We start from the raw sequence: 115,343 nt of genomic DNA, 5'->3' as shown, positions 1-115,343 counted from the left end.
GGATGTGGACGTGACCCCATACATTTCTTGGACGCAAGGTGTACTGTCCTTCGAGAACGAAGAAATGTCGGAAATCATCAAAAGACTTCAAAGACAGTTCAATATAAAGATTGTCAACAAACACGAAAGGCTCGGAGAACGTAGGTTCACCGGGATGTTCGATGAGGAGGACCTGGACCGTATCCTGAGGACCATACAGGCCCATACCCATTTTAGCTATTCCAAAGAAGGAAACACGATAACAATAACAGAACCCAAAAAACAGTAGTGCCTATGATGTGAAACACTTTAAAAAAACCAAAAAAGAATACTAACTGACTAGACTAATTTAATCATGAAAAAAAACCAAACCATATGTGCCTGGGCCAAAAAGCTCAGTAAGAATGTATTGTGTTGTTTGTCCTTGCTGCTTTTTTTCAGTTTTGGCAATGCTACCAATTGTGCACAAGACGATGTCATCACCATGAGCTTTGAAAACCGGCAAGTTGGCGACATCTTTGAAACCATTACAAAATCCACAGGATACAAATTTTTTTATGAAGCCTCGGAGGTCGACCTTAACCGAAAGGTGACCATTTTCCATAAGAATTTATGCATTGAGGATTTTATGAAACAACTTCTCAAGGGCTCAGGATTGAGTTATGAAGTGGTTGCTAGGCAAATTGTCATCAAAAAAATTGGCGAGCCCACCCTTCCTTCATTGATTCCCCAAAAAAAGATAGAGGTACAAGACCCCCAATCCATGCTTTCAGGGACAGTTGTGGACGAAAATGGGGTGCCTTTGCCTGGAGCAAGCATCATTGCCAAAGGGACGACGGTGGGAACAACTACAGATTTTGATGGAAAATTTGAACTGTCATTGCCCTCTGGGACAACCGTTATACAGGTAACCTATATTGGCTACAAGCCGAAGGAGGTCAGTGTTGTTGGCCTAACCTCCATCACTGTTGGAATGGAACCCGATGCAGCCGCTTTGGAAGAAGTGGTGGTTGTTGGGTATGGTACCCTGGCCAAAACAAAAGTAACAGGGTCCGTAGTTTCCATTCAACCAGAAGCGATTGTAAGTATCCCAACAATTACGCCGGAAGGCGCGTTGATCGGTCAAGTCGCTGGGGTACAGGTACAGGAAGTCTCCGGTGAGCCCGGAGCTGCCCCCAATATTAGGATCAGGGGTTCAGGTTCCATTTCCGCTGGCAACGACCCATTGTTCGTTGTGGATGGAATACCAATTTCCAGAAACCTTACATCATCCAGTCAATTGGGCTCATTGTCCAACCAGTCACAGGCGTTCCAACCACCGACCATCAATCCACTGGGAACCCTTAACCCCAATGATATTGAATCCATGCAGGTGCTTAAAGATGCCAGTGCGGCTGCTATCTATGGGTCCAGAGGGGGCAACGGGGTATTGCTCATCACGACCAAAAAAGGGTCCAGTACCGAAGAAGGTGTATTCTCTTTCGATTCTTATGTGAGTATCCAATCGGTTGCCAATAAGATAGATTTGATGAATTCCGCAGAACTTATAGATTATACAAGGGATGCCAGGAACAATAACTATTTGGTGGATTTTCCAGGAGCTTCGGCCGATGATCCCATTGGACCAGGTGAACGAGGAAATACCAACTATGAAATGCCCGCTTCTTATGTGAATTGGGATGGTACCGATACAGATTGGCAAGATTTGATTTTCAAGACAGGAGTGGTACAGAGCTATAATTTCTCATATGCTTCCCCGATAAGGAACAAAACAAGTTTCTATACCTCCGCAGGATATTTTTCCCAAAACGGAATCATAGAAAAATCAAAATTTGAAAGGTATTCTGTGCTGATGAACCTGAATTCCCAATTGACCGAGAAATTGAATCTAGATCTTCGATTGGCCCCTACAGTAACCGAAAACCAAAGGGTTCCGGCCAATTCACCATACTTTGCGACCCCTCCAGGAATTGTATACTCGGCCATAGTGCATTCCCCCGTGGTAAAACCATACAATGCGGACGGTACCATCAATCAATTGGACAACCAATCCCATTTGGCAGGTGGAACCACTACTGCAAGTAACCCCTTGGCGATCATTGAGGGAGTGGAGGATCAGATATTCCAATTTCAGAACAGAGGAACCCTAGGGCTGACCTATGATATCTTGCCCGACCTAAGTTTTAAAACCTTGGGAGGTGTGTACATCAATTTGTTCAACCAGGATTTTTATAGGGCCAATACATTATTGCTACGGAATTCCACTGTAGGAAATCCATATGGTCAGGCCTCTACATCGACAGAGACCAATTGGTTGTGGGAGAACACATTGAGCTGGAAAAAGGAAATAGGGGACCACTATGTGGATGCCGTTTTGGGATATACGGCCCAAAAAGACAATGTAAGATTGGAAAGGGTTGTTGCCAACAACTATCCTGATGATTTGGTGACCACCATCAGTGGTGGACAGGTATATGCCGGAACATCGGTGAAGGAACAATGGTCCTTGCTCTCTTCGCTGTTCAGGGTCAACTATAGTTTTAAGGACAAGTACCTCTTTACAGGAACCATCCGTTCCGATAAATCTTCCCGTTTTGGCAAGAACAACCAAACTGGATACTTCCCTTCGTTCTCCGTAGGGTGGAGGTTGAACGAGGAGTCTTTCTTGGCATCTTCTGAAACCATATCAGAGCTGAAGCTCAGAATGAGTTGGGGGCAGACAGGGAACTTTGAAATACCAAATTATGGTGCCGTGGGGCTATTGTCTCCCCAGAACTATAACTTGGCAGGCAACGAGGTGAACGGAATTGTCCAATCCACTATCCCAAACCCAAATTTGACATGGGAGAAATCCGAACAAGTGGATGTGGGGATGGAATTGGGACTTTTCAACAACAGGATATTCTTATTGGCAGATTACTATGATACCACTACAAGGGATCTATTGTTGAACGTGGCCATTTCCTCCGTATCTGGCTTTGAGACTACATTGAGAAATCTTGGAAAGGTCCAGAACAAAGGTTTTGAGATTGCCCTGAGTACCAAAAACTTTGTAGGTGATTTTAGCTGGGATACCGATATCAACTTCTCTACCAACAAAAATGAGGTGTTGGCGTTGAATGAAGGCAATGAACCCATTTATTCCACGGGTAGTGCAGGTATTCGCCACGTAACAAGGGTAGGTGACCCTATTGGTAGCTACTATGGTTATGTTGTGGAGGGTATTTACCAGACCCAAGAGGAAATTGACAATGCACCTTTCGATACACAGGCCCCGAATCCAGGTCCTGGGGATTTTAAATTCAAAGATATCGACGGTGATGGACAGATCACCCCTGATGATAGAACGGTTACCGGCAGCTATTTCCCGGATTTCACTTGGGGTATCAACAACAAGTTTAGCTTTAAAGGAGTTGATTTCAGTTTCTTGATCCAAGGAGTCGAAGGCAATGAGATACTCAACCTTACCGGAAGACACCTGTTGAACGGAGAGGCCAACTTTAACTCCTATGCGGTGTTCAATGATCGTTGGCGATCGGCCTCCGACCCAGGAAATGGGTGGGTTCCAAGAGCGGACAGGGGAAGTGGTAACCACGGAAACAATCAAAGACCATCATCTTTCCAAGTTGAGGATGGATCCTATGTCCGTTTACGAAATGTAACGCTCGGATATACCTTGCCAACCGACAACCTGTTCGGTAGCAAGATCCAAAAACTACGTTTCTATATCACCGGTACCAACTTGTTTACCATTACGGACTATTTGGGCTATAACCCTGAGGTTAGTAGCATTACAACCAATAGTTTGACTCCGGGAGAAGATTATGGCGCTTTTCCATTGACCAAGTCCTTTACAATGGGAGTAAACCTAAAGTTCTAACCTAAAAACGGAAAAAATGAAACGAATTCTATATATAATGCTATGCACGGTAGTGTTTGCCGGGTGTAGCGAAGATTTTACCGATCTCGCACCGATCTCCAACCGAAATGAGGCCGATTTCTATAAATCTGCAGCCGATTTTGAGGTGGCCATCAATGCCAGTTATAGGGGATTGCAGAGTACAGGCATCTACGGACGTGGCTATTGGACCATGTTCGAGATGCGGAGTGATAACACCGATCAAGGCCCCGATGCAACAGGTTTGGCAAGACAGTACACCGAAATCAATGCATTCACAGAGGATGCTCTGAATGAACAGGTGTCAACGGCTTGGAGCGAATCCTATAAGGTAATTGCAAATTGCAATGTGATCTTGGAACGTATCCCAACAGTGGAAATGGATGCGGCTATAGGAAACAGGATAGCAGGAGAAGCTCTTTTTATCCGTTCCCTGATGTATTACCATTTGGCCATTGCCTTTGGAAATGTGCCATTGCAGTTGGAGCCCTATGTGGCCGGTGATGAACTGGTCCAGGTTCCGGAAACTATGGTTTTGGAACAATTGGTCACCGATTTGGAAACGGCGGAAGGCTATCTTCCCATTTCATATCCTTCCAGTAGTGTTGGAAAAGCCACAAAAGGAGCAGCGGCCACATTATTGGCCAAGGTGCAACTTACGTTGGGCAACAATTCAGAAGCAGAGACGGTTTTGCGTAGGATCATATCTAGTTATGGATATGATTTGGTTCCTGAATATGCAGACCTGTGGGGTGTTGACAATGAGAACAATGAAGAGTCCATCTTTGAGGTGCAGTTCATGAGTGGGGGAATAGGCCAAGGAAGTCTGTTCACGAACGACTTTTCCCCAAGTTCCGCTTTGCAGGCAGGGGCAGGTTATGGAAGGAACAGGCCAACCGTTTCCATGCAAGAAGCCTATGAAGTTGGCGATGCCAGATATGATGCTTCCATGGGAGATTCATTTATCAACCTGGATGCCGAGGTGGTAGAGGCGCTATACATTAAAAAGTACCAAGCGGATATTGCCATAGAGAATGATTCGGATATCAACTTTGTGGTCTTCAGGTATGCCGATGTGCTGCTGATGTTGGCCGAGGCCCTTGGTGAAACTGATGAAAGTTATGATTTGATCAATGAAGTAAGGGATAGGGCCGATTTGGGGGAAATAGATGCGGCCACCCCGGGCACATTTGAGGAGAAACTGCTTCAAGAACGAAGGGTGGAGCTTGCTTTTGAAAATCACAGATGGGCCGACTTGAGACGATTTAATGCCATCGCTAGGGTTATTGTAGCGGAACCGATCATTACAGGAACCCGTGAATATTTCTTTATTCCCCAGCGTGAGATGGACATCAATCCAAGTTTTGATCAGAATTAGGGTTTTAAAATATTGAAAATTAGCGTTTTCTATATGTTGAGTTAGTTTGATTGATCGCCCCAAACCATGGATTGCCTACTTATGGTTCTATGGATGACTGACTCTATTGAAAATGCAGATTTTTCTATAAAAAAAGTTGCCTGGATAGGTGACCTGGAATTTGATTGCAATAAAATAATAAACCAAATACACACAAAAGACAATGAGAAAATTTACGATGGCATTATGCCTGTGCCTTGCGTTCGTGGTAATGCAAGCACAAGAAAAAAAACTATTGAATATCATAGCCATCGGGGCGCACCCCGATGATTGTGACTCCAAGTTTGGAGGTACGGCAGCCCTTTTTGCCAAGATGGGGCACAATGTAAAGTTCCTTGCTTTGACCAATGGAGATGCAGGTCACCAGAGCATGGGGGGCGGACCATTGGCCAAGAAGCGTAGACAAGAGGCCAAGGACGCGGCAAAAGCCTTGGGCATAGCCGAATATGAAGTGTTGGACAACCATGATGGGGAATTGTTTCCTACTTTGAATGTTAGATTGGAAGTGATCCGTCGTATACGTGGTTGGGATGCTGATATTGTTTTGGGCCTAAGGCCAAATGATTATCACCCAGACCACAGAAATGCAGGGTCCGTAGTGCAGGATGCAGCTTATATGAACATAGTTCCCAATGTGGCGCCCGACACTCCGCCTTTGAAGAAAAACCCAGTTTTCCTTTACATGAGCGATCATTTTCAGAAGCCTTATCCATTCCAAAAGGATATTGCAGTGATCGTTGATGAGGTCATCGATACCAAAGTGGCCGGATTGGCGGCTCACGATTCTCAAATGTTCGAGTGGTTGCCCTGGACCAACGGTACAGATTTGTCTACCATCCCTACGGGAAAAGAAGAACGCCTGGCATGGTTGAAGAACAGATGGATGAACAGAAAACCGGATGCAAGCACCTTGGAAGCGGCCAAGAAATGGTATCCGGGCAGGGACATGTCCAAAGTACAACAAGTTGAGTTCTTCGAGATATGTGAGTACGGCAAGCAACCTACCGAAGAAGAAATCAAGCAATTGTTCCCCATGTTGGGAAGCAAATAGATCCAAAACCAAAAAACCAGACCCGGGAAGAGATTCCAAATAAATAACCAACTGACCACCAATGGAGAATAGCAAGCCCACGACCAAGAGATACTATCCTATTATTGGGTTGGTAATGCTGGTGTTCTTTGTAATATCATTCATCACCAACATACTCAATTCCATAATAGTAGACGTAAAGGACAGTTTTGACCTAAGCCTCACTTTAACAGGCTTATTGCCCTTCACTTTCTTTATTGCATACGGGATCATGTCCATTCCGGCAGGATTCCTCTCCGAAAAGTATAGTGAAAGGACCTTACTCTCCGTATCGTTCTTGGTCATGGCGCTTGCTTCCCTGGGTTTTGCCCTTATCCCCCAATATGGCATGTTCAGTATAACATTGTTCACTTTGGGATGTTGTATGGCCGTTTTGCAAGTAATCATCAACCCCATGTTAAGGGTTGCAGGAGGTGAGGAACACTTTGCGTTCAATTCGGTACTGGCGCAGTTGGTGTTCGGGGCAGCTTCATTTTTGAGCCCTTACTTGTATAAATATTTGGTGGATAGGGAAGGAACACAAGGGGATGCCATAGCAGAAACATTGCGTTCGTGGGTACCTGAAAACTTACCATGGGTATCATTGTATATCGTTTTTGCGGCCATATCGGTATTGCTGTTCATCTATGTTTTCATGACAAGATATCCCAAGTTTGAAAAAACTGAGGATGAAAAGGCTGGAGATGGCAGTTCCTATTGGGATCTGTTGAAAAACAAATGGACCATATTATATTTCTTGGGCATCTTTTGTTATGTGGGCACCGAGCAAGGAGTGGGTAATTGGATTTCCCAGTTTCTATCCCAATATCATGGATTGGACCCACAGACCGTGGGAGCGGATACCGTGTCCTATTTTTGGGCCATGTTGACGGTAGGGTGTCTATTGGGGTTGGTGCTCTTGAAATTTATGGACAGCCGTAAACTGTTGATTTTTGCAACCGCCATAACCATGGTGTTTTTGGTGTTGGCCTTGACAGGTTCTTCCCAAATGGCCCTGGTCGGGTTTCCCATGGTCGGGTTTTGTATCTCGGTCATGTATTCCATCATTTTTTCATTGGCCCTCAATTCGGTCAAGGAATACCACGGTTCACTTTCGGGGATTCTTTGCACCGGGATTGCTGGGGGAGCGGTCATCCCATTCATTGTAGGAGGGCTAGGGGAGATGACGTCCTTGAAGTCTGGAATGTTCTTCTTGCTGATTCCACTTGCATTCATATTTACCATAGGCTTTTGGGCAAAACCATTGGTCAACAACAAGACCATTAGCCTTAAAAAGGAAAGTTAGTCCCATGCAAAAGGAATTGATAGGGGTTGATATTGGAGGTACCAACATGAAGGCAGGGAGAGTGGTCAACGGTAAAGTGATGAAAAGCCATTTGGTGGAAGTAGATCGGAACGATTCAGTGGAAGCAACGCTTTACAAACTGTTTGAAACCATCAATGAAACCATGACCGATACGGTGGAAGCCATAGGAATTGGAGTCCCGGCAGTGGTGGACCCAGGGTCAGGTATAGTATACGATGTGCAGAACATTCCTGCGTGGACCAAGGTGGCCTTGAAGGATTTGGTATATCAAAAATATAAGGTCCCCGTATTCATAAACAACGATGCCAATTGTTTTGCACTGGGAGAAAAATACTTTGGAAAAGCACAACAACATACCAACTGTGTAGCACTTTCCCTAGGTACAGGACTAGGCATGGGTATTTTAATAGACAACAAGCTGTACAATGGTGTTTTGTGCGGAGCAGGGGAAATAGGCATGCTTCCCTATAAAAATGGCATTATGGAGCATTTTACGGGTAGTTTTTTCTTTGAAGACACATACGGGAAATCTGCCAAAGCACTTTTCAACAGTGCATTGGAAGGAGATTCCTTGTCCCTGCAGGCATTCAAGGAATATGGAAAGCATTTGGGAGAGGCCATAAAGGCCATTCTCTATCTGTTTGCGCCCGAGATGATCATTCTTGGAGGGTCCATCAGCAATGCGTATCCCTTTTTCAAGGATGCCGTAATGGATGCTCTGGAATCATTTGCCTATCAAAAACAACTGGAACATTTTAAAATTGAAACATCAGATTTGGTGGATTCACCCATTTTGGGTGCAGCTGCACTATGTCTGTAAACCGAATAACCTAATATATAATGAGAATAATCATAACAGTACTGCTCGCATGTTTCTTGCTAAAGTCCTGTGCGAAACCAGAACCAGGCAAACAGTTAAGTATTACCATAGAGAACAATAAAAAAGGTGCGCCCATAACCTTGGGGATCCCTTTCCCAAAAGGGGAACTCTACTCTGCGGACAACCTACGTTTATTGACTGCCGAAGGTATGGAGATTCCGTGCCAGACCACAGAGGTTACCAATTGGGGACCCATAGACGAAAGCATCAAATGGGTATGGGTATTCTTTTTTTCCGAAGAAGGATCCGATTATGTGCTGGAATATGGGGATGGTGTTGTGCCCATGCTTCCAAAGGAAAAAATCATATCCACCAATAACATGAGGCCGCAAGGGGGAATAGATGTGAACACGGGACCGCTGTCTTTTTCCATCCACAAGAGAGGAAACGGTTTTTTGGATGAGGTATATCTGGATTCTGATCAAGATGGGAAGTTTACCGAAAACGAATTGATAGGATCTTCCAAAGGGGAAAACCGGGGGTCTTTCTTTGATATTTTGGACGATGCGGGCATAGATGCATCCAAAGCTGTCATCAATGAGGTCTTTAGAGAAAAAGGCTCTGGACCTATGCATTCCATTTTTAGGGTGGAAGGGACGTATACCTACAATAGGGCAGACAACAACATCTCCCCCTTCTCCATTTGGTTGCACACCTATGCTGGCAAAAGCTACATTAAAGTGCTTCATACCATGACCTATACCGGTATTCCGGACAAACATAAACTTCAGGAAGGTCAGCATGCGAACATAGCAACGCAGAACAAAAAAATCTTGTCCGAACAAACAGCTGATGATCCGGGATGGACACAGCCCAATGACCAGATTGCAGGGGTAGGTCTGCAACTCAAATACCATTTGGATGCCAATGTGAGTGTTTCCATGCCTATGTACGATGGGGATTGGAAGGATGGGAACGCCAAGACCGTTATAGAAAAAGTTGCGATGAATGGTAGTGATGCCGTCCAATTGCTACAGAAGGGTCCCGAAGCTCAAGAAAGTCCAAGCATGAGAAGCCTTTATTTAAGTGGTTTCAAAAAAGAAGATGGTCAAAAAGGGAACGAGCCCCAACCAAATTTTGAGGCAACCGTGACCAAAACAGGAGCCAACGTGGCCCAAACCCAAAAAGCAAAGGGATGGATAAATGTTTCCGATGGGAAAAGAGGAATCGGTGTCGGGATAAAGAACTTTTTGAAGGAATATCCCAAAGGGATAGAGTTGGACGCTTCGACGTCCACATTGACGGGAAGCATATGGCCCAAGGAAAATGGCCCGAAAAGCTTTGCCCGGGCTAACACGGAGAGTGATGGTGAAATGCTCGGCAATTTTGCCCAGGGCATTACCAAAACCACGGAATTCATCTACTATTTCCATGAGAACGATTCCCCTGAAGAAGTAGGGGAGAAAATGGACTATGTATTGGATTCACCCGTGGCACATGCTTCCCCAGAATGGTACACCGGTTCCAAGGTGTATGGAAATATGGCACCTTTCTCTGAAAAGCACCCAGAATTTGAAAATGCATTGCAATACAAATACCAATGGTGGGCCTATAACCAAGAGAACGAACCATGGTATGGCATATTCAATTATGGGGACGGCAAGACCTATTTTTTCAATGGTAGATGGGTCATGTGGACCAATAATGAGCCAACGACCGATTTTATGCTCTGGACCAATTTTATGCGGACGGGAGACCCCAAGTTCTTCAATTTGGCACAGGCCATGAGTAGACATACCATGGATGTGGACAATATCCATTGGCCGCGTAAGCGCACCTATTATGGTGAAATAAATGATGCCATCGATTTTTGGAACTATGAAGATGAGCCAGAGTCCACACCATATTTAGGTATCGGAAGAAGACATGCCAATGAGCACTGGAATGCACTTTTAAGTGCACACGTTTGGATCCAGGGATGGATAGCGGACTACTATCTTGCTGCAGACCATAGGGCCCTTGAAGTGGCCAAAATGACCGGAGATACCTATATCAATCGTATTTGGGGAGACCACGACCTAAGAGGAAGAAGACTTTACCTTTCAGTGCTTAACCTTGTTGAACTTTATGATGCAACCAAGCTCAACAAGTATAAGGATGAGTTGGATGAAAGGGTAAATACCATGCTGGAACTGCAAGAAAGGCAAGGGGGCAACCTGCTATTGGACAGGTATGGATATAGCCAGACCTATGTGGCCCAAGGGCTGTATAAGTACCAGCAGATCACTGGCGATGAAAAAGTGAAGAAAGCCCTGATCAATCATGCAAGATGGGTAAGGGATGTACCTCCACTGAACCACGAAATGGAATCCTATCTGGCAACCATATACCCCTTGTTGATCGGTTACGAGTACAGTGGTGAAAAAGTATACCTCAATGAGGCACTGGCTAGGGCAGAAGTCCTTAAAATAGGGGAATTGCCCCAAAAACCGGAAGATTACAAAAATGCGGTTGCATATAGTGACGATTTGGTGAAGATTTCAAACCTCCCAGAAAGTAAGGGTCGCTTTACCAACTGGCAGACCAATCAGGGACTACGGGTATTTGGTTGGACACATGCCTATAACATTCCTTATTTGTTGTATTGGTTGGACGAGGAGCCTATCGATTAAAAACAAAAAATCTAAAAAGGGAACCCCGATCATAGGTTGGAAGGCTCCCTTTTTTATGTTGCACATTTAACTAAACAACTCGTACTATAATGCACTACAAACGTTTGGGCTTTGTCCTTGGTCCATTACTTTTTGTCCTGATCCATTTGTTTTTTGAGAGCGATGGCCTTTCCGAACAAGGAAAGGATCTGCTTGCCGCAACGGTTTGGATAGGTGTTTGGTGGGTCTTGGAAGTATTGCCCATTGCCGCTACGGCACTGTTGCCCATTATTCTGTTTCCTTTGTTGGATACGATAAGCCTAGGGGAAACCACCGCCAGTTATGGACATAAGTATGTTTTTCTCTATATGGGAGGGTTCATGTTGGCGGTTGCAATTGAAAGATGGAACCTTCATAGGCGGATTGCCTTGAATATCATAAAGCTCATAGGGACCAACATGTATACCATTGTCCTTGGGTTCATGGTCGCAACGGCTTTTCTTTCCATGTGGATCTCCAATACGGCTACCACTGTGATGGTCATGCCCATGGCAGTATCCATTATCAGTCAATTAAAGGACAACCCCACCACCCAACAGGACGAGAACCAGATATTTGGTAAGATGCTGATGCTGGCCATTGCCTATGCTGCTTCCATTGGTGGTATAGCTACATTGATAGGTACGCCCCCGAATCTTGTTTTTGCCGGATTTGTCCAAAAAACATATGGCGTGGATGTAAGTTTTTGGCAATGGATGAAATTTGGGTTTCCCGTTGCTACAATATTACTTGTCTTGGCCTGGCTTTACCTTACCAGGGTAGCCTATCCCTTGAGGCAGGGAAGGTTTCCAGGAGGTAAAGAGGAAATTAACAGACTTCTACAGGAACTTGGGCCAATGGGTAGGCAAGAAAGGATGGTTCTTGGGGTATTTGTCCTCACTGCATTTTGTTGGATCTCCCGTTCCTTTTTACTTCAGTATTTCATTCCGGCCATGGACGATACCATCATAGCCATAGCTTCGGCAGTGGTGCTTTTTGCATTGCCTGCAGGAAAAGAAAAAGGCTCCATACTGCGTTGGGAAGAAGCTGTGCAGATTCCATGGGGCATTATTCTACTTTTTGGGGGAGGGATGGCCATTGCAAAGGGTTTCGAAGATACAGGTCTAGCAAGTTATATTGGTGCACAAATGGCCTTTTTTGATGGATTACCACTGTTAGGTTTGTTATTGTTGGTCATCACTTGTATCAATTTCTTGACAGAGGTCACATCAAATCTCGCCACAACGGCCATGATGCTTCCGGTTTTGGCACCTTTGGCCCTTACCTTGGGGATAGACCCCTTCGTATTGATGGTGGCTTGTACCTCTGCCGCATCCTGTGCATTCATGTTGCCCGTGGCCACTCCTCCGAATGCAGTGGTTTTTGGGTCAGGATACCTAAGGATTCCGGATATGGTAAGATGTGGCTTTTTCATGAATGTTTTATCAATAATCGTCATGGCCCTTTTTATTTATTTTCTTCTGCCAGTTTTGTGGGACTGATAAGCCCCTTGTTGAAAGGCGATGAATTCTGATTGGATGTCGAACATGGCGATACGTTCAGGCCATTTTTCAATTCCGGAGTAAATGGCTTGGCCTTCGGCAAACGGTTTGAAAAATGTATGCACAGAATCCACAATATTAGTAAATTGCGTTATGTGCGTACGTACATAACGCAATTCCTATGGTTTTGAGTGATAAAATTTACTTGGATTTTAATGCAACCACACCAGTTGAGCCTGATGTGGTCAAGGCCATGATCCCTTTTTTTACGGAGAGTTTTGGAAATGCAAGCAGTGACCATTCGTTTGGATGGGCTGCAGACGATGCGGTTGAAAATGCACGCGGGCAAGTTGCACGGTTGGTCAATTGTAGGCCCATTGAGCTTACATTTACCTCGGGAGCGACGGAGGCGATAAACCTAGCTTTGTTTGGTTTTTGTATGTCGAACAAAAGCAAGGGAAACCATATCGTTACCTGCGGTACGGAACACAAGGCCACATTGGAAACCATGGAAGCCTTGGAGCGACAGGGTTTTGTGGTCACGTATCTAGGAGTGGACAAACAGGGAAACATTGATTTGGAGGAATTGGAAAAAGTGATATTGCCATCAACTCTGTTGGTGTGCATTATGATGGCAAACAACGAAACCGGATTGGTCCATCCTATCAAGAACATATCAAAACTGGTGCATGCAAAGCATGTGGCACTGATGTCAGATATCACACAGGCCGTCGGTAAAATCCCCGTGGACCTCAAAGAGCTGGGAATCGACATGGCCATTTTTTCATCACACAAAATTTATGGACCCAAAGGTGTAGGCGTCCTATACATGAACAAGGACAACCATACAACGATTGCCAAGCATCTTTTTGGAGGGAACCATGAGAAAGGGGTGAGACCTGGGACCCTAAACGTTCCTGGGATAGTAGGATTTGGTGCTGCATGTAAAATAGCAAGTGCCCACCTTGAAGAATACCATCAAAACCAGTTGGATTTGAGAAACCGATTGGAAGAGGGATTGTTGGACTTGGAAGGGGTCACCATAAATTGTCACGGTCAAGAAAGGCTGCCCAATACCACAAATGTGTCGTTTGCAGGCGTTGATGGGACAAAATTGCTCCGTCATTTGAATACCTTGGCCTTATCACGCGGTTCCGCTTGCACCTCCAACCAAGTGAACCCATCACATGTATTGAAAGCCATGGGGATGGAAGATGTCGATGCTTTGGCAAGTTTACGCATCAGCACCGGACGAAGCACCACCCTGGATGACATTCAAAAGGCAGTTTTTAAGATCAAGACCGTCGTTGGCCAACTAAAAACAGTGGTGTTATGAGGGAGCTGGATGTCATACTAATACGCTATTCGGAGTTGAGGTCACAAGATGTCCGATGTGTTTTGGCCACAGTGGTGCACGTCGAAGGGTCATCCTATCGAAGGGCCGGAGCACGGATGTTGGTGGACGAGTATGGAAATATCACAGGGGCCATCAGTGGAGGGTGCTTGGAAGGGGATGCACTCAGAAAGGCACTTTATGCCTTAGATCGGGAAGAAAACAAACTGGTCACGTATGATACCAGCGATGAAGATGATGCAGTAATCGGGGCACAGTTGGGCTGCAACGGAATCATCCAGGTACTTTTTGAGCCGATGGATTATGCTGATGAAAATAATCCCTGCGAACTTTTGCAGAAAGTGGTTGGAAGAGCGGACCCATTGGCCATCTCCGTTGTTTTTGACTTGGATAAACAACAGGAACAATTGGGGACAGTATTGGTAACAGATGCAGGGAATGGATCTCTCAGTGAGAAAATCAATGATGACCTGCACAGGGCATTGCTGTCAAAAAGTGAAGAGGCCATCAAACAAAATACATCTTGCTTTGTGGAAATAGCACTAGGGAGTAAACCGTATTATGCGTTTATCCAGATTCATCGACCTCCTGTGAACCTCGTTTTGGTGGGAGCAGGCAATGATGCCCAAATTCTTGCACAGCAGGCCGAACTTTTGGGGTGGAAAGTAACGGTGACCGATGGTCGCCCAACCCATGCCAATAAAGAACGTTTTGTAGGCTCGTGCCAAGTCATTGTCACCAAGCCGGAAGAAACGTTGAAGAACATCAACATAGATCAGCAAAGCTGTTTTGTGCTCATGAGCCACAACTATAACTATGACCTTAGTGTACTGAAGCTATTGCTGGAGAAACCCAAAATACCTTACATTGGGATTCTGGGGCCATCAAAAAAATATGATCGCATGCTCAACGAGTTGGCGGAAGATGGCATTCAAGTCTCGAAAGAGGACTTGGCCAAGATCCATGCACCCGTTGGGTTGGAGATCGGCGCGGAAACCCCAGCGGAAATCGGATTGTCCATTTTGGCCGAAATCCAAAGTGTGTTGACCCATACAGGGGGCCGACCTTTAAAACAAAAAGCGGAGCCCATTCATGATATTGCTGAAAATCAATTCCAAAAAATATCCATTTGAGTCCAGTAGAAAACATAGCGGTCGTGATTTTGGCGGCAGGAGGATCCACTCGCTTGGGGCGACCTAAACAGCTAGTGGAATTTAAAGGGAAAACACTTTTGGGACACACCATGGACAACACCAATTTGTTGGGGTTCCGAACCAATATATTGGTGCTGGGCGCAAATTTGAAGGATATTCAAGAAAAAATTGATACTGAAGGATATAACGTGGTGATCAATGAAGGGTGGGAACAAGGAATGGCATCCAGTATAAAAATAGGTCTGGAATCCGCCTTGGCAATAGAAAATGAATTAGATCATGTGTTGTTTTTAGTGTCCGATCAGCCCTTTTTGGAATTGGAAAATTTACATCAACTGATACACACACAATTGACACAAAACCCCCAAGCCACCTATTCCCGGTATGGCAACAATAGTGGGGTGCCGGCCATTTTTGGCAAAACAGCGTTCTCGCTCTTGTTGAATTTGAAAGGAGACGAAGGTGCCAAGAAACTGATGCATTTGGAAGGATTTGATTTTTGTACGGAGAACTTCAAAAGAGGAGGATTTGATGTGGATACGGAAGAAGACATACGGCAACTAAAACAAATGGAAGTATGACAGTGACCATAAAATATTTTGGTTTGGTGGCCGAGGCAGCAAATAAGTTTGAAGAGGTCATGGAGCTGAATGGAGAGCTCACTGCACGGGAGCTAAAGGAACACTGTCTGAACGGACTGTCCATTACGGATAAGGATTCCGTCCAAATTGCCGTGAACCAAAATTTAGATGATCAAATAACCCTAAAAGATGGTGATGAAGTGGCCTTGTTGCCACCATTCGCAGGAGGATGAGCAGGTACGACAGACAAATAAAACTCACGGAAGTTGGCCAGAAAGGCCAGGAAGAATTTCGGAATGCCAAAGTACTGATCGTTGGTGTTGGAGGATTGGGCTGCCCTGCCGCGATGTATTTGGTTGGTGCGGGTGTGGGCAAGATTGGCCTGATGGACCATGACAGGGTCGATGTCTCCAACCTGCACAGGCAAGTACTATTCAAAGAATCGGACGTGGGGAGACCCAAGGCACTTGTGGCCAAGGAACGATTGGAAAAACAGAACAGTGAGGTACAGTTTGAGGTATATGAAAAACCGTTGACTGTTGAAAATGCGGAGAATACCGTCAAGCAATACGATATTGTCCTGGACGGGACCGATAATTTTGAAACCAAGTACCTCATTAACGATGCTTGCCTATTGGCTGACAAACCTTGGGTTTTTGCCTCCATTTATAAAAATGAAGGGCAATTGTCGGTCTTTAATTACAAAGATGGACCCACCTACCGCTGCGTGTTTCCCAAAAGTACCCGACAGAACATCAGTTGTGAGACTACAGGGGTTTTGGGCGTGTTGCCGGGCATCTTGGGGACCCTTCAAGCTGCGGAAGTTATCAAGATTATCTTGGGTGCAGGCGAGTTGCTTTCAGGTAAGCTAAAACTCATCAACATGATGCTGTCCAGCGAACAGACCATCAAACTGAACAAGCGTCCCGAAGAAATTGAAAAAATACGCAAAGGGGGGATTGCCCCTGTTGATATCGATTGCGACTTGAAGGACAAGGAGCAATGGTATCTCGATGTGCGCGAGGCATTTGAACAGCCCAAACCAAAAGGAAAAAAAGTGTTGAGCATTCCCTTGGGCGATCTCACATCACGATACCGGGAAATCCCTGACAATCAGGAAGTTTTTGTGTTCTGCCAGTCTGGAAAGCGAAGCAAGAACGCAATCGAAATCCTTAAAAATGAATTTGGTTTCCATAATTTGAAAAATGTGGAAGGCGGTATAGAAACTATCATCGATGGATAAGAAAAAACCGAAAAAAGTATTTGTGCAAGGGGCGATCCCTCCCGAAAAAATAGCCCAATCGGTGGCCAATCACCAAAGTAAGACGGACATTGGTGCACATAGTATTTTTTTGGGACAGATCAGGGCAGATGAAGTAGATGGAAAAAAGGTGACCGCTATCGACTACACAGCTTATGAAGAGATGGCGGAGACGGTATTCCATGAAATACGCGAAGCAGCTTTTGCCAAGTTCGACATTACCTGTGCCCATATTTACCATAGTCTGGGCAAGGTAAACGTAGGCGAGCTCTGTCTCTTCGTGTTCACTTCATCGGCACATCGAAAAATCGCGATAGCCGCCACCAACTTTTTTGTGGAAGAGATCAAGGCAAAAGTGCCCGTGTTCGGCAAAGAAATTTTTGAGGACGAAACCCATCAATGGAAAGTGAACAAGTAATGGTAGACATCACACATAAGGTAACGACCCTTCGGGAAGCAACTGCGGAAGCCATCGTAAAAACGAGCACTCAAGCTACTATCGATGCCATTCAAAACAACAAGGTTCCCAAAGGGAATGTATTTGAAATGGCGAAGGCAGCGGGATTGTTGGGCGTGAAAAAAACACCTGACCTGTTGCCCGATTGCCATCCGTTGCCCATTGAATATACAGGAATCGATTATGAAATCAATGGTCTGGACATCATCATTTCGATGACCGTGAAGACCATTTACAAAACAGGGGTAGAGGTAGAGGCGATGCACGGTGCCAGCGTTGTGGCGCTCACCATGTACGATATGCTAAAGCCGATTGATAAAAACGTGGAAATCGGCACCATTCGTCTCAAATCCAAAAAAGGAGGAAAATCCTCTTATAAAATCAATTCGGAAGGACTGACCGCTGATGTTGTTGTTTGTTCCGATACCATTTCCAAAGGAAAAGGAGAAGAGAGGGCAGGGGAGGCCATCATCAAGAAATTGAAGGATTTGGGAGTGGAATCACAAAAAAGCATCATTCCTGATGAAGCTGAGGAAATCATCAAAAAGGTAGAAAACACTTCCGCAGACCTGTTGATTTTTACGGGAGGTACTGGTGTTGGGCCACGGGATGTCACCCCACAGACCTTGGAGCCCTTGCTGGACATCAAACTAAAAGGAGTAGAAGAACAAATGAGAAGCTACGGGCAAGATCGGATGCCGTATGCGATGTTCTCGCGATCCATTGCGGGAATAAGAAATGGCAAATTGATTTTGGCATTGCCAGGTTCCACCAAGGGAGCGGCGGAGTCCATGGATGCGATTTTCCCACACGTGCTGCACGCATTTAAAGTGATAGAAGGAAAAAGACATGATTGACAAAAAACCACAAATACTGGACAATTTTGGTAGGCCGCACACCTATCTCCGCATTTCATTGACGGATCGGTGCAACCTTCGGTGTTTTTACTGCATGCCCGAAGAAGGCATCGAGTTGATGGAAAAACCGAGCATCATGACCCTGGAGGAAATCATCGAGATGACCAGAACATTTCGAAATCTGGGCGTGGATACGGTCCGATTGACGGGTGGAGAACCTTTGGTTCGGAAAAATTTCGGCTTTTTGGTCGAGGAGCTGGCCAAACTGGGCGTGACCCTTAAATTGACCACCAACGGTATTGTGCTTGACAAGTACCTGGAACTTTTCCAAAAGATAGGATTGCGCAAGATCAATTTTAGTCTGGACACTTTAGATAAGGCCAAATCTATCTTCATCACCAAGCGGGACTATTACGAGCGGATTATGGAGAACCTCGAAATGGCGCTTGAAATGGATATGCAAATCAAACTCAATGTGGTCTTGATCAAAGGGGTGAACGACAACGAGATCAATGATTTTATCGCTTTGACAAAGCATCGAAACTTGGCTGTAAAGTTTATCGAGTTTATGCCCTTCAAAGGGAACAAGTGGGATTGGAGCAAGGGGGTTGGTAAAGAGGAAATCCTACAGACCATTGGCAATGCATTTGGTGAAATAGAGGAACTTCAAAACCCAAAGCACAGCACTTCCACAAACTATAAAGTGAAGGGGCACAAGGGCAGTTTTGGGATTATAAGCACGATTACCAATCCATTTTGTGATGAGTGCAACCGCATTCGCCTCACGGCAGATGGGAAAATGAAAAATTGCCTGTTCGCCACATCAGAGACCGATCTGTTGACCCCATTGCGCAAGGGAGAAAAAATGGAAAACATCATTTTGGACGCCATAAAATCCAAAAAGCATTCCCGGGACGGTATGGAAGTAAAAATGGACGCAACGCACTATGAGCAAAACCGTTCAATGATTTCAATAGGGGGCTAATGGTACCGATTTCAGAAGCACTCCGCATCATTGATGACCAAAAAATCAATGTAAAAAGCCAAACCCTGCCCTTGGGGGAATCTCTTGGATATGCCCTGTCAAAAGATATGTTGTCCCCTTTTCATGTACCCGAGTTTGACAATTCCGCTATGGACGGTTATGCCCTGTGTGGACTTTACCAAGAATATAAACTGGTAGGTGAGGTAGCAGCAGGGGAATCCAAAGAAATACGGTTGAATGATGGGGAGGCCGTTCGTATTTTTACGGGTGCCAAAGTGCCCCAAAATACTTCCGCAGTGATGATGCAGGAGAAAACTTCGGTGGAATCTGGTACACTTTTCTTGGACGGAATGCCCAGAATAGGACAAAATATCCGAAAAAGAGGCGGACAGCTCTCCGAAGGGCAATTGGTATTCGGGAAAGGACATGTTTTGGCCCCACCCTCTCTATCCTTGATGGGAAGCCTCGGATTGGAGCATTTGGAAGTATTTTCAAAGCCTCGGGTGAACATCATCACCACCGGCAATGAACTGGTGCCCCCTGGACAACCCAAGACAGAAGGGCAGATCTACGAATCCAACAGCTTTGCCATTGCAGGAGTGTTGCAACAATTTGGGTTCAGGCATCAGCATAAAATGAAGATCAAGGACGATCTTGAGGCAACCAAAAAGGGCATTAATAATGCCTTGGAATCCTGCGATGTCCTGATAGTTTCTGGTGGGATATCGGTAGGTGACTACGATTTTGTCCGGCCGGCCTTGGAGGCGAACGGAGTGGACGAATTGTTTTATCGGGTACTCCAAAAGCCTGGAAAACCATTGTATTTTGGACGAAGGGCAAACCAATTTGTTTTTGCACTGCCAGGCAATCCGGCTTCGTCCCTCACCTGTTTTTATATGTACGTGCTACCTCTACTACAAAAGTTTTCAGGGTATGGAAAGGTAGGTTTGCCCACGTACCAATTTCCCATAAGCCATGCCTATACGAACAATTTTGGACGTCCCTCCTTCCTCAAGGCCCATGTATTCAATGGAAAGGTGGAGATATTGGACGGACAGGGATCTTCCATGATCCAATCCATGGCCATTGGGAATGCCCTGGCTTTTGTGGATGATGGGATAAAATTAAAAGAAGGGGATATGGTGGAATGTAAATTGATTTCTTGATAGATGAATGTGGAATATTTACCTTTAGTTTTCTTTTTGATTGCCTTGTTCTATAGCTCGGTAGGTTTTGGGGGCGGCTCCAGTTACTTGGCCATTTTGAGCCTTTTCCTGACCGATTTTTACGAGATACGTTCCACGGCCCTTATCTTGAATATCTGTGTGGTGACCATAGGAACCTTGGTGTTCATTCGAAATAGGGTCTTTGATATGAGGTTGTTCTGGCCTTTTTTGGTGATGAGCATTCCCTTCGCCTATCTGGGGGCCCAAGTGCGATTGTCCCAAAAGGCATTTTTTTTGGTCTTGGGTAGTGCCCTGATATTGGCCGGTATTTTCATGCTGCTCCGATTCTTGAAGAAGACCTTGGAATCCAAGGAATTTTCCAATTCGAAGAAGCTTGTTCTGGGAGGAAGCATTGGCCTTCTTTCCGGTGTATCGGGTATTGGTGGAGGAATTTTCCTTTCCCCGGTACTTAACCTATTGAAATGGGCCAATCCAAGAATTGTGGCCTCCTTGGCTTCCGTTTTCATTTTGGTGAACTCCATTTCAGGACTTATAGGTCTTAATATGGCAGGCACTTTTAAACTGAACAATGAATTGATGCTGCAGCTTGTCGTGGCAGTTGTGGGAGGAGGGGGGCTGGGCTCTTACCTGTCCAACAAGAAGTTCAATTTGAAATTTTTGGGCGTGCTTACCAGTATTTTGGTTCTTTACGTGGGCCTACGCCTCATACTGCTGCATGGGTTTGGCGTGAAAATCTAAAATTGGCTCATTGGCCAAAAAATCAATCCGATCATATCAATTTGAGAAGTTCGGCTTGGTGTTCCTCAATGGTGGCCTCCACATGATGAATGAGCGTTTCGAAAGCAGTAAGGACCTTTTTGCCGTTTACGGTCAGTTCAGCACCTCCACCAGTGGTTCCGCCTTTGTGCAGCGTAACATAGGGTTGTTGTCCACGTTCGTTGAGATCATCGATCATGGCCCACGCTTTTTTGTAGGACATGCCCATTTCCTTGGCGGCTTTTGCAATAGACCCGTTTTTTTCGATCAGGGCCAAAAGTTGTACCCTCCCTGGTCCAAAGAATTTTTTTCCATCAATATCTATCCAACACCTGTTACGTAGCTGTTTCGTTTTTTTCATTGCTTAACCTTTTGATTTATTGGTAAATGGAGGTTTGGTGTCTCTGAATACTGATTTGCATCTAAGATATGGATTAATCTCCTTGTTCCATGGTGGCGCTCCTTTGATGTTACTGATGCTATTTAATTTATTAAACCAGTTTAAGCATAAAGGGATATTATACCCGTATTTTTGAAGTAAAGATTTTTTGATGGAAAATAAGCAGAAAGTAGTTGTTGTGGGAGGAGGGTTCGCCGGACTTGAACTGATCAAGGGACTGGGGGACTCCAGAAAATATGAGGTCACGTTGGTGGATGTGAACAACTATAATTTTTTTCCGCCATTGATCTATCAGGTGTCCACTGGTTTTATGGAACCGTCCGCCATCAGCTATCCGTTCAGGCGGATACTCAGAAAAAGCCCCAGCGTCCGGTTCAGGTTAGGAAGTTTGGAGAAAGTGGTGCCTTCGGAAAACAAGATTGTCTTGAACAACGGGGAACTTCCGTATGATATCTTGGTGATGGCCACTGGGGCGGAAAGCAATTTCTTTGGCAATAAAAATGTCGAGAAGTACAGCCTACCCATGAAGACCATCAGTGATGCCCTTTCGTTGCGCAACACCATTCTAACAAGATTGGACCGAGCCACCCGTTTGACCAATGGGGAAGACCGCAGGCGCTTGCTGACCTTTGTCATTGCCGGTGCAGGCCCTACGGGTGTAGAACTGTCCGGGATTCTGGCAGAGATGAGCACTTCCATTTTGAAGAAAGACTACCCGGAATTGAGCCAAGAAGACCTTGGTGGGATTTATTTGATCGATGGCCAAGATGCCGTACTGGCGGCCATGTCGCCAAAGTCGCAGCAATATACCTTCAAAAAGCTCAGACAATACGGGGTGAAGATCAAGCTCAGCACCTTTGTTAAGGACTTTGATAATGAAAAAGTCTATTTATCGGATGGCACGGAAATCCAGACCAAAAACCTGATTTGGGCCGCAGGGGTTTCCGCCAAGACCTTTGATGGGTTTCACAAGGATAGTTTCGGAAAGGGCAGTCGGTTGAAGACCAACGCCTATAACTTGGTGGAAGGTTACGATAATATCTATGCCCTAGGGGACTGTGCATTGGTTTCTGGTGATGCGGGCTTCCCACAAGGACATCCCCAATTGGCACAGCCAGCTTTGCAGCAGGCCAAGAATTTGGCCAAGAACTTGGAAGGGAAAGGAGGAAAGTGGACTCCATTCACGTATATGGACAAAGGGTCTTTGGCCATTATCGGAAGAAATAAGGCCGTACTGGACTTTCCGGGCCAAAAGAGTTCCATCAAGGGGTTTTTGGCATGGCTCATCTGGATTTTTGTGCATATTATGGGATTGGTCAACTTCAAGAACAGGATACGGGCATTTTTCAACTGGATAGGCTACTACATCTATCGAGATCAGTATTTTAGAATGATCATCAAACCCAAGGAACGGGAAAATAGCAATACTTAAGTATTGGCCATCGGAGAAACAAAATTGTTAATATATCTTATTTGTTTTGTTTTAGGGATTCTAAATAATAATTTGTAGGTAAAACGTTACATATATAAAATCCCCAGATGCTCAAAAGAACCATACTAATCATAGCTGCTTTCATCAATGTGGTGTCCATTTTGGCCATATTGGGTTGGATGCTGCGAATAGAGTCGTTGACCCAAGTGGTGGCAGGCCTGCCGACCATGAAGTTCAACACGGCTTTTTGTTTTATCCTTTTGGGAGCCACCATAATACTCATAGTAAAGCACTATAACCTCGCGGTGGCCCATGTGGTCAATGGTATTTTGTTGGTGATTGGTTTGGTCACATTTAGCCAGGATATTTTGGGGGTCAATTTTGGGTTGGACCAATTTTTTGTCCAGGATCATTTGAGTATTCTTTCCGGAAGTCTCAACCCCGGTAGGATGTCATTGGCCACTTCGCTATCGTTCTCATTGTTGAGCATCGCCTTGATACTGATTATGTTGGGCAAGCCCAAATTGTTGAGATTGGCGGCATACATGTCCCAATCGGTTGCCTTTTTTGCGTTTTTGGCCATGACCGCTTTTTTCTTTCAGATCCCTACCGAAGAGAAATTCACGTTCATATCCTCCATGGCCATCCATACGGCCATTGGGTTTCTATTGGCCAGTACCGCCATTTCACTGATGATCCCAAAGTACGGGATCATGGAACTTTTTATAGGCAGGAATATTGGGAACCACTTGATGAGGAGACTGTTTTTTCAGTTGTCGATCATCTCATTTCTAATGGCCTTTGTTGTGTTCCAAATTTCCAAAGGAGGCTATTTTAGCTCAGGGTTTTCCATGGCCATATTGGCGGTCGGCTTCATTTCGGCCATCCTGTTGATCCTGGCGATAGTTGTTCCCTCCATCAACACCTTGGAGCAGGACAGAAGAATGGCGGAACGGGAACTCCTTGCCACAAGTACCTATTTGAATGCCACCCCAGACCCCATTGTCATCATCGATGCATCCGGGAAAATATTGTTGTCCAACATATTGATGAGCAAGGTTTTTGGTTACCAGACGCAATACTTAAGGGGCAAAAATATCAATGACCTCATTTCTGGGGATTTTGTTGAAATACACGAAAAGCATATCATCGAGTTCAAAGAAGCACATCCCTATGATGAATGGGACTTGGAAATGGACTTGGAGTTGGACCTGGAAAAGGAGAGACCGGATGCCAATATCACTTCGATTATAGAAACAGATTTCCTTAGGGCCAATGGTAAAAAGGTGCCAGTGGAAATGACACTCAATTCCATCGCGACCCAAAAAGGACATAACACCATTGTGGCCTTTAGGGACATTTCCCGAAGGATAGATGCCGAGAAAAACTTTAAAACGGCCAATGAAAAGGTATTGGCTGCCTTGGACGCTTCCATTATCGGGATATGGGACTATGATGTGAAGGATGGTTCCATAGTCTGGGACGATACCATGTACAGCATCTATGGACTGAACAAGGAACAGGAAAGCATCAAGTTTTCCCTATGGACCAAATATGTCCACCAGGACGATATAGGCTGGGTGGTAGAACTGTTGCAGGCTTCCGTAGCCCATAAAATCCCCTTTGAAGGTGATTTTAGGATTGTATGGCCAAATGGTTCCATCCGATATATTCGCGGTAAAGGTTCCGTGCATTTGAATGACGAAGGGGAAGTGGTGCGCATGTTGGGTACCAATTGGGACATCACCGAACAGAAAAATTACCAATTGGCCCTTGAGGCAAGCACTGAACAGAACAAGTTGTTCATTGACGAGGCACCCACGGCCATTGCCATGTTCGATACCAATATGGTGTACATGGCAGCATCCAAAAAATGGCTCGAAGACTACCATATCACGGATAGCGTTATCGGTAAATCTCATTATGAGGTCTTTCCTGAAATTGGCGACGATTGGAAAAAAATCCACCAAGAATGCCTCAATGGTGGGGTCAATATCTGTGATGAAGCCGTATTTGACAGAGCGGACGGGTCTAGGCAATGGATAACCTGGGAGGTGAAACCCTGGTACAAACATGCAGACCAAGTGGGCGGCCTGCTCATGTTCACGGCCAACATTACCCAGTTCAAAGAAAATATCATGGAGCGCCTTCGCTTACAGGATATGCTGGATCGCTCCAACGAAATTGCAAAGATCGGAAGTTGGGAATACGATATCAAACGCGATGTCATGGCCTGTAGCACAATCACAAAAGCCATTTATGAGGTCCCCGAAGATCGCGAACCCAGTATGGAAGGCATGCTGTCCTTCTATCAAAAAGAAGACTCCGACAGGCTATGGAAGGCCATCAACGATTCCTTGAAGAAATCGCAGCCTTTTGATATGGAATTGAAGTTGACCACGGCACTATCCAACGAAAAATGGGTGAGGATCATTGGTCGTACCAAAGGGGCCAAGACCGATGGCAAAGTCTATGGGATATTCCAGGACATTACCAGAATGAAGAAGATCGAGTCCTCCTTGATCAAAGAGAAACAGAAGGCTGAGGCAGCAAGTAGGTCAAAATCGGAATTTTTGGCCAACATGAGCCACGAAATACGAACGCCTTTGAACGGGGTCATCGGATTTACGGACCTATTGATGAGGACGGAACTCTCCGATAGCCAACGGGAATACATGCACACCGTCTATAATTCGGCAAACCATCTCCTGGACATCATAAACGATGTTCTTGATTTCTCCAAGATCGAAGCAGGAAAACTGGAACTGAGCATTGAAAAGGTAGATCTGCTCGAAATCTGTGACCAAACCATGGATATCGTAAAGCACCAAGCGCATGCCAAGGGGCTGGAAATCCTATTGGATGTATCCCCGGAGATAGATCGCTATGTGTATACCGATCCGGTCCGATTGAGGCAGATCCTCACCAATTTGTTGGGGAATGCCGTTAAGTTCACCAAGGAGGGGGAAGTGGAACTCAAGGTCCGATATGCACCTGAACAATTTCAAGAAGGAAAAAAGAAGAAATTTCTCTTCTCCATTAGGGATACGGGTATTGGTATTGCCGAACACAATCTGGACAAAATATTCAAGGCCTTTGATCAGGAAGATGCCTCCACGACCCGAAAATTTGGGGGTACAGGACTGGGGTTGACCATCAGCAACCGTTTGCTCAATTTTATGGGAAGCGGATTGGAAGTGGAAAGTAAGCTCCAGCAGGGGAGTACCTTTTCCTTTGCTGTGGAACTGGAGACAGAAGAGGACCCCATTCTGACGGAGGAACCGACCCGATTGATGGTAAAAAGCGTACTGGTGGTCGATGATAATGAGAACAACAGGGTCATTCTAAGGGATATGTTGAAACTATCCCAGATAGAGTCAACATTGGCCGTACATGGTATTGAAGCATTGGAAATATTGGAGAAGGGTGCCAAGTTTGATTTGATGGTCCTGGATTTTAATATGCCCTACCTCAATGGGGTGGAAGTGATACAGCACGTTCGGGAAAAGTTTGGGATGACCATGGACGAGCTTCCCATTATGCTATTGCACAGTTCCATTGAAGATGAATCCATAAAAATGGCCTGTGAAAAATATGGGGTGCGGTTCAACCTATCCAAACCCATCATGTTGAGAGATCTACAGTCCACCTTGCTGAAGGTGGGAAGCCCAATTGGAAATGGGACCAAAGTGAGCGGAACGGTAGAGGAACCCGAAGACAAAAAACTGGAACAGACCGAACCTACAATACTCGTTGCAGAGGATAATCCGGTCAACCGTTTTCTGGCTCGGACATTGCTTCAAAAAATAGTTCCCAAGTCCAAGATCGTGGAAGCGCATGATGGTGCCGAAGCCGTGGAACAGTTCCGGCAGAACAGTTTCGATGTCATATTCATGGACATTCAAATGCCCATTATGAGCGGATTCGATGCCACCAGCAAGATCAGGGAACTGGAGAAGGAAAACGCCCATGTGCCCATTGTCGCACTCACGGCCAGGGGCATAAAAGGGGAAAGGGAAAAATGCCTGGAACAGGGAATGGACGACTATGTGACTAAGCCCGTGGTGTATGAAACGCTGAAAGGCGTATTGGAAAAACTACTGCTGTAGAAAAATAGTACAAATTGTAGGACTTTCATACAATTAATTGCTCCAAATGCTGTTTAAAGTAGGTAAACCGACTTTAACGATGGACGCTCAAAATAAGGTTTTGTTCGTTGGCCTGGATAAGGCACTTTTGGAGACATTTGCCAACCATGAAATCACCCATGATTGTCATGTGGAGTATTGTTCTGATAGCTTTTCCGCTCTTCAGCGGTTAAAGGCTTCCTCTTACAATCTGGTAGTGATGGAGGAGAACATAGCTCCTTTGGATCCCTTCAAGCTGATGGATTATGTATTCCATGAACTGCAAAAGGTATATCCCATGGTCATTGTGGGAAATGGGAGCCATGAAGAGGGCACTTACGAAAACTATACCAGGGTGAACCACCCTATCGATGGGGCAAAATTGGACCAACTTTCATTGTCCTTGCACCATGCCAACGATACTGTAGAGGAGAAGTTGTTCTCTCTGGATTATTTGAACGAGCTGTCCAACAATGACCAGGATTTTTTGGAAGAAACCATCCAATTGTTTCGGGATACCCTGGCCGTTAAGATGAATGAGTTGGATAAGGCCATTTTGATGTCGGATTTTGAGGAGGTGCGGCAGATTGCACACAATGTAAAGCCATCGTTTGCCATGCTTGGGAATGAGAAGGGAAAATCCGTTTGCCAAACCATTTGCTATGAAGCCAAGGATGCCGACATCCCTGAATTGTCGCAAGTGGTAAAAAATGAGTATAAATTGATAATCAAAGAGATAGAGAAACAGTTCCCCAAATTGAAACACTATGAAAAAGAAGATTTTGATCATTGAGGACAACCCAATGGTAGTAAAATCACTGGAATTTAAACTGACAAAAGATGGCTATGATGTGGTTGTGGCCGAAGATGGCAGAAAAGCCCTGGATATCCTAAAGGAGGACAAGTCCATCCGATTGGTGATCACGGATTTGATGTTGCCCTTCATAACCGGCACCGAGTTGATAGAACACATCCGGAACCATATCCCCGATATGCCCATAATTGTATTGTCCACCTCCAACCAGGAAGAGGTCATCACGGATGCCTTCATGATGGGTGTCAACGATTTTATCACAAAACCGTTCAGTCCCAATGAATTGTCTTTGCGCGTAAAACGAACCATAGAAAGTTATTGATTGTCTTTTATTGATAACATAGTACAGGATTGGCCTTGGCCCTTGAAGGTAAATGCATTCTTTGCCATCCTGTTTTTTTTTCTGGTGGCCATCACCATACTATCGTTGGTCTTTCTTCGGGTATATAAGAACAGAAGGGAACGGAACAAGCGACACTATTGGGACCAAATAGATACATTTCTGAACAATGGTCTATTTGACGATACTTTTGATCTGGCCAAGGAGACGCAGCGTTTCAAGGCTTCCCATCTGGTCACTCCATTGCAAAAAAAAGTGGCCATCCGGGAAATTTTGGTCTATAACGAGAACCTCAAAGGCGAATCCTCCGAAATCCTTAAAAACCTGTTCCACGATCTGGGTCTTGATGAATTCACGATCAGTTCACTGACCGATGGAAAGTGGTATGACAAGGCAAAGGCCATTTATGTGTTGTCCGAACTACAGGTCAAAAAAGCCAAGACGGTGGCCCTTTACCTGAACGATAAGCATGAAACGGTTCGTGCCCAGGCCATTTATTATTATATAAAAACAGCCGATAAAAATCCGCTGGGATTCTTTGGCAAACTAAAGAAAGAACTCACCCTTTGGGAATTGATCCAGTTGGAAGATTGTTTGAAGTTTGTGTACCAAGGACCGGTCCCCGATTTTTCCAAATGGCTGGACCATCAGTTGAACACCGTATTGGTCTTTTCCATTCGTATGATCCAACAGTTTGATCAATATGAGCATATGGAACGGTTGGTCCCTTTTCTGGACCATCAGGATGAGCGGGTCAGGGCCGAGGCCATCAAGTCACTCCGAAAACTCCATTTTGAGGGATTGTTGGATGTGGTGGTCCCAAGGTTTTTGACCGAAAGTCGCTTGGTAAAAAAGGAAATCATCAAAACAGTGGAAACCCATGGCGACCTGGAATTGCTACGTGGACTCAGGCCAGCTTTGTCCATAAAGGAAGAATGGCAAACCAACCTCATGTACCTAAGGGCCGAAAAAAGGATGCAACCCACTCTAGAATCCTGATCCCATGGAAACCGTGTCCCTGAACCATATCACAGAAATTATAAGCTGGCTGTTCCTGGCCTATGGGGCCATTGTGTGCGCCGGATATATTTTTTCGGCGGTGGTCTCGTTCTTGGAAATCAGGGAATATAAACGTAGCAACGGTTTAAGGGATGAGATTTCCCTTTTGCAGTCCACCAGCCTGCCCTCCATATCCATATTGGCGCCCGCTTATAACGAAGAGGCCAACATTGTGGAAAACGTCAGGTCGCTGCTCACCGTGAACTATCCGTCTTGCGAGATCGTGGTCATCAATGATGGCAGTAAGGACGGTACCATCACGAAACTGATAGAAAGCTTTCATTTGGTGGAGGACGATTCCGTTTATGCGGACATCTTGCCCTCCAAACCCATCAGAAAAGTATATCGTTCCACCTACAAGTCTTTCAAGAACCTACGAGTGGTGGACAAGGAGAACGGTGGCAAGGCAGACGCCCTCAATGTGGGGATCAATGTTTCCAAGCATGATATCGTGTGCTGCATCGATGTGGATTGTGTGCTGGAAAGCGATGCCCTGCTGAAATTGATCAAACCTTTTTTGAACAATGAGAAAAAGGTCATTGCCTCAGGGGGCATCATTAGGATTGCCAATTCGTGTACCATTGAGGACGGAAAGATCATCGAGGTAAAGTTGCCCGAGAAATTTATTGTCCGGGCACAGATCATCGAATATTTCAGGGCCTTTCTGATGGGAAGGATGGCCTGGTCACGGGTTGATGGTCTGCTGTTGATATCCGGTGCCTTTGGGATGTTCGATAAGGAAACCGTGATAGAGGCAGGAGGGTACAACACCAAAACGGTGGGGGAGGATATGGAACTCTTGGTGCGTATGAGGCGACTCATGCGAAGAAAAAAAGTGGACTACGCGGTTGGCTTTATCCCGGACCCGCTCTGCTGGACGGAGGTTCCTCCCAATTGGACCATTTTGCACAGGCAACGCAACAGATGGACACGTGGTACCGCCGAAACCCTTTGGATGCATAGGGGAATGATCGCCAACCCGAAATATGGAGTGTTGGGTATGTTGAGCACTCCATATTGGTTGTTTTTTGAGTGGTTGGCCCCTATCATTGAGTTCCTTGGTATACTTTTCTTCATACTGTTGATGGTCCTGGGGCAGGTCAACTGGATCTTTGTACTCGGGTTTTCCCTGGTGGCCTACACTTTTGCCGTACTCTATTCGGTAACGGCACTTTTCTTCGAGGAATATTCCTTCCAACAATATAAAAAGACAAAATACACCTACAAGCTGGTCCTGACCGCATTGCTGGAGCCCATTTTTTACCATCCTTTTATTCTTTGGTCCGCCCTGAAGGGAAATATTGACCTGATGCGGGGAAAAAATAATTGGGGGACCATGAGCAGGACAGGATTGGGCAAGGTCGGTGATAAAGTAGTGGTCAAACAATAGCGGTATGATGAATGGAACAAGTTTATTTTTTGTGAAGATGGGTCATCTCATGAAAAAACAGTTGTGGTTGTATGGGTTACTGTTCATGCATTTATGCGCATGGTCCCAAGAAAATCAGCCAGCGGAAGAACTGTATTCAAGGGCCAGGGCAGAGGCGTTTGATCACAAGGCCTATAAAAAGGCCATTGAACTGATGGTATTGGCGAACCAAAAAGCACCGGAGAATGTGGATTACCAGATTTTTTTGGGCAGGCTCTACACATGGGACCAGCAAACCGAAAAAGCAAGGACCATCCTGAAGACCACTTTTGGGGACAACCCCACCTATGACGATGCCGCGTTGGCCTACGGGAGTTTGGTATTTTGGGACAAAAAGCCTTCGAAGGCCCTTGAAATAGTGGACAAGGGACTTGAAACGAATGTGGATTCCGAGAGTTTATGGGTCCTTAAGGCCAAGATATTGATGGAGTTGAAGGAGAACCAAAGAGCCAGTGCAACCTTGACCGATGCCTTAAAGCACCATCCAAAATCCACGGTGGTGCGGTCCTTGCTCCAAAATATGGGGACGGGAACCTATCGCAATGAAGTGGGTGTGGACTACAGTTTTGTCCATTTCAAGGAACAGTTCAATGAACCATGGCATATTGCAAGTCTAAACTACCAACACCAGACGAATATTGGTCCGCTGATCGGAAGGCTCAGCTATGGCAATCGCTTCGGGATGGGGAGCAGCCAATTTGAATTGGATTTCTACCCCCGATTGTCCAATACCTTTTACGCCTACATGAATGCCGGAATTTCAAACGATAAGGGCGTGTTTCCAGAATACAGGGCTGGTTTTTCGCTTTATGCCAACCTCCCTGCCGCATTTGAGTTGGATGCAGGCTTGAGGTACCTTCAATTCACCGATGATAGCTGGATCTATACCTTTGGATTGGGGAAATACTACAAAAATTATTGGTTCAATGCCAGGGCCTATATCACCCCATCGGATAATGGAGTGGCCGATTCGTATGCCTTGGAAGCACGTTACTATTTTGGTGGCCCCGATGATCATGTGCTCCTCAGGGCAGGTACCGGGTTTTCTCCGGACAATTCCGCGAACAATGTACTCTACGAGAGCACTTCAAGGCTCAGGTCCAATAACATTACCGCAGGTTTTCGGAAACTTCTCGGAAAATCGAATGTGGTGTATTCCGAACTGACCTATGGTCGCATCGAGTTCACTTCAGATTCCAAGGATGATCAATACACCATCAAGGTAGGGTACATCAAAAGGTTTTAGAAAAATTGGAATATTTGACAAAAACATGAACCAATTTTTGGCATCATATTCACCTTAGGTAGCTAATCCAGAGCAAAACCTACAAAAACGGTCCAAACCTCCCTTAAAAGGGTATTCACTTTCTTTTTGATACTTATGGTGTGAAAGTGAGACAGATTCCTATTAAAAAAAGTTAAATGATTGCTGTGGTCAATAAGTGTTTGGTAACTTACTGAAAACAGCAGTCTATGAAATTTTCAGTGAAGCATATCGTATTGATAGGCCTTTGTCTTGCGTTGGTGACCATGATATATTCTTGTGGGTCGGACAATGGAGCCCCGGTCCCAGAGGCAGAGGACCCCAATCCCAACGAACCTGAAGACCCTAACGATGACGACCCAGGAGAACCGGAAGATCAGCTGGACCCGGTGGAAACCAATGATCCCAATACAGATTACTCCCCCGCATTTGAAGGACAGACCAGGATCAATGGCGTTACTACGGAGACCACATATACGGTCACTGTTTTTGCCTCGGGACTGTCCAACCCCTGGGGGATGGCCCACTTGCCGGATGGCCGTATTCTGGTGACAGAAAAGGCAGGTACCATGCGGATGGTGTCGACTTCGGGAACTGTGGGTGCACCCATTACTGGAATCCTAGCGGTCAACAGTTCGGGACAAGGTGGTCTTTTGGACGTTGCAGTGGACCCAAATTTTCAGGAAAACAGAATGGTTTACTGGTCTTTTTCACAAAATGGGGCAGGAGGCACGGCAACTGCAGTAGCCAAAGGAAGGTTATCGGATAGTGAGGACACCATTGAGGATGCCGAAGTGATCTATACCGCCATCCCCGAGTTTGAAAGTACGGCCCATTATGGATCTCGGTTGGCTTGGGATGGAGATGGAAACTTGTTCGTCAGTACGGGTGATAGGTCAAGTACGGTCACCCGGGGGGAAGCACAGGAACTGGATGCCGCTTTGGGAAAGGTACTCCGAATAACCACAAATGGTACACCCGTAAGTGGAAATCCCTTCATTGACGAAGACGGTGTCCTGCCCGAAATCTACTCCTACGGACATCGAAATGTCCAGGGATTGGCAGTGCATCCGGTCACTGGGGAGCTTTGGGAATCCGAGTTGGGACCCAGAGGAGGCGACGAGGTCAACCTGATTGAGGCAGGGGCCGACTACGGCTGGCCCACCATTTCCTATGGGTTGGAATACAGTGGTTCGGCCATCGGTTCGGGCATCACACAACAAAATGGTATGGAACAGCCCATCTACTACTGGGATCCTGTGGTGTCGCCAAGCGGTATGGATTTTTACTCGGGAAACTCGATTCCTGAATGGACCAACAATTTATTTTTGGGCGCTTTGAGCGGGCAACACATTGTGCGTTTGGTGATCGAAGACGATAGGGTGGTAGGCGAGGAACGCTTGATGGAAGGTGAGGGCCATCGTTTCCGGGATATATTGGACGGGGCCGATGGGGCACTTTATGCCCTGACCGATGGCGGTGGTGCGGTGATCTATCGTATCGGCCTTTAAGATTTTTACGGGGAAATAGTTGGTTGGATTCCCAATGGACAAAAAAATAAAAGGGCCGCATCAGTGTTGATGCGGCCCTTTTTTGGTTGGATATTTCAGTGGGTTATCTGTATAGGGTAAAATGACCTATGAATTCCCTGGTGTCCATATCTCCATTGAGTTTGATGATGTACCAATAATCTCCCATCGGAAGGTTGGCATCGTTATAATATCCGTCCCATCCTTCGGTATCATGGACCATTCTGTACAGTTTTCGTCCATATCTGTCAAAAATGGAAATGGTGATGTTCGGGAAGATTTCAATGTTCTTTGGTTTCCATCGATCGTTCATCCCGTCACCATCAGGGGTGAAGAAGTTCGGGATTTCAATGTCGATGAACTCCACGTAGATCTCTTGGGTCACACTACATCCGTTTTCATCGGTCACGGTCACGCTGTAAGTATCGGTCCGTGTGATCAAGAACGTATGATCACTGGACGTAATGGCATCGTTCGCATTGATTTGGAAGGTATAGTTTGGATTGCCTCCCAGCGCCTCGGCCGAGATCTCATTGATGTTTTCATTGCTCAGTTCCAAGGTAAGCGGTTCGTAATTTTCAACAGTAAAGTCGAACGTACGGATACATCCATTGGAGTGTGCAACGGTCAAGGTGTGATCTCCAGGGGCCAAATTGTTGAAGTCTGGATCCAAGACCAAATCGTTCGGGTCACTGGAATCCAAGCCATACATCAATTCTTGGACTACGGATGCATCCTCCATCTGGATGGCCAGATAGTTGGTGGGCAAATTGCCGTCACATTCATAGACGACATCCACGGTACCCGCCAAGTTGACCCCCGATTCGATGGTGAACACTTCGTAGATGGTACAGCCGTTGGCATCCCTGATAAAGGCCACGTGTGTGCCGCTTGGTAGATTGCCATAGCTCATGACGCCTTCGGTAAAATCTGCATCTGCATTGGAATTCAAGCTGGTGCTATACGGGGCGGTGCCTCCCTGGACATCCAGATATACTACTCCGTCCTCGCTACCAAAACAGACTTCATCTTCGGTGGTCACGGTTGCTGTCAAGGCCTGTGGTTCGGCCAAGGTAAATTCAAGTACCTCAAAGCAACCATTGGCATCCTGTACGATCACCGTGTAATCCCCTGCGGCCAAGTCCGTGAAACTTCCGTTGTCATCAAACTGGTTCAGGTTGGGTGAAATGGCGTATTGGTAGTCGGCTGTCCCTCCTGTTACAGTGAGGGTTATGGTTCCGTCATCAGCCCCCATACAGCTTACATTTGTGGCGTCCGAAGTGATCATAAGAGGGTCTGGCTCTACGACATCAATGGCGGTGGACACCCATTCACAATCCACACTGGTCACTCCAACATAGTAGGTGCCTTGTGGTAGTCCTCCGAAGAAGCCATTGGTATTTGTTGGAGCTGCAGAAGAGCTTAGCGCCGCATCGTAGTAAAGCCCATATACATAGCTGCCCAAGCCACCTGTGGCCCTGGCGGAAATGTATGCCGTACTGTCCCCGTTGCAATTAATGAACCTTCCACTTTGGTCTATTTCCACGCTCAAAGGAGCAACTTCATGGACGGTGATGGCATTGGAAAGGACAGGTTCACATCCATTGGCATCCATAATATAATACTGATAACCTGTGGTGCTGGGCGACACGTCGAAAATATGGGTGTCATCACCGTCCAGGTTGGTATAGGGCCCTGCCTCGGAAGTGCTCCATTGGTATATATTTCCAGGTAACGGCGTTCCTCCTGTCACGGTAAGGGTCAATTGGGCAGGCGTGTCACAGGTCAGTGCACGTGAAAGCACCAAGGTTCCCCTCACTGGCTCAGGGTCTTCTATCACCACGTCACCAGTGGTGAAGGTACAGCCTCCCCCATCCAAAATGGTGATGGAGTAGGTCCCTGCGCCCAAGTTGTTGAAGGTATTCGAAGTCTGTGTGACCGAAGTTGAGGTGATGGTTCCGTTTTCAATACGGTTCAAGCTGTACAGCACCGTAGCCACACCTCCAGAGGTCAATGTCGCGCTGATACTACCGTCCGTATCCCCGATACAATCCAAGGTCTGCGTGGCCGGAGTTATATCCGCCATCAATGGATCTACGGTCTGAATGGTTCCGCTCAATGTGGTGTTGTCACAACCCACGGCATCGGTCACCTCAATGGCATAGGTGCCATCTTCCAAATTGGTAAACACATAACTATACACTCCGGTCTGGGACAATCCCAAAGAAGGGATGGAAATGGTATAAGGTGCCACTCCACCTGTAGGGGCCACAGAAAGTCTTCCCTGATCATTGGAACAGGAGGCATTTCCTATCTCAGTGATATAGGCATCCAAAGTGGCTTCCGCTCCTCCAACGGTGACCATGGTCTCATTGGTACATTCCGGAAAATCCAATTGGGTCACCACGATGCGATAGCTGCCTTTTGGTAGGTCGATGTTACCGCTTGTGGTACCCGTGCCACTTCCGCCAGGACCGAACACTACATCATCACTAGTATTGGAAAGGGTTCCATTGGTGTTGTATACTGTAAAGGTAAACCCACCGGAATAGCCGCCGGTCAGTTCAAAATGATATTGGGCGGAGTCCCCGGCACAGATTACGGGATAATCTTCGATCATATCTATACCAAATTGTGGAATTTCCTCCACTAAATGCGTCCTGACAATGGAACAGCCTGTCACCACATTGGTAATTCTGAACGAGTGCAGGCCAACTTGTAATCCACTGAACGTTCCAGTAGTATTGGTGGTTCCTGTGGACACTTCCTCAAAACTGTAGTCGTGTGGTCCTGCTGATGAATCGGTCAATGACCCTATCGCTGTGATGGTGACTGTTTCACCACCATTGGCACAAGAGATATCATCATCCACTAAAATAGTTGTGTTTAGAAGTTCATCAAAAGGATTTATCATGACCGTGGTGGTGCCGATACATCCCGAATTATCATAAACGTTGATGGTATAGGTTCCTCCCGAACGGTTGGACACGATCAATCGGTTGTTGTTCCCATCCTGTGCAACATTATTCGAAGGATCTACAAATTCATATCGAACGTAAGAGCCTGTTCCTCCAGAAATGGAAGAAGAGTTTACGGTGATGGAGGCATTGTCCGGATTGTTTCCAGCGGCACAGCCAAACTGAACCACATCCGCAGCAGGAATGGTCACGGCAATGGCTGTGGGCTCCCCAATAGGGATTATACCAGAGTCAAAGTGACAACTGTTGGTTCCGGTCGCCCTGACGATATAATCTCCAGGTGCCAATCCTTCAAACCTGCGCAAAGTTGCATTGTAGGTGTAATCGGCAGGATTTATAGGGTTCAAGGTCGCATCCAATAGTTCGTAGGACAAAGGCGTAATGCCATTGTCGGTCTGTATCATGGAGATGCTTCCGTCTGTGCCACCATTACAGCTCACATCTGTTGGGGTGGCTGTAAAGTTTGGTTCAATCGGATTAGGAACCGATATATTGAAAACTCGGGAACATACAGGCGAGGCTGTATTGTTATCGTAAATGGTGATGGTATAATTTTCTGCGGTTGTCGCCATGAATATAAATGGCACACTAGGCAGATTGGTTCTAGTTACCACTATTCCAAGTCCATTTTCTATTTCATAATCATAGTCTCCGGAACCATCCAGATCACTGATTGTAATTTCAGCGTCTGGGCTTCCAGAACAGTCGAGCAGTTTTGTCAGTTGCACTTTGGCCTTTAAGGATGGATGAACCGTTACAGATTGTGTGGAAGAACAGCCATTATTATCTATTATGGCAACTGTATATGTGCCTGGGGCAATTCCGTTGAACACACCTCCATTATTTACATAGGTGGTTCCACCATCTATGGAGTACATAATGTTGGGTGATGCGCTATTCACAGTAACCGTGGCCGGCATCGAGCAATTGTCCACGGATATACTGTCTATAACCGGATTTGGTGCTAGATCCAAGTACACGGTGCCCAAATCTACAGGGCAGTCACCAAATTGGTCATTGATTTCCACACTGTATGATCCGGCAGGCGAATTTGCAGGAATTTCAATAGGATTGTCCGATGTAGCAGTTATGGTTGTAAATGGCAGTGGTCCTGTGACTGTATAGGTGTAGATTCCACCACCGCCAGTTGGGTTTTGTACTTCAATCAGTCCCGGATTATTGCAGCTGATATCCTGTAGAACATTTAAGGTGCCATTGAGTGGTTCAAGTTCTGCCAAAATTGCATTTTCACTTCCGACAAGACAATTGTTTGGAGCTGCACCTTGGATTTCTACATAATATGTGCCAGGTGCAAGACCGGACAATGGAGCTGTAGGTACTGTGAAGGAATCTCCTGAAGTGAATCCACTGATTGTTCCTGAACTAACAGGCACAGTGGTATTGGAAATTTCGAAAAGTTCCCAATCAAATGTCCCACCCAATTGTCCAGGTGTATCTTCTGTGATGGTATACGTGATTTGTCCGTTGTCAAGACCACCACAAGAAGGTGTTACTTCGCTCGTGATAGACACTGGGGGAGGGGCAATATTATTTACATTAACGGTACTTTGCCTTGTACAACCATCTGTGCCGGAGTCATCCTTTACATAGAAGACATAGGTTCGTCCGGGTACCAGTCCCGTCCATGTATATTTTCCATGTCCTGCTGGAACCGAAAAACCTTCATTATCAATATTCTCACCTGGAATCCATGTGGCTGTTGTGGGGTCAAAATTTGCCGGGTCATCAGAATAGGCATATTCATAGGGGGCAAGACCCTCCTCACCTTGTACAGTTACCTGCAGTTCATTACAATCTACTATTATGGCAGAAATGGTAATGTCCAGATCGTCCAAAGGATAAGGCATAATGAACGAGGGCAAATCTTTTTCACAAATCACATTGTTTGACCCATCAACGGTACGAATGGATGGGTTTACCGTTGTTCCGGATGCAAAGGCTGCTCCCATAAAAGTGTCGCTCGTCTGCCACGTCAAACCTCCATCTCCACTAAATTCAAGAGTTCCATCAAGTGTCAAAGGATAATTATCAAACTCAAAGCCATAGAGGTTCGGGTCTGGATCACAATTAGAGGGCAAAATAGGTAAGGTGTCCGCAGTCAATTCATCAGGATTGTTTAGCGTCTGCGTATCGGTAATGGTACAACCCGTGGCATCAGTTATATTGATGGTGTAATTTCCAGGTGAAAGATTGTAATAGGTTCTGCTCGTCACCAACACATTGGTATCGGTACGATTTGAAGCTCCTCCATTATCCAGATCGATAATTTGAATGGTATAAGGGCTTATTCCAGAAGTGATGTTGATGAGCATACTGCCATTTCCATCATGACATTGGGGGTCGGATGGAGAAGCTGTCATGGTCAATGGTGTTGCTGGACTTATCGTTACCGTCTCCACATATTCACAATATGGACTATTGTTCGAATTGTCCCTTACATATACATCATAATCTCCTTCATCACCTGCAGCTACAGGAAAGGTATCTGTAGTTGAGAACAAAGCACTAGGATCATCTCCTGTCGGTACAAAAGCGTACTCCAAATTCGGTGATCCTCCTGTAGCGGTCACTTGTATGGATCCATCGGCACAACTGCTCACATCGGTTGCCGTAACATTTACCACCAATTGTGGTGTAATGGTCACTGGGGTGGCCACATCGGCGCATCCCAAAGCATCCCTTACATTTACCGTATAGGTGCCATTGGAAAGTCCAGCAAAGGTATAGGTATCGGAAGTGGCCGGACTTGGTGCCTGCCATGGACCGCCATCAATCTGGAAGAGGTATCCCCCGTTTCCTGAGGTCACCGTAAGTTGGATGGTCGCATTGTTTCCGCCATCGTAGCAAGTGGTGAAATCCACGTCATAGGCCAGTATGTCCGGTGCATCCAAGGTTATGGTTCCACTTCGTGCTTCACATCCGTTGATGTCCCGAGCGACGATCACATAATTTCCTGCCGCCAATCCACTGAAGGTATTGCCCGTAGCATTGGGGAAGGGGACCAGATTGTTGTTGGCATCGTCCTCCAAAGCATATTCATAAGTGGGTGTTCCCCCTGTGAAGGTAGCTTGAATGGAGCCCAAAGGGTCGTTACAGCTCGGATTTTGAAGAATGGTGGTGCTGTCTATGGAAAGAGCCGCTGGCTCATCGATATCTTGGTTCAGGGTGATGGAACAAGCAGTATCATCCGCTTTGCGAACGATCACACTTTGTGTGCCGGAAGCCAATGTTGTTGCCGTGGTCACCGGTGATGTTGTGGATGTGATCCAGTTGCTTCCCCCATCTATCGAGTATTCGAAGCCCATAGTGGCATCAAAGTTCTCCACTTCAAAAGTGATGGAACCATCGTTTGCTCCGTTACAGCTAATATTGGTATGTCCCAGAACATTGGCGCCAAAGGCATTGCCGGATTCGATCACCACGGGGATGTCCATGGTCCGTGGACACGTTTGCGGGATCTGTTCCACCAGAATATCGTCTATGGCCACATCGTTTCCACTGTTGCCACTTTTCTTGGAGATGAGCACAAAATCCAATTCTTCGTGGATTCCAGGGTTGATGAAGAATTCATATTCATCGTGCCAAGTCCCATCTTTGGGTATATCGCCTGTCTGTACTTCACCAATAACGGCGCCGGTGCCCGGTACCCGCATTTGAACAAAAATATCTGGGTCTAGTTGTCCCCCACTACCGAGCAAGTTGATGGCCGCAAAGGAAATCCGCATATCTTGATTGGGTATGATATCCCTAATGGCCTTCCTGTAAATGGTCTGGGTAGGTGTGGGTGTGCCCACGTTGATCACCAAATATCTACCATTGGGGTCAGGGACAGCATCTAAAATTGTGGTATGGTCTGTTGGTCTTATCCATCCACCAAAGGGGGACACGATATAACTGGTAATGGAATATTCAAAATCATTGATCTGGGTATTGCTGCCCACTTGATCCTCATAGGTATATCCAAAGACATACGGACTGTTCACAGTGGGGCCGCTCCCAAAATCCTCGTGCAAAAGAACGCTTGGAAGAGGTGGGTCATTCTCCGTATATTCCACGGTTATGGTATAGGTGCCGGGAGCAATACCTGAAAAAGTGCCGTCCGTGGAACTGGTACTGGGTGCCGTATTGATGGTATAGTGGTAATCGTATATGGTTTGATCTGCTGAAACGACCACATCTCCATTCCCGTCACAATCATAGGCTAGGTCCACATCAAAGTTTGGAACGGGTAGTGGTGGATCTATCGTGATCGGCAATGTGACCTGACATCCACGGGAATCCCTGGCAATAAGGATGTGGTTGCCAGGAGGCAATAGACTGGTCCTCACGGATGGGTCCATGGGATTGTCCGCGATGAAAGTGCTTCCTCCATCAAAACTGAACTCATAGGGTGCTGTTCCACCTTCCACGTTGGTAAACCGGGCTTCGGAATTTCCATTCACGTCACAGGTCCCGGTACTTGAGATGCCCGCATTGGCCTTGAAGGTCTCTGGGTCATTCAAGGTAAAGGTCGTTTGATCCTCACAGCCGTCTTGACTACGGACCTGTATGGTATAGGTTCCCGGCGACAGGTTCACAAAAGTGGGGTCCGTCTGTTGGGTGGCCCAATTGTCGATACTGAAGGCATAGGGTGTCTGTGCTCCCGATACGTTCATGGTGACCTGTCCTGTATTGGACCCTTCACACGTAATTTCAGAATCTATGGTCGGGGCCGCTAAGGCAAGACCTCCCAAATCATTTATCGTGATTTCATTGGAAAGTGAAGAACAGTTGTTGCTGTCCACGATCACAAATTGATACGTGCCGTTTTCTCCTGATGGGAAATTGAACACTCCAGGAGCAATGGTGTCCCGTTGGAACTCATTGATCGGAATATCCGTGATACTGCTGTATGGTGTAAACCCATCCTTTTTCCAAATGGCATAAGAATAGCTCGGCAACCCTTGCGAGGGGGTCAATGTAATGATCCCATCGGTACAGGTAATCTGTTTGGTGGTCGTTGCACTTACCACGGGATCGGGAATATCAATGATGGAGAAGGTCTCCGTTACTTGGCATCCATCATCTGTGGTGACCACAACTACATAATCCCCTTCGGTAAGGCCAGTAAAGGTATGGTCGCTACTGCTTTGTGCCAATGCCTCTCCGGCAGGGCTGCCCGGGGCCCCGGCACCGTTATCAAAATAGAGTCGGTAATGGTAATTGGCGCGGGCCTGGCCGGCCTGTATCCGCACACTTCCCTGACCGTTGCACGTCACAGGGACCGTGGAAAGGGTCAAGGTTAGGTTCCGTTCCCTTATCCCAATATCTTCGGTACTGAAAACACAGCTTCCATTCAAAGGATCTCCGGTCACGGGATCTAGTTGGGTGAAATCTACACGGTAGGTCCCGGAAGTACCAATGGTAAAGTTGGGGCCGTTGTTTGCAGCATAGGGAACCACAACAGAACCAGAGTTGGCGTCCACCAACTGGAAACCATACCCGGAACCAACGTTCTGTATGCGGATAAATCCATCGGTGGAACAGAAAATATCCTGACTGTCATAGTCAAAGTCCAGATTGTTCTGAAACACATCAAAATAAAAAATACTGTTACAACCACCGGAGTAGGAGAGGACCAATCGGTAACGTCCCTCCGCATTTGCGGTGAAGGCATTTCCAGTGGCCACTTGGCTCCATGTACAGCCCATTTGGTTGTTGGGACAGTCCGGTCCGGTCTCGGAACAACTACCCTCATTGAGCCTTTCCCAGGATATGCTCTGGGCGTCGGTAATGTTCAATAGGATGTTTTGGGTGTCATTGGCACCGCAAAGGAATATTTTGGGCAATGGCGACCCATCATTGGCACAGGTGACAATTTCACCTTGGATATCGTTGTTGGGGTCCACATCACCGTTCAGGGTATTGAAGTAATTGATGATGGGGTTGGTCTGGGTATTCCCAAATCGGGTCACTTCGGTCACCTCAATGTTGGTGCCGCAAGAAGCGGACTCTTTTACCACAAGATAAAACCCAGTTTCCTGTACGGTGATGGTAGTAGGATCGTTGTCAGGATCACTGTCGCTATAAACTGTATCGGAGGCATCCAATTGGCCATTTTCGTTGAGGTCCCTGTACCAAGTGTAAGTATCATATCCTTCACCAGCAGTTATCTCCGCACTGGCACCACAGATCTGTACCTCACTTTCAAAACTACAATTGGTAAGGTCGTCCAGAAGGAAGTTGGTGGCCCCAACGGTGACAAAGCCGCAACTGTTCACGTTGGAAACACTGGGGTCGTCCGAAATGGTCTGTCCGCTTGTCACACCATCGTAGGTAGAAAAAGCGGTATTGTGTATGGTCGAGCTACATGCGGCCACAAAATCGTGGCAATCATCGGAAACATCTACTCGAATCCGTATTTCATAGGTATTACTTCCTTGAGTGACCAAAGCATCGGGTATATGAAAGGTCACTTCTCTCGAATTGGTTGGGTTTACGGTCATGGTGGTGCCCGGTGCATCGGTCAGGTCGACGTTCTCCAAGGAAACATTATCTGGGAGAACGTCGAGAATCGTAAAGTTTTCGGCATCGTCATTTCCTCGGTTCCAAAACCGCAGTACGTACTCCAAAGATTGTCCCAAATTCACACCTGCCCCGGTGATATCATTGCCCGCCAAATCTTCCACCTTTTTCTCCACGAGAATCTCGGGGTTGATGATCTCCACGGCAACAGTGGTCAAAAATAAAATAACACCTTCACTGGAGGTGCTTATCAAAATTTCGCCACTATCATGGTCGTTGGGCAGTACGGAGTTCCCTATATTGGGAAGTTTCAAAATGTCTGCGTCCCATCCCAAGGTGTTATGGCTGGCTGGGGTTCTTGTATCGACCCAACTCCCTTGGTTACTGATGGTACTGTTAAAAACATTATTGCTTGGGTTGATGGCGTCGCTCAAATAGGTCCAACTGGCCAAATTCGAGGCACGGAACCTCATACTGGGACCGGTAATCCTATCCCCATCTATGGTACTTGCCCCAATCACCGCATTTACGGGTAGGGGAGCTGGCAATGTCCTAAATCCACTAAAAGGGAAGTTGACATTTGGGTATGTGCTTCCTATGGCCGCATAGCCATCAAAGGTGGAAATATATTTGCTTGTTGAGTTTTGGTTCTCGTAAATAACGACCATGGTCCAGCCCGCACTCACGTTTTGTTGGTTAGTGGAGGCCACCACGTTTGCCACGGTATATTCCCCGTTGGGATCGGCCAATCCGGAAAGCAGATGGGTCACGTTGGCATAGTTGAGGTAGGATGTCATGTTCTGTCCACTGAGGTAATCCACGTCCACCACGCCCGGGTCGGTAAACCCATCCCCGTCACGGTCACCATCCTTATCATAGATCTGTTCGTATTCAAACTGAGGGTCACTGCTTGGCCCAATATCGATATACGAAGCGCTACCGGGAATCTTGAACTTTACGGATTTGTATGGGGCGTTCCTATTGGTGTCCCTGTAGATTCCACCCCAATAAAGCCCGGCATAGACAACAGCCGAACACGAAGGTGCATTCAGCTCAGCACTACTGGAACTGAACGTGCCGGGATCACCATCAATATCAATATAGTTGATGGTGACATTTTGGTTACTGGCGGAGCCATTGTACGCAACATTGGGGTTAGCGCCGGTACTTACAATGTTGTTGGCCACATAGACCAAATCCCCCTTCACTCTCATGTTCCCTCCGGGTAGCCTGGGCTCAAAAGGTACAGAAAGCTGTGCATGGGCTGTGGTCACAAAAGCGGTGAACAACAAAAAGGCAAGAAGTATTTGGGAGGTCTTGGTTTGAGGTTTAAAAGACATTCTTAAATAGGGTTTGGTGTGGTGTAACAATGCGCTTTCAAAGCTATCGTAGGGGATTGGACCTCGAAATGTTATGTTGTGGACATGGCGGAATTTGTTGTAAACCTTGGCTTTTTTAAGGGTTCACTGGTTTAAAACCCTGGTTTTATGAGGTGTTTTGTAGGGGAAATCGCAGTAGTTGGATGATTTTCAGCAGCTTGAACAAATGGACTTTATCCCAAAAAGGCAATGATTTCTTCTTCCAAATTGATGGTCTTTCAATTCGGTTTCATGAAGAATTTTTAGTCGAAAAATGAACCAAACAAAACCGATTTGATCCTGTCAGAAAAGAAACTTTATTCCCCTGCGTTGATTTCGGTCATGATTTCCCCGAACAATTGGACGGATTTGATCCTGTCCGCACCATTGTACATGGTGGTCACACTTATGAGTTCGTCCACTTGGGTCTCCTCCAAAAAGTCCTGGATCTGTTTTTTGACGGTTTCTTTGCTCCCGATGAACGAATACCTTGCCATTTGATGGATTCTCGGGTGCTGCATGATCTCCTTCAGGTCGGAGGTCATTTCTGTGGGCTCCTCTATATAAGGTGTACTGGTACCCGATAGAATATTGATCACCAACCTTAAATTGGAGGTGTACAATCTTTCGGCCTCTTGGTCCGTATCGGCCACAAATACATTGATTCCTGCCATGACGTAGGGGTGCTGTAAGGTAGCGGAGGGTTCAAATTTGTTTCGGTAGATCTGGATTGCATCGTAAAAGTGCAGGGTGGAAAAATGGCTTGCAAAGGCATAGGGCAACCCTTTCTGGGCCGCTAAATGCGCGCTACTGGTGCTGGAGCCTAAAATGAAGATAGGCACATCCATGCCTTCGGCCAGCGTGACCCTTACCTTGGCAGCCCTGTTTTCCTTGGAAAAATACGTCTGGATTTGATCTACATCTTCGGGGAAGGAATGTGTTGCCTCTATAAACCCTGGCTTTATGGCACGTGTGGTTTCAGGGTCGGTACCAGGGGCCCTTCCCAACCCTAGATCGATGCGATTGGGGAAAAGGTGAGCCAAGGTCCCGAACTGTTCCGCTACGATAAAGGGGGAGTGGTTGGGCAGCATCACCCCGCCAGATCCTACCCTTAGCGTGGAAGTGGCCTGTGCCACATGGGCCATCAGTAGGGGTGGGACACTACTGGCTATGGCGGGCATGTTGTGATGTTCTGCAAACCACATCCGTTTAAAGCCGGCTTTTTCGGCCTTTTGTGCCAAAACCACGGTGTTGGCAAATATATCTCCCACACTACTTCCCTTACTCACGGTGGCCAGTTCCAAAATGGAATAGGCTATGTTCTTTACATTCATATATTTATATATGTCTATATGTTGTCTAAATCAAAAATCATAGTTTTTCCAAAGCCTTCAAATAGCTTTCCCATACATCCTTGTTCAGAGAATAGTAATAAAAGCGTCCCTCCTTTTGGGGTTCTATCAAATCCGCTTCCACCAATTTTTTGATATGATGGCTGATGGAGGGTTGGGAAAGGTTCAGAAAGGAAACAATGGTGCTGCACTCCAATTTGTCCTGACTGGATTGGATGGCCTTTAAAATCTTGAGACGGTTGACATCGCTCAGGGCCTTGGATATTTTTTCAACGCTTTTTAGGTTCAAAAGGAGAGCATATATTGATACATGCAAATATATCAATTAATCACCATTCCAGATGTTAAATCAATGCCAAACAAACAACAAAAGAGGCTGCCCTTTTGGGCAACCTCTTTATAAACTAAACTCAAAAACAACTAATGCCTGACTGCAGTGTACGTCCCTGTGCTGTTTGACGAATCAGTCCACATTAATTTTCTTATTACCGATCAATGACACCAAAAAGCCGACAAGAAAAATGGCTACGGTGCCAAAGACAATGGTCAAATAGGTATGGAAGCTATTCCCAAGTGATTCTGGTCCCAGAAAAATATTGGAAAGGCTCAACCAGAGGATGACGATCAGCCCGGCTATGACACCGAGAATCGCCCCAATGGAATTTTTATGTCTCGAAAAGATGGCCAACAGAAAAAGTCCCAGCATACCCCCACTGAATATGGAAGCCAGTTTCCACCATGCATCAAGGGCACTCTTCACATTGATCATGGCGATGGCGATGGCAATTCCCACAATACTGATCACAGTGGAAGAAATATAAAGCACACGCATGCGCTGTTTGTCGGTTACCGGTTTCTTTACGAACTTATTGTAGTAATCCGTAAGAAAGACCGTGGCGGAACTGTTGAAACTGGTGGAGATGGTACTCATCCCGGCCGCAAAAATGGAGGCGACGAGCAAGCCGCTTACACCGGCGGGAAGCACATTCACTATAAAATAAGGAAATACCCGATCGCTCATGTTTTCTCCCTGTAGCTCAACGGGCAACGTGGCGGCCGATTGGTAATAGGCGTAAAGCGCCGTTCCTATAAAAAGGAACAGTGCGGATATGGGCACATACAACAATCCTCCCATCAGGGCCGAACGTTGGGCTTCCTTGTCCGACTTGGACGCCATATACCGCTGCACATAGTTCTGGTCTATACCATAATTCTGTAGGTTGATAAAAATTCCGTAGACCAAGACCACCCAAAATGTTGGCTGGGAAAGGTCAAGGCTAAAACTGCCCAATCCAAATTTTTCATTGTCCAGGGCCACTTGAAAGACCTGTGAAGGTCCTTCGGGCATCGAGAAAAGGATGTAACCCACACATACCACTGCACCCGCGATCAAGATAATTCCCTGTATGGCATCCGTCCACAACACGGCAGAAATGCCCCCGAGCATGGAGTACAAGGTCACCACCAGCCCCGTGAGTATGATGATGGTGGTAATGTCCCATCCTGCAATGGCATTCAAGGTCAGAGCCAGTAGGTACAGTATGGTCCCTATCCGCATCAACTGGGTCAGCAAATAGCAGAACGAAACATATACCCTGGCCCAAGGACCATACCGTTGCTCCATGAAGGTATAGGCCGATGGGCTGTTCACCTTCCGGTAGAGGGGGACAAAGAACCGTGCCGCGATATAGGAGGCTATGGGCAGGGACAGACTGAACACAAAGGCGTTCCAATTGGACTGGTATGCATTGCCTGGCAGGGCCAGATAGCTGATACTGCTCACAAAGGTCGCAAATATGGACATCGTGATCACCCATCCTGGGATGTCGTTGTTCCCTACGGTGTAGGAAGAGGAGGTCTTGGTCTTTTTAAAGAAAGAACCTCCAAAAACCGCGATCCCCACGATATAAACAAAGAAAACGATGATATCTAATGTGTTCATTGAATTTTGGTTGGTTTGGTCAATCCATTTCCGTTGATGTTAGGATAGGATCTTGTTCAATTTTTTATTGATGAGTTCCAAATTGTTTTTGATCTGTTCCATTTCCTTTTCCAAGAAAGGTTTTAGGGGAGGTGCCAGATAGTTCCCACAAATGCCCAACAATGAAGCAGCTCCTTTCAATCCCTTCAAATAGCTTGAATCGAACCTACCCACGGTATAGAGCAATGAAGAGATTTCGAGAATCTGTCGTTGCAATACCTTGATAGTGTCAAAGTCGTGTGCAAGTGCTGCTTCGTACATGTGCACATAAAGTTTTGGAAAGAGGTTTGCACCCCCGTTCACCCCTCCATTGCCACCCATCAGGACCGTTTCGGCCATGATTTCCTCAGGACCCACAAATAGGGCAAAATCATCTTTCTTGATGGTGTATCTCAATTTCTGGAAATATACGGTGTTCGCTGAACTGTCCTTCAGCCCAATGATGTTTTCATGCTTGGACAAACGCTCCGCTGTATCGATGGACATGGATATCTTGGTCATGGATGGCATGTTATACAGAAAGATGGGAAGTTTGGAACGGTCGGCCAGGTCCCAGTAGAATTCATAGAGTTCCTCTTGGCCCAACTGGAAATAGAAGGGGGGTGCGGCCACCACGGCATCTGCCCCAAAATCATGGGCGAGCGATACCAGGTTCAAACTCTCCTCGATGGAAGTGTCCGTTATGCCCACCAGAATGGGGACCCTTCCATTCACATGACTGGTGGTCTCCTCGATGAGTTCCCTGCGGGTCTGGTAACTGAGACTGGTGGATTCCCCGGTCGTACCCAAGATAAAAATACCATGTACACCACCATCTATCATGTGGTCCACTAATCGTCTTGTTCCTTCATGGTCCAAAGTCCAATCGGACAAAAGCGGGGTCAGCATGGGGGGAATAATTCCGTGGATGGTCTTTGGGTTCTTTTGGTTCATTGGTTTGCTCATTTCTAACAGCGTTGAAAAATTACAGCTTTTGTGGATCGATCACCACGTGTTTTACGGTTTCTCTCAAATAGGTATAGGTAATATGGACCATGCCATCCGATGCTTGGATGACGGCAGGGTAGGAGTAACCCGCAGGATTTCCTGATTCCGCTTCCAAGGTCATTACAGGCTCCCATTGTTTTCCATCTTTTGAAATGGCCACGTTCAGCATATTCCTGTTGTTGGGTTCCTTTCCTTTTTTGGTGGTATGGTTGTACACCAACAATTGCGTCCCATCGGAAAGGGTGACCGCATCGGTGCCCGAATTGGGGTTGGGCAGTTCGGTGGCCGTCACTTTGCTCCATGTTTTCCCTTGGTCGGATGACCAGCTTTCCGCAACTACATCTTCCCGGGTCCTACAGAGCACCTGCATTTTTCCGTCGGCATAGGTCAGGATGCTGGGCTGTATGGCGTCAAATTCGATTCCATCATTGATAGGGCCAATCACTTCCCAAGTTTTTCCAAAATCCTTGGTCAGTTCAAAATGGACCTTCCAGAAAAGTTCATCATCATCGTTTTCAACCTCTGAACTGGAGGGACAGATTATGGTACCGTCCTCCAACTGTATGGGTTTGTTTTTCACAGGGCCCAATAAATGGCCCACTTTTTCATCGGTTCCCAATTTGGTGGGCTCAGACCAGGTCTTGCCATCATCGGTAGAGGTCATCAGCATGCCCCACCATTCACGGGCACTTGGCCCCACTTTATAGAACAGCATCAACGGACCTTCTTTGGGTTGGAAGAGTACAGGGTTCCAGGTGGGATATCGCAACGTATCATTTTGGACCCCATTGACGACCTCTTCAGGCCAGGTCCATTTCCCATCCACCAATCTGGATACCCGGATGCCCACATCAGGGTTTCTTTCGTGCGTTCCTGCAAAAAACGCACTGACCATACCCGACGGTGTCTCCACAATAGTGGAGGCGTGGCACTGAGGCGTGGGTTTGTTGTCCAAAGGATAAATGAGTTCACCCTTTACATAAGCACCTTCTCCAGGTTGTGCCAGCGGGGGCAAATGGAAGTTGCCTGTGATGTCATTGGCCACCTCGGTGGAATCGTTGTTTTGGTCTGTTTTGTTCGTCTTGTCCTTACAAGAGAGAAAAACAATGACCATCATAGGTAATAGGCCATGTAATATTCTTTTGATCATCTTCTAGGTTTTGTATGGGTTGGTTATCTAATTGAATTGTGCTGGGTCGAACATGGTATAGGCAATGTACCGGTATGGTTTGTCCTCTTTGGTGAGGGCATTGTTCCAGTAATATACCATCACAATCTTTCCATCTGCATTCTGGGTGATTCTAGGGTAGCCCGTATCCCGGTTTGCCCCGTCACCACAGCGCAGTGTGATCTCATCGCCCCAAGTTTCCCCATTGTCCTTGCTGAACCTAACGTGTACTCTGGAACCATATTCGCTTCGGAAGATATAGCCCAAGGCCAACCTGCCGTCCTTAAGTTTGGTCAATGCTGGTGGTGAACCACCTCTTCCGGTATAAGGAGTCGGGTCTTTCAGTCTTTTCCATGTCTTCCCATTGTCCGTGGAGCGGTAGGCGGATATGTAATCCACCCCATTTTCGGTACGGGTTCTTATAGTGGTGAACAATTCCGTGTCCGAAAGACGAAGGGAGGAAGGCATAATGTCGAAACCACCATGCTCAGGTGTGATCCATGATTCAAGGTTCCAGGAGAGCCCGCCGTCAGTGGTGCGTGCCAAAGCGACCCTTCCTTCTTTTCGGTTGGATTTTGCCGTGGTCACGAACAAGGTCATGGACTGTTTCCCATCCACAATATAATCGGTTCGGTTGGCTATTCCGGAAATGCCCAGATCAGGGAACTCAAAAGCACCTTCCCAAGATTTGCCCTTATCCATGGAATAGTAGAAATGGGAAGGGCCATCATCGTTATTGTGCCTAAGAAACGTCAGGATAAACCCAGGGTCGGTAAAATCCTTTATGGGCTTGGTCATGGGCACGGGCTTGACAGCTTCCTTCTCTGGAATGTAATTGTCATGGCCCCAGGCCTTCTGTCCTGCTTTGTAGGCATCGGAGATATTCCAGGTGGCCCCACCATCCAGGCTCCGGGCATATTTGTTCCGGGATGTTGAAATGTCATAGGTGTGCAGCCCTCTGTTTTCTGCATAGTAGGAGGCTTCCACAAAACCGATCAGGATTTCGTTGTCCCAGGTCCATATCCCGTGGTTGGCAGGCCAGCCGCCATATTTTCCGTCTTCATAAAATACCACGCCGTGCTGAACTTGATTTCCGTCCGTTTGTGCTGCGCCAAAAGTGACAAGGCATAGTGCCATTGATAATAGTCTTAGAGACTTTATCCTGACTCCTAAATTATTCTTGATTTTTTTCATTGTTTAGTTGAATTATCATATTGTTATTGTGCATTTAATTCTGGTCATTCCGTTTTAAAAGAGCAAGTTTTGAAATTCGGATCAAAGACAAGCATGAATCCCGAATGAGTGGGAAATTTTTTGTCCCATCTCTTTACTCCTTCATTTTCATGGGATAATCACTTGATGGAACGTATGCCTCTTTTATGAATGACTCGAGTTTTAATAGAACATCCTTTTCTTTTGATGCCAAATCGTTCTTTTCACCGGGGTCAACATTCAAATCATAGAGTTCCAGTTCAGTGCCTTGGCCATTTCGGACCCCCTTCCAATTATTCCATCTTACTGCTTGCATAAATATTTCCCGGGAATGTCCATAATCCCAATATAGATATTTGTGCAATGGCGATTGTTCTTTTCCCAACAATGTGGGCAATACTGATACTCCGTCAATCTCCCTTTCAAAAGGAAGACCTGCCATTTCAGCGGCTGTTGGCAAAAAATCCCAAAAAGCCCATACTTGGTCCGAAACCGTACCAGCCTTGATTTTATCTGGCCATCTGACGACCATGGGTATTCTAATGCCTCCTTCATACATATCTCGTTTGCCGCCTTTATATATTCCATTGCTATTGAAAAAATCAATGTCATGGAGCGTCGATCTATTTGGACCATTGTCGCTCGTGAAAAAAACAATGGTATTGCTGTCGAGACCCAATTGTTTCAATTTCTCCATGATCTGTCCCACGCTCTGATCAATCATATCGACCATGGTTGCATAGTTTTTCTCCACCTCGGGCCAATCTTTGGAAGCGTACTTTGCATTTGAAGGAACAATATGGGAATCTGCTGTTCGTTCATCGTAATCGGAAAAATGTGGCAACGTTAAGGATAGGTACAGGAAAAATGGATTTGACTTGTTGTCATCAATAAAATTGATTGCCTTATCCATAAAGATGTTATGTGTATATGCTCCTTTCTTTTCACCTCGATTTTCGAACAGTAGATCGATCTTATCATTTTCCCACATGTAATCGGGATAATAATAGTGGGCCTGATCCTGATTGAGTTGCCCGTAGTAGTAATCAAAACCTTGATAGTTGGGCACTCCCCAAGAACCAGGATTTCCAAGGCCCCATTTCCCGATTCCTCCAGTTTTGTAACCCGCTTGTTTCAATACTTCGGCAACCGTAAGATCATCTGGCAATAGGAAAACCCCATGAGGAATATTGTCCCTTACCCGATTATGGCCATTGTGCATACCCGTCATCAGGGAGGAGCGGGAAGGTGCACATACGGATGATCCCGCATAAGCCTGGGTGAATCGCATACCCTCTTGGGCCAGCTTGTCTATGTGGGGAGTTTCAAGTATTTCTTGTCCATAACAACCTATGTCACCAATACCTAAGTCATCAGCCATGATAAAAACAATATTGGGCTTTTGATTGACCTGCATCTGAGCTACCATCAAATTTGGTACTAAAAAGATCATACCCAGCAAAATCTTGATATATCTATCAGTCATATTGTTGTTCATTTTAAAGTTTGTATTAAACAACTTCACTTTTTAGATTGGTTAATAACCAGGATTTTGTGATAACTCAGCTCCAAAGTTGGCATCGATGGCCGACTGGGGAATGGGCCACAGGTTATGATAGTCCTGAATGGTACTTCTCCATTCCTCCTTTAAGCCATATTGTCTTACGCGCTCCACTAGAAGTCCCATTCTGATCAGAGTCTTTCTTCTTCTGCCTTCATACATGAGCTCCCTTGCCCGTTCATCCAAGATATAATCAATAGAGACATCCCCAGCAGCAATGGGTGTCGCATTGGATCTTTCCCTTAGGGCATTGATATCTTCCGCTGCCAGGTCGGGTTGTTCGTTCCTAAAGTAGGCCTCAGCACGCAATAGATAGGTTTCTGCCAATCGGTATACATAGACATCTTCCTGGGTGCGCCCGGAATTGTTGATGCCCTGCCAAGGAAGTCCCTCTATTTTCATGGGGTAAGGATACATGCTCCGCAATGAATCTTCAGCTACTGTTGGAGGCTGCGTGGGCTGTCCAAAAAATGCTGAGTTTGGGTTGTTGTAGACGAAATCGCGTCTAAAGTTGAACTTGGAGTTTCTGATGTCGTTCGCATCGTCCCAGATGTCATAAATGGCATAGTTGGTTCCCCTTACCCTTCCAACACCTCTGTTGAGGCTATCTGTTGGCACATTGGCCAAGCCATTGGGGTCGGATATCCTGACCAAAAAGGGAGCCATGTTCCTGATGGCCCTGTTTCCTCCCTGTGATCCGCCGCCACCTTCAACAAAGGGTTCAAATTGCCATACGTAAATGGATTCCATGTTCCCGGAGCTCCTGTTGAAGTTGCCAGTGGCAAAAAGGTCGGAATAGACATCGCCGGGTTGGTCCGCGCTCACTCCAAAACGGTTTTCCATCAGGTGGTAAAGGTCGGAGTCGATCACATTGGAAGCACTGGTGATGGCATTTTGATATTCCCCCAGACTGATATAGACCTCTGTGAGCAAATGGTCCGCAGCAGCCTTGACAATCCTTCCTTCTTTGGTCGAAGGTACGGTAGGGGGCAGCCATTGGGATGCAAACTCCAAGTCTTCCTTGGCAAACTCATAGACTTCTTGTCTACTTGCCCTAACATAATCAAACTTGGGAGAGGTCTCCACGGTCTCCACAATGGGTACACCGCCATAGAGGTTGGCCAAGAAATTGTAGGTATATGCCCTAAAGAACCGTGCCTCGGCAACAACGGCATTTCTTTCGGCCTCGCTATCCCAAATATCAGCTCTTTCGGGGTCGTTTGCATAGCTGATGATGATATTGGCCTGCGCGATCATCTTGGTGTACGCCCAGTTCCAGTTGGTGGCAACTTCTGGCGTCACAGGGGTCAAGTAGGACACCCAGTTCCGATAGGTGAAATATTCCGCCCCCGCATCTTCGGCCACATCTGTCCCAGGAAAGTTGGTGATGTAATAGGTGTTATCGTCCTGTACACATTCTTCACGGGCATTTCTTACCAAACCGATCAGGTAGGCTTCAAATCCGTTCTTGTTGCTCAGAACGGCATCGTCATTCAAGGAGGACAAAGGCCTTTCCTCCAATAGCTCATCTTCATTGCACGATGAGAGACAAAAAATCATGGCCATCGATGCAAAGAGCATCAATTTTCTATAGTCTGAAGATATTTTGAAAGTCAACATAATGTCTTTATTTATTTCTTGATTTTTTAAAAGGTAACATTCAATCCCAATGATATGGTTCTCGGCATCGGATAGATATCATCACTACCTTGTTCAACATCATACCCCTGACCGTTTTCAGGGTCTGAACCCAACCAATCGGTGAAGGTATACAGGTTTTTGGCGCTCAAGGAGACCCTTAGACTGGACAGTTTGAGTTTTTCCAATGTTTTTTGGTCAAAATCGTAGGCGAACGATACATCCCTGATCCGTACAAAGTCACGGCTCATGTACCAGCTGGTGTCCAACGGGTTGCTGTAGTTGAGCCCAGGTCTGTTGTTCGAGCGGTTCTCGGGGGTCCACCATCCAGCATCCAGCTGGTTAAGGCTCCTGCCGGGCACCAATGGATTGATGAGGTTGAAAGGCGCTTCCCATCCCAAAAGGGAGTTCACAAAAACAGACATGGAGAAGTTGCCCATCCTGAAATTGTTCCTCAATCCCAGGATATATCTTGGGTTTGTTCCCGAACCGACCACCGTTCTGTCATCAGGGGTAATCTCTCCATCACCGTTGAGGTCCTTGACCCTTACAAAGCCAGGTTCCGATCCTTCTGGAATATCAGTGTCACCTTCTTGGTAGATACCATCAAACACATAATCGTAGAAAGAGTTCACGGGCTGACCGATGAACCAGCTATTGGCCACACTGTCATCTTCCCTGCCATCATTGTCCAGGTCGGTGCCAAACAGTTTTACGATCTTGTTCTTGTTGAAGGAGAAGTTAAGGTTACTGCTCCATTCAAATTTATCCGTTTTTACGTTCACAGAGTTCAGCAACACTTCGATACCCCTGTTGTTGGTTTCTCCAATATTGGTCAATATGCTTGAATAGCCACCGGTCACAGGAATGCTCCTGCGGACCAACAGATCTTCGGTCTTGCTGTCGTAAAACTCCACGGTCCCACCCAAACGGCCATTGAACATATTGAAGTCCAAGGCAGCATTGGTGGTATAGGTAGTCTCCCATTTTAGGTCACTGTTGCCCAATGAAGAGGTGACCACACCCAAGCTACTGCTACCGCCATCCCCGAACACATATCTTTCGGTGTCGGACAAGCTCAAGGATTGGTAGGGGGAAATGGCTTGGTTACCCACCGCACCATAAGAAAGTCGCAGTTTCAATAAATTGATGGCCGAATCTTCTTTAAAAAAGGGTTCGTCAGAGATGATCCACGCAAAGGCTCCGGAGGGGAACGAAGTGTATTTGTTGTTTTCTGCGAACACGGAGTTACCATCCCTTCTCGTGGTCAATGTGAACAGGTAACGGTTCTTGAATCGATAGTTCAAACGTCCCATATAGGAGACCCCTTCTGTCTTTTGGGCAAAAGAGGAGTTAGTGGTCACCGAACCGAGCGAAAGGTCGCCGTAGCCCAGTCCGTCTATGCTCAATTGTTCGGCCGAGGCAGTGGTGGTCTCATATTCCGTGTGATTGCGGCTATAGAGTAAGGTAAGGTCAAAGGCATGGTCCTCACCAATGGATTTGGTATAGGTGACAATGTTTTCCATAAGCCAGTCATAATCGTTCCGGTTGAATTTGGAAGCACTGGTAAGGTTTTCCGTATAGTTGGGGTCTTGTCGCATGTAATTGTAGTTATGACTCCATCTCACATTGGGGGAAAAGTTCAGTCGATAGCTTAGGTTACCTCCAAAAAGACCCGTGTTCAATTCCGTGTAGAAGTTGCTGAACAGGTTGTTGGATATTTCCTCATTGTCCGTAAAGTAGGCTTGCCAGATAGGATTTTGAACAGCTTGTTCAGAAGCCACTGGGAATCGGGTAGGGCTACCATCTTCATTAAAGAAGGTGCCGAAAGGACTTGACCTGTAAGCGTTTCTTAGGCCACCTTCAACTCCCGAAAGGTCACGCCGGGTATAAATGGCGTTGACACCCAGTTTCATCCAATCCGTAAGACGAAAATCCAAATTGGTTCGGAAGGTCAATCTGTTCTCCTCATCATTGTAGACAAGTCCTTTATTGTTGCTAAAGGACGAGGATACGTAATAATTGAGGCTTTCCGAACGCCCGGATACATTCAGGTCTATGGAATGTATGGCCCCTTGTTGGGAGACTACATCCCATGGATTTGTGGTGTTGCCGTTGAGGTAGTTCTCCGCTTCTTCAGGAGAGAGATAGTTGGCGATGTTTGCAGGGTTGGCTTCTTGGCCAGTCTGGCTTCTCCAATCCAATCTACGCTCCAAATAACGTTCTGGGCTCAGCAATTTGATTTGGTTTGCAGCTTCTGAGAGGCCCGTAAAAACATTTAGCTTCACAGAGGGCTTGTCAGAGGTTCCTTTTTTGGAGGTCACCAAAATGACTCCGTTGGCCGCCCGGGAACCATAGATGGCCGTGGAACTGGCATCCTTAAGGATGTCTATGGTCTTGATGTCCTGTGGGTTGATGTCGTTCAAACTTCCATTGAAGATGATACCGTCCAGTACAACCAAGGGATTGTTCTCCCCGCTGAGGGAGTTCTGGCCCCTGATCAGGATACTACCGCTCTGACCTGGTCGTCCGTCGCCAATGAACTGGACACCGGCCACCGTGTTCAACGATTGGGTGATGTTCACGTTGGGGAGGTCCTTATTGACTTCTTCCAGATCTATGGAAGATATCGCACCGGTCACGTTCCTTTTGCTCTGTGTTCCATAACCGACAACGACGACCTCGTCCAATTTGCTGACATCCTCGACAAGGATGACATTGACAACGGATTCATTGTTGACTGGAATCTCTTGGGTCAGGTATCCGATGTAGCGGAAAATAAGTGTTGCATCGTCCGAAGGGACCTCGATACTGTAGTTTCCATCAAAGTCGGATATGGTACCGGTATTGGTTCCCTTTACCAAAATACTGACCCCTGGAAGGACTTCCGAGGTGTTTCCCTCGGTAACGGTTCCTGTCACCGTTTTTTGTGACCAGGCTTCGGTCATGGAAGCCAATGCCACAAGGAATAGGCACATCAATAAGCGAATTGATGGTTTAGTTTGTTGTTTCAAATTTTTAGTGTGCATGTTTGGTGGTGTTAAGTAGTTATGACATTCCTTTTTTATTTAAACGTTTAAGCATATGTTGAAAAAATTTACATTCTAAAGTTCCGACTCCACGCCGGTTTCAAGTTTGGTTTTAAGTTGTATTTTTTGGTATTTCTTGCCCTTCCCCTCAATATCATCAATGAGCAAGGACAGTGCGGTTTGTCCCATTTTTTTGATCGGTTGGTTCATATAGGGTATAAAATTTTCCAGAAAGTGGTAGGTCGAGTTTTGGTCAAAGACAATGACATCCACCTTTTTTAGGATGTCCCTGTCCATACTCAGCATTTGTCGAAGCCCCTCTTCGGCCAAGGTATTGGTTTGGAAATAGATGGCATCCACCGGTTCGTTGCTGAAAAGTTCGTTGATGGCTTTTTTCATGTCCTTTTTTGGGGATTCCCGATCTATTTTCACCACAAGCTTTTCGTCCAGGGCCACTCCGGCCTGTTCAAGGGCCTGATAGTAGCCATCACACCTGTCCGCAAAGTGGGCCAGTTTGGATTTATAGGCCACCGTGGCGATTCTTTTGTGTCCTTTCTGGATCAAGTGGTCCGTAGCTGATACCGAAGCGGCAACGTTGTCAATGATGACGCAATTGGCTTCCATATCCTTAAAATATCTATCTATCAGCACAACACTTGTTTTTTGTTTCAATAAGTTTGAAATGGAAGGCTTGGAATCCTGTGGTGGGGCAATGATAAACCCATCCACTTGTCTGCTCAACAGAAATTCCAGCACCTTGTCAAACTTTTCCTTTTTTTCATCCGACGAGCCAAATATCACTGTATAGTCCCGTAGAAAAGCCTCGTCTTCAATCACTCTTGCCAAATTGGAAAAGAAGGGGTTTGAAATATCTGCCAAAATGACCCCAATGGTCTTTGTTTTGTTGGTTTTTAGACTTCGGGCATTTAAATTTGGCTGATAGTTCAACGCTTTGGCCGCTTTTAGGATTTTTTGGGCCGTTTCCTCCGAAACCCTATTTTCCTTTCCTTTTCCGGTCAATACATAGGAAACCAATGGGATGGATACGCCTACTTCTTTGGCAATATCTTTTAGTGATACCTTTGGTTTCATGGTTGCTTTAACGTTTAAACAAACGTAGAAAATAATTTAGTAACACACAAATAAAATTTTGCGTTTCGGTAAAAAAGATTGCTTCAAATTGCCAAATCCATTATTTTCCCGTTGTTTTTTTATCACCTCAATCATTGGTTTCCTAGTATTGATGCAAGAATTTTATTAATACAAAGGGCCATAGTTGTTACAGGCACGATAGTCCGCCGATTCCTCATGCATGCCAAATGAGGCCCAATCCTTGGGTCTGAAAATCCGATCTTCCTCAACATTGTGCATGTTCACCGGGATCCGCAACATGGAACAAAGGGTGATCAGATCATGTCCAAAATGTCCATAGCTGAACGCACAATGGTTGGCTCCCCAATTTGCCATTACGGAATAGACATTTTTAAAGGGCTTGCTATCGTTCAGTTTGGGAACGAACCATGTGGTTGGCCATGTAGGGTCGGTTCGAAGATCTAAGGTATTGTGTACCTCTTCCGGAAGTTCCACGGTCCACCCTTCGGCAATCTGCATCACGGGTCCTAGGTCTTTGACCATATTGATTCGGCATATGGTGACCGGCATACCTCCCTTGGTCACAAAATGGGAGGAATAACCCCCTCCTCGGAAGTATTCGTACATCGCTGGTGGCCAATCGGTCGCGGCCAGACAGTCATCCACTTCATCTTGGGAAATTTCCCAAAAGGGTTTCATGACGGGATTCCCATCCTTGGTCTGCCTTCCTGTACCATCCAAGGTGGAGGAGCCTGAGTTGATCATATGGATGATGCCATTGGCCGCCCTTCCCTCCAAAGTATGCCCGGTCACTCTTTTTACAGATTCTGGACTCCAATAGGTCCTGACATCGGAGAACATTTGGGCCTGATTGGTGAGCAGGTAGCCGAACAACATGGACACCCCATTGAGGCAGTCATTTTCGGTGGCCATGATGAATGGTTTTCGGATTCCGTTCCAGTCGAAGGAAGAATTCAGCAAGGCCTCCATGAAATCCCCGTTCGGCATATAATCGTTCCATTGCCGTTGGCCTTGGAAGCCAGCTGCTATGGCATTGTGGCCCAACGCTTCTTCCCCAAAACCATTATCCTTTAAAACAGGATTTCCGATCATGAGGTCCCTGCATATCATCGTCATTTTTACAACGATTTCCCATTCCTCATCCATGCGCTGTCTGGTCTTATGGATGCGTTCCGGATTGCGGTTTTTGCCTTCCACACAGTGCTCTTTGACCCAAACAAGGGCCTTTTGGAATTCCTCTTGATCAAAGATATTGTGCTCTAACCTTCGGTTTACCTCGCTCATGTCCACATACTCGTTGCGCATGCCCAAGTAGTCCTGGAAAAAGCCTTCATTGACGATGGAACCTGCAATGCCCATGGACACAGAACCGATGGACAAATAGGACTTGCCTTTGAGCTGTGCCACCACAAGACCCGAACGGGTGAACTGCAGTAGCCGTTCCTCAACATCTTCGGGAATGTCCGTACTGTCGATGTCCTGGACATCCACACCGTAGATGCTGAAAGCAGGTAGTCCTTTTTGGACATGGCCTGCCAAGGCGGCTGCCAGATATACTGCCCCTGGACGTTCTGTACCATTGAATCCCCAAATGGCCTTGGGTCGTGTAGGGTGCATGTCAATGGTTTCGGTGCCATAGCACCAACACGGCGTTACAGTAATGGAAAGGCCTACACCTTCCTTTACAAATTTTTCCTCGCAAAGCTGGGCTTCGGGCACGCGACCTATCGTAGAATCGGAAATCACGCACTGGACCGGACTGCCATCTGGATATTTCAGTTTGGCGGATATCAGTTCCGATACCCTTTCGGCCATGTCCATGGTGGTCTTTTCCAAGGATTCCCTGATACCGCCCAAACGGGCATCGATCACGGGCCTTATCCCGACTTTGGGAAAGGTTTTCATTAGGTTGTCAATTTTTGTCATATCGATGTTTTTAATTTTTATGTGCTATTTGGAATGAAAACAATTCAATGGTCCTGGTGTTCCACAAATCTTCCAAAATCAGTGTAGCGTAGGTAGAGCTGATGGTATTTCTGGACATTTTCGGGAATGGGAAGGAACTCTTTCATGAACCCAGATCCCATGGTCTTTTGGGCTTCTTCAAAAGAGTTGTGAAGCTTACAGGCTACGGCGGCGGCCATCGCGGCCCCAAGGGCCACAGGCTGTTCGGCCTTGGCCACCTTGATGGGTTGGTCAAGCACATCTGCCAGCACCTGCATCACAAAATTGGATTTGTGCGCCACACCGCCTATGGCAATGATACCCTCTATCTGGATATTCTGTTCTTTGAAATGCGCTATGATTTTTTTGGACCCAAAAGCGGTGGCTTCCACAAGGGCACGGAACATGGCCGGTGCTGTGGTGCCCAAGGTAAGACCGGTGAACCCACCTTTTAGGAGTTGGTTGGAAAATGGAGTCCTTCTACCATTCATCCAATCCAATGCAATGGGACCAGTTTCGGATAGGGGAAGTTTTTCTGCTGCCATGCCCAGTTCGGGCAATAGATTACTGGTCACCTTATCGATAATGGTTTGTTTTATGGGCCCATCGATGTTTCTATCCTTTTCGAGGATATGGAGCAGCGGCCAACCCAATACTTCCCCGAACCAAGCATAAATGTCCCCAAAAGCAGCTTGTCCTGCCTCAAAACCGATCCTGTTGGGCAGAACGGATCCGTTTACTTGTCCACAGATACCTTCTACAGGTCCATTTACGGTTTCTTTTGGTGCCACCAGCATATCGCAGGTCGAGGTGCCCATTACCTTGACGAGCCAACCATCCTGTATTTCTCCACCAATGGCCCCGATATGGGCGTCCAATGACCCCACTCCCACAATGGTGTTGGCTGGCAATCCAAATTTCTGTGCCCATTCTGGTGAAAGTGTCCCGGCAATGGCATCCGAGGTAAAAGTGGACTTGCCTATCCGTTGGCGAATGTCTCCCAGGCTTGGTTCGAGCTTCTTAAAGAAATCCACAGGGGGCAAACCGTCCCAGTCTTCGTGCCACATGGCCTTGTGCCCTGCAGCACACCTACTTCTTTTCAGTTCCAAAGGATCGGTTTGTCCCGTGAGTAGGGCCGTGAACCAATCGCAGTGCTCTACCCAAGAGAACAACTGATCTTTGACGTCCGTATCGTTTCTGAGGACATAGATGAGCTTGGCCCAAAACCATTCGGAGGAATATTCGCTTCCCATGTACTTGGTATAGTCCACGGAATTTTCCTCCCGGCATTTTTGGTTGATTTCTGCTGCTTCCCCAATGGCAGAGTGGTCCTTCCAAAGGAAGAACATGGCGTTGGGATTGTTGGCAAAACCTTTTTTCATGGAAAGGGGAGTGCCCTCCCTGTCCACGGCAATAGGGGTACTGCCCGTACTGGCAACCGAAATTCCATTCACTGCGGACAAATCATCTTGATCTAGTTGTTGAAGGGCTTCTTGCATGGCCAGTTCAAAACTTTCGATGTGATCCAATGGGTGTTGGCGGAATTGGGATTGACCGGGCTGGCAAAAAAGACCATCGCCCCATCGTTTGAAACGGGCACTTCCCGTGGCCAATATCTTGCCATCAAATGCATTGACGAACTGTACCCGAACCGAGTCAGTGCCAAAATCGACCCCAATTGTATTTTTCTTTGTCATTTTATAGTATTCGTAAAAATAACCATTTGCTTTATCGATTAAGCAAGATTATGCATTAATTTTTTAACTTCAAAGAAAAAGAACATTAGATCTGTAAATTATAATGTCCCGAGATAGTCATGGTGTTCAGCGGTTTTTTAAGCCGTTTAGTATTCTTTTTGCCACGCTTTTGACTTATTACTAATGACTTAAATGAATTTATGTAACTTTAAAATGTTACAGTTCTACAGGCATACCAATGAATAATATCGTAGCATTGTCTCTTCATCAGAGGTATCGTATGAAAACAATTTTGGTCATTTTATATCTACTGCCATTGTCGTTATTGGCTCAGCATGAGTCCAAACTGGACTCGCTCAACAGGGCATTTGAGGAAGCCGATCAAATAGAAGAGAAGGCAGAGACAAAAATAGAGATGGTGGAGATTTATCTGTTCATGGATAGGCAGAAGGCAAAAAAGGAGATAGAATATGTGTTGGAAATGGGAACCCGAGAAGATTGTGCCAGATGTCTTGCACTTGGTCATTATTATTATGGACACTATTATTCCTATGAGGGAAATATTGAACAATCCATCGACCAATATGAAAAAGCCGCTGCCTTTTCCTTGGAGGCAGGGGATACATACTTGCACAGAAAATCCAAGGCATGGATGGCCCAGGATTATGTGAGTGACAAACAATATGAAAAGGCAAGTAACATCCTTAATGATCTTATAGATGAAGTGACGAATGATGATGATAAAACAGGGATAGAGGACAACTATTTTCTATTGGCAATAATTGATTATGAAAGGGGATTTTTGAATAAGGCCATTGAGAACTACATCAATGTGGAAAAAAATATACAGCCCAATAATCCACATGCGGATGTATACAGGTTCAAGGTCTATAACAATATTGCCCAATGCTATCGTGAACTCAAAAAGTATGGAAATTCACTACAATATATCGATGAAGGATTGGAAATGGCCCAAAAAAAGAAGGACACATTTAATGTGATGAACCTTCTGCTCAATAAGGGTATCACAGAAATCGCCATGGACAGTTCCCAAATAGGTACAAAGCACTTAAAAGATACTTATGCGTACTTCTTGGCAATAGAGGATAAAGATTTTCAGGCTAGCAGTGCACTGTTCTTGGGAATAGGATATCAGAAACAGGATAGTTTGCGGCACTCAAACATTTTTTTGGAAAGTGCCGAGAAAATCTACTTGGAGTTGGGAGATAGTCTTGGCCTGGCCGAAACACTTTCAGCCAAGGCTGTGAACAACCTTATATTGGGAAATAAAGCGATGGCACTGGAACAATCAAGTAGGGCATATGGACTGGTCAGGCATAGAGAATTCACCCCGATTCAAATTGCAGTTTTGGAAAACCATCTTAAAGCATTGCAGGAAAATGGGGACTTGGAAGGGGCAGTTTCATTGTTCAGGGTCAGAGATTCACTCCAAGCCATCCTAACCGATAGGATGGAAGCTGAGAAGTTCTATGAACTTGAAACCAAATACCAGACCGATAAAAAGGAACAGGAAATAAGTTTGCTGTCGGCCCAGAACCAACTATCGGAGCAACGCCGAAAAAACCAACAATATCTGTACGCCGGAATCTTGGCTTTGTTTCTGGCCTTGGCGGGGATATTGTTCTTGGGTTATAGGAACAAGTTGAGGACTGCGCACAAAATGAAGGAGTTGGCCGCACTTAAATCCCAGTTCTTTGCAAATGTATCCCACGAGTTCCGAACACCTCTTTCCCTTATCAAAAGTCCTTTGCAGCAGCTTAGGGCCAGCACTGGCAAAACATCAGAGAGGCAATTGGACCTTATTGATGCCAACACCGACCGTATGTTGGAGTTGGTGGATCAACTTTTGGAACTTTCAAAAATTGAGGGAGGTCACGCAGGGATCATTCTGAAAAAGGGCAATGTGTCTACTTTTCTGAACGCTCTCCTGGACCCTTTTGTATTTCAGGCCAAAGAAGAAGGCACCCCATTTAAGGTTGAAACCGTAGCTTCGGAAGAACTGAACTATTTTGACAGGGATATCCTAAGCAAGATTGTGGTGAACCTTCTTTCCAATGCCTTTAAATATAGGGAAAGTGGGCCAGTGGTTTTTGCATCAAAAGTGACCAATGAAAAACTTGGACTGGAGGTAAGCAACTTCAACAGCCAAGTAGTGGAAAAGGACCTACAGAATTTTTTTGAGCGATTTTACCAAAGGGAAGGTACTTCTGTTGGATTTGGCATCGGATTGGCTTTGGTCAAGGACCTGGTGACTTTGTGTGAAGGCACGGTCCATGCCCATCTGGACAAGGGAAGAGTGGTCATTTCGGTGGAAATGCCCCTGAAAAAAGAGCTGAAAAAAGCATTGGTCATTGAGGAAAGCGTCGCTACGGTGCCCATTGCCAAAATGCAGGCTCATGACGTGGAAAAGGATGGAATGCCTATCCTTCTCATAGCCGATGACCACCCGGACATACGTGCCGTTTTGCGGGATATTTTTGAAAATGACTTTACCATACTGGAAGCCGCAGATGGGGAAAAGGCCTTTGAACTCGCCCAAAGGGAAATCCCGGATATCATTATCTCTGATGTCATGATGCCCAAAATGGATGGGTATGCCTTGGTACATCAATTGAAGGAGGATGAAGTCACGGCTTCCGTACCGGTGGTTTTGCTCACCGCAAAAGCCGGTGATGAGGCCCATCTGAAAGGACTGCAGACCCAAGCGGATGGCTACCTTACAAAACCCTTTAACCATGAAATTGTGAGGACAGTGGTGGTACAGCTCCTTCAGGAACGCAAGAAGTTGCAGGAAAGGTACAGTCGTGAACTTATTTTGAGACCAGTGGACATTGCCGTGAACACGGCCGATGAGCGATTTATCCAACGTCTGGAAACCGTAATGGAAAATAAACTCACCAATCCCGATTTTTCCACTGATGATTTTGCATCACAGATGAACTTGAGCCGTATGCAGCTTCACCGAAAGCTCAAATCCCTTCTTGGGGTCTCTGCTACGGAATTCGTTCGCAATGAGCGGTTGAAAGCGGCTGCAGAGCTTCTCAAGAACCCTGAACTTACCATAGCCGAGGTGGCCTACAGTTCCGGTTTCAATGAAGTGACCTATTTCTCCAAATGCTTCAAGGAAGTCTATGGGCAATCTCCCTCTGCCTTCCGGAAAAATAGCTGATATTTCTTTCGTCCTTTCCCAAAAGGGTCCCATTCTCAGTGGGGTTCCCGCCTATGTTACATACTGACATACCATCTGTTACATAATTTCAAGTGGTTGTCCAAGTCCTCCTATAGCTTTGGATAGATGAAAGCACGCAGTGGCAAACCCTTGCACTATAAAGGGGATACGGACCATCTACCAGATACCAGAATATATCTGAACATCAAGTATCTGGACAAAGGTCGATATGAGTTGAACATCATGCACAAGAACAAGTTGATAAAGAAGATACACTTCAATAAAAAATAATCTGATATGAAAAATAAAGGATTGGTACTTCTATTTCTAGGGATTGCTTTTATGGCTGCCACACAAGGGGCAGAAGCCCAATTTCTCAAGCGTTTGGGCAAGAAGACCACAAAAGCGGCGGAAAGGGGAGTGGAAAACACCGTGGAACGCAAAGCGGAGCAAAAAGCGGAGGAGGGAACGGACAAGGTCATAGAGACCGTGTTTGGGGTGCCCAAAAAAGTGGTGGACAAAAATGGGGACACTCCAAGTACCAAAAGTCTTGAAGGTACATGGTATTATGAATCTTTGGAAGGCGTTCCCGGGTTCGAGAGCCTGAACGAATGTGGAAAAAAGTCGAGCATTACCTACTCAGGCACCAATTATCATGTCCTTTTCTATGACAACGATTGCAACCTGTTGACAGACAGTGGTGGCATCTTTGAGTTGGAAGGTGATATCATGACGATAACTGCCATTGCTGAAGATGAAATGGGTACGACCAAGATGAGAACTACCCAGACGATTCTGGAACACGGCCAAGATCACCTAATCATAAAAGATGACCTTACCGGTGCCGTGGTAAACTTGACCAAAAGTGAAGAATAATCAACTGTAATATTATGAAATCCAAGAAAATTTTGATCATTGTTTTTGGCCTACTACTGTGTTTGGGTTGTGGGCAATCAGGTAAAAAGGAAAGAGATGACACCTCCGAAGGCGAGGTGGAAACCACTACCCAAGAGGTTCCTAAAGGGAACAAATTCGACCTAGAGCAAAAAGGGGACTACACAAGGCTTTATGCCTTCAGTACCGAATGTAAGATAACACCAGAGGAAGTTGCGGCAATATACGGCATCCCTACCTGTAATTTAAAGGAGGTTTCCAATGGGCCGAGCGGAGAAAAGGGGTATGGATGCAGCTACATCATTACGCTCAATGATGGGACCGAGTCCGTTTTTGGCCAGACCTTGTTTGAAAGGTCCTTGGCGGATGTGCAATCGGAAATCTCCAATTGGCAAAACGGGACCTATGAACAGAAATTTCTACGGACAAGCAATTCGGGGGACCACTATATCTGGAAACACCCCAACCAAGGATATTTTCTCCTGTACAATCCCAATTATGCCAATGGCATCAAAATCCAGTATAAAACACTCAGGAATACAAAGGAACAAAGGGAATACCTCGAACAAAAGGGCATACAGGCCATCGATTATTTGATTGAAAAATATAAGAGTTAGTACCATGGGACCATTGAAAAACATATTGTTGTTTGGATTCCTTTTTGTGGGAATAATACAGGCACTTGCACAGCCCTATACCTTGGACAAAAGTATAAAGCCCATGGAGTTAAAGCTTATGGCGGACACTAGAAAGGGGCATGAAGGAGAGAAGGGTATCGTGTATTTCAACCGGGTCACGGATTCGGTGATGTACCACTTTGTCACGGGACACTCCCTGTTCCAATTTGTGGACGTGTTGGTCACCAGTATGGACGGTAGCCCTTTGGAGGTTAGTTTGAACCAAGATATATGGAACGATGAGTACAACAAAAAGAGTACGGCATCTTCCGAGGACAATATGGTCCGCTTCAAGCTGCGAGCTGAGGGCAAGTTCGGCATCAAGGTAGAAACAGATGCTCCCAAGAACTCCCTGTACAATATTACCGTACTGGCCAGTCCTGAAAAGAAAGCATATCTGGGAAGCGCATTCCGGCCCATCAATGAAAATGAGATGAAATCTAGCGATAAAGCAGCCATAAGCGATGTTGCTGCCGATGGGTCCAAGGAAGGAAATGGAAGCAATACCTTCTTGTACATTGCCCTCGGGGTGGCCCTCTTGGTCATAGGTCTGCTGGCTGGAAAATTGCTGGGCAGAAAAGGGAAGGACACGACCATGCTGCTTTGTTTTATGCTGATGTTTTCCATTGGGAGTCATGCCCAACAACATTGGGGCGGAAATGTAATGACCATGGAACAGTTCGAAAATTGGAAAACCAAATTCGAACACGATCAGGATATGTTAAAAGAGGAGATGGAAATCCTGCAGAGTGAGCGGGCTGGAGTGAGAAAAGGGATTGAAAACTTGGGCAAGACCATTGCCAATATCCAATCTACCTGGAGCACGGTCAAAAACCTGTACACCTCCTATACTGGGTTGAGCGACTGTATCAACTCGGCCCCACCAGCAGGGGCACCTACCATTCCTTCCATCTGTTCGGAGATCACGGTTGATGATAGGGGAAGAATTGTGGAAGGGGAAAATGAGGAATGTGCCAGCTGTTTTTTGGAAGCAAGACAAAAGTTCAATGAGAAACGCTACTTATTTGACCGATTGGCGACCATTTATAAGTGCACCAAAAAGTTCAGCAATGCCGCCATTGCTTTTGGGGACAATGCCTCGGGTGTGCATGGTGTGGCTGGATTGGCGTGGCAGGCAGAGCGTATCAAAATTGAAAAATCTGTGGAGGAACTCGAAAAGGCCTATGACAATAAATATGCTGAAATGCTCCAAGACCTTGCCGATGCCATGATGGAGCTCAATATCTGTGAGGCCAAATATGGAGTGGAGGATTGGTATGACCGATTTGGCTACATGTATTTTGAGTTCATGAAGGAAAAGTATGCAAGGAAAGATTGAACATATAAGGTCATTCATGCAGATTTTGTTTTTGGTCTTTGTCACCATCTTTTGGCAGAGCTGCAAAACAACATCTTCCAACATTCCTGTCACTACAATGGATAAGGACATTGTGGGTTCATGGGAAGGTTGTGATGGTCGCGTGGTGACTTTTACCAAACAAAAAAGCGGTGAGATCATAGGTCGATATGCCCAGTTGGGCGGTCTGGAAAAGTATCGGTTTACGCAAGATGAAATAGGGTATAAGGTAGTCCAGAAAGAGTTGGGTACCTACACAGGTTTGGTGAAATGGCGCAATACCACTGGGCAAGAAACCTGGAAAAAAGTGAGCATTACCATCGAGGACAATGTATACAGGGACAACAATTCCGATGGATGTAGCAAAGAAATGAAACGAATTGGACAATGATGAAACAAACAATCTATATAGTGGTCGTCTTGCTAACGCTCAACTTTTCTTGCAAGGGAAAGGAAGAGGGCAAAGTTGGTGCAGATTTGGAAACGACACCAAATGATACCGATGCCCTGGAAGATGAAGATGGCACAACCAAGTTGAACGAACTGTTCGGAGTGGATGTCGATGAGCTTTCAAAACGCGCCCCTGCTGGTTCGACCAAAGATCCTGCCACCATTTTCTCTTTGATGATGGGGAGGGAAGTATCGGTCGATAAAAGCAGTCTTTCAAAAACTGATATGGATGCATTGAAAGCCATGTTGGAACAATATCCGGAGATGGGTGAGGCCATAGTCATTTCTGATACCAAGATAACCACAGATGTTTCAAAATTCACAATAATTCTATCACAGACAGAAGGGGCTGACCTCAAGGCCATAAATGATGTCATCCAAAAAATCGTTAGCCCACCAAATTCCAAAAAGGGCAAGCCCAACAACCCCTATACGGACAGCTTTTTTGAAGAAGAGCTAAAAGGACATCCCAGTGGAAACATACTCAACAGCGTCGCAGGAAAGGGACTGTACCAAGAACTGAAGCGAATGGAACCTGAAGAGGCCCGTCAAAAATTGGCGGATCATTATGGAATCGATCCTAAGGAGGTTGATCTGTTGCAGGGTATCGGGAAACAACCTCCCATCTTGAATGAAAAGCAGGCCATGAGCCTTGCGGACCCTGTTTATGGCAAAGAAGTGGAAGCAGCTCTATTGGATGCCAATGCTTCTCCCAATTTCAAAGCACTGGTTCAAAAGAGCAAGGAAAAACAGCAAAAGAACGTGGAAAAGTTCATGAAGGGATCCACCAGTGCCAGGGCAGCATTTTTTAAACTCAATCCCAGCTGGTATTCGGAAAAATCCGATGAAATGGGCAATACCTACAGGGACACCCGTAACCAACTCATCTATCTCCCATTGGGTGAACGTTCCTTTGCAGATGAAGTCGTGGAATTTGTGGCCGGAACGGGAGGGATGTATCCAGAAGGTGCCTTGCACGAACCTGATCTGCCAGAAGATAAGGGCCAAGTGAACCCCCTCATGTGCAATATAGGCCTAAGAGGTGTGCTGACATTGCAGTTTACCGATAATGCCATCACCGATGTCAACGGCCCAGACCTGTATGTTTTTGAGTCAGGAGCCATCGAACCCACAATTCTTGAACTGTCCAAAGATGGGAGCAATTGGTTGGAGGTCGGTAAAATCAAAGGGGGCACCGCCATGGTGGATATCCATGATTATGTGAAACCAGGCGAGACCTTTACCTATGTCCGACTTACCGATTTGGCAACACCGAGTGGTGTGCCCGGGGCAGATGTGGATGCCGTAGCAGCGATCGGGGGTGCCCTAAGGTTGAACCTGGACAGTTCCGTGTTGTTTGAATTTGGTAAATATGAACTCAGGCCAGAAGCAGAAGCCTTGCTCAAGGAACTGATTCCACAGATTGCTGAGATTGGTAAAGGAACCATTATCGTGGAAGGCCATACCGATAATGTGGGCAGTGTCCAAGCCAATAACAAGTTGTCGGAACAAAGGGCCAACAGTGTGGGAGTGCTTCTAAAGACCTTGATGAAGGCGACTGCGACCCAATTCAAATGGGAGATAAAGGGACACGGGGATGGCCAGCCCATAGCGCCCAATGACAGCGATGAAAACCGGCAAAAAAACAGAAGGGTAGAACTTTTGATACTGCCTAATTGATATATACCCTTCCAGTAGAGGGACTAAAAACATGAATAAAATAAAACACGAAACCATGAAAAAAATGTACAGCCTTTTAATTGTGATGCTCTGTCTAAGCCCTCAGATGGGGCAGGCACAATTGGTGCCCAAAAAGAGGACAACAGTCACCAAGATCAATAAACCGGTGGAGAGCAAGCCGACAGTACAAGCCGTAAGGACAAATACCGAACGGGCCACGGCAGAGATTGTCAAGACCACAGGATGTAGGCCATTGGCTGCGGCAAGTGTAAATAGTGTTCTTACCAGTAGAGTGGCCAATACATTGAGCATAAAATTGGACAGGGAGGCTTCTTATATCCGTTTTAATGGGAGTACCCAGAGACTGTCGATTTCTGAATATAAGGTTGAAAAACCAGGGCACGACTGGTTGTATTTTATGAACGATGTGAGCTCCACCAAGGCCGAGGCCTCCTTTGATGAAGAGTCCAGAAGGTTTTATCTGAAGATTTCCTTTGAGGGGGACGGAAGTGAGATCAAGGGCAGATGCCCCGGATGTATAGACCGATATGAAGACAGCCGTGCCCCTGACATCAATTGGTTGGGCAACAGGGAACTCATCATCGAACTCCGGCCTATCGTGCATGGCAATTCCATTGCTTTTGAGACTATGGGGACCAAATTAAAGGGACACTTTGCGGTCAATGGTCCCGTCCAGGCCTTCATGCCCGGCCTTACCGTTTATTTTGAGCGGCAGATTATGGCCGCTGTTGAAGCACAGGCCAAACATTTGATGAACACTTCGGCGGTACGGACCATGATGGCCGATGCCTTTCGGGGCACGGTGAACACTTTGGGCCTAGGAGGGATAGACATGGTGGAAACAGGGGAAGACCATTTGTATATTTGTGCAGAATGAGAATTGTTCCCGATTTTTGGCAATAACCCAATCGCACCGGGAGTATAAATTGAAGTTTCTGTCATTACCTTCCATCTTAGATGGATGCTAAATGGAGGGAAGAACCTATTTTACACTTATCATCATGTATATCGGATGTGGTATTGGGAATGGTTTTTTCTTCGAAAAGGCTCAAGATTTTTCGATGATACCCTTCATCGGAAACCTCTAGGATCTCATGCAATAGATCTGTTGAAATAGGTTTGGCGTTGGGGTAACCATGTTTTTCCAGAAATTTCTTCAATGCCAAATTCAATTGTTGCTCCCCAATCAGCTCGCTCAGTTCCACAAAGACAACAGCTCCTCTGGAGTAGGCTATATGAAGATTTTCAGTACTGACTTTTAGCAGTGAACTTTCTTCATGAAACCCCTTCTCCGCTTCATAGATCTGCCGGTGTATGGACACTCGTTCCATCATTTTGGCTTTGCCGTACATCTGTTTGTAGAGCATCATTTCAGTATACATCGCCAGACTCTCAGTTAGCATCGCATGTCCTTCACGATAATCAGGGTCGATTTGGTTGGTGCCCCACCAAAAATGGGCAACTTCATGCCCGGCAAGTTCATTGACCACATCTTGATTTTGCTCAGTATTTATGTTGGCATTGAAAGTCATGTTCTCGGTCATATAGATGACTGCTGGATAAGCTGTCCCTGCAAAACCTTTGGTGAAAGCGGAGACCTCTGCAAAGGTGACCGATCTAAAAGGATAAGGACCAAAATTTTGGATGCAATAATCCAACGCCAGTTTGGTATTGGCAATCAAATGGTCTACATTTTGATTATGCCCAGGGTTATGTAACACCCTTATGGCAACACCGTTGTGGTCAACTTCTTTCGTAGCATATGCTGCCGAAGCTACTGCAAATCGAAACGGTATGGCATCTGCTCGATACTCGAAATAGTTTCGCCCCTCACTTTTCCATTGCCTTTTTAACTCTCCCGTGCCCATGGCAATCTGGTCTTCGGGAGTGGAAATTTGTAGGGAAAGGTCTATAAAATCATCCACTTTGATTTTTTTGGCCTCCAATATAGTCAAAGGGGTTGCCTCTCCCAACTCTTGTGTCTTGCGCAGTTCAATATCTGAAATCTCCCTGCCCTCATCATAACCGAACATCGGAAAGAATCGACTGATCCGCATAAAGGAACCGTTTCTGAGAATGGCATTAAAGGATTCATGACCGTTGATAGGCTTCCATTGGTATCGTAATTCAAATGCCAGCCTAGCTGAATCCTGTGGCGACAACCCTTCTTTTAAATGGATCTCCGAGATGTGTGTGCCTATTTTGTGCTGTTCGTTTCTGTGCTGATAGGTAAGGGAGACCAATTCAAAATCTTTCGGGACGTTTAAAAGAATGGAGTCGATGGACCGTGTTTGTTTGTTTTTGATCACGTAACTTCCCTTGATACGATAAGCCTGACTTTCAGGAAAGAGGTCTATGTGGGCGGTAACATCGGATATGGTCGGCTGTGGACTGTTTTGATAATTTCTATAGGTTTTTTCATAGCTGGCCCTTTCGGTCATTTCATCATTCTCACCCTTTTTTTTATAGCCATCCAGAAAGCGAGAGCTGCTTATGATTCCCAAGAGCAGACAAGCCAAAACCCCTAACAGTTTTATGGTCTTTCTTTGTTGTGACCTTAACCAACGATAGATAAAAAAGAGTGCCATGATTAAGGCAAATCCAAAGACCAATCGCCATAAGAATGAACTCAAGTAAGGACCATAACCCAAAAAGTCGCTATAGGGCCCACTGTACCCAGATAAAAAACGCAGTACGGGGTTAGTAATAAGGCTTTTGGATATTGGAGTGGCAAAGATCAAGAACACCAAAATGGAAATGCCCAATGCAAGGGATTTCTTCTGGGTGATGCTGTTGATCAAAAGCAAGAGGAACGATAATAACATTAAGGGCAAGGTGTTGAAGACCACGACACCAAAATAGGCCTGCCAATCCACTACGGAATAATGGAACAATAGCTGAAAGATCAAGGCCTCAAAGATCATCAATCCTGTGAGGTAACCTACCAAGATGACGATGCTGCCCACATGCCCCATCCATTTTTCCTTCGCATAATAGGTCGTGTCCTGAATGATTGAAAACCCAGAGGCATTGCTGCGCCAATAGATGTCGTTTACGAAATATACCATGACCAATGCCCCGATAAAATAAAAAGTGGAGTTGATGGTTTGGGCCAAAAGCCCTGAGCTGGCGTATAGCTGTGGCATCCGGATTCCCATATCAATATCACCATACATTTCCATGCCCACATAAAATAAGAGCAGGACCGAAACGGCAACCAAAGCAATACTCTTGAACAGATAAATCATGTCAATTTTTATGAAGGATACAATGGCCCGCCATTGGGTATTTGGATGGAACCATGTGTCCGCAGCAATAAAGGGGATATGGGCATGCTCCAACCGCAATGGAATGGTTTTCTTTTTCACTTTGCTTTTATAAATGGGCAAAAACGAAAATGCTCGAACGCCCAAATACAACACTCCAAAAGAAAGAACGGCAATACCCCATCTATTGATCAACAAGAAATTGGAAAATGGAACCACTCCAAGGTTCCGCTGATCTACGGTCAAATCCTTGGCTTCAAAAAAATATGCGGAAAGGCCGAACACGTCCACCAGCGCCGAAATATGTTGTGCCATCAGTGATTGTGGCAAGGATTGTGCCATGAAAGGGGCATTGGTGAAGACCATGGACACCATGTACACAATGTATAGAAACAGTCCCGTAACGGCCACCAAGAGTTTGTTTTGGAACTTTTGCGCTACGAAAAACAAAATGCAACACACCAATAGAGTGTTGGTAATCCCAAAAAGGGCAAAGGGGTACAGATAATGCCAAAGGTGAAAACCAACGTTCATTTGGCTTGACGACTGTACATGGAGCCCGATTATATAGGCCACTATCAAAAGGAAAAAACCAAGCAATGTCAATACAAAGAAAGAACAGAAGCGCATTAAGGCAAAGCCATGTTTTTGGACCGGGGTAGAGAATACAATCAAGCCAAAGTTGGCATCAGATTCCTTGAACAAGACAGCAAAAGCCAATACCGTAGCCATTAAGATAATGGTCAAGCTCATTAGCCCTATCATGAACCCAACAGCGTAGGGAGCATTGACCGCAAGATCGTCTCCGACAGAAATATTGAGCCTATACCCCACCCAAAAACCAATGGCCAAATAGACGATTATGGCGCCGTATGTGGCTTTTTGCCACAAAGCCATACGGATATCGTTAAAAAAAATGGTGCCCATGCCTTGGTGTTTTATAAATGATTAAAGTAAACATCCTCCAAACTGGGTATTATGCTGTGGAAACCTTTTGGGCAATCATCAGCATACACCGTAACGTGCATAACCTTCTCTATGAGTTGTTTGCTGATGACCCTGTGAGCAGCCTCGATTTGTGGCAGTTCGGATTTTTTGATGGGTTTTCTCCACAGCTTTTCATTCAATTGCGCAATGAAATCATTTGGAGTGCCTTGGGAAACGATCCTCCCTTTTTTGATGATGGCCATGGTGGAGCAAAGATTCCGAACATCTTCCACCAAATGGGTAGACAGCACAATGATAATGTCCTCACTGATCTCACTCAATAAGGTATTGAAACGGTTTCGCTCCTCTGGGTCCAATCCCGCGGTGGGTTCATCAACGATCACGATCTTTGGATCCCCGAGCAATGCCTGTGCCACCCCAAAACGTTGTTTCATACCACCGGAAAAAGTGTGGACTTCCTTGTTTTTGACATCCAGCAGATTGACCTTTTGTAGAAGATTGATGATTTGCCCATGGCGTTGTTGTTTGTGGAGAACACCTTTTAATTGGGCCAAATGATCCAGCAAATTGTAGGCAGAAACCTTGGGATAGACCCCAAAATATTGTGGAAGAAAGCCTAGGTACTTTTGCAAGTCAAGTGGATTTTTGACAATATTGGATTCGTTGAAGTGGAGTTCTCCTTCTGTTGGTCGTTGTAGCCCAACGATGGTTTTCATGAGAGAGGATTTCCCAGCCCCGTTGGGTCCCAGTAACCCAAATATACCGTTCCCAATCTCTAAATTTATGGCAGTAAGTGCCTGGTATCCGTTGCTATAGGCAAGGGATACATTGTCAATTTTCAATGTATTCATGGTATTGTATTTAAAGCAGAGGCTATTCTACATAGTCGATGATGTCTCCAGGTTTACAATCTAGGGCTTTGCATATCGCTTCGAGGGTTTCGAATCTTACGCCCTTGGCCTTTCCGTTTTTGAGCACGGACAAATTTGCAGGTGTAATGCCAATGGCTTCGGCCAAGTCCATACTTTTCATCTTTCGCTTGGCGAGCATCACATCGATATTGATAATAATTGGCATACTTTAAATATATAGGTCCTGTTCGTTTTGCAAGGTAAGTCCTTGGTTGAAGATCTCTGATATGATAAAAATGAAAATCCCAAGGAACAGGTGCAGAACCGCTATCAGGTACATTTCATTTTCAATTTCGATGAAAAACGAAGAGAGGGCAATCAGCAATGCTGGCAAAAAAAGGTTGACCAAGTAAAATCGTTTCAGGTGGCCAATATTCCCCAAGGTGAACAACCTGTTTTGGAAGAACACCTTGAACACTTTGGAGAGCAGCCAAAAAAATAGGGTATAGGAGAAAACGGGCAGCAAAAATGCAAACAGCAAATAAGGAGTGTTACTGTCCAAAATCAAAAATGAGCTGTCCGTGAAAGGGAAATTGATGATTGTTTGGTAGCCTTGTACTTGGATGTTGGTTTTGCTGATCCAACTAAAAGCACCATATAGACCTGTAATCAGATACAACCAGGCCAAGACCCTTGTGATCATATATAGGACTTTGGAAACCAATGCCGTTTTTTTCATTTTTCTGAAATCTTGTTTATTGCTGCAAATATATAATAATATATCGTATTGCGATAAAAAAATGTTTTTTTATCGAATTTTCATTTCACTCCAATACGCTTTGGTGGTATTTCCATGTAAATAGGTTTGATTGTAAATGATTTCGTAAATAGGAATAAATCAATAATCAATTTGAGGATCAAGATTGCCTAACCAAACCCAAGTCAGGGATTTTTGTATATTCAAATGATTTTTTCAGATCTATCATCAAATCTCAACAACCTAAAAGAAAGAAATGGGAACAAAGAAAACAACTGCAATTGTCTTTTTGATGCTATCCGCACTCATATCGGCACAATCCACCCAAAATGAAAAATGGCCCATTGAAAAGGCCGAAAAATGGTATGCGCAATACCCATGGCTCAATGGGGCCGATTTTATCCCCAGCAATGCCATCAACCAGTTGGAAATGTGGCAAGGCGATACTTTTGATCCCGCTACCATCGATAGGGAATTGGGTTATGCCCAAGGTGTTGGCATGAACGTGATGCGGGTGTACCTTCACAGTCTGGCCTACAAACAAGACCCCAAAGGGTTCAAGGAACGGATGGACACCTATCTGGATATTTCAGCAAAGCGGGGCATAAAGACCATGTTCGTGTTCTTTGATGATGTTTGGGGCAAGGAACCCAAAGTGGGAAAACAACCGGAGCCCAAAACCGGCACCCACAATTCTGGGTGGATGCAGGATCCGGGAGATCCCGCTTCCAAAGAACCTGCCAATTTTCCTTTTTTGGAAACCTATGTGAAAGATGTATTGGAGACCTTCAAGAACGATGACAGGATTTTGCTTTGGGATCTCTACAACGAACCGGGCAACTCCGGAAAAGGGAACGATTCCATGCCTTTGTTGCAGGCCATATTCAAATGGGCGAGGGAAGTAAACCCATCACAGCCCCTATCTGCAGGGATATGGTCATGGGGATTGGTGGACCTGAATGCGTTCCAGGCACTCAACTCCGATATCATCACCTATCATCATTATGGCTCTCCTGAAGACCATAAACTGATCATAGAGCTGTTAAGGACCCATGGAAGACCCATGATCTGTACCGAATACATGGCACGTACACGAAACAGCCGTTTCTCCAACACCATGCCCATGTTGAAAAAGGAAAACATTGGGGCCATCAATTGGGGATTGGTCAAGGGAAAGACCAATACCATTTACCAATGGGACACGCCCATAGAGAGTGGTGAAGAGCCTGTAGAGTGGTTCCACGATATTTTCAGGAAGGACGGAACGCCCTATCGACAGGATGAAGTGGACTTGATCAAGAAATTGAACGGGATTAAATAGGAGTAAAATACTATTCCAGTTCGTAGAGCATAGGACCACCCTTTACTCCAGTTTTCACTTTACCAGTGCTTTTAAGGATATCCATTTGGAAGATACGCTTCCTAAAGTTCCGCTTGTCCAGTTCAAGGCCCAAAATATCCTCATAGAGCTTTTGCAGTTCGGTCAGGGTGAAGGTCTTGGGCAGCAGTTCGCCCACTATAAGCCTATCCTTGAGGTTGCTCTTTAAAAATTGATGGGCATCATGGATGATCTGGGCATGGTCGAACCCCAGATTTTTGGGGATGTCATCAATATCGAACCATTCAATCTGTTCCACATTTCCCTTTAGGGAAAGCGGATGGTCCCCCGGCTTCACCATGGCATAGAACGAGACCGTGATGACCCGTTTGATGGGGTGCCTGTCCAAGGCCGAATATACTTTCACTTGCTCAAAATGGATGTCCTTCACCCCCGTGAGGGCAAATAAGATCTTGTTGGCGCAATCTTGAAGCGTCTCATCCGCCTCCATAACGCCTCCGGGCAGCAACCAATGATCGGTAAAGTCGCCGACAGTTCTTTTGGTCAATAGCAGCTTCAAGCGATTGTCAACATACCCAAAAACAGCGATATCCGTGGTTATGGGGCAAGCGAACGAATCAGTGTTTACTTGATAATTTTGAGGAATTTTAGGTGTGTGACTATTTTTATTGGCCATTTGTTTTTTTTCGTGGAACAAAACACATAATTTAGCAAATGTGTCAAAGGTACACAGAAATAACTTTTGAAGAAAGAATTATCAAAGATTTTGATTTGTTAGACGAGATGGGAAATGAGTTGTTCAATATATCGGGAAGAGTGATCCTGATCACGGGCGGAACAGGTATTCTTGGTGGAAGTATGGCCGAATATCTGCTGGGGGAAGGCGCGAAAGTCATTCTTTTGGGACAAACTGAGGCAAAGGTGGAAGACAAAGTGGGGCAGCTAAAAAAGGTATACCCAGATGTGATGGGTTTTGCAGGAAATGTCCTCGACAGGGATTTCTTGGAAAAAGTAAAGGATATGGTTGTCGGGACTTGGGGAAAATTGGATGTGCTGATCAATGCGGCAGGGGGGAACTTGCCCGGAGCCGTGATAGGTGAGGGGCAGAACATATTCGATTTGGAGATGGACGATTTTAGAAAAGTCTCCGAACTGAACTTGGATGGTTCTGTGGTCCCTTCCCTGGTTTTTGGAAAGCAAATGGCCGACCAAGGCCGGGGATGCATCCTGAACATATCCTCCATGGCGGCCACTAGGGCATTGACCCGTGTGGTGGGCTATTCCGTGTCCAAAGCGGCCATCGACAATTTTACCAAATGGATGGCCACCGAACTGGCCTTGAAATTTGGGGAAGGATTGCGGGTCAATGCCATTGCCCCCGGATTTTTTATCAGCAACCAGAACCGCAACCTTTTGCTAAAAGAGGATGGGAGCTATACCGATAGGGGCAAGACCATTATCGCGAACACTCCCATGAAACGATTTGGAAAGGCGGACGAATTGCACGGTGCGGTCCATTGGCTCATCAGCGATGCGGCCAGTTTTGTAACAGGAACCATCATACCTATCGATGGTGGATTTAATGCATTTAGCGGTGTATAAGGAACATAAAAACCATATGGGGCTGGAACAGACGTGGCGTTGGTACGGCCCGTCAGACCCCGTATCATTGAAAGACATCAAAATGGCAGGGGCCACTGGAATAGTCACGGCCCTGCACGATATCCCCAATGGCGAGATATGGCCCGTGGAAAGGATTGCGGAGCGTAAGGCCGTTATCGAAGCCGAAGGACTAAGGTGGTCCGTGGTGGAATCCCTTCCGGTACACGAAAATATCAAGACCCGGTCGGGCCATTTTGAAGCCCATATCAAAAATTACAAAAAGAGCCTGGCCCATTTGGCCCAATGCGGAGTTGAAGTGGTGTGCTACAATTTCATGCCTGTTTTGGACTGGACCCGGACCGATTTGGCCTATGAAGTGGCAGATGGCTCCAAGGCGCTGGCCTTTGAGTTTAATGCCCTGGCTGCGTTTGACCTGTTCATTTTGAAACGCTCCCGTGCGGAAGAAAGCTATACACAGGAACAAGTGACCGCGGCAAGACTGCACTTTGAAGGAATGTCCAAAGAGGCCATTCAAGCGTTGACCAAGAACATCATAGCGGGATTGCCAGGATCTTCGGAAGGCTATCTGGACCCACAACAAGGGGATGGGCTTGCAAAGTTCCAATCCATTTTGGACACCTATGCCCATATTGATGCAGATGCGATGCGGAACAATTTGATCCATTTCCTAAAGGAAGTGATTCCCGTGGCCGAAGAATGTGGAGTTCGGATGTGTATCCACCCCGATGACCCGCCCTTCTCAATCTTGGGCCTGCCCAGGATCATGTGTACCGCTTCGGATTACCAACACCTATTTTCGGAAGTGCCCTCTTTGCACAATGGCTTCACTTTCTGTACAGGTTCGTTGGGGGTCAGGGCCGATAACGATTTGGGGGACATGCTCGATCAATTTGCGGAAAGGATCCATTTTCTGCACTTACGGAGCACACAGCGGGACGGTAACGGTAATTTTCACGAGGCCAACCACTTGGAAGGGGATGTGGATATGTTCGATATCGTACAAAGGGCCCTGAAAGAACAACACAGACGAAGACAAGTGGGCCGCAAGGACCATTGGATACCCATGCGACCCGATCATGGACATCAAATGCTGGATGACCTCAACAAGCACACCAATCCCGGATATTCGGCCATAGGCCGCCTTAGGGGTTTGGCCGAGTTGAGGGGACTCATGCTGGGTGTGGAGCGATCCATGCCGACATATTCTTAATAGTACTGAACTGATTTGAAATTAATTTTTTTTAAAATGGCACATAGAATGAACAAAGTAATGTATTTGGCACTGGGCCTTCTTTTGGTAGGGGCCTGTGAAGAATCCCCAAAGGATGATACCCCGTGGGTGGACCTTTTTGATGGAGCGGCGCTGGAGGGCTGGACCCAAAAAGGCGGCACCGCCCATTATGAGGTAAAAGAAGCAGCGGTCGTTGGAACTACGGTCCATGACACGCCCAATTCCTTTTTGACCACGGACAAGATGTACGATGACTTCATTTTGGAATTGGACTATAAAGTGGATTCCACCATGAATTCGGGAATCCAGATCAGGAGCAACAGTTTTCCCCATTACCAAAATGGTAGGGTGCATGGCTATCAAATTGAGATAGATCCTTCGGATAGAGCTTGGAGCGCAGGCATTTACGATGAGGGCCGAAGGGGTTGGCTCGTCACTTTGGACAACAATCCAGAGGCACAGAAAGCTTTCAAGCAAAACGATTGGAACCATTACCGTATCGAAGCCATAGGGGATACCCTTAAAACTTGGATCAATGGGGTGCCCGCAGCCCATTTGATAGACGATAAGACCCCAAGTGGATTTATCGCCCTTCAAGTGCACAGCATTGGTAAAGATCAGAAAGAAGGTACCGAGATTGCTTGGCGAAACATCAAGATCTTGACCGATAGCCTTTCCAAGTACACTAAGGAAATGCCTTTGGCTCCCGTTGTGACCAAAAACCAGCTCACCATTGATGAGGCAAAGAATGGTTGGAAACTCCTTTGGGACGGTAAGACCTCAAAAGGTTGGAGAGGTGCCCGTTTGGACAGTTTTCCGGATAAAGGTTGGGAAATGGAGAATGGCGTGTTGACCGTTCTGTCTTCGGGTGGAGAGGAATCGGCAGCAGGAGGGGACATTGTCACCATCGATCTTTATGCCGATTTTGAACTTATGGTCGATTTCAAACTGACCGAAGGTGCCAACAGCGGTATCAAATATTATGTGAACACCGATCTGAACAAAGGCCCCGGATCGTCCATTGGCCTGGAATACCAGATTTTGGATGACGAAAGACACCCCGATGCCAAACTTGGCAACCATGAAGGAAGCCGTACGTTGTCCTCTTTGTATGATCTGATCAAGGCAGACCCCAACAAACCTGCAAACCCCATTGGGGAATGGAACACGGCCCATATCGTTTCCAAGGACAACCATGTGGAGCATTGGCTCAACGGAATGAAAGTCCTGGAATACGAACGGGGAAGTGATGATTTCAAAAAATTGGTCTCCGAAAGCAAGTATGTGGTATGGCCCAATTTTGGCGAAGCTCCCCAAGGCCCAATTTTATTACAAGATCATGGGGACAGGGTAAGTTTCAAGAACATCAAAATTAAATCCATCAACAACGAACAGTAATATGGGAACAAGACGCGATTTCATCAAAAAGACAACAACAGGGACCGCTGCCGTCACTTTGGGCGGATTGGCATTTCCTTCATGGGCCAATGCCCGAATTTTGGGTGCCAACGACCATATCAACTGTGCCGTGATCGGTGTTAGGAGCAGGGCCAAGGCCCATGTATTGGCCATCCATCAAGATCCCAATGCAAAGATCCTGTACAACTGCGATGTGGACGACAACATCATTGAAGCGCACAATGCGTGGTGCAAAGAGCATATAGGTTATGTGCCCAAAGTTGAAAAGGACTTCCGTAAGGTGTTGGAGGACAAGGATGTGGATGCGGTTTTTATTGCCACGCCCGAGCATTGGCATGCCCCCATGGCCATCTTGGCCCTTCAGGCAGGAAAACATGTGTATGTGGAAAAACCATGTAGTCACAATCCCCATGAAAATGAACTTCTTGTGGCTGCACAGAATAAATATGGCAAAAAGGTACAGATGGGCAACCAGCAACGGTCTGCCAAGACGTCCAAGATGGCTGTCGATGATATACGCAATGGAGTGATCGGAGAGGTGTTCAAGGGAGAGGCCTACTATTCGAACAGTAGGGAATCCATCGGTAAAGGAAAGGCGATAGCTGTGCCACAGACCCTGGATTGGGAACTTTGGCAAGGCCCTGCACCCCGCGAAGGTTACAGGGACAACATCCACCCTTATAACTGGCATTGGTTCAGAAATTGGGGCACTGGCGAAATCCACAACAACGGGACCCACGAGATCGATATCTGTCGCTGGGCACTGGGGGTGAACCTGCCCGAAACGGTCACTTCGTTCGGCGGAAAATATACCTATGACGATGACTGGGAATTTGTGGACAACCAGCAGGTCACCTATACCTTTGCCGATGACAAATTCATCACCTGGACGTCCCATAGCCGGGGCATCATGAAACCCCAAAGACCAGGTAGGGGAGCTACCATTTATGGTAGTAAGGGAGTGATCGAGTTGGATCGTAATTTTTACAAACTATATGATCTGGCCGGTAATCTGATCAAAGAAGAAAAAGAGGGTTCTATCAGTGCCACGTTGAACACCCAGGGTATTGGAGGCTTGGACATTGATCATGTCGCCAATTTCTTCAATGCCATCCGAAAAGATATATCTTTGAATTCCGACATCAATGAAGCCAGTGTTTCTACCATGCTCTGTCATTTGGGAAATATGGCTCAGGATGCAGGACATACCCTCAACATAGACTCCAAAACAGGCAAGGTGCTGAACAGTGAGAAAGCCATGGAAAGTTGGAAAAGAGCGTATGAAAATGGATGGGAACCCACACTCTAAAACAGCATGAAGCGACGTGATTTTATTGTTAAAGGAAGTTTGGCCGGATCGGCCGCCCTGTACGCCCCTACCGTTTTGGGATATGGAGCCCCGAATGCCAACGAGACCATCAATGTAGGGGTCATCGGCACAGGGGACCGTGGCGGAGGAATGATTCCCTTTATCAACCAAATCCCGAACATGCGGGTAGTCGCCTGCAGTGATATTATTCCTTTCAGACTCAGTTCTGGATTGGCAAAGGTGGATGGAAAAGCAAAGGGCTATTCGGACTATCGGAAATTGTTGGACGACAAGGATGTGGATGCCGTTTTGGTGGCCACGCCGTTCAGTACGCATTCCCAGATTGTGGTCGATGCGCTAAAGGCTGGCAAACATGCGTATGGCGAAAAGACCATGGCCAAGGGCTATGGGGGCATTAAGGAATTGGTCCAAGCAGCGGATACCTCGGACAGGATATTTCAGACAGGTCACCAATACCATAGTTCCCGATTGTATACCCATATCGTGGATGAGATCAAAAAAGGGAAAATAGGAAAAATAACCGCCTTTGAATGCCAATGGAACCGAAATGGAAACTGGCGAAGGTCCGTTCCGGACCCCAAATGGGAGCGGATGATCAATTGGCGTATGTATAAAGAGTTTTCCGGTGGCCTTTTGGCCGAACTCTGTTCGCACCAGTTGGATTTTGCCAATTGGGTGTTGGGCTCCATGCCCGAAAAAGTGATGGGCATGGGCGGTATAGACTACTGGAAGGACGGTAGGGAAACCTATGACAACATCCACCTGATCTACAGTTATCCGCAAGGCGTGAGGGCCACATTTACTTGCTTGACCAGCAATGCCATGGGCGATTACAAAATAAAGGTGTTGGGCGACAAGGGCGCTTATGTACTGGACTATGTGAAGGCTTGGTTCTACCCCGAGGGCAGTTACCAAAAGGAAATGGGTGAGATCGATGGGGTTTCAGGGGCCACCTTGAACTGGGACGAGGGAAGGGGCATTCCTGTTCTGTTGGATCATGAAGACCCCAGCAAACAGGCATTGATCGATTTTAGGGACAATATCGTGGATAATACGCTACCTATCCCCAATGCCAAAACAGGAGCTATGGCTGCCCTTTGCGTACAGATGGGCCTCGATGCCATGTATAACAATACCATTGTAGCGGCAGACCAAAGCCTTTTCAAAGAAATCTTGGGTTGATCTTGATATAGCCCTTTTCTGATGCTGGACTTTAAAAGGTGAAAATTCGTGACCTATTTTGGTCAGAGATAACTTTTGACGTTTTCAGAATTGATGATCTCAATGGGAAGAAATTGCTTTTTGGGATACTCCTTTTTGAACAATAATTTCTCCACAAGACTCTTAAGGGACAAGGAAGCTTGCATTCGGGGTGCTTGATGGATCAGGAATTGGATTTTACCTTCGGTCAGGTATTTAATGTTCTCCTGAAGTAGGTCATAACCCACTACAATCCCATTTTTGTTCAATAGTTCAAGAGTACGGGCAACTTCATAGGTTTTTGAAGTGGTCACAAAGAAGACATTCACACCATGGCTCTCTATAAAATCCAATAGAGTGCTATGGATATTATCCGTATTGATGGTTTTGGTAAATATGTCATACTTGGTGGCATAGGTCTCGTAAAAAGATTTGAAACCTTCTTCTTTTTGCTGCATATGTATGGCATTGTTGAAAGCTTCATCAATATGGACGACACCTATTTTTGATGTCGAAGGATGTAGAAAATCACTTATGAGCTTGGCACCGACCCTCCCACTCAAGTAAAGGTCCTGCCCCACGTGTTGGTCAACATGGTTTCTGGGCAAACTGTTGAAAGTTGCGGATAGGATGTCCTTTTTGTTCAACTTCTGTAAGAGGACATCACTTTCCCGCTCAAAAAGAGGAACAAACAATACGGCATCCGGAGATTTACCGATCAGTCTGGCACCAATTTGCGAGAATGATTCAGGCTCGGAAGGATCAAAATAGTGGACGGAAATATCAACATCGAAAGCTTCATACTCTGTTATTATTTCCATGATGCCCTGTTGGCAAGGAAGCCAATACGAATCCTTTTGCGGATCGGGGATGAGTATGGAAATGGTATACACCACATTGTTTTTTAGGGAGCGGGCCAAAGGGTTGGCTTTATAATCCAGTTCTTTGAGGGCATCATTGACTTTTTGAAGGGCTTTTTCCGAAACTTTACCCCTATTGTGTATCACCCTGTCCACAGTGCCTATGGAAACATTGGCCACTTTGGCGATGTCCTTAATTGTGATTTTTCTCTTCATTTCCAACAAATATATCTAAAATGAAAAACTAAATCATGTGAACGATAACACTAAATTAGTGTGTACGTACACATTTTTTTATATATTGCACCAAAATCAAGGCTGAACCTTAGCTTTAATAAGTTGATTGTAAAATATAAGTAAGTGATAAACAATTTGTTATATACTGATTTGGACCTGCATGATATCATTGTCCAGTCCCCAGGTCGGACCTGTTTGTTCGGAGACCACCAAGATTACTTGGGACTGCCCGTTATCGCCTGTGCAATTGACAGGCATATTAGCCTATGGGCCAAGAAAAATACAAGGAATGTACTTTTTATTGATAAACCGGATATTGGCGAACAGAGGACCATAGATTTGCGGTCAGTTGGCAGACCTGCCGAAAAGGGTGACTATTTTATGGCCGCACTCCGGGTTTTGGAAACACATGGCTGTGTGCCCGATCAAGGTTATGACATTACCCTTTCGGGAAATATAGCCATCAACGCGGGTACCTCAAGTTCAAGTGCCGTTATTATGTCCTGGATACAGTTCTTGGTCACAGCATTTGGGTGTGATGAGCCCATTACCAATGAGTTCATTTCAAGGATAGCATATGAAGCGGAAGTCAAATATCATGGATTTCCCGGCGGTAAAATGGATCAGTACAGTATTGGCCTTGGAAACATTATTTACCTCGAAACAGGTGAAGATCTTTCCTATGAGGTATTTCACAAGAAACTACCCGGACTTATTGTGGCCGAATCGGGAATCCCCAAAGAAACTACCGGTGTATTGGGAGAGCTTCGGCAGAAGGCCCAATTGGCCATCAACAAGGTAGGGGAAAGCATACCGGGGTTTGATATAAAACAAGCTTCAAGGGAAACTTTTTCAACCTATATGGAACTTGTCCCCGAGGACCTAAAAATCTATTTCGAGGCAGCTGTTTTGAACCATGATGTGACACAGCGTGCGTTGCTGGAATTCCGAAAACCTACATTGGATTTTGAAAAGATCGGAAGTTTGATGAACGAACACCACATGGTACTCAGGGATTACCTGCATATCACCCTTCCGCTCATTGATGAGATGGTGGAAGGAGCCTTGGATGCGGGAGCTCTTGGCGCCAAGATCGTTGGTTCGGGCAGGGGAGGAAGTATTGTGGTCTTGGCCCGGGAGGAAGAACAGGAAAAGGTGATAGCCGCTTTGAAAAAGGCAGGTGCCAAAGATGCCTATGCCGTGAATGTGGACCCTGGAGCTAGTATAATCAAATCAAAAAAATAAAAATGGACCCAATTTCAAGTTTAGTGATTCTGGCCGGTGGCGCATCCTCAAGGATGAAAAAGGAAGCTGCCCAACAAGAAGGGTTGAGCGCAGAGGATATCAAACAGGCAAACGAGCGTAGCAAAGGATTGATAGGGGTAGGGCAGCAAGGCCGTCCCTTACTGGATTATGTGCTCTATAATGCGAAAAAGGCGGGCTACACCAAAATTTATATCGTCATTGGAGAAAATGGACAACTTTTTAGGGAATTCTATGGTTCCGGTAAAAGCGGGGGAATGTTCCACGGAATGGAAATTTACTTTGCTACCCAATATGTCCCAAAGGACAGGGTAAAGCCATTTGGTACGGCAGATGCCCTCTATCAAACCACAGAACAGTTCCCGGAACTGAACACCAGAAGATATTCCGTTTGCAACAGCGATAACCTCTACTCGGTGGAAGCATTCAAGGCTTTGCGAAATACCGAAGAACCCAATGCCTTTATCGCATATGATCGGGATGCCATGGAATTTCCGGAAGAACGGATTTCCCGTTTTGCACTGGTAAAGCTCAATGAAAAGGGATATCTGATGGATATTATGGAAAAACCCGAAGCTGACCAAATAGATGCCTACAAGGATGCCATGGGTAAGTTACGGGTAAGTATGAACGCCTTTACTTTTGATGGGGTAAAAATGGCCCCATATTTGAAAAACTGTCCGGTCCATCCACAACGGAATGAAAAAGAACTGCCCACGGCCCTTCTGAACATGTTGGGAGAGTATCCGGAAACAGCCATAGGCATCCCAATGTCGGAACATGTTCCGGACCTTACGGCCAAAGAAGACATCATCGATGTGAAAAATTACCTCGAAAAACACTATCCCATCTTGGATTGGGAAGAAAGCCTGAAGCATGGATAAATACATCATTACCGGAGGGGCTGGTTTTATAGGGAGCCACATAGCAGAAGCTCTGTGCGCACAGGGACATAAGGTTGTGGTGGTAGATAGCCTGAGAACAGGTTTTCAAAAAAACATTGCACATTTGGATGTTGATTTTGTGGAAGAAGACATTCGTAACCAGCAGGCGATAACATCCTTGGCCAAGGAGGCCAAAGGAATCTTCCACCTTGCGGCATTGGTCAGTGTACCGGAGTCGTTACAGTTGATGGAGGAATGTCTGCAGATCAATGTGCAAGGAACTTTGAATGTGTTGGATGCTGCTAAAGAGACCCCAGGGTGCAAAGTGATCCTTTCCAGTTCGGCGGCCATTTATGGCAACAACCCTACATTGCCAAAGGTGGAGAACATGCTTCCAGAACCCATGACGCCCTATGCGGTGACCAAGTTGGATGGGGAGTTTTATCTACGGATGTATGCCGACCAATGGAATGTCCCCACGGCCTCTTTGCGTTATTTCAACGTTTTTGGCCCCAGACAAAACCCCAAGTCCACTTATGCCGCGGCTGTTCCCATCTTTATCCAGAAAGCACTTTTGAACGAACCCTTGACCATTTATGGTGATGGGGAACAGACTAGGGACTTTGTTTATGTCAAAGACGTGGTTTCTGCCAATCTGTTCGCATTGGAAAAGGGAGACCAAGTCTACAATGTTGCCTTGGGGCACAGTACAAGTATCTTGGAGTTGGCCACCAAAATTGTTTCGTTGACAGGCTCAAAATCGCAGATCATTTTTAAACCCGAAAGGGCAGGGGATGTTAAGCATTCACAATCGGATGTGACCAAATTCAGGTCTTTGGGATATGTTCCAAAGTATGATTTGGACAGTGCTTTGGCAGAGACCATTGCATATTATGAACAAGAGTATTTAAAAAAATAGGATTCTATGGTAGCATTGGACTTTTGGGATTACATCATCATTTTTAGTTTTTTCGCCATAACCTTGGGCATAGGTCTTTATGTGTCCAAGAGTTCCGGTAGGAGCAGCGCTGAATATTTTCTATCGGGACGGTCCATGCCCTGGTGGTTGTTGGGCATGTCCATGGTCGCCACCACCTTTTCCACCGATACGCCAAATCTGGTAACAGATATCGTAAGGACCAATGGCGTATCCGGGAACTGGGTCTGGTGGGCATTTCTTTTGACGGGACTTTTGACGGTTTTCATCTATGCCGGACTATGGAGAAGATCCAATGTAAATACTGACCTTGAGTTTTATGAACTGAGGTATGGAGGGAAACCTGCTCGATTTTTGAGGGGCTTCAGGGCCATTTATCTTGGGGTCATCTTCAATGTCATCACCATGTCGGCCGTTACCTTGGCAGCCATTAAGATAGGAGGTATCATGTTAGGTCTGGAACCATGGCAAACAGTGGTCTCAGCAGGACTGATCACCGTGACCTTCAGTGCTGTGGGAGGGTTCAAGGGAGTGGTCTATACCGATTTTGTACTGTTCTTTGTGGCCATGGCCGGGGCGGTCGGGGCCGCATATTATCTCGTGAACCTTCCCGAAGTGGGAGGGTTGGATGCCCTGTTTTCACACGAAGAAGTCAAGGATAAGCTGGAAATAGTGCCGGATGTCAACGATATGGGATCATTGATCCCACTTCTGATCATCCCATTGGCCGTGCAGTGGTGGAGTTCATGGTATCCTGGGGCCGAGCCCGGAGGTGGGGGATATATCGCCCAGCGTATGCTTTCGGCAAAGAATGAGAAACATGCCATTGGGGCCACCTTCTTTTTCAATATCATGCACTATGCCGTTCGTCCTTGGCCCTGGATTTTAGTGGCCTTGGCCTCATTGGTGGTCTTTCCCGACCTAGAAAGCCTGCAAAGGGCATTTCCTATAGTTTCCGATGATAAACTGGGCCACGACTTGGCTTATTCGGCCATGCTTACCAAACTTCCGACAGGACTGTTGGGGCTTGTTCTGGCATCCTTGGTGGCCGCTTACATGTCCACAATATCCACCCAACTCAATTGGGGTTCCTCATACATTGTATATGATTTTTACAAACAACGTATCAATCCTGAGGCGTCAGAAAAGCAATTGGTGCGCGTAGGGCGATTGGCCACGGTAGGACTGATGGTGCTGAGCGCACTCTTGGCCCTTTTGTTGCAAAATGCACTTCAACTTTTTGAGATACTGCTCGTGTTTGGTGCGGGTACAGGGCTGATCTTTATCCTCAGATGGTTTTGGTGGCGCATCAATGCATGGAGTGAGATTACGGCCATGTTCGTCTCAGGGGCACTTTCCTTGATCTTGAAACTTACTCCTATCGGCACATATCTCTTCGCAAAGGATACCGGTATCATGCCGGATTGGTCCGAATATATTGTTGTGGTTTTGGTGACCACTTTGGCTTGGCTGGTGGCTACCTACATCACACCACCGGAGAATAACAGGGTATTGTATCATTTTTATGAAAAGATACGGCCTGGTGGACCTGGATGGAAGAAGGTTGTGGAGGATGCCAATGTTGATGGCGTGGAACTGGAGACAGGCAAAAAATGGAGCGTTCCAAGTGGTATTCTGGCTATGCTGGTAGGATCTATCATGATTTACAGTAGTCTTTTTGCCGTTGGATATTGGATCTATGGCAGATGGTTCTGGGCCACACTCCTGACCCTTTTGGCCATGGCAACAGGAACAATACTGCTCCTATTGTGGAAAAGTATAAAGGAAAACTTGGAATAAATAAAGGACAGATTATAATAAGAACGCAAAATGGAAACACATACAAGATCAAAGGCGATAACGTATCAACCTGCGGGCCAGTTTGAAGAGACCCGTTTTGAAAAAATCCACAACGTCATATTTGAAGATTCCAGGCAAGGATCACAACTAGTGGCCCAAGAGATAGCGGATCTGATTCGGCAAAGAGCAGCCAGTGGACAAAAGTGTGTATTGGGCCTTGCCACAGGTTCTTCACCCATCAAGGTTTATGAAGAATTGGTGCGCATGCACAGGGAAGAGGGACTTAGCTTTAAAAATGTGGTGACCTTCAATTTGGATGAGTACCATCCGATGGAAAGAAACAACATACAGAGTTATCATTACTTTATGTACCAACATTTGTTCGATCATGTGGATATCGACCCTTTAAATGTAAATGTACCTGACGGCATGGTGCCATTGGAAGAGGTGAAGGAATATTGCAAGGCTTATGAGGGAAAAATAGCGGAAGCAGGAGGACTGGATTTTCAACTTTTGGGAATTGGTAGGACGGGCCATATTGGTTTCAATGAGCCTGGATCTCACTTGAATTCTGCCACTCGGGACATCACCTTGGACCATATTACCCGAGTAGATGCCGCGCCGGCCTTCAAAGGGTTGGACAATGTGCCCAGAAAGGCCATCACCATGGGGATTGGCACAATACGAAAGGCCAAGCGCATTGTACTCTTGGCGTGGGGACAGAACAAGTCGGAAGTGGTCAGGGAGACCATAGAAGGGGAGGTAAGTTCCGAAGTACCTGCCACCTATCTGCAAGAGCATGGCAATACCACTTTTGTGCTCGACAAAGAAGCCGCTGCACAACTTACCCGGATAGATACGCCATGGTTGGTGCGTACTTGCGACTGGAACGAGGACCTTACCCACAAAGCAGTCGTATGGCTCAGTACCAAGAAGGATAAACCGGTACTCCAGCTAACTGACAAGGATTACAACGAATCGGGTATGTCCGATTTGCTCAGTTCCGAACAGTCTTCATATGACATCAATATAAAGACGTTCAATAGGCTGCAACATACCATTACCGGATGGCCGGGGGGCAAACCCAATGCGGACGATACCCATCGACCTGAACGGGCTGAACCAGCCAGGAAGCGGGTGATCATATTCAGTCCACACCCAGATGACGATGTGATATCCATGGGAGGTACTTTTGATCGTTTGGTGGCTCAGGGACACGAGGTCCATATTGCCTACCAGACTTCGGGTAACATTGCTGTGGCGGACCACGAGGCCATCAAGGTTGCGGAAGTGGCGAACAGCATGGATCAAGATGGTCTTTTTTCCCAGATGATCAGGGATATCCAAGAGAAGACAAGTGAGGATTATGATTCAGAACTGGTCAGAAAGGTAAAAGGGAATATCAGAAGGGCGGAAAGTCTTGGGGCCACACGTTTTCTTGGCATTCCGGATAGTCAGGTCCACTTTTTGGACTTGCCTTTCTATGAGACGGGCACCATCAAGAAAAATCCATTGGGAGAGGCGGATGTTGAGATCATGAACAATATCATAGAGGAAATAAAACCCCACCAGATCTATGCTGCGGGTGATTTGGCAGATCCTCACGGTACCCATCGTGTCTGTCTGGAAGCTCTTTTTGAGTCCCTGAAGGATTTGAGGGAGAAGCCGTTTATGACCGATTGTTGGGTGTGGTTGTACAGGGGTGCATGGCATGAGTGGGATATCCACGAAATAGAAATGGCGGTACCCATGAGTCCAGAGCAAGTGCTTCGCAAGCGTAAGGCCATATTTTACCACCAGACCCAAAAAGATGGGGTCATGTTCCAAGGAGAGGACTTAAGGGAATTCTGGGTCCGTGCCGAGGATCGAAACAAGGACACAGCCAAAAAGTACCAGCAACTTGGCTTGGCAAGTTATGCCGCCATGGAAGCGTTTGTGAGGTATCATTTTTAGATCATTGTCCAAACGGACATTCGGGAATTCCGGCCCTATGAAAGAAACAAGACCTTCATATTTTTATGAAGGTCTTGTTTTTGTACATATACCAGAGAAGCAGATAAAGCATTAGAAAACCGCCCAAGGAGGTCAATGCCTCATAAAGTGGGCCTGTATATTGTTCCAGACCAAAGAGCAACTGTTTTGCAATGGTAGGAAAATGGATCACATGCGAGAGTACATAGGCCGTGATAGCGTTCGTTCCAATTACTTTTAAAGGGAATGACCATTTGATGTACCCTTTGATGTCCACGATCCAATAGAAAAGCGCCAAGAGGATGAAGCAGATTCCCGAGGAGAGCAGTACGAAGGAACTGGTCCAGATTTTTTTGACAATAGGATGCCAAAGATCCAAAACTAGGGCCAATAAAATCCCGATGATCCCGATCAAGGTCAATATGTAAGTGGTCCTGTTGCTCTGGGGCCTTGATTTTAATAGCTCTCCGGCAAAAAGACCTGATAGGGTGGTTGCCGTGAATCCAAGACCTGTCAAAAGCCAAGTGTATTGGTAGCCATCATCAAAACGGCCAAATATGAGTTGGTCAATGTATAGGGCAATATTTTTGTTGGGCATCAACTCACTGCTACCGATGCCTGGAACATGGGCAAATTCCAATACTAAGGTGTAGATGACAAGACATAGTGAGAACAGCACATATCTGGCTTTTTTTCCAAGGTGGATGTAGGCCATACAGGAGAAAAGATACCCTACGGCAATGGCCTGTAGCGTATTGCTGAAAACCTTGAATTGGTCAATGTCAAAATGCAATAGGTTGCCCTGAACGATCCAGCCAAGAATGAATAGAATGATAAATCTCCTGATGATGTGGGGATAAAGGCTTGCCTTGGTATTGGCTTCCCGTATTCTTTTGTCCATGGAAAAAGGGATGACGGCACCTACCACAAAAAGGAAAAGGGGCATTATGATATCGTAGAAATGAAAACCGAACCAGTCGGGATGGGAAAACTGTTCGGCCAATAACTGTGTGGCTCCTGACTGGACTCCCTCGTTCAAATTGTAAAAAAAATGGTCCGCAAAGATGATCATCAGCATGTCAAAGCCTCTGAGTATGTCTATGGATAATAATCTCTTGGGGGCAATATCTCCTGTTTTCGTCATTTTGTTATTTGGTTTGGTTGTCGTGTACACATAAAAGTAATGCCCTAGTGTTCAAATTCACTAGGGCATTTATCAAAAACTAACTCAAAATAAAAAGTCTTATGGTTCGATGGTGACAAAAGATCCGCCTTCAGGGAAATTGGCGACCAAGGCCCAACCACCTGTCAGTTCCGTAATGGCAAACCCAAAGGAATCCCCTAGGGACCCAAATTGTGTTTTGGGGATGCTGAACTCTATGGCATTGGTCTCGTCATCAACAGCGATGATCCCAGATGCCTTCAAATTGGCGGCAGATCCGGCCAATGCGTTCCATGCCCAGCCACCAGCTGGATCTGCATGCTGGTAGAAAGATCCCCAACCATTGCTGACCAATGGGCCTTCAAAAAGGAATTCTGCCCCAGAGCTATCGGGCCAAGTGGAATGTAGGAATCCTGTTGAGGGATCACCGTCACTATTGAAGAACATGTCCACAAGTTCCATACGCATGTTGGTATTGCCTTCAAAATAGATGTTTACATTTTCGCCCCCGGTCCAGATTTTCATTTTTTGGATTGACCCGGCACCAGAGGTGTTTTCCGCAACGACTTCCACATCTTCCCAATCGTCAAATTCACCATCAATATCGATGTTGATAATGATGATCTCGGGCGCAGATATGGTCTTGGCGACAAAATCGCTTGCGCCAGATTCATTGGTAACGGTCAGGGAAACGGTGATTTCCCCTCCAATGGCATAGGTGTAAACAGGGTCCTTTTCATAGGAATAGAATTTCAGGTCCCCAAAGTCCCACTGGTAGTTGGTCGCATTCTCTGAAAGATTGGTAAAGGTGAACGTACTGCCGTCATTGCTAAATGAAAAGTCGGCTGTGGGCCCGTTGCCGCTATCGGAGCTGCTGTCGTCATTTGAACAGCCCAATGCTAAGGCAAGCATCAGAAAAGCTCCCAAAAACTTAAATTTCTTCATAATATTCTTTTTTAGTTGTCGGTTATTTAATGGTAACTGTATGGTTCAGTTTGTTGTATCCTGTTTCCGTTTCCCAAACACTGTTGTTGGCAAGGCGGATATTGTACTCCGGCCTTCCTTGAAGTGTTTCATGGGAATCCGCAATCTCCAAAAGCAGGTCGTAGTCCCCCGCGGGAACATCTGAAACGTCTATGGTCTCCAAAAGTTCAAAAGTTGTATTGGGCACTATCTTTCGGATATCGAGACCCAAGGCTTTTTTAATGATGGAGCCATCGGTTTTTGATTGGAACACCAAGGAGGCATTCTTTTCGCTGTAGACAGGAGCAAAGCCCAAGTTGTCCATAGTGAGGTTCAAATCAAAAGACCCCGAGACCTCTTCTTTGAGCTTGGCCTGCTTAAGGGCCAATCGATACCCCAATCTTCGCTGAAAATCCTCAAAGCAATTGGCGTTCCTCCATCCATCGAGAACAGGGCCGTAGTAATCCAGGTTCAGGTAGGTCCATTTCAGCAGTTCCATCTCGGTCTCGGCAGTTTGACAATCGGCCATGGGGATATCCACAGGAGGACAGGTTTCCCCGCCTGTAGGCACATAAAGGGCCTCTTTGCTGATGTATTCCTTTTCAGCTTCAATGTCCTGATAAGTGCCATAATCTGTGGTACTGGCCAAGAAACAGTCATTGTGGAAACCTACTCTGGCTCTTGCTGTGGTGCCATACCCTATATCCGACCCTATTGCGGTATTATAGCCGAATATTTCCTGCTTGTACAATGGGGTTCTGACCTGGATCTTGATGCTTTCGGGAAAAACTTCCAACATCTTTTCTACCAAGGCTTTTCTGTTTTCGGTGGTGGCAAGTCCGTTGGATGAATAGTACCATTCTCCCCAAGCACCGATAAAACCAGCCTGTACAAAGGCAATTACATCGGCATTGTCCGAGAAAATTGGCCCCAATTGTTCCAAGTGACCTTCCATGATATCCAAGGGGGCATCCGTGCCGTTTTGGTCGTTGGTGTATGCAAATCGAATTACACATTTCACCCCGGCATCCCTAAAGTGGCCCATGTCGTTACGGATAAGGTCCAATTGGGCAGCACTGAGCGGTCCGTCCTTGAACTGTTCCAGATAGTACAGCCTCAAAATAAGGCTTACGTTTTGGCTCTTCAGATTTTGAAGGGCATTGCTGTCCACTTCATTTCCTTCGGAGAAAACGGTCCAAGTGTGCATAAATCCCCGCTCTGGGTTTGTAATGACCTGCTGGGAAATTTGATAGTCAATTTGCTTCACACCGGTTTCAACGGGTGGATCTTCGGGGGCATCACCACCACTTTGGCAGTTCCAATTCAGTGAAAGGAAAAGCAATCCGATAACTATACTTTTGATCATGTGTGCTGTTTTCATTAAAAATCGTCTTTCATCCATTCGTACGGGGTTCTTTTGATCCAATTTCCACGAGTGAAATCGGGAAAATCCTGAGGCTCGCCATTGTTTTCTATGGAAATTTCGGACAATGGGGTAATGGCACTCCATGCTGCGGCATCGTATGCATCTATCGGCGGTGCGATGTTCTTTTTGGCAGACTCCACAAAGGCATTGATGACAAAAAAGTCCATGCCGCCATGCCCTGAACCTTCGGCAAATTCCCCGTATTTTTTCCATAAGGGGTGGTCATATTTTTCCAACCAAGCATCGGCCTTGTCCCATGTATGGGGTTCCGATTGGCCCTCAACGTAGATACGGTTGCCATCAACTTCCCAAAGGCCATGGGCACCTTGTACCCTAAAACCAAGGGAATAGGGGCGGGGCAGGTTACAATCGTGTGTTACGATGATGGTTTCGCCGTTTGCGGTCTCTATGGTCGATGTGATCACATCTCCTTGCTTAAATTTCAGTTTGGCATTGGGATGGTCTTCACCACCATGCTTTATGATATAATTGTGAAGTCCGATGCCTTTGCTGGCGTTCGAGCTAATGGATAGAAACCGGTTTCCCCTATTGATATCGCACATGGCTGCTATTGGGCCGACCCCATGGGTGGGATACACGTCCGCATTTCTTTTTAGGGAATGGTTGGTGCGCCATTTGGCTTCGGATATTGCTTTTGCACCAAACTCAACGCCTCCGCCATACGGCTGTTTTCCATTATTGAACTTTACCTCCCTCAAGTCATGTTGATAGCCACATCTAAAATGCACCAATTCCCCAAAAACCTGTTGTTTTACCATGTGGAGCACAGCTAGTATATCCCTTCTGTAATTCACATTTTCGAGCAACATCAAATGGGTGCCGGTGCGCTCATGGGCCTCTACAAGGTCCCAACACTCCTCAAGGGTGTTTGCTGCCGATACTTCAAGTCCGGTATATTTGCCTGCACCCATGGCATCCTTGGCCATAAGGGTGTGCCATAGCCAGGGTGTGGAAATGACCACGGCATCCACTTTCTCCAGTTCAAGGAGGTTCCTGTAATCGTATTCGTCCTTACCAAAGACCTGTGGTTTGGCAAATCCCGCTTCCGCAATCATTTTCTTGGCCACATCTATCCGCAGTGGATCAACATCACAAATGGCCGTAATTTCGACGTCCTTTCTCAGTAATAGATTGCTCAAATGGTTTGTGCCACGGAGTCCTACGCCTATCATTCCTATCCTTAGCTTTTCATTGGAGCTCCAATGCCCATATGTGAAACTGGGGGCAATGGAGAGTCCTATCCCGGCCAAGGTCGATTTCTTTATAAATGTTCTTCTTGAATCCATGTTTGTTTTTTTAATTCCCATAATCAAAGGCCATATCACTATTAATTATAGCCTGGGTTTTGGATAAAGGCCCCCTTACCTTCAGAAATACGCGCCAAGGAAAATGGGAAAAGCTCTTTGTAGGGAGCACTCTCACTGGATACACCGTTCAGGTCATCCGCATATTCCACATATTTTCCATGTCGGATCAAATCTGAACGGTACTGTCCATTCTCGCACCAATATTCATGGGATCTTTCCAATAGGATCATGGTATTGAAACTATCGATATCAGCATAATCCACCAGTTCCAAAGGATCAATCTGAGCCCTTTCGCGGACAATATTGACCAAGTCAATGGCTTCTTGCGTACCGGCACCTGCACTATTGGCCAATGCCTCTGCCTTGGATAGAAGCACATCGGCAAAGCGATATTGAATGATGTCCACAGTGGTGAGTCCTGTGCTTCGGTCCGCATCTGCTGCTATTTTCAAGGGGAGTGGGCCAAGCTGCATATAATTGCCTGGGTTGCTACGGTTATAAGTGACACCGTCTGTACCGGTATATTCTGCAATTAGGTTGGTCTTTCGAATATCATTGGGCTCAAAGGAGTCATAAAATTTCCAAGAGCTTTGGATAGTGCCCCAACCTCCACGCTCCGGAAAGTTACTGGGCAGGACCATCAATTGCCACTGATTTTCGCTGGTTCCGGCATAATCGGCAGGAATGGCCCATATAACTTCCTTGCTGTCCACAGGAGCTTCTACATCCCAGAGACCAACGTAGTCGTCTTCCAATTCGTAATAGCCCATATCCAAAATGGCATTAGCCTGTTCCACTACGTCTCCCCACCTTTTTTCGTGCAGGTACAGGCGAATAAGGATCATACGGGCCAAGCCTTGACTGAAGCGTCCATAAGTAGCTTCTTCGGGGGAGGGAAGGTCGGAAATGGCTGCCAACAGATCTTGCTCTATAAAAGAAACGGTGGCATCATGGGAAAGACGTGCCAATGGTTCTTCCTGTAATGGGTTTTTCAAAACTTCCAAAGGTGCAATCACCAATGGTCCATAAAGGTCGAACAGTTCATAGGCCAGCAATCCCCTTGCACAACGGATTTCTGCTATTCCAAGTTCCTTGATATTGTCATTGACTTCAGAATTGGCGATTCTATCAATGCTCAGGGTCATCGCACTTATCTTGTTGTAAAAAGTGTCATAGAAACGGGTGACCCCTGCTGTAGTTGGATTATACCTGTGCAGAGTAGCTTCTTGTTGTATGCCATAGGCCCCTTGAAGGATTTCCGTAGTGGCATCCAGTACGAACATGAGGCCATTTTCTGATGTGGTGTGGATACCGTCTGACCAGGCACCCCTCAAAGGGTGGTATGCGGCAATGACCAAAGCTTCCACATCCGCTTCGGATGAAGGGAATATGCTGGGGTTAATTTCATCATAGTTGATGGATTCCAATTCGGGATCGCAGCTTGACATGAACAGTGCCACTGCAAAGAATAGGTATGTTTTAAAACGATTCATATCAATATTTTTAAAATTTTAAATCTAGTCCAAGTGTGTACGATCTTACGTTCGGATATGCCGCGGTGTATGCATCCGTTTCAGGATCGATACCGTCATAGGGCGTGATCACGAAGAGGTTCTGCCCATCCAATCGAATGGCGGCATTGGAGATGAAGGCCCCAAACCATTTTTTGGGTAGGCTATAGGACAGGGACACGTTTTGTAGCCTGATGAACCATGCATCCTGCAGGAAAAAGTCTCCCGAGCCGTACTGCGTATACCCGAAGTGGGAAGCTGGCCTTGTAGTGGAAGGGTTTTCCGGTGTCCAACGATTCAGTACGTTTCTCAGGGCATTTCTGCCATTGGCGGCCACACCTACTGCGGTGACCCCGTAGGTGAAGTCTGTTTGGTCCACGATCTGTCTTCCGAACATGCCATTGAAGTTGAAGTTCAGTTCAAGATTCTTGTAGCGTACAGTACTGGCAAATCCCGCAATGAAGTCAGGGTCGGTAGAGCCCATGAGTACGATATCTGCTTCATCAATCCTCCCATCAGGCGCTCCAGTGCGGATAAAACGACCATTTTCATCCACTTCTGGGTTTCCTTGAGAGTCTCTTGAAAAGCCGTTCACATCCTTGATCTTGATTTGGCCAGGAAACAGGTCTGGCTGTGCCTCAACGACTTCATCAGCTTGCATGATCCCATCGGACAAATAGGTATAACGGGCCCTAATGGGGTCGGTATCATTTTCATAGACCGCAGGTTTGAAGTCTTCGGCCCTTTCCTTCCACTTATCGCGGTATTGGGAATAGGTCAATGTGCTTCTCCATAACAGGTTTTCCGATCGGATGATGTCCGAGCTCAAGGTCAATTCGAAACCTTTGCTCTGCGTTTTGCCCACATTGGCCCAAACCGTATTGATCTCGTTGTACGAATTGATCGGTTTTTGCATGAGCAAATCGGAGATTTCCTTTTTGAAGACCTCCACAGAACCATAGACCCGCTGGTTAAAGAAGCCAAAATCAAGACCTAGGTTGGTTTCCTTGGTCGTTTCCCATTTAAGGTCTGGATTGGCCAATCTGGAGGCAAAGACCCCTACGTTAATCGATTCGTCAGGCCCCAAATAGGCAGGTTGTGCATAATAGGCGGCAAAAGCATTACCTCCAATATCGGCGTTACCTGTTTCCCCATAGCCGAAGCGTAATTTAAATTGGGAGATTTTATCATTCAGCCCTTCCATGAATGGTTCTTCACTAATGTTCCACCCAACTGCAATGGAGGGGAATATCCCATATTTGTTGTTCTCGGCAAAAACACTGGCCCCATCCTTACGAACGGTTGAAGTGAGTATGTACCTGTCTTTGTAAACATAGTTTACCCTCGCAAAGTAGGATACAAAGTTGTTCTCGACCTTGGTGGAGCCTACCACCTTGGTTCCAGCACCAGAATTGAGGTTGTTCCACAAAAAGGCATCGGATATGAAATCACTGTTTCCTGCTGAGGTACTTTCAGAACGGTACTTTTGGGCAGAGTAACCTACCAAGAAATTAAAGCTGTGGTCATCATCGATGGTGGTGACATAGTTCAGGGTCAAATCCAATAGCTGATCGTTCTTCTTCTGTTCGGCTACAGAGGCCCTGCCATTTTCAAGTGCTCCCCATAAAGTGGTCCTGGGGAGGTAGGTATTCCTGCTGGTATTTCCTTTATCAAAACCGGCCTGCATGCGCGCGGTCAACCCTGGTATGGGTCTGGCTTCCAAATAGAAATTCCCCAAGGTTCTATCGATTACCCCTTCATCCGATATGGTAAGCAAGGATAATGGGTTGGGTTCCAGTGCACTGTCTGGGTTAATGGGGTAGTTGCCGAACTCATCAATGGCCTGTATGTGTGGGCCTTGTTGGATGGCACCGCGTATGATACCCGAGTTTTCGTATTGATCGCCTCCCAGCTGTGAGTTTTGATTGTTGATACGGCTGGTGGTCAGATTCAATCCAAAATTGATGTATTTGTTCAGTGTCTGGTCAATGTTTATCCTTAGGGAAGATCTTTCAAATCCTGAGTTCTTGACCACACCGTCCTGTTTGTAAAAGTTTCCGGACAGGAAGTAACGGGTGGATTCACTACCACCTCTAACAGATAGGTTGTGTTGCTGGATGGAACCATCACGTGTAACAAGTCCGAGCCAATCGGTTCCCTGCCCTGCGTTCCTGATCTGTTCATCTGAATAAAATCTTGAGAAAGCCACTCCATTCACTGGATTGGCAATGGCTTCTTCCAGAGTTCTATCGCTGTAGGGATACACTCGGTTAAGGAACGCCCAGTTTTCATAGGCGGCATCGTTACGGAGCTGCATCCACTCCTGCAAACCTAGGATTTCATAATTGTTGATGTAGTCCTGGAAGGAATAAGAAGAGGAGTAATCCACACTGATTTTACCCACTTTTCCTTTCTTTGTAGTGATCAAAATGACCCCATTGGAAGCCCTGGCCCCATAAATGGCCGTTGAACTGGCATCCTTTAGTACATCAATGGATTCAATGTCGTTGGGGTTGAAGGAGTTTAGAATACTTTGGGTTCCACCATCGTATCGGTTACCTGAACCTGGTTGTTGGAAGTCGGTGATGGGAAAGCCATCGACCACGATCAACGGTTGGTTACTGGCGTTGATCGATGCAGCCCCCCGTATCCTGAAATCCTGCCCTCCACCTGGTTGTGCACTGTTTTGCACAATCTGTAGACCTGATACACGGCCTTGAAGGGCTTGGCCCACGGATGGAGTGGATGACAACACCAATTCCTCGCTCTTGACCGACGATATGGCCCCTACCACATCTTTTTTCTTTTGCGTTCCATAACCTACCACAACTACCTCATCAAGACTTGTAGTGTCCGGTAATAGTTTAATGGAAATAGAGGTTTGATCGGTAATATTGATTTCTTGGGATAGATAACCAATATAAGAGATTACTAAGGTATTGTTCCCGCTGGGGAGGGTAATCTCAAATTCCCCATCAAAGGATGCAGTGGTGCCTTGGCTGGTTCCCTTGACCATGACCGTTGCACCCGGCAAGGGTTGGTCGTTTTCGTCGACGATGGTTCCCGTTACCGTGCTCTGTGCAAGTATTGCCTTAGATCCGTCAAAATTGGCATTTGCGGAGAACAGGTTGGCCAACACCAAGACCAAAAATAATTTTCGGAAAATCGAAGTGGTGTGACTTGGTGATCCATGACACAAATGAATTGTCAGTTTTTCCATGTTTGAATGCAATTAGTTAGTTAGTAAAGTTTTTTAATCATCTCCCAGTAGAGGGCAGGTGAAAAAGTCAATTTGATACTTTTGTTTTAATGCGATTAAATAATTAAAAATCAGTTAGTTATGAGTGATAATATCCTTTTTTATGAATACTAATCCCTGCTAATGTAGCAGATGATTTTTTAATTTCAAAGAAATTCGTCATAAAATGTGTACGTACACACAAAAATAATGTGTACGATAACATCATACTGTGGTGATATTTACTTAAACGATATACTAAATCGATTTTCAAAACCGTAAGCAACATCCATGAATACCCCTTATAAATACAAGACTTTTCTGATGCAGATGAAGCTTACGTTAAGTCATCATTATAGTGAATGTGTCCTTCATTTTTGATCTTATTTAAATAGAGGAGGTTTTTATTGCTTGATGTCAGCTCCAATAGGGAAGTAGTATGGCCAGTTGATAAAGTCATCTTTACATCATTTGAAGATGTTCACAATTCAGAAGGATCTTATTGACTTCCATTTACTTAGGGTGTTTTCTCTTGGAGTTGTATTTTTTCTTTTTGATCATTTTTTACTATAACTGTACTACATTTTGAATACACATCTCATTTTGTAAGTATTTGACTACATTTTTTATCCCTTTCACAACAAATACCTCGCTCAGCTCGAAATTAATACTACTTTAATATCAGTATTTCAGTTACTTACGTTTTTGGAGGATGAAATTTTATGTCATTTTTATAGGTCTGATGGGTGTGGGTCTGCATATGGGCACGGCACAGGTCAAGATTGGTGATAACCTCCAAACCATAGATGTGGCATCGCTCTTGGAACTGGAAAGCACATCCAAGACTTTGGTGTTGACCAGGGTCACCCAAACCCAAATGAACGCCATAACCCCTTTGCATGGTGCATTGGTCTATAATACGGATGTCAATTGTGTTTTTGTATTTGATGGAGTGATCTGGGAAAACCTCTGCAATGCGGGAATTACTGTGACCACCTCCGTGATGGCCCCTGCCGGTAACCAGATAGGGGATATGTGGATCGATGCAAACAGTGATATGGTCAGCGTTTGGAACGGAACGGCTTTTGTGCCCATGAGTTCCAACCCCAAGAGTGGAAATGGCTCTCCTATGGCCGTAACCAATGCCAATCCAGGCGATATGTATGTGGATAGGACCACAGGGGACCTGTTTACCTTTGATGGCTCCCAATGGATCATACAGGGAAATGGGGTCCTGGCCACCAATGGCCTCACGGAAACCTCAACGAACAACATTGAACTTGGCGGCACGCTCACCAAGCCAACCCTTATAGAAACGGACAATACCCATACACTTGCCCTTACGGGGCTATCAGTAGATGACGATTCTTCGGATATGTTGGTCACTGTGGATGGCTCCACAGGAGTTTTGGGAAGCACCCCCAAGTCATCATTGGTGCAAAGGCAAGAATCGATCACGGTGGCCAGCAACGGACAAAACCAGTTTGTGACACCCATGGTCATTACCGATGCGGATAAAATCGATGTATACCGCAATGGCGTCAAGATCGGTTTCTCCATTGTCAACGGCAATACCATCGAGTTGGATGCCAATGCTACCTGCTTTCAGAACGATGAAGTCCGTATTGTACAGATTTTTTAACAAACCCTAATTGAAACAACAAAAAGCACATTTTAAATCTACAACTATGAAAACAACAAAACAATCAACACTTTTAAAGAAGGCCCTTTTTGCCGTTGGAATGCTCTCCCTCGGTGTGGCCAGTGCACAGCAGACCTCTGGTGATGTAGCCAAAGCGACCGACATTGACCCCGGGACCACGACCACTGGAGGAGCGGTGCGCGTTATCGATAACCGAGGGACCATTAAATACCTACAGACCCAGAACGGTCTCACATTGTTGTCCAATACGACCAATAATGTCACCACGACCACTTGGCAATTGGGAGGCACACTGACCGATGATACCTTTATTGATGTGGATGGCAACGTATTCGGTCTTGATGGCATTGAATTGATCACTACGGAAGTGCCTTCCACGGATGCAACCACCGAATCGGACCATGGCACGGGAACGGGATATACCATTTTGGTAAGGGACGAGGCGACCGGGGCCGTGAAAAAATTATTGACTTCAGATCTCAGTTTGATCCAGAGCGGCCATGAAAGCTTTACCGCTACTGCCGGGCAAACAGCCTATGCCTTGACAGGTAGCCCCACCTTGCCTTCCTTCAGTCAGGTTTGGGTCTATAGGAACGGAGCCAAATTGGTGGCCAGTGTGGACTATACTGTAGCGGCTTCCACAGTGACCTTGGTGCCAGGTGGGTCAGCTCCCAATGATTGGGCCGTATATGCAGGAGATATCATTGAGGTTCAATTCGTTAGATAGAAAAGAGGTAGAGTACTGTTTATGCTGGGGCAATTCGCTCTATGGCGGGTACAAGAGTACCTATTTCTTAAGGCCATGGATGGTTCTTGGCGCAAATCATTGACCGTGATCAAACATTGGAACTTTGGACATATTATGGTTTTGATGCTCATCTGGGCAGTACCAATCATTGTCCATACCCAAGAGGTCAGGGTCATTGACAACAAGGGGACAAAGGTCTTGATCCGGAATACCACGGTGAGTAGCGGAGCAACGGCTCCAGTGTCCCCTGTCCAAAACGATATTTGGTTCGATACCTCCGATGCAGATCACCAACGCGTAAAGGTATGGAACGGCAGCTCATGGGCAGAACTGACATTTACGGGTATTCCGGGGTCTATTTTTTTTGCGGGTCCCGATGGTGTTCCAACACAGGACAACAACGCCTTTTTTTGGGATGGCACAAATGATAGACTGGGACTGGGAACTTCATCCCCGACCCAATCCTTGGATGTGAACGGTACCGCCCGAATACGGTCCATGAGTGGAGCAGCGACCACAGACCAGTTATTGAAGGCCGATTCCAACGGGGTGCTCCATACTTCCAAGGTCAATTATGGAGGCAGGTGGACCAATACGGATATCACTACCAATTTGAACGTTACCACCACCGTGGTGCCCATTTTTGGCTCCAATGATTATGTGGATGATGGCACCAACCTCTATCAGGTCAGTGGAAACACATTGATTGTTAAGGAAGCTGGAAGGTACGACGTTCGAGTCAATATGACTTTGGAAGGTATTGATGATAGTATATTGAACACCAATGAGTTTGATACCAATGTCAATGTTCGCATGGCCATAAATGGTACACCCATTGGTTCTTTCGGGGCAACGGGACATATCAGTTTCGACCTTAATAATGACCATTCCAGTGTCCATTTGAACGATATCTTGATGCTCAATGCCAATGATGTGATCACCATTCTCTCTTACAGGGAAGCAAACGCAGGTACTGTTCGTATGTATAGTAGTGGTACGTCTAGTTTTGTCATCAACAAATTGCGTTGACCCATGAAACAAACAACCCTTTTCCTTGCTTTTTGGAGTGTGTTCGGAGCCACGGCACAGGATGGCCTGCGTAGCATTGGCGCTCTACGGATACACGATACGGGAGGATTGGGACTTTATGTCAACTTGTTGAATGATGGTATTTTGGACAATAACAGGGGACTTGTAGGTTTCTATGGGGATAATACGATTACGGTTTCAGGTGCTTTTTCCCCGGTTTTCCATGATATTGAGGTAATGGCCAACAGTGGAGTTCAACTGGCTATTGGAATGGGAGTGGAGAACAATGCCAATTTCATTTTGGGCGACATCGGGACACCAAGGACGAACGCTTCCGTGGCCCTCACCTTTGAACAGGATGCCTTTTATACCGGTGCCTACCATCTGGGCAAAGTGGATGGATACGTTACGGTAAAAAACCACCAAAACTTCATTTTTCCAGTAGGGGACAGGGAGCAATTGCGACCCCTGATCTTGGATTCGGAAAACAGTAATAGCTTTTCAAGGTGTGCTTATTTTTACGAAGATCCCCATTGGGCCACCAATGCCAAAGAAGCAGCCTTGCAACGCATCAGCAATAGGGAGTTTTGGCGTTTGGAAGGATCGGTGCCTTCTTCGGTACAACTTTCATGGAACGAACGAAGTACCATTTCCTTATTGACGGACAATGTCGATGCAATCGTGATTGTTGGGTGGAGCAAATCCAACCGTCAATGGGAAAGCTTGGGAGGGACTGCTGTGGGGGACCTCTCCCAAGGTGTCGCCGAATCCGATTCTTTTGTGCCCGATAACTATGAAGCACTCACTTTCGGGTCGGTCATTGTTCCCAAGCAGATGATGGACCTTCCCAATTATTTGTTGACCCCCAACGGTGATGGCATCAATGACTTTCTCAAAATCGATGAACTCGAACAATCGCCCCGCAACCAGTTGCGTATCTATGACCGCAATGGTATGCTGGTCTTTCAGAAAGAAAACTACATCAATGAATTCAATGGATATGCCACCGAAGGAGATGTGGTGATCAACCGGGGCAGTGGTCTGCCATCAGGGGTCTATTTCTATCTGGTCCAATTGTATGACCTCGATTTGGAGTACCAAGGATATCTATACTTGGCCAACAATTGATTTCGTAATCGGGATATTAGGGGTTGCCCACTCCCTCGAAAGTCATGAGTACAGGTTTGATGGTGCCGTCCGCATTGAACTCCATTTTGTCCATGCAAGTGACCCGATGATCGCGATCAAGGTTCGGGATGGGCCTTCTGTGGTAGACAATGATCCATTCGTCCGTGCCCGGCTTACGGATGACGGAGTGGTGTCCGGCACCCGTGGCAATGTCCCCTTCCTTGGATTCCAGAATAGTACCGATACGCTTGTAGGGTCCAGTGGGTTTGTCCGCCATGGCATAGGCCACTTTATAACTTCCATTGGTCCATCCACCTTCGGACCACATAAAATAATAGATTCCATTGCGTTTGAACATGAACGGACCTTCCACATAACCTTCTGGCGTGATTTCCTTGAACAGGCTGCCATCTTCCCAAGGCAGGAAACCGGTAAAATCGGCGTTGAGCCTTCCAAGGTTGCAATGGCTCCAACCCCCATAGAAAAAATAATAAGTGCCATCATCCTCAAAAACAAATTGATCAATGGGTTGGGCATTGTTGTGGAATTCAGAAATAAGGGGCTTGCCCAAAAGGTCCTCAAAAGGCCCACCGGGGCTGTCGGCCACGGCCACACCTATTCCCCCAAAATGGTTGATGTCGTTGTTGGGGTCATATCCGTCCCGGCCGGGACGTTGAATATCATTGGCCCCGAAGAACAGGTAATATTTTTCATCCTTTTCAATGATGGAAGGAGCCCATAGGGCCTGTCGCAACCATTTGATCTTGGTGGTGTCCAAAATCCGCTCATGCTTTTCCCAATGGACAAGATCCTTGGACGAAAAGGCATCAAAATGAAGCTGCTTGTCGTAGTCATCGGAAAAAGTGGGATACACCCAATAGGTGTCCCCGAAAACGATTCCTTCGGGGTCGGCATACCACCCATCAAAAATAGGGTTGTTGTGCTGCTTTTCGTTGGAGGTTTGTGCAAACGCCAAACCGCTCAGCAGTACGTTGGCCATTAAAAAAAGAATCTTGCTTTTCATGGTATATTGTTTTGTTGGGTTGATGGCTCACTACAAAGATTGTGGCAAAGCCACCCCAATAATATGACAATAAATGCGTATCTGAAATTATTTCATGGCATCGAAAGGTCTCTTGGACTGGTTCCCAGTGCATTCTGTGGTGCAAAAAAGGAATTATCGATAAAAAATTTGTTCTTAATTCGAAATTTGTAAATTGCAGTGAGCAATTCTTTGCATTTTTCAAAAATGACCCCAGATTATTCACATAACCTCAAAATGAAGACCGCATCGGATTATGGTGATGAGGATGATTTCAATGTGATGTACGGGTTTTATCGGCCCAAACTCTTTGTGATCGTCAATAGCTATATCCCTTCACGGGAAGATGCAGAGGAAATTGTACACGATGTTTTGGTGAAACTTTGGGAGAAAAAGAAAACCCTCAAGATCCACTCCAATTTTACGGGCTATGTCTACAGCATGACACGAAATGCCTGTCTGGATTATCTCCGCACCCGAAAGAACCGACTTTCAAAGGAAATGACCATGGAGCAGCAAGAGTTCTGGTTGAACCATGGCGCTTTGGCCGATGATGTTGCCTCGTCCATTTTGGCGGAAGAGTTGGAGAATTTGGTGAATATGGCCATAGGGCAGCTCCCTGAAAAATGCAAGAGGGTATTCGTGAAGAGCCGGATGGAAGGACTTAGCCATCAAGAAATTTCAAAAGAACTCCAGATTTCCCCAAAGACAGTGGAGAACCACATTACCAGGGCATTAACGCAGTTTAGATTGACCCTGAAGGACTACTTGCCATCTATTTTCCTATAAAATTACAAACCCGACTAGGGGGTACTTTTCTTTTTTACGTCCTGCTAATAAATAGTGTTCTTAAATTACGATGAACAAGAAGGATATCATTGCATTGGTGGAAGACCGCCTTCCTGCGGAAAAAAAGCAGGAAGTGATCAAATGGTTGCTGAAGAACCCCAAGCAACAACAACGTTACCACATCCTAAAGGCGAAGCATGTCGCCAAGTTGTTGAGAAAAAGTGGGGATGACAAAATGCAAAGGCCAGATAGGATTCAAACTGGTTGGTACAAATATGCTGGATATGCTGCTGCTATCGCTCTTGTGTTTTCCTTGGCCTATGTGCTGATGAGGCCAATGGGCAATGTGGAGACATCCGTTTATGCCACCGCGGAAACTGTTACTTCGATAGGGGAAAATAGAACGATTGAACTTTCGGACGGCACCAAGATAACCTTGAACGCCAACACCACACTTTCGTATCCCAAAACCTTCACTGGGGAGTCTAGGGAAGTGAGCCTGAAAGGGGAGGCATTTTTCGATGTGGCACACAATCCAGAAAAACCGTTCGTCGTGTCAACGGACAATGGTATGAAAATCAAAGTACTGGGAACAGTTTTTAATGTGAGGTCATATCCTGAGGACCTGAATGTGGAAACCACATTGGTCTCCGGTAAGGTAAAAGTGGTGGGAGAAAGGGACAAGAAAACAGTGGTGCTGAACCCATCCCAAAGGGCCACCTATGTGAAAAATGAGGACAAACTGATTGTGGACAATGTACAGACGGAAAATTTCACGGCTTGGCGCGAAGGTAAACTCATCTATGATGAGACCCCCATGCGACAGGTCATCGGGGACCTGAAAAGGAAATACAGGATCGCCTTTTCCGTGGAATCCCAAGAAATAATGGATTATAAATACACAGGGGAATTTGACAACCTGAGTATTGAGCAGATCATGGACCTATTCGAGGTATCCTCGCCCATACTATATAAAATGAAAGACAACCAAATAACATTGTATATGGAGAACTAACCAAAAAAAAGAAAGGGAAGTGCTGCAACACTCCCCTTTCGGAAATTATTTAATCACATAGTAATTAAACAACGTAAACTCATCAAAATTATGGAAAAAAAGGAACATTTTTTTTCAAAGATTCCAATTGTTAGGATAATGAAAATCTATTTAATCTTAGTGGCACTTACTTTTGCTAAGTTATTCGCATCAAAGGCAAATGCCCAAAATATTTCGTTGGAAGTAAATAATGTAAGGTTAAAAAGGATATTGAACGAAATAGAGCGCAAGAGCGACTTCAGCTTTTTCTACAATAACAGTATCGTGGATGTATACACGAAGAAGTCACTCAAGGTCGATAATAAAACGGTTGACGAAGTACTGCAAGAACTGTTTTCAGGTTCGGACATCGACTTTAGCTTTGTCAGGGACCAGATCATTTTATTTCCAAAGAACAACCCGGAAATAAAAAGGAAAATAGAAAGTCTGCTCAATAAACATGTGGACAGGCTGCCCACTACGTTGAGTCCGGACAAGATCAACGAACTCATCAGGACTTCCATACAGTTTACCGTCAGTGGTAAGGTTACGGATAATGCGGGAACCCCTATCCCAGGAGTGTCCATTTTGGTCAAGGGCACTTCCAAGGGAACCACCACTGATTTTGATGGAAATTACAGCATCATGGCCGATTCCGGTGATGTACTGATGTTCAGCTATATCGGTTTTACCACCCAGGAAATTGAAGTGGCGGACCAAGAGTCCATCAATATAGTGCTTAGGGAAAATGTTGCAGCATTGGACGAAGTGGTTGTCGTAGGGTATGGTACACAAAGGAAATCGGACCTGACCGGTGCGGTCGGTGCGGTGGACAGCGAGACCTTGTTGAAGGCTCCGGTGAGCAATGCACTGCAGGGAATGCGGGGCAAGATTGCCGGTGTGAACGTGTTTTTGAACTCAGGATCACCAACAGGCTCCCCCAGGATCGTGATCCGTGGTGTGGGCACCATCAACTCTTCCACAGATCCATTATATGTGGTGGATGGTGTGGTCATGGATGAGATACAGTTCATCAATCCCAACGACATAGAGCGTATGGAAGTATTGAAAGATGCTTCTTCCTCCGCTATTTATGGTGCCAGAGGTGCCAATGGGGTCGTGTTGATAACCACCAAGCGTGGGACCAAGGAAAGTAAGGTGACCATTGGATACGATGGTTTTTTAAGCGTAGGGCACATCCGGAAGAAAATGGACCTGCTCAATGCTGAGGAATGGTTGGAAGTAGTGAGGACAGGTATGGAAAATACACCAAAATACCGTCCTGGAAATCCAGCTCCCATATTCACGGCCAACGATCCCAACCTTTTCGATGCCGAAGGAAACCCACTTTATGATACCGATTGGCAAGACGAGGCGACCCGTACCGCATATTCCAATAACCACCAATTGTCCATCCAACAGGGTAATGAAAACTCTTCGGTTGGTGTGTTCCTCAACTATTCACACATTGAGGGGATCATGTTGAACAACAAATTGGATAGGATCAGTGGAAAGATTGCCTATGATGTTACTGCAAATGATTGGTTGAAATTAGGGGTGAACCTTTTGGTGAACGATGTAAAGGACACCGAATTTGAAGAAGGTGGCGGAGGACAATCGCCAAGAAGGACGATGATAGAAATGCCCCCTATTTTTCCCGTCAAATTTCCCGATGGAACATGGAGCAACAGCCAGATGATCGATGATGCATACAACTTGGAATCCATGTCCAACCCGGTCCATGTTCTTGAAACACAGGAGCGGTTCTGGGAAAGGAACCAGATATTCGGAAACTTCTATGCAAGTTTCAACATTATGCCAGGACTCGATTTTAGGACACAGTTTGGCTTTGACAAAAATATCAGGAACAAGAAAGAATATTCCCCAAGGGATCTGGTGAACATTTCAGCACCAGATGGGTATGCAAGAATTTTCAATGAAAAAAGCACCTACTGGCAACAGGAGAATTACTTGACCTATAACAAGGAGTTTGGGGACCACAGGATCAATACCATGTTGGGTCTGAGCTGGCAGGAACGCAACTACGAATCCTCCAACATTTTTGCCAGAGGGTTTAGCGATGACTTTTTCCGTTACAACAACATAGGGTCCGCCAGCAATCCAAGTGCGCCTGAGTCTTCAACAGAAAAGTGGGCATTGAATTCCTACTTTGTCCGTGCCGGTTACACCTATAAGGACAAATATTTGTTGACCCTTACCGGACGTATCGACGGTTCTTCACGATTTGGAAAGGACAATAAATATGGATTCTTCCCTTCCATTGGAGCAGGTTGGAACATCAGTGAGGAAAGTTTTATGGAAGGAGTTTCGGCCATTAACAGACTTAAATTGCGTGGTAGCTATGGTGTTACGGGTAATACCGAAATTACCCCCTATAGCTCATTGGCAACGGTTTCCTCAGGAACTGTTCTTTTGAACGGCACCCGGGTCAGCGCCAGCTCAGTAAACCGTTTGGCCAATCCTGGTCTGGAATGGGAAAAAACAAGCCAATTCGATATTGGTATCGACTTGGCCGCCTTTGACTATAGGTTGAGTCTGGAATTTGACTATTATGACAAGTTGACGAAGGACCTTCTATTGGATAGGCCCGTACCCTATACTTCGGGATTCACTTCCGTTAGGGACAACATAGGTTCCGTTTCCAATAAAGGTATTGAATTGATGGTTACCGGCGAGATAATCCGCACTGCGGATTTCGGTTGGGAATCGTCCTTCAACATGAACTACAACCAGAACAAGATCGAAAGCTTGGGTGAGAACGATGAGGATATCGAACCAGGGCCATTTTGGGTATCAGGTAGCCAGACCATACTTAGGGTAGGGGAATCCCTCAGCTCTTTCTGGGGTTACGAGCGCTTGGGAACCTGGGGCACCGATGAAGCTGCCGAAGCGGCATTGGTAGGTGCGGTACCCGGTGAGGCCAAACGATCTGCGGACAAGAAAATTCTTGGAAAAGGATTGCCGGACGTTACAGGTAGTTTCATCAACACCTTCCGTTATAAAAACTTTGATTTCACTGCGGACATCCAATTTGTGGCCGGTGTGGAAATCATGCAGCAATTCTATCACTCAACGGAAGACCGTTCGGGAATCGCCAACGGATTGGCGACCATTCTTTATGATGGATGGACTGAGAGCAACCAGAATACAATGGTACAGGAAATCAGGAACCAGGCCTATGCCGGGCAGAACAGCCAAGTGGATAGCAGATGGGTGGTCGATGGATCCTATATCAGAGGAAACCTTTTCTCTTTGGGGTATAATTTCAACCAGCAGTTTTTGGATTTGATGGGCATGGATCGCCTAAGGGTATATGCCAGCTTGGAAAATGCCTTTGTGATCCATTCCAAGGACTTCCAAGGGTACGACCCGGAAGCCACGTCGTGGGGAGGGGATCAATGGGGTCAGAACATCTTTTTCTTCCAGTACCCCAAACCTAGGACCTTCACCTTGGGTTGCAGCCTCAAATTTTAATACATAAAAGAAAACATCATGAGAATTAAATATATCGTATTTCTAATCGGAATAATTTTATTCGGTTCCTGTTCGGACTTTTTGGAAGAGAAACCTCTGAGCGAACTCGACAGTGACCAGTTTTTTTCTGAACCTGACCATGCCTACAGTGCCGTGAACTCCTTGTATAGAACGGGGTCACCGAACATGACGGATGGAGGTGTCTATAGTGGGACCCCTCTGATGCTTGGTGGTTACATGTCAGGCTTCTTTACCAATGAATATGCAGGCCAGGAACTACACGTGAGCAATACCCAAGAGTTGACCCTGAACGGGGATAATATCGGAGGGTATCTTCAAGACAGATGGAGAGAGCTTTATTTGGGGATATCCAGGGCGAACAACGCCATCAAATATATTCCAGAGACCCCAGAGCTGAGCGATGCCGCGAAAAACCAATTATTGGCGGAAGCGAAATTCTTCAGGGCCTTTTCCTACTACTATTTGGTAAGATGGTTCGGTCCGGTGCCTATCACAACAGAGCCCTACGAATCCTTGGAAAACCTTTATTTGGAAAGAAGTTCCGTCGCAGAGGTCTATACACTCATCGAAGATGATCTGACCGAAGCCTTGGCACAAGGAGGATTGCCAACGACAAATATGGTCGATAATGGCAAACGGATCACAGCTGGGGCAGTGGCCACGCTATTGGCCGATGTGTACCTCACCATGAGCGGAAACCCATTGAACGCGAACAGGTATGGAGATGCCGCTACATTGGCCCAAGATATCATAAACGGGGCCTATGGAACCTACGGTCTGGTACAGCATGATGAATCATCCCCGGGAGTGGTCGATTTTGAAAACTCCGCGTACAACAAGATCAGAAAAGGAGATGCATCTGCTGTCGAACATATCTATATCAAGGAATACGACCCCGAAATAGGGACCTCGGTATATCCCCGATATTCATATCCCGTGGCCCTTGCATCAGAAGTACTTTATGACATCACCAATGGAGGTTATTTGCCCTCTGGTGGATTTCTTGATCTTTACGACCCCACTCTTGACCTTAGGGCTCAGGAAAGACAGTACTTCCACACCATTTTTGAGCCTACAGGCCAGACTTTTGAGCCAGCTCCATTTGTATGGCATGATGACACGGCCATTTTCGAAACTGCAAACTCAGGAAAGGATTTTGCGGTCTATGGTTATGCCGATGTATTGCTGATCGCGGCTGAAGCCATAGCAAGATCTTCCGGGGTAAATACAGATGCCGTGAACTATTTGGCACAGGTTCGTTCCAGGGCTTATTGGGAAACCGATTTGGTCGATATAGAGACCAGTCTTTCTGCATTGGGCACGGAAGCTTTTGTGGAAGAAGTATGGAAGGAAAGACACCGGGAATTGGTGTTCGAATTTAGAACATGGTTCGATATTGTCCGAACAGGCCAGTTTCCTGTGGCAGATGCACCAGGATCCATATCGTTCGTAAGTGCTGTGGGCCACACCACGGAACGCGGCAAATCAATAGAGCAGAAACACATGTTGTTGCCACTGCCCGGACCCGAACTGCAAAGAAACCCAAGTCTGGGAACAGACAATAACGGGTATTGATTTAATCACAACACATAACAATTGGTGTAGGGAAAACTCCCTATACCATTATTGAACAGTCCACTGACCAAGCACCTCACACAGTGCATGGTCAGTGGTACTCATTAACATACATTAAAAAAAGGAACAATGCAGATAAAGGAGAACAGTACGGTCTACGATGCGATCGTTGTCGGATCGGGCGCTGGCGGCGGCATGGCGACCAAGGTGCTCGCGGACGCGGGTCTGAAGGTGGCCGTGGTGGAGGCGGGCCCGTTCTTCGACCCGGCGGACCCGGAGCAGAAGACACAGTTGCGCTGGCCCTACGAGTCGCCCAGGCGTGGGGCGGGCACGGTACGTCCCTTCGGGGACTTCGATGCCGCCTACGGTGGCTGGGAGATAGAGGGTGAGCCATACACGCACAAGGACGGCACGAAGTTCGACTGGTTCCGCTCGCACATGCTGGGCGGCCGCACGAACCACTGGGGGCGGATATCGCTCCGTTTCGGCCCCGACGATTTCAAGCATAAAAGTATAGACGGCCATGGGGACGACTGGCCGATCAGCTATGATGATGTAAAACCGTACTATGACAAGGTGGACAAGATGATCGGTGTGTTCGGCACCAACGAGGGGCTTCGCAACGACCCTGACGGATTCTTCCTTCCCCCGCCCAAGCCAAGGCTGCACGAGCTGTTCTACATCAAGGGCGCGAAAAAATCGGGAGTTCCCGTATATCCCTCACGGATGTCGATGCTCACCAAGCGGATCAACAACGACCGGGGGGTGTGCTTCTA

Annotated in this window: 81 protein-coding genes (1 of these 81 running past the window's edge); 54 read left to right on the top strand and 27 right to left on the bottom strand. The window is 46.1% G+C overall.

Annotated features, from left to right (window positions below; genetic code table 11):
• From DB398_RS15385 to DB398_RS15300, 18 genes are all read left to right on the top strand, one after another.
• Positions 1-268, top strand: partial view of a FecR family protein gene (locus DB398_RS15385; RefSeq protein ID WP_108425339.1) — the end only. The gene continues 911 nt to the left of window position 1, outside the view; only the last 268 of its 1,179 coding nucleotides appear in the window; its start codon lies beyond the left edge, outside the window; it ends in the stop codon at positions 266-268.
• 66 nt (positions 269-334) lie between these two features.
• The gene (locus DB398_RS15380; RefSeq protein ID WP_108425338.1) at positions 335-3,859 is read left to right on the top strand and encodes a TonB-dependent receptor; all 3,525 of its coding nucleotides are present in this window, start codon (positions 335-337) and stop codon (positions 3,857-3,859) included.
• Positions 3,860-3,875: 16 nt separating this feature from the next.
• Positions 3,876-5,255 carry a RagB/SusD family nutrient uptake outer membrane protein gene (locus tag DB398_RS15375; RefSeq protein WP_108425337.1) on the top strand — a complete coding sequence of 460 codons (1,380 nt, stop codon included), beginning with the start codon at positions 3,876-3,878 and terminating at the stop codon, positions 5,253-5,255.
• Positions 5,256-5,457: 202 nt separating this feature from the next.
• A complete protein-coding gene (locus DB398_RS15370) occupies positions 5,458-6,345 on the top strand; it encodes a PIG-L deacetylase family protein (RefSeq protein WP_108425336.1) in 888 nt (295 codons plus the stop codon).
• Positions 6,346-6,406: 61 nt separating this feature from the next.
• Positions 6,407-7,669, top strand: coding sequence for an MFS transporter (locus tag DB398_RS15365; RefSeq protein WP_108425335.1), 1,263 nt, complete (start codon positions 6,407-6,409; stop codon positions 7,667-7,669).
• A gap of 4 nt (positions 7,670-7,673) precedes the next feature.
• Positions 7,674-8,510 (top strand): ROK family protein, encoded by an 837-nt coding sequence (locus tag DB398_RS15360; RefSeq protein WP_108425334.1) that lies wholly within the window; start codon positions 7,674-7,676, stop codon positions 8,508-8,510.
• A gap of 20 nt (positions 8,511-8,530) precedes the next feature.
• Entirely contained in the window at positions 8,531-11,182 is a 2,652-nt protein-coding gene (locus tag DB398_RS15355) for an exo-rhamnogalacturonan lyase family protein (protein ID WP_108425333.1), read from the top strand.
• 89 nt (positions 11,183-11,271) lie between these two features.
• A complete protein-coding gene (locus DB398_RS15350) occupies positions 11,272-12,702 on the top strand; it encodes an SLC13 family permease (RefSeq protein WP_108425332.1) in 1,431 nt (476 codons plus the stop codon).
• Positions 12,703-12,883: 181 nt separating this feature from the next.
• Positions 12,884-14,038 (top strand): cysteine desulfurase family protein, encoded by a 1,155-nt coding sequence (locus DB398_RS15345; RefSeq protein WP_108425331.1) that lies wholly within the window; start codon positions 12,884-12,886, stop codon positions 14,036-14,038.
• Positions 14,035-15,189: an XdhC family protein gene (locus DB398_RS15340; RefSeq protein WP_108425330.1), complete on the top strand. Its 1,155-nt coding sequence runs from the start codon at positions 14,035-14,037 to the stop codon at positions 15,187-15,189. Before DB398_RS15345 ends, DB398_RS15340 begins: the two co-directional genes overlap by 4 nt.
• Positions 15,186-15,791, top strand: a complete 606-nt coding sequence (locus DB398_RS15335; protein ID WP_108425329.1) for a nucleotidyltransferase family protein — start codon at positions 15,186-15,188, stop codon at positions 15,789-15,791. Before DB398_RS15340 ends, DB398_RS15335 begins: the two co-directional genes overlap by 4 nt.
• Positions 15,788-16,024 carry a MoaD/ThiS family protein gene (locus DB398_RS15330; protein WP_108425328.1) on the top strand — a complete coding sequence of 79 codons (237 nt, stop codon included), beginning with the start codon at positions 15,788-15,790 and terminating at the stop codon, positions 16,022-16,024. The genes DB398_RS15335 and DB398_RS15330 overlap by 4 nt, the downstream gene beginning before the upstream one ends.
• Positions 16,021-17,034, top strand: a complete 1,014-nt coding sequence (locus DB398_RS15325) for a HesA/MoeB/ThiF family protein (protein WP_108425327.1) — start codon at positions 16,021-16,023, stop codon at positions 17,032-17,034. The genes DB398_RS15330 and DB398_RS15325 overlap by 4 nt, the downstream gene beginning before the upstream one ends.
• Positions 17,027-17,470, top strand: a complete 444-nt coding sequence (locus tag DB398_RS15320; protein WP_108425326.1) for a molybdenum cofactor biosynthesis protein MoaE — start codon at positions 17,027-17,029, stop codon at positions 17,468-17,470. Before DB398_RS15325 ends, DB398_RS15320 begins: the two co-directional genes overlap by 8 nt.
• On the top strand, positions 17,470-18,366 hold the full coding sequence (gene moaCB, locus DB398_RS15315) for a bifunctional molybdenum cofactor biosynthesis protein MoaC/MoaB (protein ID WP_108425366.1): 897 nt from the start codon (positions 17,470-17,472) through the stop codon (positions 18,364-18,366). Before DB398_RS15320 ends, moaCB begins: the two co-directional genes overlap by 1 nt.
• On the top strand, positions 18,359-19,351 hold the full coding sequence (gene moaA, locus DB398_RS15310; protein ID WP_108425325.1) for a GTP 3',8-cyclase MoaA: 993 nt from the start codon (positions 18,359-18,361) through the stop codon (positions 19,349-19,351). Before moaCB ends, moaA begins: the two co-directional genes overlap by 8 nt.
• A complete protein-coding gene (locus DB398_RS15305; protein WP_108425324.1) occupies positions 19,351-20,517 on the top strand; it encodes a molybdopterin molybdotransferase MoeA in 1,167 nt (388 codons plus the stop codon). Before moaA ends, DB398_RS15305 begins: the two co-directional genes overlap by 1 nt.
• Before the next feature lie 3 nt (positions 20,518-20,520).
• On the top strand, positions 20,521-21,276 hold the full coding sequence (locus DB398_RS15300) for a sulfite exporter TauE/SafE family protein (protein ID WP_108425323.1): 756 nt from the start codon (positions 20,521-20,523) through the stop codon (positions 21,274-21,276).
• Between the two features lie 31 nt (positions 21,277-21,307).
• Here the strand turns inward: DB398_RS15300 and DB398_RS15295 are convergent, their stop codons facing one another.
• A complete protein-coding gene (locus DB398_RS15295) occupies positions 21,308-21,655 on the bottom strand; it encodes a winged helix-turn-helix domain-containing protein (protein WP_108425322.1) in 348 nt (115 codons plus the stop codon).
• Between the two features lie 190 nt (positions 21,656-21,845).
• On the opposite strand from DB398_RS15295, the gene DB398_RS15290 reads away from it, so the two are divergent.
• The 8 genes from DB398_RS15290 to DB398_RS15255 all read left to right on the top strand — a co-directional run bounded on the left by DB398_RS15290 (position 21,846) and on the right by DB398_RS15255 (position 33,670).
• On the top strand, positions 21,846-23,126 hold the full coding sequence (locus tag DB398_RS15290) for an NAD(P)/FAD-dependent oxidoreductase (protein ID WP_108425321.1): 1,281 nt from the start codon (positions 21,846-21,848) through the stop codon (positions 23,124-23,126).
• Positions 23,127-23,233: 107 nt separating this feature from the next.
• Entirely contained in the window at positions 23,234-27,235 is a 4,002-nt protein-coding gene (locus tag DB398_RS15285) for a response regulator (protein ID WP_108425320.1), read from the top strand.
• Between the two features lie 79 nt (positions 27,236-27,314).
• The gene (locus tag DB398_RS15280; RefSeq protein WP_159076470.1) at positions 27,315-28,046 is read left to right on the top strand and encodes an Hpt domain-containing protein; all 732 of its coding nucleotides are present in this window, start codon (positions 27,315-27,317) and stop codon (positions 28,044-28,046) included.
• Entirely contained in the window at positions 28,021-28,389 is a 369-nt protein-coding gene (locus DB398_RS15275) for a response regulator transcription factor (protein ID WP_108425318.1), read from the top strand. Before DB398_RS15280 ends, DB398_RS15275 begins: the two co-directional genes overlap by 26 nt.
• Positions 28,390-29,406: a HEAT repeat domain-containing protein gene (locus tag DB398_RS15270; RefSeq protein WP_108425317.1), complete on the top strand. Its 1,017-nt coding sequence runs from the start codon at positions 28,390-28,392 to the stop codon at positions 29,404-29,406.
• 13 nt (positions 29,407-29,419) lie between these two features.
• Positions 29,420-30,856 carry a glycosyltransferase family 2 protein gene (locus DB398_RS15265; RefSeq protein ID WP_108425365.1) on the top strand — a complete coding sequence of 479 codons (1,437 nt, stop codon included), beginning with the start codon at positions 29,420-29,422 and terminating at the stop codon, positions 30,854-30,856.
• A 49-nt stretch (positions 30,857-30,905) separates the two neighbouring features.
• Entirely contained in the window at positions 30,906-32,141 is a 1,236-nt protein-coding gene (locus DB398_RS15260) for a YaiO family outer membrane beta-barrel protein (protein WP_159076469.1), read from the top strand.
• Positions 32,142-32,368: 227 nt separating this feature from the next.
• Positions 32,369-33,670: a PQQ-dependent sugar dehydrogenase gene (locus DB398_RS15255; protein ID WP_234416342.1), complete on the top strand. Its 1,302-nt coding sequence runs from the start codon at positions 32,369-32,371 to the stop codon at positions 33,668-33,670.
• Between the two features lie 103 nt (positions 33,671-33,773).
• On the opposite strand, the gene DB398_RS15250 is transcribed toward DB398_RS15255, so the two are convergent.
• From DB398_RS15250 to DB398_RS15190, 13 genes are all read right to left on the bottom strand, one after another.
• A complete protein-coding gene (locus DB398_RS15250) occupies positions 33,774-44,531 on the bottom strand; it encodes a T9SS type B sorting domain-containing protein (RefSeq protein ID WP_108425315.1) in 10,758 nt (3,585 codons plus the stop codon).
• Positions 44,532-44,866: 335 nt separating this feature from the next.
• Positions 44,867-45,883, bottom strand: coding sequence for an LLM class flavin-dependent oxidoreductase (locus DB398_RS15245; RefSeq protein WP_108425314.1), 1,017 nt, complete (start codon positions 45,881-45,883; stop codon positions 44,867-44,869).
• Between the two features lie 37 nt (positions 45,884-45,920).
• Positions 45,921-46,190 (bottom strand): ArsR/SmtB family transcription factor, encoded by a 270-nt coding sequence (locus tag DB398_RS15240; protein ID WP_108425313.1) that lies wholly within the window; start codon positions 46,188-46,190, stop codon positions 45,921-45,923.
• Positions 46,191-46,364: 174 nt separating this feature from the next.
• A complete protein-coding gene (locus DB398_RS15235; RefSeq protein ID WP_108425312.1) occupies positions 46,365-47,843 on the bottom strand; it encodes a sodium:solute symporter family protein in 1,479 nt (492 codons plus the stop codon).
• Positions 47,844-47,882: 39 nt separating this feature from the next.
• Positions 47,883-48,827: a dihydrodipicolinate synthase family protein gene (locus DB398_RS15230; RefSeq protein WP_199913419.1), complete on the bottom strand. Its 945-nt coding sequence runs from the start codon at positions 48,825-48,827 to the stop codon at positions 47,883-47,885.
• A gap of 19 nt (positions 48,828-48,846) precedes the next feature.
• Positions 48,847-50,019, bottom strand: coding sequence for a sialidase family protein (locus DB398_RS15225; RefSeq protein WP_199913418.1), 1,173 nt, complete (start codon positions 50,017-50,019; stop codon positions 48,847-48,849).
• Positions 50,020-50,046: 27 nt separating this feature from the next.
• Positions 50,047-51,174, bottom strand: coding sequence for an exo-alpha-sialidase (locus tag DB398_RS15220; protein WP_159076468.1), 1,128 nt, complete (start codon positions 51,172-51,174; stop codon positions 50,047-50,049).
• A gap of 190 nt (positions 51,175-51,364) precedes the next feature.
• Positions 51,365-52,735 (bottom strand): arylsulfatase, encoded by a 1,371-nt coding sequence (locus DB398_RS15215; RefSeq protein ID WP_159076467.1) that lies wholly within the window; start codon positions 52,733-52,735, stop codon positions 51,365-51,367.
• 51 nt (positions 52,736-52,786) lie between these two features.
• The gene (locus DB398_RS15210; RefSeq protein WP_108425308.1) at positions 52,787-54,430 is read right to left on the bottom strand and encodes a RagB/SusD family nutrient uptake outer membrane protein; all 1,644 of its coding nucleotides are present in this window, start codon (positions 54,428-54,430) and stop codon (positions 52,787-52,789) included.
• Between the two features lie 26 nt (positions 54,431-54,456).
• Entirely contained in the window at positions 54,457-57,426 is a 2,970-nt protein-coding gene (locus tag DB398_RS15205; protein ID WP_159076466.1) for a SusC/RagA family TonB-linked outer membrane protein, read from the bottom strand.
• Positions 57,427-57,552: 126 nt separating this feature from the next.
• On the bottom strand, positions 57,553-58,569 hold the full coding sequence (locus DB398_RS15200; protein ID WP_108425306.1) for a LacI family DNA-binding transcriptional regulator: 1,017 nt from the start codon (positions 58,567-58,569) through the stop codon (positions 57,553-57,555).
• A gap of 165 nt (positions 58,570-58,734) precedes the next feature.
• Complete coding sequence (locus DB398_RS15195) at positions 58,735-60,516, bottom strand: L-fucose isomerase (RefSeq protein ID WP_262497753.1); 1,782 nt, start codon at positions 60,514-60,516, stop codon at positions 58,735-58,737.
• 44 nt (positions 60,517-60,560) lie between these two features.
• The gene (locus DB398_RS15190; protein WP_108425304.1) at positions 60,561-62,231 is read right to left on the bottom strand and encodes a ribulokinase; all 1,671 of its coding nucleotides are present in this window, start codon (positions 62,229-62,231) and stop codon (positions 60,561-60,563) included.
• A gap of 280 nt (positions 62,232-62,511) precedes the next feature.
• Between DB398_RS15190 and DB398_RS15185 the strand changes: the two genes are divergently transcribed.
• The 8 genes from DB398_RS15185 (at position 62,512) to DB398_RS15155 (ending at position 71,377) form a co-directional block, all read left to right on the top strand.
• Entirely contained in the window at positions 62,512-65,421 is a 2,910-nt protein-coding gene (locus DB398_RS15185; protein ID WP_159076465.1) for a response regulator, read from the top strand.
• A gap of 126 nt (positions 65,422-65,547) precedes the next feature.
• Positions 65,548-65,712, top strand: a complete 165-nt coding sequence (locus DB398_RS18490) for a hypothetical protein (protein WP_199913417.1) — start codon at positions 65,548-65,550, stop codon at positions 65,710-65,712.
• A gap of 6 nt (positions 65,713-65,718) precedes the next feature.
• On the top strand, positions 65,719-66,297 hold the full coding sequence (locus DB398_RS15180) for a lipocalin-like domain-containing protein (protein ID WP_108425302.1): 579 nt from the start codon (positions 65,719-65,721) through the stop codon (positions 66,295-66,297).
• A 14-nt stretch (positions 66,298-66,311) separates the two neighbouring features.
• A complete protein-coding gene (locus DB398_RS15175; protein WP_108425301.1) occupies positions 66,312-66,932 on the top strand; it encodes a hypothetical protein in 621 nt (206 codons plus the stop codon).
• Positions 66,933-66,936: 4 nt separating this feature from the next.
• Positions 66,937-68,331: a hypothetical protein gene (locus DB398_RS15170; RefSeq protein ID WP_108425300.1), complete on the top strand. Its 1,395-nt coding sequence runs from the start codon at positions 66,937-66,939 to the stop codon at positions 68,329-68,331.
• A gap of 16 nt (positions 68,332-68,347) precedes the next feature.
• Positions 68,348-68,740 carry a hypothetical protein gene (locus DB398_RS15165; protein ID WP_159076464.1) on the top strand — a complete coding sequence of 131 codons (393 nt, stop codon included), beginning with the start codon at positions 68,348-68,350 and terminating at the stop codon, positions 68,738-68,740.
• The gene (locus DB398_RS15160) at positions 68,737-70,479 is read left to right on the top strand and encodes an OmpA family protein (protein ID WP_108425298.1); all 1,743 of its coding nucleotides are present in this window, start codon (positions 68,737-68,739) and stop codon (positions 70,477-70,479) included. The genes DB398_RS15165 and DB398_RS15160 overlap by 4 nt, the downstream gene beginning before the upstream one ends.
• 55 nt (positions 70,480-70,534) lie before the next feature.
• Entirely contained in the window at positions 70,535-71,377 is an 843-nt protein-coding gene (locus DB398_RS15155) for a hypothetical protein (RefSeq protein WP_159076463.1), read from the top strand.
• A 76-nt stretch (positions 71,378-71,453) separates the two neighbouring features.
• On the opposite strand, the gene DB398_RS15150 is transcribed toward DB398_RS15155, so the two are convergent.
• The 4 genes from DB398_RS15150 to DB398_RS15135 are packed head-to-tail and all read right to left on the bottom strand — an operon-like array spanning position 71,454 to position 76,304.
• Positions 71,454-74,693: a M1 family aminopeptidase gene (locus DB398_RS15150; protein ID WP_108425296.1), complete on the bottom strand. Its 3,240-nt coding sequence runs from the start codon at positions 74,691-74,693 to the stop codon at positions 71,454-71,456.
• An 11-nt stretch (positions 74,694-74,704) separates the two neighbouring features.
• Entirely contained in the window at positions 74,705-75,565 is an 861-nt protein-coding gene (locus DB398_RS15145; RefSeq protein ID WP_108425295.1) for an ABC transporter ATP-binding protein, read from the bottom strand.
• A gap of 22 nt (positions 75,566-75,587) precedes the next feature.
• A complete protein-coding gene (locus tag DB398_RS15140; RefSeq protein ID WP_072882958.1) occupies positions 75,588-75,791 on the bottom strand; it encodes a helix-turn-helix domain-containing protein in 204 nt (67 codons plus the stop codon).
• A 3-nt stretch (positions 75,792-75,794) separates the two neighbouring features.
• Entirely contained in the window at positions 75,795-76,304 is a 510-nt protein-coding gene (locus DB398_RS15135) for a DUF2975 domain-containing protein (protein WP_108425294.1), read from the bottom strand.
• 274 nt (positions 76,305-76,578) lie between these two features.
• Between DB398_RS15135 and DB398_RS15130 the strand changes: the two genes are divergently transcribed.
• Entirely contained in the window at positions 76,579-77,643 is a 1,065-nt protein-coding gene (locus DB398_RS15130; RefSeq protein WP_108425293.1) for a cellulase family glycosylhydrolase, read from the top strand.
• A gap of 10 nt (positions 77,644-77,653) precedes the next feature.
• On the opposite strand, the gene DB398_RS15125 is transcribed toward DB398_RS15130, so the two are convergent.
• On the bottom strand, positions 77,654-78,337 hold the full coding sequence (locus tag DB398_RS15125; RefSeq protein WP_262497752.1) for an NUDIX hydrolase: 684 nt from the start codon (positions 78,335-78,337) through the stop codon (positions 77,654-77,656).
• A gap of 95 nt (positions 78,338-78,432) precedes the next feature.
• On the opposite strand from DB398_RS15125, the gene DB398_RS15120 reads away from it, so the two are divergent.
• The 5 genes from DB398_RS15120 to DB398_RS15100 are packed head-to-tail and all read left to right on the top strand — an operon-like array spanning position 78,433 to position 84,446.
• Positions 78,433-79,263, top strand: coding sequence for an SDR family oxidoreductase (locus DB398_RS15120; RefSeq protein WP_313777794.1), 831 nt, complete (start codon positions 78,433-78,435; stop codon positions 79,261-79,263).
• A gap of 16 nt (positions 79,264-79,279) precedes the next feature.
• Entirely contained in the window at positions 79,280-80,494 is a 1,215-nt protein-coding gene (uxuA, locus tag DB398_RS15115; RefSeq protein WP_108425361.1) for a mannonate dehydratase, read from the top strand.
• Positions 80,495-80,542: 48 nt separating this feature from the next.
• A complete protein-coding gene (locus tag DB398_RS15110; protein WP_108425291.1) occupies positions 80,543-81,913 on the top strand; it encodes a 3-keto-disaccharide hydrolase in 1,371 nt (456 codons plus the stop codon).
• 1 nt (position 81,914) lies between these two features.
• Entirely contained in the window at positions 81,915-83,243 is a 1,329-nt protein-coding gene (locus DB398_RS15105; RefSeq protein WP_108425290.1) for a Gfo/Idh/MocA family oxidoreductase, read from the top strand.
• A 6-nt stretch (positions 83,244-83,249) separates the two neighbouring features.
• Positions 83,250-84,446 carry a Gfo/Idh/MocA family protein gene (locus tag DB398_RS15100; protein WP_108425289.1) on the top strand — a complete coding sequence of 399 codons (1,197 nt, stop codon included), beginning with the start codon at positions 83,250-83,252 and terminating at the stop codon, positions 84,444-84,446.
• Positions 84,447-84,508: 62 nt separating this feature from the next.
• Here the strand turns inward: DB398_RS15100 and DB398_RS15095 are convergent, their stop codons facing one another.
• On the bottom strand, positions 84,509-85,540 hold the full coding sequence (locus tag DB398_RS15095; protein ID WP_108425288.1) for a LacI family DNA-binding transcriptional regulator: 1,032 nt from the start codon (positions 85,538-85,540) through the stop codon (positions 84,509-84,511).
• A gap of 144 nt (positions 85,541-85,684) precedes the next feature.
• Here DB398_RS15095 and DB398_RS15090 point away from each other — a divergent pair, with 144 nt between their 5' ends.
• From DB398_RS15090 to nagB, 5 genes are read left to right on the top strand one after another with little or no spacing between them, the layout of a single operon-like run.
• Positions 85,685-86,806, top strand: a complete 1,122-nt coding sequence (locus tag DB398_RS15090) for a GHMP family kinase ATP-binding protein (protein WP_234416341.1) — start codon at positions 85,685-85,687, stop codon at positions 86,804-86,806.
• Positions 86,807-86,808: 2 nt separating this feature from the next.
• Complete coding sequence (locus DB398_RS15085) at positions 86,809-87,708, top strand: sugar phosphate nucleotidyltransferase (protein WP_108425287.1); 900 nt, start codon at positions 86,809-86,811, stop codon at positions 87,706-87,708.
• Positions 87,701-88,627 (top strand): SDR family NAD(P)-dependent oxidoreductase, encoded by a 927-nt coding sequence (locus DB398_RS15080; RefSeq protein ID WP_108425286.1) that lies wholly within the window; start codon positions 87,701-87,703, stop codon positions 88,625-88,627. The genes DB398_RS15085 and DB398_RS15080 overlap by 8 nt, the downstream gene beginning before the upstream one ends.
• Positions 88,628-88,633: 6 nt before the next feature.
• Entirely contained in the window at positions 88,634-90,445 is a 1,812-nt protein-coding gene (locus DB398_RS15075) for a sodium:solute symporter family protein (RefSeq protein ID WP_108425285.1), read from the top strand.
• Positions 90,446-90,475: 30 nt separating this feature from the next.
• Positions 90,476-92,398 carry a glucosamine-6-phosphate deaminase gene (nagB, locus tag DB398_RS15070; protein ID WP_108425284.1) on the top strand — a complete coding sequence of 641 codons (1,923 nt, stop codon included), beginning with the start codon at positions 90,476-90,478 and terminating at the stop codon, positions 92,396-92,398.
• Between the two features lie 55 nt (positions 92,399-92,453).
• On the opposite strand, the gene DB398_RS15065 is transcribed toward nagB, so the two are convergent.
• The 6 genes from DB398_RS15065 to DB398_RS15040 form a co-directional block, all read right to left on the bottom strand.
• Positions 92,454-93,560: an acyltransferase family protein gene (locus tag DB398_RS15065; RefSeq protein WP_108425283.1), complete on the bottom strand. Its 1,107-nt coding sequence runs from the start codon at positions 93,558-93,560 to the stop codon at positions 92,454-92,456.
• A 99-nt stretch (positions 93,561-93,659) separates the two neighbouring features.
• A complete protein-coding gene (locus tag DB398_RS15060; protein WP_108425282.1) occupies positions 93,660-94,523 on the bottom strand; it encodes a PKD domain-containing protein in 864 nt (287 codons plus the stop codon).
• A gap of 22 nt (positions 94,524-94,545) precedes the next feature.
• Positions 94,546-95,907, bottom strand: a complete 1,362-nt coding sequence (locus tag DB398_RS15055) for a DUF4832 domain-containing protein (RefSeq protein ID WP_159076461.1) — start codon at positions 95,905-95,907, stop codon at positions 94,546-94,548.
• A gap of 14 nt (positions 95,908-95,921) precedes the next feature.
• Positions 95,922-97,274 carry a Gfo/Idh/MocA family protein gene (locus DB398_RS15050; protein ID WP_108425359.1) on the bottom strand — a complete coding sequence of 451 codons (1,353 nt, stop codon included), beginning with the start codon at positions 97,272-97,274 and terminating at the stop codon, positions 95,922-95,924.
• A gap of 41 nt (positions 97,275-97,315) precedes the next feature.
• A complete protein-coding gene (locus DB398_RS15045; RefSeq protein WP_108425280.1) occupies positions 97,316-98,788 on the bottom strand; it encodes a RagB/SusD family nutrient uptake outer membrane protein in 1,473 nt (490 codons plus the stop codon).
• Positions 98,789-98,798: 10 nt separating this feature from the next.
• Entirely contained in the window at positions 98,799-102,026 is a 3,228-nt protein-coding gene (locus tag DB398_RS15040) for a SusC/RagA family TonB-linked outer membrane protein (protein WP_108425279.1), read from the bottom strand.
• A gap of 730 nt (positions 102,027-102,756) precedes the next feature.
• Between DB398_RS15040 and DB398_RS15035 the strand changes: the two genes are divergently transcribed.
• The 4 genes from DB398_RS15035 to DB398_RS15020 are packed head-to-tail and all read left to right on the top strand — an operon-like array spanning position 102,757 to position 106,612.
• The gene (locus DB398_RS15035) at positions 102,757-103,686 is read left to right on the top strand and encodes a hypothetical protein (protein WP_108425278.1); all 930 of its coding nucleotides are present in this window, start codon (positions 102,757-102,759) and stop codon (positions 103,684-103,686) included.
• A 46-nt stretch (positions 103,687-103,732) separates the two neighbouring features.
• Entirely contained in the window at positions 103,733-104,434 is a 702-nt protein-coding gene (locus tag DB398_RS15030; protein WP_108425277.1) for a hypothetical protein, read from the top strand.
• A gap of 21 nt (positions 104,435-104,455) precedes the next feature.
• Positions 104,456-105,484: a hypothetical protein gene (locus DB398_RS15025; RefSeq protein WP_159076460.1), complete on the top strand. Its 1,029-nt coding sequence runs from the start codon at positions 104,456-104,458 to the stop codon at positions 105,482-105,484.
• A 3-nt stretch (positions 105,485-105,487) separates the two neighbouring features.
• On the top strand, positions 105,488-106,612 hold the full coding sequence (locus tag DB398_RS15020) for a gliding motility-associated C-terminal domain-containing protein (protein ID WP_108425275.1): 1,125 nt from the start codon (positions 105,488-105,490) through the stop codon (positions 106,610-106,612).
• 16 nt (positions 106,613-106,628) lie between these two features.
• Here the strand turns inward: DB398_RS15020 and DB398_RS15015 are convergent, their stop codons facing one another.
• Positions 106,629-107,636 carry a glycoside hydrolase family 43 protein gene (locus DB398_RS15015; RefSeq protein WP_108425274.1) on the bottom strand — a complete coding sequence of 336 codons (1,008 nt, stop codon included), beginning with the start codon at positions 107,634-107,636 and terminating at the stop codon, positions 106,629-106,631.
• Between the two features lie 225 nt (positions 107,637-107,861).
• On the opposite strand from DB398_RS15015, the gene DB398_RS15010 reads away from it, so the two are divergent.
• The 5 genes from DB398_RS15010 to DB398_RS14990 form a co-directional block, all read left to right on the top strand.
• On the top strand, positions 107,862-108,443 hold the full coding sequence (locus tag DB398_RS15010; RefSeq protein ID WP_108425273.1) for an RNA polymerase sigma-70 factor: 582 nt from the start codon (positions 107,862-107,864) through the stop codon (positions 108,441-108,443).
• 70 nt (positions 108,444-108,513) lie between these two features.
• Positions 108,514-109,458 (top strand): FecR family protein, encoded by a 945-nt coding sequence (locus DB398_RS15005; protein ID WP_108425272.1) that lies wholly within the window; start codon positions 108,514-108,516, stop codon positions 109,456-109,458.
• 216 nt (positions 109,459-109,674) lie between these two features.
• Complete coding sequence (locus DB398_RS15000; RefSeq protein ID WP_234416340.1) at positions 109,675-112,971, top strand: TonB-dependent receptor; 3,297 nt, start codon at positions 109,675-109,677, stop codon at positions 112,969-112,971.
• Between the two features lie 18 nt (positions 112,972-112,989).
• Positions 112,990-114,567, top strand: coding sequence for a RagB/SusD family nutrient uptake outer membrane protein (locus DB398_RS14995; protein WP_108425270.1), 1,578 nt, complete (start codon positions 112,990-112,992; stop codon positions 114,565-114,567).
• A 129-nt stretch (positions 114,568-114,696) separates the two neighbouring features.
• Positions 114,697-115,343, top strand: a 647-nt coding sequence (locus DB398_RS14990) for an FAD-binding protein (protein ID WP_159076459.1), incomplete at its 3' end; no start/stop codon positions are given.

The sequence above is a fragment of the Flagellimonas amoyensis genome (assembly GCF_003058265.1).
Taxonomy (GTDB): domain Bacteria; phylum Bacteroidota; class Bacteroidia; order Flavobacteriales; family Flavobacteriaceae; genus Flagellimonas; species Flagellimonas amoyensis.
This window is presented reverse-complemented; position numbering and strand designations above follow the sequence as displayed.

Bases quoted from the DNA above. Each gene is read 5' to 3' on its own strand.
- DB398_RS15380 (WP_108425338.1), top strand. From the start codon at position 335: ATGAAAAAAAACCAAACCATATGTGCCTGGGCCAAAAAGCTCAGTAAG.
- DB398_RS15375 (WP_108425337.1), top strand. From the start codon at position 3,876: ATGAAACGAATTCTATATATAATGCTATGCACGGTAGTGTTTGCCGGG.
- DB398_RS15370 (WP_108425336.1), top strand. From the start codon at position 5,458: ATGAGAAAATTTACGATGGCATTATGCCTGTGCCTTGCGTTCGTGGTA.
- DB398_RS15365 (WP_108425335.1), top strand. From the start codon at position 6,407: ATGGAGAATAGCAAGCCCACGACCAAGAGATACTATCCTATTATTGGG.
- DB398_RS15360 (WP_108425334.1), top strand. From the start codon at position 7,674: ATGCAAAAGGAATTGATAGGGGTTGATATTGGAGGTACCAACATGAAG.
- DB398_RS15355 (WP_108425333.1), top strand. From the start codon at position 8,531: ATGAGAATAATCATAACAGTACTGCTCGCATGTTTCTTGCTAAAGTCC.
- DB398_RS15350 (WP_108425332.1), top strand. From the start codon at position 11,272: ATGCACTACAAACGTTTGGGCTTTGTCCTTGGTCCATTACTTTTTGTC.
- DB398_RS15345 (WP_108425331.1), top strand. From the start codon at position 12,884: ATGGTTTTGAGTGATAAAATTTACTTGGATTTTAATGCAACCACACCA.
- DB398_RS15340 (WP_108425330.1), top strand. From the start codon at position 14,035: ATGAGGGAGCTGGATGTCATACTAATACGCTATTCGGAGTTGAGGTCA.
- DB398_RS15330 (WP_108425328.1), top strand. From the start codon at position 15,788: ATGACAGTGACCATAAAATATTTTGGTTTGGTGGCCGAGGCAGCAAAT.
- DB398_RS15325 (WP_108425327.1), top strand. From the start codon at position 16,021: ATGAGCAGGTACGACAGACAAATAAAACTCACGGAAGTTGGCCAGAAA.
- DB398_RS15320 (WP_108425326.1), top strand. From the start codon at position 17,027: ATGGATAAGAAAAAACCGAAAAAAGTATTTGTGCAAGGGGCGATCCCT.
- moaCB (WP_108425366.1), top strand. From the start codon at position 17,470: ATGGTAGACATCACACATAAGGTAACGACCCTTCGGGAAGCAACTGCG.
- moaA (WP_108425325.1), top strand. From the start codon at position 18,359: ATGATTGACAAAAAACCACAAATACTGGACAATTTTGGTAGGCCGCAC.
- DB398_RS15305 (WP_108425324.1), top strand. From the start codon at position 19,351: ATGGTACCGATTTCAGAAGCACTCCGCATCATTGATGACCAAAAAATC.
- DB398_RS15300 (WP_108425323.1), top strand. From the start codon at position 20,521: ATGAATGTGGAATATTTACCTTTAGTTTTCTTTTTGATTGCCTTGTTC.
- DB398_RS15295 (WP_108425322.1), bottom strand. From the start codon at position 21,655: ATGAAAAAAACGAAACAGCTACGTAACAGGTGTTGGATAGATATTGAT.
- DB398_RS15290 (WP_108425321.1), top strand. From the start codon at position 21,846: ATGGAAAATAAGCAGAAAGTAGTTGTTGTGGGAGGAGGGTTCGCCGGA.
- DB398_RS15285 (WP_108425320.1), top strand. From the start codon at position 23,234: ATGCTCAAAAGAACCATACTAATCATAGCTGCTTTCATCAATGTGGTG.
- DB398_RS15280 (WP_159076470.1), top strand. From the start codon at position 27,315: ATGGACGCTCAAAATAAGGTTTTGTTCGTTGGCCTGGATAAGGCACTT.
- DB398_RS15275 (WP_108425318.1), top strand. From the start codon at position 28,021: ATGAAAAAGAAGATTTTGATCATTGAGGACAACCCAATGGTAGTAAAA.
- DB398_RS15260 (WP_159076469.1), top strand. From the start codon at position 30,906: ATGAAAAAACAGTTGTGGTTGTATGGGTTACTGTTCATGCATTTATGC.
- DB398_RS15255 (WP_234416342.1), top strand. From the start codon at position 32,369: ATGAAATTTTCAGTGAAGCATATCGTATTGATAGGCCTTTGTCTTGCG.
- DB398_RS15250 (WP_108425315.1), bottom strand. From the start codon at position 44,531: ATGTCTTTTAAACCTCAAACCAAGACCTCCCAAATACTTCTTGCCTTT.
- DB398_RS15245 (WP_108425314.1), bottom strand. From the start codon at position 45,883: ATGAATGTAAAGAACATAGCCTATTCCATTTTGGAACTGGCCACCGTG.
- DB398_RS15235 (WP_108425312.1), bottom strand. From the start codon at position 47,843: ATGAACACATTAGATATCATCGTTTTCTTTGTTTATATCGTGGGGATC.
- DB398_RS15230 (WP_199913419.1), bottom strand. From the start codon at position 48,827: ATGAGCAAACCAATGAACCAAAAGAACCCAAAGACCATCCACGGAATT.
- DB398_RS15225 (WP_199913418.1), bottom strand. From the start codon at position 50,019: ATGATCAAAAGAATATTACATGGCCTATTACCTATGATGGTCATTGTT.
- DB398_RS15220 (WP_159076468.1), bottom strand. From the start codon at position 51,174: ATGGCACTATGCCTTGTCACTTTTGGCGCAGCACAAACGGACGGAAAT.
- DB398_RS15215 (WP_159076467.1), bottom strand. From the start codon at position 52,735: ATGACTGATAGATATATCAAGATTTTGCTGGGTATGATCTTTTTAGTA.
- DB398_RS15210 (WP_108425308.1), bottom strand. From the start codon at position 54,430: ATGTTGACTTTCAAAATATCTTCAGACTATAGAAAATTGATGCTCTTT.
- DB398_RS15205 (WP_159076466.1), bottom strand. From the start codon at position 57,426: ATGTGCCTATTCCTTGTGGCATTGGCTTCCATGACCGAAGCCTGGTCA.
- DB398_RS15200 (WP_108425306.1), bottom strand. From the start codon at position 58,569: ATGAAACCAAAGGTATCACTAAAAGATATTGCCAAAGAAGTAGGCGTA.
- DB398_RS15195 (WP_262497753.1), bottom strand. From the start codon at position 60,516: ATGACAAAAATTGACAACCTAATGAAAACCTTTCCCAAAGTCGGGATA.
- DB398_RS15190 (WP_108425304.1), bottom strand. From the start codon at position 62,231: ATGACAAAGAAAAATACAATTGGGGTCGATTTTGGCACTGACTCGGTT.
- DB398_RS15185 (WP_159076465.1), top strand. From the start codon at position 62,512: ATGAAAACAATTTTGGTCATTTTATATCTACTGCCATTGTCGTTATTG.
- DB398_RS18490 (WP_199913417.1), top strand. From the start codon at position 65,548: ATGAAAGCACGCAGTGGCAAACCCTTGCACTATAAAGGGGATACGGAC.
- DB398_RS15180 (WP_108425302.1), top strand. From the start codon at position 65,719: ATGAAAAATAAAGGATTGGTACTTCTATTTCTAGGGATTGCTTTTATG.
- DB398_RS15175 (WP_108425301.1), top strand. From the start codon at position 66,312: ATGAAATCCAAGAAAATTTTGATCATTGTTTTTGGCCTACTACTGTGT.
- DB398_RS15170 (WP_108425300.1), top strand. From the start codon at position 66,937: ATGGGACCATTGAAAAACATATTGTTGTTTGGATTCCTTTTTGTGGGA.
- DB398_RS15165 (WP_159076464.1), top strand. From the start codon at position 68,348: ATGCAGATTTTGTTTTTGGTCTTTGTCACCATCTTTTGGCAGAGCTGC.
- DB398_RS15160 (WP_108425298.1), top strand. From the start codon at position 68,737: ATGATGAAACAAACAATCTATATAGTGGTCGTCTTGCTAACGCTCAAC.
- DB398_RS15155 (WP_159076463.1), top strand. From the start codon at position 70,535: ATGAAAAAAATGTACAGCCTTTTAATTGTGATGCTCTGTCTAAGCCCT.
- DB398_RS15150 (WP_108425296.1), bottom strand. From the start codon at position 74,693: ATGGGCACCATTTTTTTTAACGATATCCGTATGGCTTTGTGGCAAAAA.
- DB398_RS15145 (WP_108425295.1), bottom strand. From the start codon at position 75,565: ATGAATACATTGAAAATTGACAATGTATCCCTTGCCTATAGCAACGGA.
- DB398_RS15140 (WP_072882958.1), bottom strand. From the start codon at position 75,791: ATGCCAATTATTATCAATATCGATGTGATGCTCGCCAAGCGAAAGATG.
- DB398_RS15135 (WP_108425294.1), bottom strand. From the start codon at position 76,304: ATGAAAAAAACGGCATTGGTTTCCAAAGTCCTATATATGATCACAAGG.
- DB398_RS15130 (WP_108425293.1), top strand. From the start codon at position 76,579: ATGGGAACAAAGAAAACAACTGCAATTGTCTTTTTGATGCTATCCGCA.
- DB398_RS15125 (WP_262497752.1), bottom strand. From the start codon at position 78,337: ATGGCCAATAAAAATAGTCACACACCTAAAATTCCTCAAAATTATCAA.
- uxuA (WP_108425361.1), top strand. From the start codon at position 79,280: ATGGGGCTGGAACAGACGTGGCGTTGGTACGGCCCGTCAGACCCCGTA.
- DB398_RS15110 (WP_108425291.1), top strand. From the start codon at position 80,543: ATGAACAAAGTAATGTATTTGGCACTGGGCCTTCTTTTGGTAGGGGCC.
- DB398_RS15105 (WP_108425290.1), top strand. From the start codon at position 81,915: ATGGGAACAAGACGCGATTTCATCAAAAAGACAACAACAGGGACCGCT.
- DB398_RS15100 (WP_108425289.1), top strand. From the start codon at position 83,250: ATGAAGCGACGTGATTTTATTGTTAAAGGAAGTTTGGCCGGATCGGCC.
- DB398_RS15095 (WP_108425288.1), bottom strand. From the start codon at position 85,540: ATGAAGAGAAAAATCACAATTAAGGACATCGCCAAAGTGGCCAATGTT.
- DB398_RS15085 (WP_108425287.1), top strand. From the start codon at position 86,809: ATGGACCCAATTTCAAGTTTAGTGATTCTGGCCGGTGGCGCATCCTCA.
- DB398_RS15080 (WP_108425286.1), top strand. From the start codon at position 87,701: ATGGATAAATACATCATTACCGGAGGGGCTGGTTTTATAGGGAGCCAC.
- DB398_RS15075 (WP_108425285.1), top strand. From the start codon at position 88,634: ATGGTAGCATTGGACTTTTGGGATTACATCATCATTTTTAGTTTTTTC.
- nagB (WP_108425284.1), top strand. From the start codon at position 90,476: ATGGAAACACATACAAGATCAAAGGCGATAACGTATCAACCTGCGGGC.
- DB398_RS15065 (WP_108425283.1), bottom strand. From the start codon at position 93,560: ATGACGAAAACAGGAGATATTGCCCCCAAGAGATTATTATCCATAGAC.
- DB398_RS15060 (WP_108425282.1), bottom strand. From the start codon at position 94,523: ATGAAGAAATTTAAGTTTTTGGGAGCTTTTCTGATGCTTGCCTTAGCA.
- DB398_RS15055 (WP_159076461.1), bottom strand. From the start codon at position 95,907: ATGATCAAAAGTATAGTTATCGGATTGCTTTTCCTTTCACTGAATTGG.
- DB398_RS15050 (WP_108425359.1), bottom strand. From the start codon at position 97,274: ATGGATTCAAGAAGAACATTTATAAAGAAATCGACCTTGGCCGGGATA.
- DB398_RS15045 (WP_108425280.1), bottom strand. From the start codon at position 98,788: ATGAATCGTTTTAAAACATACCTATTCTTTGCAGTGGCACTGTTCATG.
- DB398_RS15040 (WP_108425279.1), bottom strand. From the start codon at position 102,026: ATGGAAAAACTGACAATTCATTTGTGTCATGGATCACCAAGTCACACC.
- DB398_RS15035 (WP_108425278.1), top strand. From the start codon at position 102,757: ATGAAATTTTATGTCATTTTTATAGGTCTGATGGGTGTGGGTCTGCAT.
- DB398_RS15030 (WP_108425277.1), top strand. From the start codon at position 103,733: ATGAAAACAACAAAACAATCAACACTTTTAAAGAAGGCCCTTTTTGCC.
- DB398_RS15025 (WP_159076460.1), top strand. From the start codon at position 104,456: ATGCTGGGGCAATTCGCTCTATGGCGGGTACAAGAGTACCTATTTCTT.
- DB398_RS15020 (WP_108425275.1), top strand. From the start codon at position 105,488: ATGAAACAAACAACCCTTTTCCTTGCTTTTTGGAGTGTGTTCGGAGCC.
- DB398_RS15015 (WP_108425274.1), bottom strand. From the start codon at position 107,636: ATGAAAAGCAAGATTCTTTTTTTAATGGCCAACGTACTGCTGAGCGGT.
- DB398_RS15010 (WP_108425273.1), top strand. From the start codon at position 107,862: ATGACCCCAGATTATTCACATAACCTCAAAATGAAGACCGCATCGGAT.
- DB398_RS15005 (WP_108425272.1), top strand. From the start codon at position 108,514: ATGAACAAGAAGGATATCATTGCATTGGTGGAAGACCGCCTTCCTGCG.
- DB398_RS14995 (WP_108425270.1), top strand. From the start codon at position 112,990: ATGAGAATTAAATATATCGTATTTCTAATCGGAATAATTTTATTCGGT.